The sequence below is a fragment of the Vogesella mureinivorans genome (assembly GCF_007644035.1).
Classification (GTDB): Bacteria; Pseudomonadota; Gammaproteobacteria; order Burkholderiales; family Chromobacteriaceae; genus Vogesella; species Vogesella mureinivorans.
In genome coordinates, this window is sequence record NZ_VMTV02000178.1 from 230023 (window position 1) to 345365 (window position 115343).

General features: G+C 61.8%; 98 protein-coding genes and 2 tRNA genes (1 of these 100 running past the window's edge). 46 read left to right on the forward strand and 54 right to left on the reverse strand.

Going from position 1 to position 115343, the window contains the following annotated elements; genetic code table 11:
* From FLQ44_RS07165 to FLQ44_RS07205, 9 genes are all read right to left on the reverse strand, one after another.
* Positions 1-298, reverse strand: the beginning of a protein-coding gene (locus FLQ44_RS07165) for an ATP-binding protein (protein WP_147693821.1). The gene continues 4004 nt to the left of window position 1, outside the view; only the first 298 of its 4302 coding nucleotides appear in the window; it begins with the start codon at positions 296-298; its stop codon lies off the left edge, out of view.
* A gap of 25 nt (positions 299-323) precedes the next feature.
* On the reverse strand, positions 324-1037 hold the full coding sequence (locus FLQ44_RS07170) for a response regulator (RefSeq protein WP_147693823.1): 714 nt from the start codon (positions 1035-1037) through the stop codon (positions 324-326).
* A gap of 88 nt (positions 1038-1125) precedes the next feature.
* A complete protein-coding gene (gene nudB / locus FLQ44_RS07175) occupies positions 1126-1563 on the reverse strand; it encodes a dihydroneopterin triphosphate diphosphatase (protein ID WP_439144899.1) in 438 nt (145 codons plus the stop codon).
* 5 nt (positions 1564-1568) lie between these two features.
* Positions 1569-2192, reverse strand: coding sequence for a response regulator transcription factor (locus FLQ44_RS07180; protein ID WP_147693827.1), 624 nt, complete (start codon positions 2190-2192; stop codon positions 1569-1571).
* A gap of 9 nt (positions 2193-2201) precedes the next feature.
* A complete protein-coding gene (locus tag FLQ44_RS07185) occupies positions 2202-3485 on the reverse strand; it encodes a mechanosensitive ion channel family protein (protein ID WP_147693829.1) in 1284 nt (427 codons plus the stop codon).
* A gap of 29 nt (positions 3486-3514) precedes the next feature.
* Positions 3515-4204 carry a lipoprotein-releasing ABC transporter ATP-binding protein LolD gene (gene lolD, locus FLQ44_RS07190; protein WP_147693831.1) on the reverse strand — a complete coding sequence of 230 codons (690 nt, stop codon included), beginning with the start codon at positions 4202-4204 and terminating at the stop codon, positions 3515-3517.
* Complete coding sequence (locus tag FLQ44_RS07195) at positions 4197-5444, reverse strand: lipoprotein-releasing ABC transporter permease subunit (protein WP_147693832.1); 1248 nt, start codon at positions 5442-5444, stop codon at positions 4197-4199. Before FLQ44_RS07195 ends, lolD begins: the two co-directional genes overlap by 8 nt.
* Positions 5445-5452: 8 nt before the next feature.
* Positions 5453-5668, reverse strand: a complete 216-nt coding sequence (locus FLQ44_RS07200) for a hypothetical protein (RefSeq protein ID WP_206208726.1) — start codon at positions 5666-5668, stop codon at positions 5453-5455.
* A gap of 112 nt (positions 5669-5780) precedes the next feature.
* Positions 5781-6587, reverse strand: a complete 807-nt coding sequence (locus tag FLQ44_RS07205) for a C40 family peptidase (RefSeq protein ID WP_147693834.1) — start codon at positions 6585-6587, stop codon at positions 5781-5783.
* A gap of 270 nt (positions 6588-6857) precedes the next feature.
* On the opposite strand from FLQ44_RS07205, the gene FLQ44_RS07210 reads away from it, so the two are divergent.
* Together FLQ44_RS07210 and FLQ44_RS07215 are read left to right on the forward strand one after the other, a co-directional pair.
* Entirely contained in the window at positions 6858-8540 is a 1683-nt protein-coding gene (locus FLQ44_RS07210) for an ABC1 kinase family protein (protein WP_147693835.1), read from the forward strand.
* Positions 8541-8749: 209 nt separating this feature from the next.
* The gene (locus FLQ44_RS07215; protein WP_147693836.1) at positions 8750-9865 is read left to right on the forward strand and encodes an SPM autocatalytic domain-containing protein; all 1116 of its coding nucleotides are present in this window, start codon (positions 8750-8752) and stop codon (positions 9863-9865) included.
* Positions 9866-9939: 74 nt separating this feature from the next.
* On the opposite strand, the gene FLQ44_RS07220 is transcribed toward FLQ44_RS07215, so the two are convergent.
* Positions 9940-10554, reverse strand: coding sequence for a TetR/AcrR family transcriptional regulator (locus tag FLQ44_RS07220; protein WP_147693837.1), 615 nt, complete (start codon positions 10552-10554; stop codon positions 9940-9942).
* 102 nt (positions 10555-10656) lie between these two features.
* On the opposite strand from FLQ44_RS07220, the gene FLQ44_RS07225 reads away from it, so the two are divergent.
* The 3 genes from FLQ44_RS07225 to FLQ44_RS07235 are packed head-to-tail and all read left to right on the forward strand — an operon-like array spanning position 10657 to position 14833.
* Positions 10657-12096, forward strand: a complete 1440-nt coding sequence (locus FLQ44_RS07225) for an efflux transporter outer membrane subunit (protein ID WP_147693838.1) — start codon at positions 10657-10659, stop codon at positions 12094-12096.
* A gap of 34 nt (positions 12097-12130) precedes the next feature.
* A complete protein-coding gene (locus FLQ44_RS07230; RefSeq protein WP_147693839.1) occupies positions 12131-13294 on the forward strand; it encodes an HlyD family secretion protein in 1164 nt (387 codons plus the stop codon).
* A gap of 9 nt (positions 13295-13303) precedes the next feature.
* On the forward strand, positions 13304-14833 hold the full coding sequence (locus FLQ44_RS07235; RefSeq protein ID WP_147693840.1) for a DHA2 family efflux MFS transporter permease subunit: 1530 nt from the start codon (positions 13304-13306) through the stop codon (positions 14831-14833).
* Positions 14834-14911: 78 nt separating this feature from the next.
* On the opposite strand, the gene FLQ44_RS07240 is transcribed toward FLQ44_RS07235, so the two are convergent.
* Positions 14912-16972 carry a TonB-dependent receptor gene (locus FLQ44_RS07240; protein WP_147693841.1) on the reverse strand — a complete coding sequence of 687 codons (2061 nt, stop codon included), beginning with the start codon at positions 16970-16972 and terminating at the stop codon, positions 14912-14914.
* Positions 16973-17232: 260 nt separating this feature from the next.
* Between FLQ44_RS07240 and FLQ44_RS07245 the strand changes: the two genes are divergently transcribed.
* Entirely contained in the window at positions 17233-17595 is a 363-nt protein-coding gene (locus FLQ44_RS07245; RefSeq protein ID WP_147693842.1) for a DUF2325 domain-containing protein, read from the forward strand.
* Positions 17596-17743: 148 nt separating this feature from the next.
* Here the strand turns inward: FLQ44_RS07245 and FLQ44_RS07250 are convergent, their stop codons facing one another.
* The 8 genes from FLQ44_RS07250 to hpnC form a co-directional block, all read right to left on the reverse strand.
* The gene (locus tag FLQ44_RS07250) at positions 17744-17920 is read right to left on the reverse strand and encodes a zf-HC2 domain-containing protein (protein WP_147693843.1); all 177 of its coding nucleotides are present in this window, start codon (positions 17918-17920) and stop codon (positions 17744-17746) included.
* Positions 17917-18480, reverse strand: coding sequence for a sigma-70 family RNA polymerase sigma factor (locus FLQ44_RS07255; RefSeq protein WP_147693844.1), 564 nt, complete (start codon positions 18478-18480; stop codon positions 17917-17919). Before FLQ44_RS07255 ends, FLQ44_RS07250 begins: the two co-directional genes overlap by 4 nt.
* Before the next feature lie 8 nt (positions 18481-18488).
* A complete protein-coding gene (radA, locus tag FLQ44_RS07260) occupies positions 18489-19859 on the reverse strand; it encodes a DNA repair protein RadA (protein WP_147693845.1) in 1371 nt (456 codons plus the stop codon).
* Positions 19860-19925: 66 nt separating this feature from the next.
* The gene (locus tag FLQ44_RS24315; protein WP_240801204.1) at positions 19926-20585 is read right to left on the reverse strand and encodes a hypothetical protein; all 660 of its coding nucleotides are present in this window, start codon (positions 20583-20585) and stop codon (positions 19926-19928) included.
* 9 nt (positions 20586-20594) lie between these two features.
* Positions 20595-21347, reverse strand: a complete 753-nt coding sequence (locus FLQ44_RS07270) for an SDR family oxidoreductase (RefSeq protein WP_147693846.1) — start codon at positions 21345-21347, stop codon at positions 20595-20597.
* Positions 21331-22623, reverse strand: coding sequence for a hydroxysqualene dehydroxylase HpnE (hpnE, locus tag FLQ44_RS07275; RefSeq protein WP_147693847.1), 1293 nt, complete (start codon positions 22621-22623; stop codon positions 21331-21333). The genes FLQ44_RS07270 and hpnE overlap by 17 nt, the downstream gene beginning before the upstream one ends.
* Positions 22620-23465, reverse strand: a complete 846-nt coding sequence (hpnD, locus tag FLQ44_RS07280) for a presqualene diphosphate synthase HpnD (RefSeq protein WP_147693848.1) — start codon at positions 23463-23465, stop codon at positions 22620-22622. Before hpnD ends, hpnE begins: the two co-directional genes overlap by 4 nt.
* Entirely contained in the window at positions 23462-24298 is an 837-nt protein-coding gene (gene hpnC, locus FLQ44_RS07285; RefSeq protein WP_147693849.1) for a squalene synthase HpnC, read from the reverse strand. Before hpnC ends, hpnD begins: the two co-directional genes overlap by 4 nt.
* A gap of 169 nt (positions 24299-24467) precedes the next feature.
* Between hpnC and FLQ44_RS07290 the strand changes: the two genes are divergently transcribed.
* A tRNA-Ala gene (locus FLQ44_RS07290) sits at positions 24468-24543 on the forward strand.
* A 42-nt stretch (positions 24544-24585) separates the two neighbouring features.
* Positions 24586-24661 (forward strand) — tRNA-Glu (locus tag FLQ44_RS07295).
* An 87-nt stretch (positions 24662-24748) separates the two neighbouring features.
* Here the strand turns inward: FLQ44_RS07295 and FLQ44_RS07300 are convergent.
* Positions 24749-25501 carry a substrate-binding periplasmic protein gene (locus FLQ44_RS07300; RefSeq protein WP_170252866.1) on the reverse strand — a complete coding sequence of 251 codons (753 nt, stop codon included), beginning with the start codon at positions 25499-25501 and terminating at the stop codon, positions 24749-24751.
* A gap of 561 nt (positions 25502-26062) precedes the next feature.
* Here FLQ44_RS07300 and FLQ44_RS07305 point away from each other — a divergent pair.
* Positions 26063-26962, forward strand: coding sequence for a fatty acid desaturase (locus FLQ44_RS07305; RefSeq protein ID WP_147693851.1), 900 nt, complete (start codon positions 26063-26065; stop codon positions 26960-26962).
* A 2359-nt stretch (positions 26963-29321) separates the two neighbouring features.
* Here the strand turns inward: FLQ44_RS07305 and FLQ44_RS07310 are convergent.
* Both FLQ44_RS07310 and FLQ44_RS07315 read right to left on the reverse strand, forming a co-directional pair.
* Positions 29322-30377 (reverse strand): RelA/SpoT-related domain-containing protein, encoded by a 1056-nt coding sequence (locus FLQ44_RS07310; protein WP_170252868.1) that lies wholly within the window; start codon positions 30375-30377, stop codon positions 29322-29324.
* Positions 30378-30448: 71 nt separating this feature from the next.
* Positions 30449-33265, reverse strand: a complete 2817-nt coding sequence (locus FLQ44_RS07315) for a valine--tRNA ligase (protein WP_147693924.1) — start codon at positions 33263-33265, stop codon at positions 30449-30451.
* 213 nt (positions 33266-33478) lie between these two features.
* Between FLQ44_RS07315 and FLQ44_RS07320 the strand changes: the two genes are divergently transcribed.
* Complete coding sequence (locus tag FLQ44_RS07320; RefSeq protein WP_147693853.1) at positions 33479-34702, forward strand: response regulator; 1224 nt, start codon at positions 33479-33481, stop codon at positions 34700-34702.
* Between the two features lie 132 nt (positions 34703-34834).
* Here the strand turns inward: FLQ44_RS07320 and FLQ44_RS07325 are convergent, their stop codons facing one another.
* Positions 34835-35668, reverse strand: a complete 834-nt coding sequence (locus tag FLQ44_RS07325) for an SDR family NAD(P)-dependent oxidoreductase (protein WP_147693854.1) — start codon at positions 35666-35668, stop codon at positions 34835-34837.
* 145 nt (positions 35669-35813) lie between these two features.
* On the opposite strand from FLQ44_RS07325, the gene FLQ44_RS07330 reads away from it, so the two are divergent.
* The 6 genes from FLQ44_RS07330 to folE2 all read left to right on the forward strand — a co-directional run bounded on the left by FLQ44_RS07330 (position 35814) and on the right by folE2 (position 42262).
* Positions 35814-36785: a TerC family protein gene (locus FLQ44_RS07330; protein ID WP_147693855.1), complete on the forward strand. Its 972-nt coding sequence runs from the start codon at positions 35814-35816 to the stop codon at positions 36783-36785.
* Between the two features lie 189 nt (positions 36786-36974).
* A complete protein-coding gene (locus FLQ44_RS07335; RefSeq protein WP_017510064.1) occupies positions 36975-37208 on the forward strand; it encodes an exodeoxyribonuclease VII small subunit in 234 nt (77 codons plus the stop codon).
* A complete protein-coding gene (locus FLQ44_RS07340; RefSeq protein WP_147693856.1) occupies positions 37198-38094 on the forward strand; it encodes a polyprenyl synthetase family protein in 897 nt (298 codons plus the stop codon). The genes FLQ44_RS07335 and FLQ44_RS07340 overlap by 11 nt, the downstream gene beginning before the upstream one ends.
* Before the next feature lie 19 nt (positions 38095-38113).
* Positions 38114-39967: a 1-deoxy-D-xylulose-5-phosphate synthase gene (gene dxs, locus FLQ44_RS07345; RefSeq protein WP_147693857.1), complete on the forward strand. Its 1854-nt coding sequence runs from the start codon at positions 38114-38116 to the stop codon at positions 39965-39967.
* Positions 39968-40046: 79 nt separating this feature from the next.
* The gene (locus FLQ44_RS07350) at positions 40047-41336 is read left to right on the forward strand and encodes an MgtC/SapB family protein (protein WP_147693858.1); all 1290 of its coding nucleotides are present in this window, start codon (positions 40047-40049) and stop codon (positions 41334-41336) included.
* A 134-nt stretch (positions 41337-41470) separates the two neighbouring features.
* Positions 41471-42262 (forward strand): GTP cyclohydrolase FolE2, encoded by a 792-nt coding sequence (gene folE2, locus FLQ44_RS07355; protein ID WP_147693859.1) that lies wholly within the window; start codon positions 41471-41473, stop codon positions 42260-42262.
* Between the two features lie 9 nt (positions 42263-42271).
* On the opposite strand, the gene FLQ44_RS07360 is transcribed toward folE2, so the two are convergent.
* Positions 42272-43060 (reverse strand): alpha/beta hydrolase, encoded by a 789-nt coding sequence (locus tag FLQ44_RS07360; protein ID WP_147693860.1) that lies wholly within the window; start codon positions 43058-43060, stop codon positions 42272-42274.
* Between the two features lie 152 nt (positions 43061-43212).
* On the opposite strand from FLQ44_RS07360, the gene dsbD reads away from it, so the two are divergent.
* Positions 43213-44955, forward strand: coding sequence for a protein-disulfide reductase DsbD (dsbD, locus tag FLQ44_RS07365; RefSeq protein ID WP_147693861.1), 1743 nt, complete (start codon positions 43213-43215; stop codon positions 44953-44955).
* Between the two features lie 90 nt (positions 44956-45045).
* Here the strand turns inward: dsbD and FLQ44_RS07370 are convergent, their stop codons facing one another.
* From FLQ44_RS07370 to FLQ44_RS07380, 3 genes are read right to left on the reverse strand one after another with little or no spacing between them, the layout of a single operon-like run.
* Positions 45046-46188 (reverse strand): acyl-CoA dehydrogenase family protein, encoded by a 1143-nt coding sequence (locus FLQ44_RS07370; RefSeq protein WP_147693862.1) that lies wholly within the window; start codon positions 46186-46188, stop codon positions 45046-45048.
* Complete coding sequence (locus tag FLQ44_RS07375; protein ID WP_147693863.1) at positions 46179-46568, reverse strand: hypothetical protein; 390 nt, start codon at positions 46566-46568, stop codon at positions 46179-46181. Before FLQ44_RS07375 ends, FLQ44_RS07370 begins: the two co-directional genes overlap by 10 nt.
* Positions 46569-46626: 58 nt before the next feature.
* The gene (locus FLQ44_RS07380; protein ID WP_147693864.1) at positions 46627-47811 is read right to left on the reverse strand and encodes an acetyl-CoA C-acyltransferase; all 1185 of its coding nucleotides are present in this window, start codon (positions 47809-47811) and stop codon (positions 46627-46629) included.
* Positions 47812-48029: 218 nt separating this feature from the next.
* On the opposite strand from FLQ44_RS07380, the gene FLQ44_RS07385 reads away from it, so the two are divergent.
* Both FLQ44_RS07385 and FLQ44_RS07390 read left to right on the forward strand, forming a co-directional pair.
* Positions 48030-48449 (forward strand): VOC family protein, encoded by a 420-nt coding sequence (locus FLQ44_RS07385; protein WP_147693865.1) that lies wholly within the window; start codon positions 48030-48032, stop codon positions 48447-48449.
* Between the two features lie 9 nt (positions 48450-48458).
* Positions 48459-48773, forward strand: coding sequence for an isochorismate lyase (locus FLQ44_RS07390; protein ID WP_147693866.1), 315 nt, complete (start codon positions 48459-48461; stop codon positions 48771-48773).
* A gap of 105 nt (positions 48774-48878) precedes the next feature.
* Here FLQ44_RS07390 and FLQ44_RS07395 read toward each other — a convergent pair whose 3' ends face one another.
* Positions 48879-49283, reverse strand: a complete 405-nt coding sequence (locus FLQ44_RS07395) for a MerR family transcriptional regulator (RefSeq protein WP_147693867.1) — start codon at positions 49281-49283, stop codon at positions 48879-48881.
* Positions 49284-49488: 205 nt separating this feature from the next.
* Here FLQ44_RS07395 and FLQ44_RS07400 point away from each other — a divergent pair, with 205 nt between their 5' ends.
* From FLQ44_RS07400 to FLQ44_RS07465, 14 genes are all read left to right on the forward strand, one after another.
* Complete coding sequence (locus tag FLQ44_RS07400) at positions 49489-50337, forward strand: 3-hydroxybutyryl-CoA dehydrogenase (protein ID WP_147693868.1); 849 nt, start codon at positions 49489-49491, stop codon at positions 50335-50337.
* A gap of 304 nt (positions 50338-50641) precedes the next feature.
* A complete protein-coding gene (locus FLQ44_RS07405) occupies positions 50642-52624 on the forward strand; it encodes an AMP-binding protein (protein ID WP_147693869.1) in 1983 nt (660 codons plus the stop codon).
* Positions 52621-53409 (forward strand): ABC transporter ATP-binding protein, encoded by a 789-nt coding sequence (locus tag FLQ44_RS07410; RefSeq protein WP_147693870.1) that lies wholly within the window; start codon positions 52621-52623, stop codon positions 53407-53409. Before FLQ44_RS07405 ends, FLQ44_RS07410 begins: the two co-directional genes overlap by 4 nt.
* Before the next feature lie 108 nt (positions 53410-53517).
* On the forward strand, positions 53518-54405 hold the full coding sequence (locus FLQ44_RS07415) for a branched-chain amino acid ABC transporter permease (RefSeq protein WP_147693871.1): 888 nt from the start codon (positions 53518-53520) through the stop codon (positions 54403-54405).
* Positions 54406-54408: 3 nt separating this feature from the next.
* The gene (locus FLQ44_RS07420) at positions 54409-55473 is read left to right on the forward strand and encodes a branched-chain amino acid ABC transporter permease (RefSeq protein ID WP_147693872.1); all 1065 of its coding nucleotides are present in this window, start codon (positions 54409-54411) and stop codon (positions 55471-55473) included.
* 104 nt (positions 55474-55577) lie between these two features.
* Positions 55578-56885 (forward strand): ABC transporter substrate-binding protein, encoded by a 1308-nt coding sequence (locus FLQ44_RS07425; RefSeq protein ID WP_147693873.1) that lies wholly within the window; start codon positions 55578-55580, stop codon positions 56883-56885.
* 56 nt (positions 56886-56941) lie between these two features.
* A complete protein-coding gene (locus FLQ44_RS07430; RefSeq protein WP_147693874.1) occupies positions 56942-57760 on the forward strand; it encodes an ABC transporter ATP-binding protein in 819 nt (272 codons plus the stop codon).
* A gap of 332 nt (positions 57761-58092) precedes the next feature.
* Positions 58093-59328, forward strand: coding sequence for a phenylacetate--CoA ligase family protein (locus FLQ44_RS07435; protein WP_147693875.1), 1236 nt, complete (start codon positions 58093-58095; stop codon positions 59326-59328).
* A 199-nt stretch (positions 59329-59527) separates the two neighbouring features.
* Positions 59528-61027 (forward strand): CoA-acylating methylmalonate-semialdehyde dehydrogenase, encoded by a 1500-nt coding sequence (locus tag FLQ44_RS07440; RefSeq protein WP_147693876.1) that lies wholly within the window; start codon positions 59528-59530, stop codon positions 61025-61027.
* A gap of 213 nt (positions 61028-61240) precedes the next feature.
* Entirely contained in the window at positions 61241-62401 is a 1161-nt protein-coding gene (locus FLQ44_RS07445) for an acyl-CoA dehydrogenase family protein (protein WP_147693877.1), read from the forward strand.
* Positions 62402-62939: 538 nt separating this feature from the next.
* On the forward strand, positions 62940-63719 hold the full coding sequence (locus tag FLQ44_RS07450) for an enoyl-CoA hydratase (RefSeq protein ID WP_147693878.1): 780 nt from the start codon (positions 62940-62942) through the stop codon (positions 63717-63719).
* A gap of 161 nt (positions 63720-63880) precedes the next feature.
* Positions 63881-65002, forward strand: coding sequence for an enoyl-CoA hydratase/isomerase family protein (locus FLQ44_RS07455; RefSeq protein WP_147693879.1), 1122 nt, complete (start codon positions 63881-63883; stop codon positions 65000-65002).
* Positions 65003-65018: 16 nt separating this feature from the next.
* Positions 65019-65915, forward strand: a complete 897-nt coding sequence (gene mmsB, locus FLQ44_RS07460; RefSeq protein WP_147693880.1) for a 3-hydroxyisobutyrate dehydrogenase — start codon at positions 65019-65021, stop codon at positions 65913-65915.
* Between the two features lie 341 nt (positions 65916-66256).
* A complete protein-coding gene (locus FLQ44_RS07465) occupies positions 66257-68008 on the forward strand; it encodes a DEAD/DEAH box helicase (RefSeq protein WP_147693881.1) in 1752 nt (583 codons plus the stop codon).
* 86 nt (positions 68009-68094) lie between these two features.
* Here the strand turns inward: FLQ44_RS07465 and FLQ44_RS07470 are convergent, their stop codons facing one another.
* The 12 genes from FLQ44_RS07470 to FLQ44_RS07525 form a co-directional block, all read right to left on the reverse strand.
* On the reverse strand, positions 68095-68733 hold the full coding sequence (locus FLQ44_RS07470; RefSeq protein WP_147693882.1) for a tetratricopeptide repeat protein: 639 nt from the start codon (positions 68731-68733) through the stop codon (positions 68095-68097).
* A 204-nt stretch (positions 68734-68937) separates the two neighbouring features.
* Entirely contained in the window at positions 68938-69690 is a 753-nt protein-coding gene (locus tag FLQ44_RS07475; protein ID WP_147693883.1) for a competence/damage-inducible protein A, read from the reverse strand.
* 4 nt (positions 69691-69694) lie between these two features.
* Positions 69695-70468: a YdcF family protein gene (locus tag FLQ44_RS07480; RefSeq protein ID WP_206208720.1), complete on the reverse strand. Its 774-nt coding sequence runs from the start codon at positions 70466-70468 to the stop codon at positions 69695-69697.
* A gap of 108 nt (positions 70469-70576) precedes the next feature.
* Positions 70577-71287 carry an ABC transporter ATP-binding protein gene (locus FLQ44_RS07485; protein ID WP_147693885.1) on the reverse strand — a complete coding sequence of 237 codons (711 nt, stop codon included), beginning with the start codon at positions 71285-71287 and terminating at the stop codon, positions 70577-70579.
* Positions 71284-72054 (reverse strand): ABC transporter ATP-binding protein, encoded by a 771-nt coding sequence (locus FLQ44_RS07490; protein ID WP_147693886.1) that lies wholly within the window; start codon positions 72052-72054, stop codon positions 71284-71286. The genes FLQ44_RS07485 and FLQ44_RS07490 overlap by 4 nt, the downstream gene beginning before the upstream one ends.
* A 3-nt stretch (positions 72055-72057) precedes the next feature.
* Positions 72058-73122 carry an ABC transporter permease subunit gene (locus FLQ44_RS07495; RefSeq protein WP_206208721.1) on the reverse strand — a complete coding sequence of 355 codons (1065 nt, stop codon included), beginning with the start codon at positions 73120-73122 and terminating at the stop codon, positions 72058-72060.
* 12 nt (positions 73123-73134) lie between these two features.
* The gene (locus tag FLQ44_RS07500; protein WP_147693887.1) at positions 73135-74064 is read right to left on the reverse strand and encodes a branched-chain amino acid ABC transporter permease; all 930 of its coding nucleotides are present in this window, start codon (positions 74062-74064) and stop codon (positions 73135-73137) included.
* Positions 74065-74563: 499 nt separating this feature from the next.
* Positions 74564-75913, reverse strand: coding sequence for an N-succinylarginine dihydrolase (gene astB / locus FLQ44_RS07505; protein ID WP_147693888.1), 1350 nt, complete (start codon positions 75911-75913; stop codon positions 74564-74566).
* Positions 75910-77370: a succinylglutamate-semialdehyde dehydrogenase gene (astD, locus tag FLQ44_RS07510; RefSeq protein WP_147693889.1), complete on the reverse strand. Its 1461-nt coding sequence runs from the start codon at positions 77368-77370 to the stop codon at positions 75910-75912. The genes astB and astD overlap by 4 nt, the downstream gene beginning before the upstream one ends.
* The gene (gene astA, locus FLQ44_RS07515) at positions 77370-78401 is read right to left on the reverse strand and encodes an arginine N-succinyltransferase (RefSeq protein WP_147693890.1); all 1032 of its coding nucleotides are present in this window, start codon (positions 78399-78401) and stop codon (positions 77370-77372) included. Before astA ends, astD begins: the two co-directional genes overlap by 1 nt.
* Positions 78398-79435, reverse strand: a complete 1038-nt coding sequence (gene aruF / locus FLQ44_RS07520) for an arginine/ornithine succinyltransferase subunit alpha (RefSeq protein ID WP_147693891.1) — start codon at positions 79433-79435, stop codon at positions 78398-78400. The genes astA and aruF overlap by 4 nt, the downstream gene beginning before the upstream one ends.
* A 106-nt stretch (positions 79436-79541) precedes the next feature.
* Positions 79542-80762, reverse strand: coding sequence for an aspartate aminotransferase family protein (locus FLQ44_RS07525; protein ID WP_147693892.1), 1221 nt, complete (start codon positions 80760-80762; stop codon positions 79542-79544).
* Between the two features lie 514 nt (positions 80763-81276).
* Here FLQ44_RS07525 and FLQ44_RS07530 point away from each other — a divergent pair.
* Both FLQ44_RS07530 and FLQ44_RS07535 read left to right on the forward strand, forming a co-directional pair.
* Entirely contained in the window at positions 81277-82260 is a 984-nt protein-coding gene (locus FLQ44_RS07530) for a response regulator transcription factor (RefSeq protein ID WP_170252870.1), read from the forward strand.
* 102 nt (positions 82261-82362) lie between these two features.
* Complete coding sequence (locus FLQ44_RS07535; RefSeq protein WP_147693894.1) at positions 82363-83403, forward strand: oxidoreductase; 1041 nt, start codon at positions 82363-82365, stop codon at positions 83401-83403.
* A 15-nt stretch (positions 83404-83418) separates the two neighbouring features.
* On the opposite strand, the gene FLQ44_RS07540 is transcribed toward FLQ44_RS07535, so the two are convergent.
* Together FLQ44_RS07540 and FLQ44_RS07545 are read right to left on the reverse strand one after the other, a co-directional pair.
* A complete protein-coding gene (locus FLQ44_RS07540; RefSeq protein WP_147693895.1) occupies positions 83419-84162 on the reverse strand; it encodes a response regulator transcription factor in 744 nt (247 codons plus the stop codon).
* Positions 84144-86183 carry a PAS-domain containing protein gene (locus FLQ44_RS07545; protein WP_147693896.1) on the reverse strand — a complete coding sequence of 680 codons (2040 nt, stop codon included), beginning with the start codon at positions 86181-86183 and terminating at the stop codon, positions 84144-84146. The genes FLQ44_RS07540 and FLQ44_RS07545 overlap by 19 nt, the downstream gene beginning before the upstream one ends.
* A gap of 179 nt (positions 86184-86362) precedes the next feature.
* Here FLQ44_RS07545 and FLQ44_RS07550 point away from each other — a divergent pair, with 179 nt between their 5' ends.
* The 3 genes from FLQ44_RS07550 to FLQ44_RS07560 all read left to right on the forward strand — a co-directional run bounded on the left by FLQ44_RS07550 (position 86363) and on the right by FLQ44_RS07560 (position 90354).
* Positions 86363-88003, forward strand: a complete 1641-nt coding sequence (locus FLQ44_RS07550; protein WP_147693897.1) for an acyl-CoA synthetase — start codon at positions 86363-86365, stop codon at positions 88001-88003.
* Between the two features lie 378 nt (positions 88004-88381).
* Entirely contained in the window at positions 88382-88693 is a 312-nt protein-coding gene (locus tag FLQ44_RS07555; protein ID WP_147693898.1) for a DUF485 domain-containing protein, read from the forward strand.
* Positions 88690-90354, forward strand: a complete 1665-nt coding sequence (locus tag FLQ44_RS07560) for a cation acetate symporter (protein ID WP_439144901.1) — start codon at positions 88690-88692, stop codon at positions 90352-90354. The genes FLQ44_RS07555 and FLQ44_RS07560 overlap by 4 nt, the downstream gene beginning before the upstream one ends.
* 147 nt (positions 90355-90501) lie before the next feature.
* Here FLQ44_RS07560 and pnp read toward each other — a convergent pair whose 3' ends face one another.
* The 7 genes from pnp to rimP all read right to left on the reverse strand — a co-directional run bounded on the left by pnp (position 90502) and on the right by rimP (position 99602).
* Complete coding sequence (pnp, locus tag FLQ44_RS07565) at positions 90502-92643, reverse strand: polyribonucleotide nucleotidyltransferase (protein WP_147693899.1); 2142 nt, start codon at positions 92641-92643, stop codon at positions 90502-90504.
* A gap of 170 nt (positions 92644-92813) precedes the next feature.
* Complete coding sequence (rpsO, locus tag FLQ44_RS07570) at positions 92814-93083, reverse strand: 30S ribosomal protein S15 (RefSeq protein ID WP_026108156.1); 270 nt, start codon at positions 93081-93083, stop codon at positions 92814-92816.
* A 72-nt stretch (positions 93084-93155) separates the two neighbouring features.
* Positions 93156-94079, reverse strand: a complete 924-nt coding sequence (gene truB / locus FLQ44_RS07575; RefSeq protein WP_147693900.1) for a tRNA pseudouridine(55) synthase TruB — start codon at positions 94077-94079, stop codon at positions 93156-93158.
* Positions 94076-94513, reverse strand: coding sequence for a 30S ribosome-binding factor RbfA (gene rbfA, locus FLQ44_RS07580; RefSeq protein ID WP_017510022.1), 438 nt, complete (start codon positions 94511-94513; stop codon positions 94076-94078). Before rbfA ends, truB begins: the two co-directional genes overlap by 4 nt.
* A gap of 158 nt (positions 94514-94671) precedes the next feature.
* Positions 94672-97602 (reverse strand): translation initiation factor IF-2, encoded by a 2931-nt coding sequence (gene infB / locus FLQ44_RS07585; RefSeq protein WP_147693901.1) that lies wholly within the window; start codon positions 97600-97602, stop codon positions 94672-94674.
* 47 nt (positions 97603-97649) lie between these two features.
* Positions 97650-99125 (reverse strand): transcription termination factor NusA, encoded by a 1476-nt coding sequence (gene nusA, locus FLQ44_RS07590; protein WP_147693902.1) that lies wholly within the window; start codon positions 99123-99125, stop codon positions 97650-97652.
* Positions 99126-99173: 48 nt separating this feature from the next.
* Entirely contained in the window at positions 99174-99602 is a 429-nt protein-coding gene (rimP, locus tag FLQ44_RS07595) for a ribosome maturation factor RimP (protein WP_147693927.1), read from the reverse strand.
* A 284-nt stretch (positions 99603-99886) separates the two neighbouring features.
* Here rimP and FLQ44_RS07600 point away from each other — a divergent pair, with 284 nt between their 5' ends.
* The 4 genes from FLQ44_RS07600 to dapE all read left to right on the forward strand — a co-directional run bounded on the left by FLQ44_RS07600 (position 99887) and on the right by dapE (position 104444).
* A complete protein-coding gene (locus FLQ44_RS07600) occupies positions 99887-101560 on the forward strand; it encodes a long-chain-fatty-acid--CoA ligase (protein ID WP_147693903.1) in 1674 nt (557 codons plus the stop codon).
* A 279-nt stretch (positions 101561-101839) separates the two neighbouring features.
* Positions 101840-102961, forward strand: coding sequence for a PilT/PilU family type 4a pilus ATPase (locus FLQ44_RS07605; protein WP_147693904.1), 1122 nt, complete (start codon positions 101840-101842; stop codon positions 102959-102961).
* Between the two features lie 8 nt (positions 102962-102969).
* Complete coding sequence (locus FLQ44_RS07610) at positions 102970-103320, forward strand: ArsC family reductase (protein WP_147693905.1); 351 nt, start codon at positions 102970-102972, stop codon at positions 103318-103320.
* Entirely contained in the window at positions 103317-104444 is a 1128-nt protein-coding gene (dapE, locus tag FLQ44_RS07615; RefSeq protein WP_147693906.1) for a succinyl-diaminopimelate desuccinylase, read from the forward strand. The genes FLQ44_RS07610 and dapE overlap by 4 nt, the downstream gene beginning before the upstream one ends.
* 75 nt (positions 104445-104519) lie before the next feature.
* Here dapE and recR read toward each other — a convergent pair whose 3' ends face one another.
* The 5 genes from recR to hrcA form a co-directional block, all read right to left on the reverse strand.
* Positions 104520-105119 carry a recombination mediator RecR gene (gene recR, locus FLQ44_RS07620; protein WP_017510014.1) on the reverse strand — a complete coding sequence of 200 codons (600 nt, stop codon included), beginning with the start codon at positions 105117-105119 and terminating at the stop codon, positions 104520-104522.
* A gap of 68 nt (positions 105120-105187) precedes the next feature.
* The gene (locus FLQ44_RS07625; protein ID WP_147693907.1) at positions 105188-105526 is read right to left on the reverse strand and encodes a YbaB/EbfC family nucleoid-associated protein; all 339 of its coding nucleotides are present in this window, start codon (positions 105524-105526) and stop codon (positions 105188-105190) included.
* Positions 105527-105531: 5 nt separating this feature from the next.
* Positions 105532-107472 (reverse strand): DNA polymerase III subunit gamma/tau, encoded by a 1941-nt coding sequence (gene dnaX, locus FLQ44_RS07630; RefSeq protein WP_147693908.1) that lies wholly within the window; start codon positions 107470-107472, stop codon positions 105532-105534.
* A gap of 105 nt (positions 107473-107577) precedes the next feature.
* A complete protein-coding gene (gene mltB, locus FLQ44_RS07635) occupies positions 107578-108594 on the reverse strand; it encodes a lytic murein transglycosylase B (protein ID WP_147693909.1) in 1017 nt (338 codons plus the stop codon).
* A gap of 46 nt (positions 108595-108640) precedes the next feature.
* Positions 108641-109660, reverse strand: a complete 1020-nt coding sequence (gene hrcA, locus FLQ44_RS07640) for a heat-inducible transcriptional repressor HrcA (RefSeq protein ID WP_147693910.1) — start codon at positions 109658-109660, stop codon at positions 108641-108643.
* A 242-nt stretch (positions 109661-109902) separates the two neighbouring features.
* On the opposite strand from hrcA, the gene recA reads away from it, so the two are divergent.
* From recA to FLQ44_RS07660, 4 genes are all read left to right on the forward strand, one after another.
* Positions 109903-110967, forward strand: coding sequence for a recombinase RecA (gene recA, locus FLQ44_RS07645; protein WP_147693911.1), 1065 nt, complete (start codon positions 109903-109905; stop codon positions 110965-110967).
* Positions 110967-111431 (forward strand): recombination regulator RecX, encoded by a 465-nt coding sequence (recX, locus tag FLQ44_RS07650; protein WP_147693912.1) that lies wholly within the window; start codon positions 110967-110969, stop codon positions 111429-111431. Before recA ends, recX begins: the two co-directional genes overlap by 1 nt.
* A 215-nt stretch (positions 111432-111646) precedes the next feature.
* Positions 111647-114277 (forward strand): alanine--tRNA ligase, encoded by a 2631-nt coding sequence (gene alaS, locus FLQ44_RS07655; RefSeq protein WP_147693913.1) that lies wholly within the window; start codon positions 111647-111649, stop codon positions 114275-114277.
* Between the two features lie 146 nt (positions 114278-114423).
* Complete coding sequence (locus tag FLQ44_RS07660; protein ID WP_147693914.1) at positions 114424-115281, forward strand: substrate-binding periplasmic protein; 858 nt, start codon at positions 114424-114426, stop codon at positions 115279-115281.
* Positions 115282-115343: the final 62 nt, after the last annotated feature.

Here is a 115343-nt window from a genome sequence, read left to right on the forward strand (position 1 = left end):
CTGCCTGCTGGCGTAGCGGCAGCAGTGCGGCCCGGCTAGCGGGGCTTGGCGGGTTGGCCGCCGACAGCAGGGCCAGGGTGTGGTCGTTTTCCCGGCTAAAAGCCTGGGCCGCCAGAAACAGCTGCTGGCTGGCCTGGTTCAGCGCTTCGTGCTCGGTGGCACGCTTGTAGCCCTGATAGCCCGAGTGGATCAGCAGGGCCGAGGCCACCAGCTGGATAGCCCCCAGCAACAGCACGATAAACAAGGCCGCGCGGCCAATGTCGGAGGTTTGCCCGGCAGTACGCGATGTGTGTTTCATACGTCCTCCGCCTGCAGTGTAGGGCTCAGGCCTCGACTGGCGCGTCCTTGCGCAGCACCACTTTCTGCACGCCAAAGCGGTCCGGGTAGTTCAGCAACACACGCAGCTGGGTGCGGGTAAGCTCGCTACCACGCTGTAGCAGCAGCTGGCCGGTTTTGTTATAGAGGTCTTCACCCAGTATGCGGCCGGCTTGCACGTCTTTCAGTGCTACGGTTTCTACCGGCTGGCCATCTTCGTCCACTTTGCGTGCGGCGGCCTGCAATTGCTCGCCAAACACAAACTTGTCATGGGCCGAGCCGGTGGGGATAGCGTAATAGGCAAACGGGTCCGGCTCCGGCCGGGCGCGCTGCATGGCAGCGTGGATGTTTTTTTCCAGCTCGGCCGGCTTGGGCGGCTTGATGACAAAACCATCGGCATGCAGCTGGGCTGCCAGCACGATGTTCTGCTTTTCGGCGTGGCCGGACAGAAACACGAAAGGCATGTTGGGCGGGTTCATGGTGCGGCCACAGCGGATTTCCTTGAGCAAATCCATGCCGTTCATCGGCTCCATTTGCAGGTCGCACAGCACGATGTCTACCGGCTTGCCATCCAGCGCGCGCTTGGCCGTGGCACCGTCTACCGCCTGGTAGATATTGTCCGGGCTGATACCCATGGCTTTCAGTGACTGGGTCAACAGCGAGCGCACCAGCATCTGGTCATCCACCACCAGTATTTTCAGCTTGGCAAAGTCAATAGTCATAGTGCCTCCTTGCTTTTATCCCACCGACACTTCACATGATGGTATCTGCTACAAAATGGCGCAAGGATACATAAGGGAAATATGTAGATTAGGGCAAAAAACGCTGCGCCAGGGCGCGGATGGCCGCGGCATTGGAGGGGGAAAATACCTGCTCGGCCGCCTGCTGCCAGGGTAGCCATTGCCAGGCCAGGTGCTCGCCCGGGGCCAGGGTTGGCCGCAGGGTGCCGGGCAGCTGCAGGCTGAACACGTGCTCGGTATTGTGCGTCACGCCCTCGGCGTAGCGGTGGCGCCAGTGCGGGTAGATTTCGTAGACATTCTGCTGTTGCCAGTCGTGCCACTGGCCTGCCTCTGCGGCAAAGCCGGTTTCTTCGGCCACTTCACGCTGCGCGGTGTCGGCGATGGCTTCATCACCTTCGCGGCTACCGGTGACCGACTGCCAGTAGCCGGGCTTGTCGGCACGTTCTATCAACAGCACCTGCAGGTCGGCCGTGTGAATTACCACCAGCACGGACACCGGTTGTTTCATGGCTTTCATGCTTTGCTGCCGGCCTCGTCCAGTACGGTAATGACCCCGGCCAACTCTACTGCCGATTTCACGCCCATTTTGTCGAACACGCGGGCGCGGTGTACTTCTACCGTTTTCATGCTGATGCTGAGCACCTCGGCGATCTGCTTGTTCAGCAGGCCGGTCAGGATATGCTGCATCACCTCGCGCTCGCGCTCGGTGAGCGTAGCCAGCGCCTCGGCCACCCGCACGCGGCGCTGGTAGCGCTCGCGCTCTTGCACGTCACGGGCCAGGCATTCGTCTACCAGCGCCAGCAGGCGGGCATCGTCGAATGGTTTTTCCAGAAAATCCGCCACGCCCAGCTTGAACGCCGCCACGGCGTGCGGCACATCACCGTGGGCAGTGAGCATGATGACCGGCGGGCAATAGGGCCATTGCGCCATTTTTTCCAGCAGCATGATGCCGCTGATACCGGACATGCGCAGGTCGACAATCAGGCAGTTAAAGTTGGCCGCATCGCTGCCCTGGGCCAGAAAGCCCTCGCCGCTGTCGAAGCCGCTTACCACCAGGCCGGGTGTTTCCAGCAGCCATAACAGCGACTGCCTTACCGCCAGATCATCGTCGATGACTGCCAGGGTCTGTTTGTTCATTGCCCTTCCTTACGCTTCGCCGTTGCCGTGGTTCAGTACGTGTACTTCGCGCTGCGGGTACGGTATCTGGATACCATGCTGGCTAAACAGCTGCCAGATACGCAGGTTGATATCCGAACGCAGCGACAGCATGCCGTTTTCCGGGTCGCTGACCCATAGCCCTACTTCCAGGTTGATGCCCGAGTCGGCAAAGGCCACCACAAAGGCAGACGGCGCCGGGTCGGTTTTCACCCGCGGGTGGCTAGCGGCCTGGCACAGCAGCGCCAGCGCCTGGTGCAGGTCGGTGCCATAGGCTACCTGGATGGGCAGGCTGATCCACAGGGATTTATCGGTATAAGACTGGTTGATCACGGTGTTGGCAATCAGCGTGTCGTTTGGCACCAGCGCCTCGGAGCCGTCGGCGCTTTTGAGCACCACAAAACGGCTGGTGATCTTGCTGACATAGCCCACGCGGTTATCCACCATCAGGCGGTCGCCTATGCGGATGGAGCGGTCCAGCAGGATGATGAAACCGGACACGTAGTTACTGGCGATTTTCTGCAAGCCGAAACCCAGGCCCACACCCAGGGCGCCGCCAAATACCGACAGCACGGTCAGGTCGATGCCCACAATGGGCAGCGCCACCAGCACACCGGTGACCATCAGCAGGGTACGCGCCAGCTTGGTAAACACAATGCGCAGGCTCAGGTCTACGTCGGACAGCTTCATGACGCGTTTTTCGATGAGCTTGCTCACCCACAGCGCGCCCACCATGATCACCGACACCCACACCAGGGCCGACAGGATCATCAGCAGGTTGATCTGGTTTTTACCGATGTGAAAGCTCACCGACTCCAGCCAGTCCAGCACCACGCTGTCCACGCCCACCGCCCAGCTGGCAAAGCCGGTCCACAGCAGCATGGCCATGAAGTGCTCGGTGCTGCGCTCCAGCTTGCCGTCCGGCAGGGCGTGGCGCACCACGGCAGTCATCACGCGGATGATGGACATCCAGAACAGCAGCGTGGCCGATACCACCAGCAGCTCGGAACGCGCCCCCACCACCAGCTGCCACAACACGGCAGCCACTTGCGTCAACAGCTGGGCCGATAGCGGCAACACCAGGCGGTACAGCAGGTATTTGCCAAAGCCCCAGTCGGCCGGGGTGGCCGCAAAATAGCGGACGTGAATGCGGCGCGACAGCCAGAAAGCCAGCACTACCCCTACGGCAGCCACCAAGAGCTCCATCCAGCCGGTGGGGCCCTGAATGGCGGCCAACAGCCGGTCGAATGTGAGGGTAGAGTCGTGTGCCAGCATGGCAGATCCTTATGTTGAGAAAACGTTAATCAGGGCTGCTGCAGCAAGGGCTGCAGGCCGTCCGGGCCCAGCGTCAGCATGCGGTCGGCGCGCGCCGCCAGCTCGCGGTCGTGCGTGACCATCACCATGCTGGTGCCCAGCTCGCTATTGAGCTGGCGCAGCAGCTCGAATACGGCGGCGGCGTTGCCACGGTCCAGGTTGCCGGTGGGCTCGTCGGCCAGCAGGCAGTCCGGGCGCGTCACCAGTGCACGGGCAATGGCCACGCGCTGGCGCTCGCCACCGGATAGCTCGCCCGGCTTGTGCTCGGCGCGTGCGGCCAACCCTACCTGCGCCAAAAGCGCCCGCGCCTGATCGGCGGCCTGGGCACGTGGCTGGCGCGCAATCAGCAGCGGCATCATCACGTTTTCCAGCGCGGTGAACTCGGCGAGCAAATGGTGAAACTGGTAAACAAAGCCCAGGTGGCGGTTACGGAAGCGCCCTAGCTCAGTGTCGTCCATGCCGGCCAGTGGCTGGCCCAGCACGGTGACACTGCCGGCCGACGGGGCATCCAGCCCGCCCAGCAGGTGCAGCAGCGTGCTTTTGCCCGAGCCGGACGCACCAACAATGGCGACAAACTCGCCGCGCGCCACCGACAGGTCGACGCCGCTGAGCACCTCTACCGCCAGCTTGCCGTCGCTGTAGCGTTTGGCCAGGCCCTGGCAGCTCAGGATATTACTCATAACGCAGTGCCTCCGCCGGGCGCACACGGGCGGCGCGCCAGCTTGGGTAAAGGGTCGCCAGCAGGGCCAGCGTCAGCGAAATCAGGCCGATGGTGGACACATCGCCCAGCTGGATATCGGTAGGCAGGTAGTCGATCATGTACACGTCGCTGGACAGCAGTTTGGCGCCCACCATGCGCTCTACCGTGGACAGCACCAGCCCCAGGTTGTGCGCCAGCAGCAAGCCGCCCGCCACACCAGCCAGCGTGCCCAGCACACCGGCAACCGAGCCCTGGATGATGAAAATCTTCATGATGCTGGCCGGGCTGGCTCCCAGGGTGCGCAGAATGGCGATATCGGCCTGCTTGTCGGTCACCACCATCACCAGCGTGGACACCAGGTTAAACGCGGCCACCGCCACAATCAGGGTCAGGATGATGAACATCATGCGTTTTTCGATCTGTACCGCGCGAAAGTAGTTAGCGTTCATGTCGGTCCAGTCGGTGGCCACCTGGTTGGCCGCCAGCTGCGGTTGCAAGGCGGCTTTCACCTGTGGCGCCAGCATGGCATCGTCCAGCTTCAGGCGGATGCCGGACACGTCCTGCCCCAGGCGGAACAACACCTGTGCGTCGCGCAGCGAGATCATGGCCAGCGACGAGTCGTATTCGAACATGCCGGCCTTGAACACGCCGGCCACGGTGAACTGTTTCAGGCGCGGCATCATGCCGGCCGGTGTCACATTGCCCTGCGGGGTAATCAGCGTGACCTTGTCGCCTACTTCCACCCCCAGCTGGCGCGCTAGCTCTACGCCCAGCACGATGCGGTAGCTACCGGCTTCCAGGTCGGCCAGCTTGCCGCGCAGCATCTCTTTGCCCAGGCTGACCACGGTTTGCTCGGCTGCCGGGTCTACCCCGCGCACCAGCGCGCCGCGCACATTGCCACGGCTGGACAGCAAGCCCTGCGCGTTGACATACGGCGCGGCGGCCACCACGTGCGGCTGCTGCCGCAGCTGCGCCTGCAGTGGCTGCCAGCCGGCGATCTGGCCGTCGTAGCTGCCGATTTCCAGGTGCGACACCACCGACAGCATGCGGCCACGGATTTCCTGCTGGAAACCGTTCATCACCGACAGCACCACAATCAGCGCGGCTACGCCCAGGGCAATGCCCAGCACCGACATCAGCGAAATGAACGAGATAAAACCGTTGCGCCGGCGGGCGCGCAGATAACGCAGGCCGATAAAGACCTCGTAAGGGAAGGACATGGGCGGGTTCAGGCTCGGTAAGGGTTGTCCAGCTGCTGCATCATGGTTACCAGAAAAGCACGGACCTGATGCTCGTCACAGCCCATCAGGATGGCATCTTCAAACGCATCCTGTGCCACCTGGGCCAGCTCTTCCATGTTTTCGGTCATGACCTTTACCTTTTCGGTGCAGGACACCACGCTACCATCGGGGGCATGCCAGATTGGCAGGTCCGGTTTCATTATTCGGCCTTTCTTGTCGCTTGCGGGCAGGGCTGTCTGCGCCCTGCAATGGGCGAGGCCCGGCGGGAGCGGGGCCTCGGTTACACATGGTGTTATGCCGTGCCAGGGCTGGCGGCTAGTCTTTTTTCTTTTTCACCGGCGCTTTTTTCTTGGCTTTGTCAGACGACTTGCTGCTTTTCTTGCTGACAGCATCGCCTCTGGCGGTTTTCTTTTTGTTACGCGCGCTACTGCCCTGCTCGGCTTTCTTGCCTTTTTTGCCTTTGGCTACCGGCTGCTCGTCGCGCGCGTTTCTTTTCTTTTTGCCTTTCACGCTACGCTGTTCGGTCTGGGCGGCTTCTACCTTGCGGTAGCTGCGCTTGCTGCTGGCCGCTGCCGTGCTGGCCGGTTTTTCCACCTCGGCCGCCGCCACCGGCATGCCGGCACGCGCCACACGGCGTGCGCCGTTATAGCGGGTAGCCCAGTAGCTCTGGGTCATATTGACCACTTCGATACTCTTGCCGGTACGCGGCGAGTGGATGAATTTGTTATTGCCCAGGTACAAGCCGACGTGCGAGTAACGAAAGCCGCGTGTATTGAAAAAGACCAGATCCCCCGCCTTGAGTTCATCACGGTCTATCTCGCGGCCAACCTGGGCCATACTGGCCGAGGTACGCGGCAGGTTGACGCGCAGGGATTTTTTGAACACGTACTGGATAAAGCCGGAGCAATCCAGGCCGCTTTCCGGGTTACTGCCACCAAAACGATACGCCACGCCAATCAGGCTCATGGCCTGCAAAAGCAGGTCGCCAGCGGCCTCTTCGCCGGGCGAGGCAAAGCGGGCTATCGGGTCGGCCTCGCCGTCGGGCATGGTTTCCGGCGCGGCGTGGGCCACCGCCATGAAACCGGCCAGAAACAGGGCCAGAATGGATTGATAAAATTTCATAGGTTCAAGACGATACGCCACCAAAGCCGTACCCAAGGGCAAGCTGGCAGCGCTTCTGTTAGCTGGTTTTGAACAAAATAGTGCTGAACGATACCATCGTTCACCCCTGTCACCAAGCGGCAATGCATCGCTGCCACCCAATAACGGCGGCCATGCAGGCTGCTGGCGCGGCTATTGTGGGGGCCGGTGAAATATTGCGATACTGGCCGCGCCACCACCCCGGGCGCATACTCCACGCAACGGCCCAGCGGCCTTACCACGACGACAGCCATGCTCAGAGAAACCCTCATCGCCATGCGCGACCTGCCCCGCCTGAAACAGATCAGCGGTATTTTGTTCCGCCACGGCCTGGGCGAATTCGCACAGCGGCTACGGCTGCCACGCGCGGTAGAAAAAGCCGGGCAATGGCTAAACATCACCCTGCCCGACCCGGCCAACGCCATACCGGCACCTATCCGCGTGCGCCGCGCCTTCGAAGAGCTGGGGCCCACCTTTATCAAGCTGGGGCAGATCCTGTCCACGCGGGTGGATGTCTTCGGCCCGGAATGGATTACCGAATTCGAAAAGCTGCAAAGCACCGTACCGCCCATCGGCGATGGCTTTCTGGATGCGCTGCTGGCGCAGGCACTGGGCTGCCAGCCGGACGAGGTGTTTACCGAGTTCGACCGCAAACCCATCGGCTCCGCCTCTATCGCCCAGGTACACCGCGCGGTACTGAAAGACGGCACCGTGGTGGCGGTAAAACTGCGCCGCCCCGGCATTGTGGAAAAAGTGGAAGCCGACCTGCGCATTCTGGAGCACATCGCGCACCTGATCGAACTGGAGTTTCCCGACACGCGGCGCTTTCAGCCGTCCGAAATCGTGGCGCAGTTTTCGCGCTCGCTGCGGCGCGAGCTGGACCTGGCGGTAGAAGCGCGCAATATGGAGCGCTTCGGCAAAGACTTTGCCGGCGACCCGCACATTCGCGTGCCGGCGGTGTACTGGGACTACACCCGCCCGGCGGTCAATGTGCAGGACTATATCGCCGGCTGGTCGGCCACACCGGTAGACGCGCTGCCGGCCGCCGGTCTGTCGCCACCGCTGCTGGCCAAACGCGGCGCCGACGCAGTGCTGAAGATGATTCTGCTCAACGGCTTTTTTCACGCCGACCCGCACCCCGGCAACGTGATTTTTCTGGCTGACAACGGCATTGCCTTTATCGACTTTGGCATGGTGGGGCGGCTGTCGCACAAGCGCCGCGACGAGATCGTGGACATGTTGGCCGCACTGGCCGAGCGCAACGAACGCGGCATCATGAATGTGCTGCTGGAGTGGACCGGCAGCACGCCGGTAGACGAAGAACAGTTCGCCGAGGACATTGGCGAGATTTTGTTCCAGTACGACCACGTACCGCTGAAAAACCTGAATATCACCCAGCTGATCAACGACATCATGGCGCTGATCCGCAACCACGGCATTCTGCTGCCGCCAGACATGGCCATGCTGTTCAAGGCGCTGATCACGCTGGAAGGCCTGGGCCGCCAGCTGGACCCGGATTTCCAGCTGGTAGAGCACCTGGCGCCGTTCGTCAAACAGCTGATTCTGGCACGCTACGACCCGCGCAACCTGCTAAAACGCGGCAAAACCACCGTCACCGAAGGCCTGGGCATGCTGGCCAGCCTGCCCGGCGACATCATCCGGCTGGGCAAGGATATCCGCCATGGCCGCTTCCGCATCAACCTGGACCTGAAGCGGCTGGAACAGTTTGGCCACCAGTTGGACAAAAGCGTGAACCGCCTCACCATGGGCATCGTCACCGGCTGCCTGATTATCGGCTCGTCCATCGTGATGACGGTAAAAGGCGGCCCCACGCTGTTTGGCCTGCCGCTGTTTGGCTTTCTGGGTTTCATGGCCGCTTTTTTCAACAGCCTGTGGCTGATCTGGTCCATCTGGCGCGCCGGCAAGCACCTGTAGGCGCTGCGGCCAACCCTGGCGCAATCTGCTGATCTGCCTGGCTTTTCCGGCCAGCCACCCCTCAGCCGCCCCCACTTTGCGGGCGGCTGTTTTTATTAGCATCTGCTATCAAAAAAAGCTAAGCCCTGCCGCCATGCTGCCGATATAAGCACATCGCATCGCCTGTATTGCGCCCAACACGCGGCAGACAGGCCCGCAGGAGCATCGCCATGAGAATAGACAGCCTGTCGCTAGACCTGAGCAGCCAGCACTACCTGGAGCAAACCCACAGCACGCAGCAGCGCGTGACCTTCTGGCAAGAACGCCCAGGCGAGGCCAGCCCGCAAGACCAGGTAGCCATTAGTGAAGACGGCCGCCGCGCCGCCGCCGCCCAGGAAGCCAGCACGCTGGCCAATATCAGCCAGCGCCTGGCAGACAGCAACGCCAGCCAGGCCAGCCAGGCAAGCAGCAGCGTGGCAGCCAGCGACAACCCGCTAGAGGCCGACCTGAGCCCCACGCTATCGCTGCTGCGCAATATTCTGGAATCCACCTTCGGCATCCGCATCGACCTGTCCGATGTGCACCCGCTGGACAAGCAGCACCTGCAAGCGGCGGCACAAGACCAGGCCATGCAAGGCGGCCAGCAACAAGATAACGAGCCGCGCCGCGACGAGGGCAACGAAGACTGGGGCCTGCGCATCGAGCGCGAAATGCACTACAGCGAGCAGGAAGCGCTGCAGTTTTCCGCCAGCGGCAATATCACCACACAAGACGGGCGCAGCATGAGCTTTCAGCTGGATGTGAGCCTGCAGCGCAGCTTTGCCATCAGCAGCAAGGAAACGCTGAACTTTGGCGCCGCCACACGCGACCCGCTGATGATCAGCCTGGGCAGCGATGCCGGCACGCTGTCCGGCGCCACCGTACAGTTCGATATCGATAACGATGGCCAGAAAAACACCCTGCCGGTACCCAAAAACGGCGGCTGGCTGGCGCTGGACCGCAACGGTAACGGCAAGATCGACCAGCAAAACGAGCTGTTCGGCCCGCAAAGCGGCAACGGCTTTGGCGAGTTGGCCGCACTGGACAGCGACGGCAACGGCGCCATCGACGAAGGCGACCCGCTGTTTGCCCGCCTGCAGCTATGGCAAGGCCAGCAAGGTGGCCAAGACCAGCTGGCCAGCCTGATGGACGTGGGCATCGGCGCCCTGCTGCTACCGCACGTAGACGCCGAATTCCGCCACACCGATGCGGCCAACCAGACCGTGGCGCAGATGCGCAAAGCCGGCGTGTACCTGACCGAAGGTGGCCAGGCCGGGCTGATTTCGCAGCTAGACCTTACCGCCTGATTTTGCCCTGCCCACAACAACAAGGGCGGCCTGCATGCGCAGGCCGCCCTTGTTGCATATTTCCCGCCCCGGCTTCAGGCGCGAGCGCTTGACGGTGCGTAGCCGGCCATAAACACCTCTACCGCCGCCGCTACCGCTTCGGTAATGGCCTCGTCGGCGGGCATCTCGCGCGCGCCGACAATAAACCACTCCATGAACTCGGCCTCCAGCAAGGCCAGCAGGTGTACCGCTGCCGTCCACGGCTTGGCCTGGCGCAGGCGGCCTGCTTGCATCTGCCCTTCCAGAAACGTGGCCAGCTTGCCCCAGCCTATGGCCGGGCCATTATCAAAAAACAGCTGCCCCACTCCGGAGCGGCGCCCCTCCCCCAGCACAATGCCGCGCAGGGCGGCGATTTCCGGGCTGAGCAGGTTGCGCAGCATCTGCTCGCCAAAGCGCAGCAGCGCGCCGCGCAGGTCGCCATCGGCCGTCAGGCGCGCGTGGGCCTGGCTCATGCGCTCTTCCGCCAGCGTTTTCATCACCATCAGGAACAGCTCTTCCTTGGATGGAAAGTAGCTATACAGCGTGGCCTTGGAGCCACCAGCGCGGCTGGCGATTTCCGCCATCGACGTCGCCTCGTAGCCCTTTTCCATAAACACCGCAGCCGCGGCATCCACAATGCTCTGGCGTTTTGCCTCGGTTTTGACGCGCATGCCTACCCCCCAATACTGAACCAATCGGTTCAATTTAATCTTGACAGCCATTGTACACCACGATTATAACTGTACCGTACAGTTTAATTATTGACCGAAATCATGACCCAGACCCCCACCGCCCCCCTTGCGCGCACCCGGCTAGCCCTGCTGCTGGGTGCCGGCAGCCTGCTGGCCGGCTGCGCCAGCGTTCCCGACCTGCCCGCCAGCCCTGACCTGCTGCCGGCCAATCAGCTGCAAAGTAGCCAGAGCCTGCCAGCCAGCCAGGGCGAGTGGGCAGGCGAACACTGGTGGCAACGCTACCAGGACGCGCAGCTGAACCAGCTCATGCAAGAAGCGCTGGCCCAGTCGCCATCGCTGGCCAGCGCCCGTGCCCGCCTGCTGCAGGCCGACGGCCTGGCGCAGCAAGCCGGCGCGCTGCAGCAGCCCAGCGTCAGCGCTAACGCCGACTTCACCCGCCTGCGCCAGAGTATGAACAACGGCATGCCGGCCGCCTTTGTACCGCCGGGCTTCAACACCAGCAGCCGCGTGGCGCTGGATGTCAGCTACGAGCTGGATTTCTGGGGCAAGAACCGCAGCGCCATTGCCGCCGCCAGCAGCGAGCAAGCCGCCGCCCAGGCCGAGCTGGCGCAAAGCCAGCTGCTGCTCACCAGCGCCGTGGCCAGCCAGTACGCCGAGCTGGCGCGGCTGTTTGCCGACCGTGACGCCTGCCAGCAGGCGCTGAAAGTACGCAGCCAAAGCGAAGGCCTGATACGCGAACGCGAAAGCCAGGGCCTGGAAAACCGCGCCAGCGTAGCGCAGGCTGCCTCGCGCCGCGCCGCCGCTGCGGCCGACCTGCTGGCCGCCGACGAAGCCATTACCCTGCAGCGCCAGGCACTGGCCGCCCTGCTGGGCGCCGGCCCCGACCGAGGCCTGGCCCTGCAACGCCCGGCGCTGAGCGTGAACCAGGCGCAGGCACTGCCCGCCCAGCTGCAAGCCAACCTGATCGGCCACCGCCCCGACCTGGCCGCCGCCCGCCTGCGCGCCGAGGCTGCCGCCAGCCGCATCCGGGTCGCCCGCGCCGGCTTCTACCCCAATGTCAACCTGAGCGCCTATGTAGGCAGCCAGAGCCTGGGGCTGGATGCGCTCACCCGTGCTGGCTCCGGCATTGCCGGCTTCGGCCCTGCCATCAGCCTGCCACTGTTCCGCCAGGACGCGCTGCAAGGCAGCTACCGCAGCGCACGCGGCGAGTACGACAGCGCCGTAGCCAGCTACAACCAGACCCTGCTGCAAGCATTACAGGACATCGCCCAGGCCTATACCCGCCAGCAAGGGTTGGCCGCACAGCTGGCAGAGCGCAGCCAGGCGCTGGACGCCGCCCAGCGTGCGTGGGAGCTCACCCACGACCGCTACCAGGGCGGCCTGGCCAGCTACCTGGACGTACTGAATGCCGAAGACAGCGTGATCGCCACCCGCCGCACGCTGGCCCAGCTGCAAAGCCAGCAGGCCCAGCTGGACATCGCCCTGACCAAGGCCCTGGGTGGCAGCAGCCGCCCGGCCTGACCCGACACATACTATTGAGAGAAAGCACCCCATCATGAGCGAACACACCCAAGCCCTCCCCGCCCAGGACACCCCCACCCAAGCCATGCCGGCCGATGCGGCCAACCCTGGCGCGCGCCGCAAAACCCTGTTTGCCCTGCTGGGCGGCGTGGTAGCCGTGGGCGCCGTGGCCTACGGCAGCTACTGGTATCTGGTGGCCTCGCACCATGTCAGCACCGACAACGCCTACGTGGCCGCCGAAATGGCGCAGCTCACCCCCGAAGTAGGCGGCACCGTGCGCCAGGTGAATGTGGTGGACACCCAGGCGGTGAAACGCGGCGACGTGCTGGTAACGCTGGACGACACCGACGCCCGCCTGGCGCTGACCCAGGCCGAAGCCGAGCTGGCGCGCGCCCAGCGCCGCGTGCAAGGCTACCTGGCCAGCGATGAAGGCCTCGGCGCCCAGGTACAAGCCCGCGCCGCCGAACAGGTACGCAGCCAGGCGCAGCTGGTTTCGGCGCAAGCCGAGCTGGAGCGCGCCCGCCTGGACTACAACCGCCGCCAGGCACTGGCCAAAAACGGCTCGGTATCCGGTGAAGAAGTCAGCAATGCCCGCAGCGCACTGAACGTAGCCGAGGCCGCCCACCAGGCCGCCGAAGCGGCCGCCAGACAGAGCGCGGCCAACCTGCGCGCCGCCGAAGGCAGCCTGAAAGCCAACCAGACGCTGACCCGCGACACCAGTGTGGAGACCAACCCGGAAGTGGCACTGGCGCGCGCCAAGCGTGACCAAGCCCGCGTAGACCTGGCGCGCACCGTGATTCGCGCCCCGGTAGACGGCGTGGTCGCCAAACGCCAGGTACAGCTGGGCCAGCGCGTACAGGCCGGCAGCCAATTATTGTCCGTGGTGCCGCTGCAGGCCGTGCACGTGGATGCCAACTTCAAGGAAGCCCAGCTGCGTACCGTGCGCATTGGCCAGCCGGTGACGCTAAAGGCTGACCTGTACGGTAGCGAGGTGGCCTACCACGGCAAGGTAGCCGGCCTGGCCGGTGGCTCCGGTGCGGCGTTTGCCACCATTCCGGCACAGAACGCCACCGGCAACTGGATCAAGGTGGTACAGCGCGTGCCGGTACGCATCGCGCTGGACCCGGCCGAGCTGCGCCAGCACCCGCTGCAAGTGGGGCTGTCGATGACCGCCACCATCGACACCCGTAGCGAATAAGGAGGCCGCATGTCCGCGCCCAACTCCCCGCCTATTGTCCCGCTGCAAGGCGGCCAGCTATGGCTGGCGGCCCTGCTGCTGGCTGCGGCCAACTTTGTGGCCGTGCTGGACACCACCATTGCCAACGTGTCGGTACCCAATATCGCTGGCAGCCTGGGCGTGTCGTCCAGCCAGGGTACCTATGTCATCACGTCTTACGCGGTGGCCGAGGCCATTACCGTACCGCTGACCGGCTGGCTGGCGGCGCGCTTTGGCACCGTGCGGCTGTTTGCCGGCGCCATGATGCTGTTCGGCGTGTTTTCGCTGCTGTGCGGCATGGCCACCTCGCTGGAAATGCTGATCCTGTTCCGCGTGCTGCAAGGCCTGGCCGGCGGCCCGCTGATGCCGATGTCGCAAACGCTGCTGCTGCAGATTTTCCCCAAAGAAAAAGCCGGCGCCGCCATTGGTCTGTGGAGCATGACCACGCTGGTGGCGCCCATCATGGGCCCCATTCTGGGTGGCGTGCTGTGCGACGAAGCCAGCTGGCCGTGGATCTTCTACATCAACGTGCCCATCGCCATTGCCTGCGGCTACTTTGGCTGGCACCTGCTCAAACGCTACCAGAGCCCCCTCATGAAGATGCGCTTTGACACCATTGGCCTGGCGCTGCTGGTGCTGTGGGTGGGCGCGTTCCAGATCATGATCGACGAAGGCAAAAACCTGGACTGGTTCGGCTCGCCCATCATCGTGGGCCTGGCCGTGGTCAGCGCCATCGGCTTTGCCGCCTTCATGATCTGGGAGCTCACCGAGCGCGACCCGGTGGTGAACCTGCGCGTGTTCCGCCACCGCGGTTACTGGGTCAGCGTGGCCACCATCTCGCTGGCGTTCGGCTCGTTTTTTGGTGCCACGGTGCTCACGCCGCAGTGGCTACAGGCCTATATGGGCTACACCGCCACCGAAGCCGGCCACGCCACCGCCATGAGCGGCATCCTGGCCGTGCTGGTAGCCCCGCTGGCCGCGCAGCTATCGCAAAAGATGGACCCGCGCCCACTGGTGTTTGCCGGCGTGATGTGGCTGGGGGCGGTTACCCTGTACCGCAGCTTTGGCACCACCGATATGGGCTTCTGGCAGGTGGCGCTGCCGCTGCTGTTCCAGGGGGTGGGCATGCCGTTTTTCTTTGTGCCGCTTACCGGCCTGGCCATGGCCAGCGTCGAGCCGGAAGAAATGGCGTCTGCCGCCGGGCTGATGAGCTTCATGCGTACGCTGGCCGGTGCGTTTGCCACCTCCATCGTGACCACCGCGTGGGACGACAAGGCCAGCCACTACCACGCCGAGCTCACCGCGCTGGTGGATAGCACACCGCAGGCGCTGCAGCAGCTGGGCAACGGCAGCATCGACGCCGGCCGCGAGCAGCTATCGCAGCTGATCCAGGCGCAAAGCATCATGCTGTCCACCAACGAGCTGTTCTGGCTGTCCGGCCTGTCCTTCGTACTGGCTGCGTGCATGATCTGGCTGGCACCGCGCCCCACCCGCGTGGCCGATACCAGCCAGGCGCATTAAAGGTTGGCCGCAGCATAAGCGCACAAGGCCTGCCGGCATAGCCGGCAGGCCTTGCGCGTTAACGGGCCACTACCCTGATCAGAAGCGGTAACGCGTGCTCAGCAGCAGCTGGCGCGGGTTGCCCGGCATGATCTGCGCACTGGAGGTGGCGCTGACGTAGTAGCGGCGGTCGCTCAGGTTTTCTACCGCAAGCGTGGCATCCCAGGTTTTCTGGCGGTAGCCGGCGCGGGCGTCCCAGCGCTGGTAAGCCGGCAGCACGGTGGTATTGGCGCTATCGGCAAAACGCTTGCCCACGGCGGTAATGCCGACTTCGCCAAACCAGCCCTGGCTGGCGTCCATACCCACAAACAGGCTGCCGTTATGGCGGGAGACGTTGGCCGGGCGCTTGCCCTGGTTGGCCGGCTCGGCGCGCACCAGGCTGGCGTCTTGCACTGCCACGCCACCCCGCAGGTAGGCCTGGCCTGGCAGGCGCGCCTGGGCGCTCAGCTCGATGCCTTCGCTACGCTGCAGGCCGGTGAGAATGGTGCGGCTGGGGTCGGCCGGGTCGGTGGTGCGGCGGTTGTACAGCTCCAGACGGTATAGCGACAGCGTGGTGGCCACGCGCTGGCCCAGCCAGTCGCTCTTGATGCCGGTTTCGTACAAGCGGGTGTATTCCGGGTCCAGCACATTACCCTGGCTGCCCAGGGTGAGGCCGATCAGGCTGCCGCCCACCGGGGCGAAGGTCTTGCTGTAGCTGGCGTACAGCGCGTGCGCCGGCAGGCCGTTCCACACCACGCCCAGGCGCGGGCTCAGGCTGCTGCTATTGCGCGATTCGCTAGCGCCCGTATCCAGCCGGCGGCTGCTGACATGAAACACGTCGTGGCGCAGGCCGGCCAGCAGCTGCCAGTCGCCCAGCGTCAGCTGGTCTTGCGCGTACACGCCACGGCTGCGCACCTGGTGGCGGGCGTCGCTGTTCAGGCGCATGGCGCCGTTGTACTGCGCCAGCGCCTCGGGGCGGAACAGGTTGGCCGCAGCGATGGCGCTGGCGTTGTTGTACAGCTTGGGGCTGCGCTCTTGCCAGCCCTGGTCTATGCCCAGCAGCAGCTGGTGCTTGATATTGCCGCTGTAGACCTCGCCTTCCAGCTCGGTCTGGCTGATCAGGTTGTCGGCCTGCAGGTCTTGCTGCCAGCGCTGGCGACTGACATTGCTGCCGGAGACGCCAGTGACGTAGGTATTGTCGAACTGGCTATCCAGGCGGATCAGGCCCAGCAGGTGGCGCAGCTGCCACTGGGCGTTGATGTCGTAGCTCAGGCGCGAGCGCAGCGACTGCGATACGTCATGGATGTAGTCGCGGCGGGTGTCGCTATACACGCTCTCGCGCGGTACGTTGGCCGCAGCGCCGTTGACGCCAGGAATGCCACGGTCCGGCGTGCGGGTGTGTTCGTTGTACTCGTACTGCAGCAGCCAGTTCAGGTCCGGTGCCAGGCGCCAGTTCAGCGACGGCGCAAACAGCTTGCGGGTGCCGTCCACGCCGTTGCGGAAGCTGCCGTACTCTTCTTGTGCGGCATTCAGGCGCACGCGGATATCGTCGCGCCATTCGCCGTTCAGGTCGGCTTGCAGGCGGTAGCGGTCATTGCTGCCTACCTCGGCGCTTACCGTGGACGGCAGGCCTTTTTGCGGGCGTTTGCTGATGCGGTTCACGATGCCGCCGCTGCTGCCACGGCCGTACAGCACCGCTGCCGGGCCTTTCAGCACTTCTACGCGCTCGATATTGCCCAGGTCGCGGGTGTACTGCATATCGTCGCGAAAACCATCCAGATACATATCGGTACCGGCGCCAAAGCCACGAATGGTCACGCCGTCAAAACGGGTATCGCCGCTGGCGTCTACACCCGGCACGCCTACCAGCGCCTGGCTGAGGCTACGCTGGCCGTAGGCGGTGATCTGCTCTGCTTTTACGCTGTCGATGGTTTGCGGCACCAGTTTGGCCGGGGTGCGGGTGCGGGTAGCGGTAGTCACATCCGGCAGGCTGGCGGCGGTAGCGGCGGTATCGCCGGCCGTCACGGTAACAGTAGGCAAGGTGACATCGGCCAGCGCCGGGCCGGCCAGCGCGGCCAGCACCAGTAGTGGCAGGGTTCGGGGAGTAAGCGTGTGCATCATGCGTTTCGGGTCCGGAAAGGTTGGCCGCCGCGGCCGTCTTGGCGGCGCGGCTGTTGTCATGGGTCGCGAATAATACTGATTGTTATTTACTGCATCAACCCTGATACAAAGGCGGCTACCCGGCAGACACACCGGTCAGTCTTTGACATTTGTCATATCAATACGACAGTCACAAACATTTAATGAGAATTATTCTTGATAGCAAGAATGAGAATGGCTATCATCCACACATCAAATCAATCAATGCAGGAGTGGATGACATGAACGCCATGCTGGTAGGGGCAGATACTTTGGGCAATATCCCGGGGGTGCTGGACGAGTTCGGCATCAGCATCCACAAGCACCTGAGCGGCCGCAACAGCTCGCACCAGCGCAAGCTGGACCGCCTGCCCGCCGGCACCGACCTGCTGATCCTGTTTACCGACTTTCTGGGCCACAACGTGATGAAGCATTTTCGCGAGCTGGCCAACGAAGAAAAAGTGCGCTTTATCGCCTGCCGCCGCTCGGTATGCTCGCTCAAGCAGCAGCTGAACTGTGTCGGTTTTACCGAGAAACAGCACTGTGCCAGCTGCCCCAATGCCTGCGAGAAAACCAGCGCCGGCGGCAAGGCACGCAAGCACTAAGCCGCACACCAGCCATGCCGTGTCTGTACGCGGACGATCGCTTCTTATGAGTGGGATGCGGCTTGATGTGACACGGCCAGCAGCGGGTAGCCTGCTGGCCGTCTTTTTACAGCACCCTCTGCGGCCAACCTGGCCGCCCGCCCTGCCCTTATTCGTCGCGGGCGCGGCGGATGCCACTGCGCAGCTGCTGCATTTGCTGGCGAAAATGGCGGCAGTTGCGACACAGCAGCAGGTGAAACGACAAACGCACTTGCTCGCTGCGGCTAAGCGGGCGGTCCATACCGTCCGAAATCAGGCGGCTAGCCTGGCGGCAACTCATCATCATCGGGCTATCTCCTGCTGAAACCAGCGTGTCTCCAGGCACTCGCGCAGGCTCATGCGCGCGCGGTACAACATGACTGAACAGTTAGTCGTCGTAATCGATAAATTCTGACAAATATCGGCAATATCCATGTCCATCACCTCGCGCATGGCAAACACCATGGCGGTGCGTTTGGGCATGGCCTGGGCGCACTGCTGGTACACCTGCCAGAATTGCTTGGCCAGCAGGCCCTCCTCCGGCACGCCCCAGGCGCGCACTGCCTGCTGCCAGGCGCCCTGGCCATCAAACAGGCCGTCCAGGTCGGACAGGTCGGTGTCTTCGCTCAGGTCGGTGGCCACCTCGCGGTGCTGGCGGCGTATGGTATCCACCAGCTTGAAACGCAGGATGGAGATAAGCCAGGTGCGCACGCTGGCCTGGCCGGCAAAGCGCTCGCGCCCTTCCAGTGCGGCCAACAGCGCGTCCTGCACCGCGTCTTCGGCGGCGGCCTGGTCTTGCAGCTGGGCGCGGGCGTAGCGCAGCAGCCAGGGGCGCTCTGCTTCTATCTGTTCGGGGCTGGCGCTCATAGGGTTCCTTAGCGACGAATGCAAAAATCGACCGCCTCGGACAGGCGCTCGACCGCAATGACTTCCAGGCCTTCTATGTCCTGACGCGGCTTGTTGGCCGCCGGCACGATGGCGCGCTCGAAGCCCAGCTTGGCGGCTTCTTTCAGGCGCTCCTGGCCACGCGCCACCGGGCGCACCTCGCCAGACAGGCCTACCTCGCCAAACACCACCAGTTTTTCCGGCAGCGGCTTGTTCCGCAGCGACGACACCATGGCCAGAATCACCGCCAGGTCGGCTGCCGGTTCGTTGATTTTTACCCCGCCCACGGCGTTCAGGAACACGTCCTGATCGAAGCAGGCAATGCTGGCGTGGCGGTTCAGCACCGCCATCAGCATGGCCAGGCGGTTTTGTTCCAGCCCTACGCTCAGGCGCTTGGGCTGAAAGCCGTGCGCGTCGTCCACCAGCGCCTGGATTTCCACCAGCAGCGGGCGGCTGCCTTCTTGCGTCACCAGCACGCAGGAGCCGGACACATCGTCGCGATAGCTGGACAAGAAAATGGCCGACGGGTTGGACACGCCGCGCAGGCCGCGGTCGGTCATGGCAAACACGCCCAGCTCGTTGGCCGCACCAAAGCGGTTTTTGATGGCGCGGATCATGCGGTAGCTGGAGTGGCTGTCGCCCTCGAAATACAGCACGGTATCCACGATGTGCTCCAGCACACGCGGGCCGGCCAGCGAGCCTTCTTTGGTGACGTGGCCCACCAGGATGATGGTGATGCCGCTTTGCTTGGCGATACGCGTGAGCTGCGCCGCGCACTCGCGCACCTGCGATACCGAGCCGGGGGCCGAGGTCACCTGGTCGGAATACAGCGTCTGGATGGAGTCGATTACCGCCACTTCAGGCATTTCGGCCAGCAGGGCCGGGATGATGGCCTCCAGGCGGATTTCGGACAGCAGCCGCACGCGGCTGGCATCCACCGCCAGGCGGCTGGCGCGCAGGGCGATCTGCTGCGGCGATTCCTCGCCGGACACGTACAGCACCTTGCGGCTGGCCCCGATGGTGGCCAGCGCCTGCAGCAGCAGCGTGGATTTGCCAATGCCGGGGTCGCCGCCCAGCAGGATGACGGCCCCTTTTACGATGCCGCCGCCCAGCACTCGGTCCAGCTCTTCGATACCGCACGACTCGCGCGGCACTTCGGCGGCCTGCACCTGCGACAGCTGCTGCACCGGCTGGGTTTGCGCGGTCCAGCTCTGGAAGCGGGCGTTGGCCGCCACGGCGGGCGGCGCGGCCACGGTTTCGGCCAGGCTGTTCCAGGCACCGCAGTGCGGGCACTGGCCTTGCCATTTGGGCGAGGTGCCACCGCACTCGCCGCATTGATATTGCGTCTTGAGTTTTGCCATGGGGGGATTATGAGCCAGTACGGCTGTCAGGTCACGACAGCCAGCACAGCCGCGCAGCAAGGCCGCTTAGTGCGAGCCGGCAGGTTTGGCAGGCGCGGGTGCGGGTTTGGCGGCCGGGGCGGTGCCGTTTTTCTCGGCTTCCAGGTCGTTCAGGATATTCAGCAGGCGGTTGTCGGTAGCGCTGGGGGCGCCCTTGTCGGCGTTTTCAGCCTTCTCGGCCCCGCGTACGGTAGACAGGATGGAATCAATCAGCGGGTCGTGCTTGGCCAGCTCTTCGGCTTCTTCGTTGGTAATCACGCGCTTGCCTGCCGGTGCGGCCGGCGCGGCCGCAGCCGCACCGGGGGTAGCCGCACCACCGTGTGCAGCGGGTGCAGCTACAGGCTGATCACTTTTTTTTTGAGCCGGGTCGTCGTGTGCGGCGCCCTCTGCCGCTGCGGGCGGTGCCGACGCCTCCGCCTCTGGCGGCGGCGGTGTCGGGTCGGGTGGCGGGGTAACCGTTTCCAGCTTGTTCTTGGTCATATACTCGTGCATTTCGCGCCAGCCGGCATACACCTGCGCCTTATCTGCGTCGGGGTTACGGTTGTAACACTCCTCCAGCGAACGGCCGGTCTGGCGGCAGGACGCACCTATCGCCTTGTTGGACTCGGCAGCCAGCCCGCTGACATTCATGACCCAATTGCAACCGGTGAGCAACACCAGCATGGGCAGTAACAGATAAGCCCGCATTCAGTATCCTTATGCAATAGTGCGCAAATCCAGCACCGTGGTTTCACCACTGCGGCCACGGCTGGCGCTACCCAGCCAGTACAGCATGTGCGGCATCAGGTCGGCCAGGTTGCCGCGCTCGCTCTTGGCTTCACCCGGGTGGGTGCGCGTGCGCTGCGGCGAGTTGACCGGGCCGGGCACCAGCAGGTTTACCCGCAGGTTCGGGTACGCATCCCACTCGGACGCGGCCACCTGCATCAGGTAGCCCACACCGGCCTTGGACGCGCCAAATGCGCCCCAGAACGGCCCCGCCTGCTGGCCGTGGGTTTCACCGACAAATACCACACTGGCGTCGGCGGCGGCAGTAAGCAGCGGCATGCAGGCACGGGTCAGCGCAAACGGTGCGACCGTGTTGATGCGGTACTGGTTCATCCATTCGTCGATACGCTGGTCTACCAGCGGCGACAGCGCGTAAAAATGCGCGGCACAGTGCACGATGCCATCCAGGCGGCCTACCGCGTGCTTGATCTGGTAGGCCATGGTGTTGAAGTCGTCATCGCTGGCCTTGAGCAAATCCAGCGGGATGGCTACCGGCTCGGGGCCGCCTGCCGCCACGATGTCGTCGTATACCTTTTCCAGGCCTTTCACACTGCGCGCCAGCAGTACCACGGTGGCACCGTGGGCGGCGGCGGCCAGCGCCGTTTCGCGGCCTATGCCCTGGGTAGCACCGGTGACCAGCACCACACGGCCGGCCAGATAATCTTTTTCAAACGTTTGCGTCATTCTTTTTAGTCCAGTCCTGCATGAGGGTTCGGGCGGCCGTGACGCCACTGCGCACAGCCCCTTCCAGTGTGGCCGGGTAGTCGGCACACAGCCAGTCGCCCGCGAGATAGGCGGATTCTACGCCAAGTCGCACCGCCGGGCGCGCCAGGCTCACGTTGGCCGCAAAGGTGGCGCGCTGCTCGGTGATCTGCCAGCTGGCTTGCAACGGCGGCAAATCCGGCACATGGCGCTGCATTTCACCCAGCACCGCGGCCAGCAGCGCGTCGCGCCCCAGCGTGGCGTGCGGGCCGTCGGCACTGATTACCACCGATACCAGCCCCGGCTCGCCGCTTAATGCCTGGCGGTCGAACCACCACTGGCCCACGCCTCTGGCCTGGCCGGTCATCACGGCGGGCAGCCGCACCCTGCCCTCAAACTGCAGGTACAGGGTAGTTATCGGCTGGTATTGCCACGCCTTGAGCAGCGCGGTCAGCGGCGCATGATCCAGCAAGGCGGCGGCGTGGTACGGCGCGACCGCCACCACCACCGCGTCAAAAAACTCGCCGTCCACGCGCCAGCCACCGTTGTCGGGCTGCAGCGCGGCCACACGCTGCCCCAGCCGGGTAGCCACGCCTTGTGCGGCCAACCATTGCAGCGCGGGGTCGACAAACAGCGTAGAGAGATCCACACGCGGCAGCAGCAGCTGGCTGTCACGCGCCGAGGGGGCACCCAGGCTATCGCGCAGCACATTGGCCAGCAGCTGCATGGAAGCCTGCGCCGGGGGCGTGTTGAGCGTGGCCAGAATCAGCGGCTGCCAGAAGCGCTGCAGCAGCGCCTCGCTCTGGCCGTGCGCGGCCAACCATGCCTGCGCCGGCGCATCTTGCCCGATTTGCCAGCGCTGCCACCTGAGCCAGGTCAACAGCCGTGCCAGCGCCAGCTTGTCGCGCCAGCGCAAGCCACGGGCGGTAGCCAGGCCCGCCAGCAGGTGCAGCGGCGCCGGCCAGGCCGGGCAGCGCATGGCCATGCCGTCTACCTGCTGCCAGGCCAGCGGCTGTGCGGCCAACTGTGCGTCCACGGCCACACCCACAGTGCGCATCAGCCGCAAGCATTCGCGGTAGGCGCCAATCAGGATGTGCTGGCCGTTATCCAGTGCCATGCCGCCCAGCGGCACGCGCCGTGCACGCCCGCCAGCGGCTTTGCCGGCCTCGTACAGCACCACGCGGGCAGCGGGCGCCAGCTCGATGGCGGCAGCCAGCCCGGCCCAGCCGGCACCGATAATGGCAACGCGTGGGGTCAAGGCTTGTAGCCGAAGGTGGCGGTTTTCCACGCCAGCCACAGCTTGCGGCCGGGCGAGAGCGACAGGCGCTGGTTCAGCACCTTGCGCGGGCCGTCCAGCTCGATTTCGTCCAGCGTGGCGCGGTAGATGGCCGCCATCACCAGGCCGATGCGTTGTGCTTTGCGGTCGGCCGCCGGCAGCAGCTGCCAGGCTTTCTGGTAGCTTTCGCGCGCGCGCTGGATCTGGAAGCGCATCAGCGCGTCAAACTCTGGCGATTCTTTGTACGCCATGATGTCGGCTGCCGGCACGCCAAAGCGCTGCAGGTCTTCCACCGGCAGGTACAGGCGGCCACGGCGCGCGTCTTCGCCTACATCGCGGATGATATTGGTCAGCTGGAACGCCAGCCCCAGCTCGTGCGCGTATTTCAGCGTGGCGCGGTCGGTGTAGCCGAAAATCTGCGCCGACAGCTGCCCCACGACGCCGGCCACGCGGTGGCAGTACAGCTGCAGGTCGCTATAGCGGCTGTAGCGCGGCACGTCCAGGTCCATCTGCATGCCGTCGATGATCTCGGCCAGCCAGGCTTGCGGCAGGTCGAACGCTGCCACATGCGGCTTCAGCGCCTGCATCACCGGGTGCGTGGGCGTGCCCTCGTACAGCGCCGCCAGCTCGGTGCGCCACCACGCCAGCGTGGTACGCGCCACGTTGTCGTCGTGAATCTCGTCTACCACGTCGTCCACCTCGCGGCAAAACGCGTACAGCGCCACCATGGCGTCGCGCTTGTCGGCCGGCAGGTAGCGAAAGCTGCTATAGAAGCTGGAGCCGCTCTTGGCGGCTTTGTCTTCGCAATATTGTTGGGGGGTCACGCCCGCCTCCTCTTTTTGCTGTACGGCGCGCTAAACGCCTTCCAGATAATGTACAGCCAGTCTTTCCACACCAGCACCGGGCGCTGTGTCAGCACATCGCCACGGGCGTCGTGAATCTTTTTCAGTATGCGCTCGCCACCCAGCACAATCATGCGCAGCTCCAGCCCCAGGCGGCCTTGCAGCTTCAGCGCCAGCGGCGAGCCGGCTTCCAGCATGGCCAGCGCACGTTTTACTTCTTTATCCATCAGCATGGGCCACACGCCGCCGGCATCACGCGCAGCGATCTGTGCCTCGCTGATGCGAAAACGCGCCAGGTCTTCCTGCGGGATATACACGCGGCCTTTGTCCCAATCCACTGCCACATCCTGCCAGAAGTTGATCAGCTGCAGCGCGGTGCAAATGCCGTCCGACATGGCCACGCTGCGCGGGTCGTGCTCGCCGTACAGGTGCAGCATCAGCCGCCCCACCGGGTTGGCCGAACGGCGGCAGTAGTCCACCAGCTCGGCAAAGTTCTGGTAGCGCGTTTTTTCCACGTCCTGGCTAAACGCCGACAGCAAATCGTAAAACGGTGCCAGCGGCAGCTTGTATTCGGCTATCACCACCGCCAGGCGCTGCATCAGCGCCGTCTGCGGTGCCTGCCCGGCCTCGATACGGCCCAGCTCGTCGCGCAGCGCCTGCAGTGCGGCCAACCTTTCTGCCGGCTGCGCATCGCCCTCGTCGGCCAGGTCGTCAGCGTAGCGGGCAAAGTGGTAGATGGCGTGCACCGCCCGGCGCATGCGCCGTGGCAGCAGGATGGAACCCACCGGAAAGTTTTCGTAATGCCCTACCGACATGGCACGCACCTGGCAGAATCAAAGCGCGCATTATAAAGGCAAGTAGGCAGCAAACCGCAGCACCGGCCATTTAACGAAAAAAATGCAGCACAGCGCTTGACACGCCCAAAACGGGCGTCTATTATGCGCCCCACGTTGTGACCAACACACAACGCGGTAACGCCTCAGTGGGGGTATAGCTCAGTTGGGAGAGCGCTTGCATGGCATGCAAGAGGTCAGCGGTTCGATCCCGCTTACCTCCACCACAAACAGAAAAAAATCTGCCGCATGGCGGGTTTGATGGATAAGTCCCCATCGTCTAGAGGCCTAGGACATCGCCCTTTCACGGCGGTAACCGGGGTTCGAATCCCCGTGGGGACGCCAAGACAAAAGCCCGTTGCGCAAGCAGCGGGCTTTTTGCATGGTGCACCACACCGCCCCTCCTGGGCAAAACCCGCCTCACCCGCCCCGTTACCAGCCACGCGGGCAATTCACCCCTTTTAGCAGGCGCGCATGCTCGCCACTCGCTTTGAGCCGCTGCAAACCCCGGTTGAAATCCGCCAGCAAGGCCGCGCTACCCGGCAACACCCGTGGCAATAGCAAGTGGGTAGTGAACTGATCGGTCAGCAAGCGCGGGTGAACATGCAGCTTCTCCGCCTGCGCCATCGTAAAGTGCCTGGCCAGCAAATAGCACGCCACATTGCGCTCTATCGGCACCACATCCACCCGCCGCGCCAGCAGCTTGCGCAAGGCCAGCGCGTCATCCGGCGTGGCATCCCCCTGCAGCCGCCCCTGGTGCAGCAGCTGCCATAGCTCGGGGGTGTAGGTGTAATTGGCAATCGTCGCCAGGCGGTAAGGCTGCAGGTCTGGCAGCACCTTCCAGTCAAAGCGCATGTCACGACGGTGAACAAACACCCACTGCTCGACCAGCACGGTATCACTACTCAGAAAGCGGGCATTACGCTCGGCGTTGTACCCCCAGTACGCCGAGGCATCCCAGCGGCCGCTGGCGGTTTCCTCCAGCGCCCGCGTCCAGGGCATGAAATGGTATTCCACCGAATGGCCCGCCAGCGCAAAGGCACGGCGCACAATCTGCAACGCCACCCCTTGGTCCGGTCGCTCCTGCGTGGCGTAGGGTGGCAGCTCGCCGGTAGCAATACGCAAGGCCAGGCCGTGCGCGCACGGCAATAGCAGCAGCAAGCATAAAAGCACCGGTTTGAACATGGCGTATCCCGAATGGCATCCAGCGCCATCATATCGAAATTTTGCACAGGTCATCACGCCAGCGGGCTGAATACCACGAAAAATACGCAGCGGGCGGGGTAGCGGCTGGCCGCAACAGCGTGACCGAATGCGGCCAACCTTTCATGGGGATGGGGTGCGTAGCGGGGCTAAGGCGCTGGCGCGACAGAAGATCGCATTCGAAACAATACTGCGCGCTAGAGGCCCAGGACATCGCCCTTTCACGGCGGTAACCGGGGTGCGAATCCCCGTGGAGGCGCCAAGACAAAAGCCCGTTGCGCAAGCAGCGGGCTTTTTGTTTGTTAGCCACAGCCAGGCATTCACCCAGCAGCACCCGCCTCACACCCACCTGCCTTACTCCACCCAGGCCTCGCACACCGGCTCCCGTCATTCACACCACACCAATCCGGCGGATACCTACCCGCAGCCACATAACGATGGAAAGACGACATGCATTGCCCAGCAACTTGTGAGTTCACACTCTCGCCGGGCTAGTATAGTGAGAATCCCGAAGGGCGGCCGGCTGCGGGTCCAGCCGTTTTAATGAAGGAATTGGTCATGGTTGAGCTTACAGACGATGAGGCACGCTTCAAAACGCTTCTGCAACGCCCCTACATTGCGTGGCCTACGATCATGCTGGCAGTAGCCGGGTTACTGGTCTATGTATTGGCCATTACCGCACAGCACTATGGCCTGATCCCCGCCTGGCTGGCAGTGGCCTGCACGTCGATAGCGGCATTCTGGTTTTTCACCGTTTTTCATGATGCCTCCCACAACAGCCTGAGCCAAAACAAAAACATCAACGATTGGCTGGGGCGCTTGGCCGTCTGCTTCTTGATCATGCTCCCCTTGTATAGTGCCAATCGATTTATCCATATGCAGCACCACCGTTTTACCAACGAGGCGGACGACCTGGATCCTGACACCTGGGCTGTGGGTGGACCACGCTGGCAAATCCCCCTGCGCTGGATGGTGCAAGACATTCGTTATTACACTTACTACATTCCCAAGATGTCGCAACGTCCGCGTGCGGAGCTGGTGGAAAGCGCCTGGGCGATTGTTTTCTTCCTCGTTACCGTGGGCGGCCTGGTGGCTGCAGGGTTTGGCTGGGAAGTGCTGCTGTACTGGTTTCTGCCCGGACGCATCGCCATTGTGATGCTGGTGCTGACCTTTAGCGTTCTGCCCCATGTGCCGCATGAAGTCACGCAAAAAGACGACAAATACCGCGCCACCAATGTGCGCGTGGGTTACGAGTGGCTGCTGTCTCCCTTATTGCTGAACCAAAACTACCATTTGGTACATCACCTCTACCCCACCGTGCCGTTTTACCGCTACCTGGCAGTGTGGCGGGCGAAAGAGCGCTTTCACCGGGCACAAAACCCCATGCTCTTGCAGGCATTTTCCAATCAAGAAATTGTGTCCAGCCAGAAAATCACCAGCTAAAACGCCACCGAAAGGTGGCTTTTTTTGGGCAGGGGTTCAGGCCGGGGTGGCATTCCTTAAGCTCACGCCCATTAATGCCACTGGCAAAGACACTTGACAGTGAGGGGCGTTATGAGCCGGATTGGGTCTTCAATCACCCATGCATCCGGCTATCGGCGCCACGCCCTGTGACCCAAGTCGCGGAACGTGTCGCTTTGCATCCGCCGGATTAAGGGGTCGCGCGGCAAGCGGGCATAAATCGGGTGCACCAAAGCCTCAACACGCCACGCCAGGCGAGCCTGCGGGACTGCGTGTTTTCCCTTTCTTTGGGTACTTTCTTTTGGCGACACAAAAGAAAGCACCCCGCCGCCACGCGGAAAGCGGCAGGCACATACGCCGCGCAGCGGCACCACAAAACAAAAAAGGTTGGCCGCCATACCGTGACGGCATGCGGCCAACCTTTCAATTTTTCGTGCGATCACATAGTAGGTCTTGAATCCGCTGCGCGGATGATAGTTACAGCCGGTTCCGCCCGGCAGGCAGGAAGGGGGCGGGTCGCCGCCCCCTTTCTATCGCTGAGCGAATCAAAGATTCGCACGCAGACCCCTCGCCCCCGCGGTCCGCGAAACCCCGGCAAAAAGCCCACCGCAAGGCGCTGCCCAAGGGGGCATGGGTCGCAACACAAGATTGGCCGCAGCAACGTAAATGTTTGCGGCCAACCTTTCATTTTGTTGGCAGGAAAAACCTCGGAGTTTTACCCACCCTACGCCCAGACAACACCATACCGGCGCCGCCCTATCCCGTTGGCGCGAGCCGGGTCAAACGGTTTGCCCCAGGATTGTGCTGAGCGAATCGAAGATTCGCACGCGCAAGACGCCGATTTGTCTGAGTTCCGAGCCGTTAGCGAGGGACGAGTTCGGCGGCGCCTGGGGCGGGCCGTTTGGCGCGGGGTTTCGAGCAGCCCCGGGTCGCCTTTTCTTTGGGTACTTTCTTTTGGCGACGCAAAAGAAAGTATCCCGCCGCCGCGCGGAAAGCGGCAGAAAATCACGCCGCGCAGCGGCATCACAAGACAAAAGGTTGGCCGCAATACCGTGACGGCATGCGGCCAACTTTGCGGGGCACGGTAAACGTTGAGCTTCATTTCACTCAGCCCAACCTACAGGCTACACGCTTAATTCATAGGAAGGATGGGCTTTGTATCCGCTTCGCGGATGATGATTACAGCCGGTTCCGCCCGGCAGGCAGGAAGGGGGCGGGTCGCCGCCCCCTTTCATCCCCCTCGCCCCCGCGGTCCGCGAAACCCCGGCAAAAAGCCCACCGCAAGGCGCTGCCGAACTCGCCCTACGCTAACGGCTCCGGGCTCAAACAAATCGGCCGCTTAAAACCTTGCGGCAGACTTTTTACCGGCGCTCCCCAAGGGGGCATGGGTCGTAGCACAAAGTTGGCCGCAGTAACGTAAATGTTTGCGGCCAACCTTTTAAGGCTACAAAAGCATTCAAGACCCAAAGCACACAAACCAGTCAATTAATAGAACCGCACCGGCGCCGCCCTATCCCGTTGGCGCGAGCCGGGTCAAACGGTTTGCCCCAGGTTTTAAGACGCCGATTTGTCTGAGTCCCGAGCCGTTAGCGAGGGACGAGTTCGGCGGTGCCTGGGGCGGGCCGTTTGGCACGGGGTTTCGAGCAGCCCCGGGTCGTCTTTTCTTTGGGTACTTTCTTTTGGCGACGCAAAAGAAAGTATCCCGCCGCCGCGCGGAAAGCGGCATGCCAATACGCCGCGCAGCGGCACACAAAATAAAAAGGTTGGCCGCAATACCGTGACGGCATGCGGCCAACCTTGCAGGGCGCGGTAAACGTTGGGCTTCATTTCATTCAGCCCAACCTACGAGCTTTTTACCGGCGCTCCCCAAGGGGGCATGGGTCGCAGCACAAGGTTGGCCGCAGTATCGTAAATGTTTGCGGCCAACCTTTCATTTTATTGGCAGGAAAAACCTCGGAGTTTTACCCACCCTACGCCCAGACAACACCATACCGACGCCGCCCTATCCCGTTGGCGCGAGCCGGGTCAAACGGTTTGCCCCAGGTTTTAAGACGCCGATTTGTTTGAGTCCCGAGCCGTTAGCGAGGGACGAGTTCGGCGACGCCTGGGGCGGGCCGTTTGGCACGGGGTTTCGAGCAGCCCCGGGTCGCCTTTTCTTTGGGTACTTTCTTTTGGCGACGCAAAAGAAAGTATCCCGCCGCCGCGCGGAAAGCGGCATGCCAATACGCCGCGCAGCGGCACACAAGACAAAAAGGTTGGCCGCAACACCGTGACGGCATGCGGCCAACCTTGCGGGGCGCGGTGAACGTTGGGCTTCATTTCATTCAGCCCAACCTACGGGCTATAAAATATTATCAGGCAACAAAACCTCCTCCACACGCTTTGCTATCACCATAAATCGCTTAGCACGTGAAATACCTCGCCCGGAAGGATATTTCCTCTTCAAAAGCTCACAAAATTCACTATTTTTCAACAACAAAACCAAGAGAATATCAGAAGTACTTCCATTAACCTTTGTCGAAATATCTTGCTCAGTCAACTTACCCCCCACACGAGCAACCAAATCCAACGCCTCAGAATAAGAGCTTTGCTCATTATAATTAATTGCCTGCTTTACTTTTGAAAGCGTATTCAAATTCAAATCATTCACACAGATAGAATACACCTGACCAGAATATTCAGAAAAGTTACTTGCAGATGGAAAAATACTATTCATTTTTACAACAAAATCATATTCATCAGCAAACTTACCATCTTCTTTTGACTGCCTTGCAGAAGTCATATCAAGCAGCTGATTAATAATAATATCACCGGATTCTGCCAAATGCCCCATTGCATCCAATAGGCTATTTTCAGCAGGGGAAATCTCCCCAGAAAGTGGCTTATACCTAATATCGTGCTCAACTTCATTGAAGACATGTGCCAACAAACTGCAAACCTGTATTTCGCACGAAACATCACGCAAGTTGAAATTAGTATCAACACAATACTGATCAGTCAGTCGAACTTGGCAGTGCGTCGCCCTATAAAATCCATGTGCCTTTATATCGGGCACAACGGTTTCAGAGCCAACCCCTCGGAAGTACTCCAATATTTTATCTACAACCTTAACTCTATCCGATTCAACATAAGTCAGCACTCTGACGCCAGAAAAATCTTTTATTTTACCGAAAACGCCATCCACAGAAGAAAGCTCAATTCCATGCTCATTATTATCCATATACTTAATTAGTTTCTTTTTAAGTCTTTCTGGATTTTTAGCACGCCATTGAACTGTGCCTCTTAAAGCATGATCATCAAGTATCTGCCTGACAATAGTTGCCGTTACCTCTGCCATCTTGTGGTACCGATCGTACTCGCGAAGATAACGAGCTACCGCGTCATCGATAACTTCCATAGTTAATGCCATATACAAAACCCCCGTCACCTTTCGATGACGGGGGTTTTATCACAGATGACAACGCGCTATCAAGCCAACTTGACCAGCTGCGCCTTCACCTTCTCCAGCTTGTCATTCAGCTCCGCCAGCTGCGCCTTGTCGCGCTCTACCAGATGCGCCGGGGCTTTATCGATATAGCCCGGCTTCTCCAGCTTGGCCGTCAGCTTGGCCAGCTCCGCTTCCACCTTGCCCTGCTCTTTGGTGAGGCGGGCGGTTTCGGCGGCTTTGTCCACTTCCACCTTCAGCATCAGGCGGGCGTTGCCCGACATGGCTACCGGTGCGTCGTCGGCTGGCAGGGCGGCTACGATGCTGCCTTCGGTCAGGCGGGCCAGCAGCTTCAGGTAGGGCACGAAGTCGGCGATGCTGGCGTCGGCGGTTTCGATGAACAGCGGCGCTTTTACCGCCGGGCCGATGCCCATTTCACCGCGCAGGTTACGCACGGCGTTGACCATGTCCTTGAAGGCGTCCATGCGCGCGTTGGCCGCGGCATTGATCTTCTCGGGCACGGCTACCGGCCACTGCGCCAGCATGATGCTGTCGGTGTGCTTGGCGTTGGCCAGCGGGGCCACGGTTTGCCACAGCTCTTCGGTGATGAACGGCATCAGCGGGTGGGTAAGGCGCAGGGCCACTTCCAGCACGCGCACGATGGTGCGGCGGGTGGCACGCTGCTGCGCGTCGTTACCGGTTTGCAGCTGTACTTTGGCCAGCTCTACGTACCAGTCGCAGTACTCGTTCCAGATGAATTCGTAGATGATCTGGGCGGCCAGGTCGAAGCGGTAGGTTTCCAGCGCGTTGGTCACGTCGGCTTCGGCTTGCTGCAGGCGGCCGATGATCCACTGGTCAACAAAGCTGTATTCCAGCGGCAGGGTTTCGTCCTGGCCGCAGTCTTTGCCTTCCACGTTCATCATCACGAAGCGGGTGGCGTTCCACAGCTTGTTGCAGAAGTTGCGGTAGCCTTCGGCGCGTTTGAAGTCGAAGTTGACCGAGCGGCCCAAGGTGGCGTAGCTGGCCATGGTGAAGCGCAGCGCGTCGGTGCCGTAGGCCGGGATGCCGTCCGGGAACAGCTTTTCGGTGGCTTTGGCGATGGCCGGGGCTTTTTCGGGGCGGCGCAGGCCGGTGGTGCGTTTTTCTACCAGCGGGGCCAGGGCGATGCCGTCGATCAGGTCGACCGGGTCGATGACGTTGCCTTCCGACTTGGACATCTTCTTGCCTTCGTGGTCGCGCACCATGCCGTGGATGTAAACGTCACGGAACGGTACTTTGCCGGTGAAGTGCTTGGTCATCATGATCATCCGGGCAACCCAGAAGAAGATGATTTCGTAGCCGGTGACCAGCACGTTGCTGGTAACGAAGGCTTTAAGGTCTGGCGTGTCTTGCGGCCAACCCAGGGTGGAGAACGGCACCAGGGCGGAGCTGAACCAGGTGTCCAGTACATCCTGTTCGCGGCGCAGGGTTTTGCCCGGCGCTTTGGCCTGGGCTTCGGCTTCGGTGCGGCCAACGTAGATGTTGCCGTCTTCGTCGTACCAGGCCGGGATCTGGTGGCCCCACCACAGCTGGCGGCTGATGCACCAGTCCTGGATGTTGTTCATCCACTGGTTGTAGGTGTTGACCCAGTTTTCCGGGATGAAGCGCACTTCGCCACTGGCCACGGCGTCGATGGCTTTTTGTGCGATGGACTGGCCGGTGGCGTCGCCCTCGCCTACTTTGCTCATGGCGACGAACCACTGGTCGGTGAGCAGCGGCTCGATCACGGTACCGGTACGGTCGCCGCGCGGCACCATCAGCTTGTGCGGTTTGGTTTCCAGCAGCAGGCCCTGGGCGTCCAGGTCTTTGAGCATGGCTTTGCGCGCGTCGGCGGTGGACAGGCCGGCGTAGGCGGCCGGCAGCTCGATGCTGCCTTGGGCGCTGCCGTCAAAGCCGAATACTTGCGCTTTAGCCAGGATGGTGGCGTCCAGGCTCATCACGTTGATGAGCTGGGTGCTGTGGCGTTTGCCGACTTCGTAGTCGTTGAAGTCGTGGGCCGGGGTGATCTTGACGAAGCCGGTGCCGAATTCTTTATCAACGTACTCGTCGGCAATCACCGGAATCTGGCGGCCGGTAAGCGGCAGCTCGACCAGCTTGCCGACCAGGTGGGCAAAGCGCTCGTCGGTGGGGTTTACCGCTACGGCCACGTCGCCCAGCAGGGTTTCCGGGCGGGTGGTGGCCACGGTGATGCTTTCATCGCTACCCACTACCGGGTATTTGATGTGCCACATGTGGCCGTCTTCTTCCTCGGAAACCACTTCGAGGTCGGAGATGGCGGTGCCCAGCTTGGCGTCCCAGTTGGACAGGCGCTTGCCACGGTAGATCAGGCCTTGCTCGAACAGGCGCACGAACACTTCGGTGACCACGTCGGCGCGTACGTCATCCATGGTGAAGTATTCACGGCCCCAGTCTACCGAGCAGCCAACACGGCGCATCTGGCTGGTGATGGTGCCGCCGGACTTTTCTTTCCATTCCCATACCTTGGCGGTAAAGGCGTCGCGGCCCAGGTCGAAGCGGCTGATGCCTTGCTCGGCCAGCTGGCGCTCTACCACGATCTGGGTGGCGATACCGGCGTGGTCGGTACCCGGAATCCACACCGTGTTGTCGCCCTTCATGCGGTAGTAACGCGTGAGGCCATCCATGATGGTCTGGTTGAAGGCGTGGCCCATGTGCAGCGTGCCGGTCACGTTGGGCGGTGGCAGCTGGATGGCAAAGGACGGCTTGGTGGTATCCATGTGCGGCTTGAAGTAGCCGGACTGTTCCCATTGATCGTACCAGCGACGTTCGATGTCGCCCGGCTCGTAGCTTTTGGCAAGTTCCATGGTCATGGTGTGAATTCGGTCTGAGTGAGGCAAAAATGGCTGAAATTATAAACCGATCTGCTGCACTGCGTCCCGCTTGCTGCCATGAAGCTTTATCAGATAACACGTTGGCCGCGACAATCTTCACAAAAGCCATGTATATATGACTAAGCAACACTGTTTTTTACATGGCCCGCCACCTGGCGGCTGTAACCTAGCCCAGACCCGAATACCATGTCCAGCAACAAGATTCTACTGGTAGAGGACAACACCTCTGTCTTGCGCACCATGCAGCGCATCATCGAAAACGATGGCTTTGCGGTGGTATGCGCCACCACTCTGCGCGAGGTGGAAGCCATTCTTGCCCAGAACGAGCATAGCTTCATGGCTTGCGTGCTGGACTATTGTCTGCCCGATGCCCCGGACGGCGAAACGCTACCGGTAGTGCTGGCCAAAAAAATCCCCACCATTGTGCTGACGGCGCGCAGCGATATGGAAACGCGGGAAAAGGTGTTGCTGCAGCCGGTGGTGGACTACGTGCCCAAAGACACGCCCGCTGCGTTTGAATACACCATCAAGATGATACGCCGCATCCACCACAACCCCGGCATACGGGTGCTGGTGGTGGATGATTCGGTCACCATACGCAGCTATCTGCGCCAGCTGCTGCGCCGCCACCTGTACGAAGTGCTGGAAGCCCCCGAGGCCGACACGGCGCTGCGCATGCTGCGTGACGACCCGACTATCCGCCTGGTGCTGTCCGACCATGACATGCCCGGCAAGAACGGCGTAACCATGGTCAGCGAGATCCGCCGCTTTCGCAGCCATGAGGAGCTGGCGATCATCGGTATTTCCGGCAGCCAGGACCCGGCCATGACCGCGCGCTTCATCAAGGCCGGCGCCGATGACTACTTGAACAAGCCGTTTAACCACGAAGAGTTTTTCTGCCGCGTAACGCGTAACGTGGAATTCGTGGAAAACTTGCGCGCCCTGTCGCGCGCCGCGCGCGAAGACCCGCTGACCGGCCTGCCCAACCGCCGCTATTTCTTTGAAAATGTGCTGAAGCAAACGCAGCCGTTTGGCGTGGCGATGGTGGATATCGACCACTTCAAGCGCATCAACGACCGCTACGGCCACGACATAGGCGACCTGGCGCTGAAACTGGTGGCAGACCTGCTGCGCGACCAGTTCCCCGGCAAGCACATTGCGCGCTTTGGCGGCGAAGAGTTTGTCATCCTGATGCAAGCCCGCAGCGAGCAAGACATGATGGCCGCCATGGAAGCGTTTCGCACCAGCGTCGCCGAAGCGGTGTTCCCCACCAGCCAGGGCGATTTGCAGTTTACGCTGAGCATAGGCGTCGCCGCCGGCCTGCCGGATGTCAGCGCCCTGCTGAAACTGGCAGACGAGCGCCTGTACATGGCCAAGAGCCGCGGGCGCAACCAGGTGTGTACCGGCTAGCTACGCAGAGACCGCCAGCGTTTGAGCCGGCTAGCTGATGGCTTACAAGAAACCCCCCGCTTGCCTGACAAGCGGGGGGTTTCTTTTGGCACCCATGCCGGCACGGCCAGCGCTGTTTTGATGCAGGCCAGCCTACGCCGCCTTGTTCAGCACCCAGTCCAGCCAGCGCGTAGGCAGCAGGCGCTTGAGGTACCAGAACACATGGGTGGGCGTGGTCACACGGTAGCGCGCCGCCGGCCGCGCTGCGGCCAACGCTTGCTCTACCTTGGCCAGCACGGCGGTGCCCGGCAGCGTAAACGGCGCGGCGTGGCCTTCTTTCTTCAGCCGCTGCAGCTGCTTTTCGTAGCTATCGCGGTGCACGCTGCCCTGGATATCCACGTTTTGCAGGAATTTTTGCAGCGCATTGGGGCGGAAGCGGCTTTCAATCGGGCCGGGCTCGATCAGGCTGACAAAAATGCCGCTGCCGGCCAGCTCCAGCCGCAGGGTGTCGCACAGGCCTTCCATGGCGTATTTGCTGGCGTTATAGGCACCGCGGTATTTCATGGCGGCAAAGCCCAGCACCGAGCTATTGAACAGTATGCGGCCATGGCCCTGGCGGCGCATCACCGGCAGCACGGCGTTCATCAGCTCCCAGGCGCCAAACAGGTTGGTTTCAAACTGCTCGCGCATGGCCTGGCGGCTGATGTCCTCTACCGCACCAGGCTGGCCGTAGCCGGCATTATTGAACAGGGCGTGCAGCGTGCCACCAGTGCGCTGCAACACGTCGGCCAGTGCCGTGCGTATGCTGTGGCTGTCGTCCACATCAAGCTGCAGGGCATCGGCAAAACCCTGCGCCTGCAAGCTGGCCACGTCTTCGGCACAACGAGCGGTGGCAAACACGCGCCAGCCCTGCTGCTGCAGGCCGCGCGCTACGTCCAGGCCTATGCCGCTGGAGCAGCCGGTAATCAGGATGTTTTTTTGTGTCATCGGTTGAACCAGTTAAAAGACATGCCTGTCAAACTGCCGCATATGTAACAATGTGTACATCGCGCCGGGCAGTACGTTGACCAACAAAACCGGCATATAATAACAAAACCTCACGACAGCCTTCATTCAAGGAGTATTCAACATAATGGAACAGGCCCTCCCCTCTATCGGATCGCCTTTCTTCTATACGGTGTTCTTCGTGGCCGTACTGATCATGATCGTCATCGACATGGTGGCGCTCAAGCAAAGCGGCTCGCATAAAGTATCCATCAAGGAAGCAGCTAGCTGGTCAGCTGTATGGGTAGCCGTAGCCTGCGCCTTTGGCGGCTGGCTGTGGTGGACACTGGCAACCGACCCCGCCTATGGCGAGGCGATAGCCAACCAGAAAACCCTGGAGTTTTTTACCGGCTACGTGATTGAAAAATCGCTGGCGGTAGACAACATCTTTGTGTTCCTGATGATCTTTGCCTTCTTCAAGGTGCCTGCAGAGTTTCAGCGCCGCGTGCTGCTGTACGGTGTATTCGGTGCCATCATCCTGCGTACCATCATGGTGTTCCTGGGCGCGGCGCTGGTGAAAGAGTTCAGCTGGATCCTGTACGTGTTCGGTGCTTTCCTGCTGTTTACCGGCCTGAAAATGATGATGCCGGAAAAAGAGGAAAAAGAAGACCTGGCCAACAATGGCTTGCTGAAGTTCCTGCGCAAGCACATCCGCATGACTGACGAATACCACGGCGAAGCGTTTTTCGTGATGAAAAACGGCATGCGCTATGCCACACCGATGTTCCTGGTACTGGTGTTTGTCGAGCTGTCGGACGTGGTATTTGCGGTGGATAGCATCCCGGCGATCTTTGCCGTCACCATGGACCCGTTCATTGTGCTGACGTCCAACATCTTCGCCATTCTGGGCCTGCGCGCCATGTTCTTCCTGCTGGCAGATGTAGCCGACCGCTTCCACCTGCTGCGCTACGGCCTGGCCATTGTGCTGTCGTTCATCGGGGTGAAGCTGCTGATCCTGAAGTTCGTGCACATCCCGGTAGCCATCTCGCTGGGCGTGGTGTTCGTGGTGATTATTGGCTCGGTGATTGCCTCGCTGATGTTCCCGAAAAAAGCCGCCTAAGCGCGCACACCTGGCCTGCCGCCCCGCTGCAGGCCAGCGAACAAACCCCCTTCTGCCTGGCAAAGGGGGTTTGTTTTGCCTGCACCCGCTGCCACAACAGCATGCTGGCGGCTTTGTTGCCGCTTTGTTGCGCAGCGGAAAACCCCTACAATGGCGGCCAACCGTTATAGATGCAGAAGGACACGCGCCATGGCCAAAACCACCAAAGCCCAAGCCAGTTTCGAAAGCGCACTGGCGCAGCTGGAGGACATTATCCAGGCGATGGAAGGCGGCGACCTGCCGCTGGATACCGCCCTGACGTCATATAAGCAGGGCATAGAACTGATCAAGTTCTGCCAGGGCAAGCTGGCAGACGCCGAACAACAGCTGCGCGTGCTGGAAAACGACGAACTCAAGCCGCTGGACCTGACCGATGGCCAATAACACCTTTACCGGCTGGATGACCCACACCCAGCAAACCGTAGAAAGCACGCTGGAAGCGCTGCTGCCCAACGCAGCCCGCGCCCCGCAGGTGCTGCACGACGCCATGCGCTACAGCACCCTGCAAGGCGGCAAGCGCGTGCGCCCGCTGCTGGCGTTTGCCGCAGGCGAGCTTAGCGGCGCCGATGCGGCCAACGTGGCCCGTGTCGCCTGTGCGGTGGAGATGATCCATGCCTACTCGCTGGTACACGACGACATGCCGTGCATGGACAACGACGTGCTGCGCCGCGGCAAGCCCACCTGCCACGTGCAGTACGACGACGCCACCGCCCTGCTGGTAGGCGATGCCCTGCAAACGCTGGCCTTCGACGTGCTGGCCACCCCGCTACCCGGTGTAGACGCCACGCGCCAGCTGGCCATGGTAAAGCTGCTGGCCCACGCCAGCGGCCATGCCGGTATGGCTGGCGGCCAGGCCATTGACCTGGCCAGCGTCGGCACGGCACTGAACCAGCCAGAGCTGGAATTCATGCACATGCTGAAAACCGGCGCATTGATTCGCGCTGCCGTGCTATTGGGCGCATACTGCGGCCAAGCTTTGACTGAAGCGGAAACAACCGGGCTGGACCACTTTGCCAAGCGCATGGGCCTGGCCTTCCAGGTAGTGGACGATGTGCTGGACTGCGAAGCCGACACCGCCACGCTGGGCAAAACCGCTGGCAAGGATGCGGCCAACGACAAGCCCACCTATGTCAGCCTGATGGGCCTGGGTGAAGCCCGCCAGTTTGCCCGCGACCTGTACGACGACGCGCTGGCCGCACTGGCACCGTTTGGCAGCCGCGCCGACCGCCTGAAACAGCTGGCAGACTACATCGTGGCCCGCTCGTTCTGACCATAACAAAAGCAACATCATGACTACACTGCTCGACACCATACAGAGTCCGGCCGACCTCAGAACCCTGGACCGCAGCAAGCTGCCACAGCTGGCCCGCGAGCTGCGCGATTTCCTGGTGAGCTCGGTTAGCAAAACCGGCGGCCATTTTGCCTCCAATCTGGGCAGCATCGAGCTGACCATTGCCCTGCACTACGTGTTCAATACCCCGGACGACCGGCTGGTATGGGACGTAGGCCACCAGACCTACCCGCACAAGATCCTGACCGGCCGTAAAGACCGCATGGACAGCATGCGCCAGAAAGGCGGCCTGGCGGGCTTCCCCAAGCGTGACGAATCCGAATACGACACCTTTGGCGTGGGCCACTCGTCCACCTCCATCGGTGCTGCGCTGGGCATGGCGGTAGCCGCCAAGCTGCAGAACATCCCGCGCAAGAGCATTGCCATCATCGGTGACGGCTCCATGACCGCCGGCCAGGCCTTCGAGGCGCTGAACAACGCCGGCGCCATGGATACCGACCTGCTGGTGATCCTCAACGACAACGATATGTCGATCTCGCCCAATGTGGGCGCGCTGAACAACTACCTGGCCAAGCTGATGAGCGGCCGCTTTTACGCGGCGGTAAAAGAAGGCAGCAACAAGGTGCTGGGCATCGCCCCGCCGCTGCGCGATATCGCCAGCAAGATGGAAGAACACGTGAAGGGCTTCTTTACCCCCGGCACGCTGTTCGAGGAGTTCGGCTTCAACTATATCGGCCCGATCGATGGCCACGATCTGGACGTACTGGTCGACACGCTCAAGAACATCAAGAGCCTGAAAGGCCCGCAGTTCCTGCACATCGTCACCAAAAAAGGCCAGGGCTACAAGCTGGCCGAAAACGACCCGGTGAAATACCACGGCGTGACCAAGTTCGACCCGGCCTGTGGCCTGGCCGGCAGCAAAGGCGGCGGCAAGCCGCAGTACACGCAGATTTTTGGTGACTGGATCTGCGATATGGCCAAGCTGGACAAACGCCTGGTGGGCATTACCCCGGCCATGCGCGAGGGCTCCGGCTTGGTGCGCTTTGAAAAAGAGCACCCGGACCGCTACTTCGATGTGGCCATTGCCGAGCAGCACGCCGTGACCTTTGCCGCCGGCATGGCCTGTGACGGCCTGAAGCCGGTGGTGGCGATCTACTCCACCTTCCTGCAGCGCGGCTACGACCAGCTGATCCACGACGTGGCCCTGCAAAACCTGCCCGTGGTGTTTGCCATCGACCGCGCCGGCCTGGTGGGCGCCGACGGCCCTACCCATGCGGGCTCGTTCGATTTGTCCTACCTGCGCTGCATCCCCAACATGACGGTGATGGCGCCATCGGACGAGAACGAATGCCGCCAGCTGCTGTATACCGCCTTTAGCCTGGACACCCCCACCGCTGTGCGCTACCCGCGCGGCACCGGCCCGGGTGCCACCATCGAGCAGGCCATGACCGCACTGCCGGTGGGCAAAGGCGTGCTGCGCCGCCAGGGCGCAAGCAAGGTGGCGATTCTGGCCTTTGGCAGCATGGTGCAGCCCGCGCTGGCCGCCGCCGCAGCGCTGGACGCCACCGTGGCCGACATGCGCTTTGTGAAGCCGCTGGACGCCGCGCTGGTGCGCGAGCTGGCCGCCAGCCACAGCCTGGTGGTCACAGTAGAAGAAAACGCCATCATGGGCGGGGCCGGCAGCGGCTGTGCCGAGGTGCTGGCCGCCGCCGGTATCAGCGTGCCGATGTTGCACCTGGGCCTGCCGGATGACTATGTTGAACATGGGGACCCCGCCGTACTGCTGGCCGACTGCGGCCTGGATGCAGCGGGCATCCAGCGCAGTATCGAAGCCCGGTTGGCCGCACACTAACTAGCCAGCCGCTGCCCGACAGGCCTGCTGCCCCGCGCTGCAGGCCTTTTTTCTTGCCCATCGTCTACAGGATAAAACCATGACAAACCTGGACGTACACCACTGGCTGCACCTGGCCAACACCCCTTATGCCGCGCTACCCATGCTGCTGTCCAGCCTGGGTATCGGCCTGCTGATTGGCGTAGAGCGCGAACGCAAGCGCCGCGTGCTGGCCGGCATCCGCACCTTTCCGCTGGTCAGCCTGCTGGGCACCATGCTGGCCATGCTGGCGGCGCAGTCCACCCTGCCCTGGCTGATGCCGGCCGGGCTGCTGGCGGTGGCCATGCTGGGCTTTCTGCCGCTGGGTAACAGCGGCAGCGAAAGCGCGGCCCCCGAGCCGCGCACCACCTCGGTGACTGCGCTGCTGGTGGCGTATACGCTGGGGTTGATGGTGGGGCTGGGCAATACCGAGCTGGCCATTGCGCTGGGCATCATCACCACCGGCCTGCTTTACCTGAAGCCGGAACTGTCCAATTTTTCCAACCAGCTGGAGCGGCAAGACCTGCTGTCGCTGCTGCAGTTTGCCGCGCTCACCTTCATCATCCTGCCGATTTTGCCGAACCAGGGCTTTGGCCCCTACCTGGCGTTTAACCCGCACCGCATCTGGCTGCTGGTAGTGCTGATTGTGGGCGTGGGCCTGGCTGGCTACCTGGCGGTAAAGATTCTGGGCGAACGCGTGGGCGCGCCCGTGCTGGGCATACTGGGCGGGCTGGTATCCACCACGGCCACCAGCCTGGTGTACGCGCGCGAGGCGGCGGCCAACCCGGGTTCGCTGCGGCTGGCCACGCGGGTGATCCTGCTGGCCAATATGGTGCTGTTCGTGCGGCTATCGGTGCTGGCACTGGCCATTGCCCCCACCAGTATTCGCAGCGTAGCCAGCATGATGCTGCCCGCGCTGCTGGCCGGCCTGGCCACCCTGTTTATCCTGGGCAAACGGCAAGCGCAGCAGGAAAACGCCCCCGAGCTCACGCTGAAAAACCCGGCCAAACTCAGCATTGCCCTGGGCTTTGCCGCCATGTTTGCCGTGGTGATGCTGTGCTCGGCCTGGCTGCGCGACCTGTTTGGCGAAAGCGGCCTGTACGTGGTGGCGCTGGTTTCCGGCCTGAACGATGTAGACGCCATCAGCCTCACCGCACTAGAGCTGTTTGGCCAGCAGCAGCTGGCCACCACGCCGCTATTGGTGACGATCGCGCTGGCGGTGTTCAGCAATACCGTGTTCAAGTTCGGGCTGATCGCCAGCATAGGCGGCGCCAGCCTGGCACGGGCCTGCGCCCCAGCGCTGGCCATGTCCATGCTGGGCATGCTGGCGGGGCTGTGGGGCGCTACCTAGCCCGCATGCGGCCAACCTTTGGCAGGCCCACCGGGTAGCAGCCCGGTGGGCCTGCTGCTTTGCGGCACTAATGCGTGACAGATTGCATCGAATCATTTATGTTATACCATAACATTTTTAATCGAATCGCCATCATGCCGCACACTGCCATCCCCGATGTACAAAGCCACCAAGACCTGCGCCACATCCCTATCCGCGAGGTGGGCATCAAGGGCCTGCGCCACCCGCTCAGCCTGCGCCAGGCCGATGGCGTGGTGCAGCATACCGTGGCCGACTGCCAGCTGACGGTAGCGCTGCCGGCCACGCAGAAAGGCACGCATATGTCGCGCTTTGTGGCGCTGCTGCACGAGCAGCACACCCCGCTGGATGGCGCCGGTTTCGAGGCGCTGGTACGCGCCACTGCCATACGGCTGGAAAGCGATAGCGCGCACATCCGCCTGAGCTTTCCGTACTTTCTGGGCAAAACGGCGCCGGCCTCTGGTGTGGCCAGCCTGCTGGACTATCAGGTGTGCCTGGATGGCCGCCTAGCGCACGGCCACTACCAGTACCGGCTGCAGGTAACGGTGCCAGTCACCAGCCTGTGCCCGTGCTCCAAGCAGATTTCGCGCTACGGCGCGCACAATCAGCGCTCGCATATCTGCATCGACGCCGAGGCCGATAATGCGCTAGCGGCGGAAACGCTGATTGCTATCGCCGAGGCCCAGGCGTCGTGCCAGCTGTACGGCCTGCTGAAACGCAGCGACGAAAAAGTCGTTACCGAGCAAGCCTACGACAACCCCAAATTCGTGGAAGACCTGGTGCGCGACGTGGCCGGGGCGCTGCGGCAGCAGCCGCTGGTGCGGCATTTTGTGGTGACATCGGAAAACTTCGAGTCCATCCACAACCACTCGGCCTACGCCCGCATCGACAGCCGCGACCTGGCCTGATGCGCCAGGCTAGGGCTGCAACAAGCCCAGCACAAACGCGGCGGTGGCCTGCGGCTGCTCCATGGGAAACAGATGGCTACCCGGGTGCCAGTGAATCTGCGCGCCAAAGTACTTCTGCATGAAGGTCAGGTCACTGGGGCCGGTGACATCACTGCCCGCGCCGGCCACATAGTGCATGGGCACCTGTAGTTGGCCGCGTAGCTGCCAGTAGTGGTGCGGCAAGGTGCCATAGATATCGTGCTCCACCTGCGGGCGGAACAGCAGGCGCCGCCCGCCCTCGCCATTGTCTTCGGTACCCAGCTCGGCGTAGTCGTGCAACACCTCGGGCGCCCAGCGGGCGAAGGCTGGCTTGCGGGCAAAGTAGTCGTATACCGACGTAACACTGGCCCAGTTGTCACGCCGCTTCAGGGTGCCTGTGCCGCCAGGGGTAACGTTCTGGATAAAGCCCAGGCGCTTCGCCAGCCAAATGCCGAAAGCACGCTGCGGCGACAGCAGCGGCGAATCCAGCAGCACCACGCTGCGAAACAGCTCCGGGGCACGCACAGCCGACAGAAACAGCAACACACCGCCCAGCGAGTGCCCTACCCCATGCACCGGCCCCGCATAGTGCGCGCGCATGTACGCCACCATTTCTTCTACCAGCTGCGGCCAACAGTCTGTCACCGGGTAGCGGGTGTCGTGCCCGCTGCACGGCAGAAAGCCCACCTCATAGCCGGCGTCCTGCCACACGGCATGCAGCTGGCGGTAGATGGGTGCCGGAAAACTGTTGGCGTGGGCAAAGTGAATGGTTTTATGCATATTGTTCTCCTCTGCATCGCATATTAGCGCAAGCAAACACTTGTTTACATGCCAACTGCCCACCCTGTGCGGGCTATGATAAGCTGCAGCCGCCCCGGAACACCGACGCCGGGTTGCGGTCTACCCTGTTCATTACCCTGCCTGCCCCTACCATGCCTGCACTGTTGCGCCTGTTTCACTGGCTATTCCCCCTGTTAATACTGATGGCGGCGCTGCCCGCACGCGCCCTGAACCCGGACGAGCTGCTGCCACCGGAAAAAGCCTTTGCCGCCAGCGTGGAGCAACAGGGCCAGCAGTTACGCGTGCACTTCGACATCGCCAAAGGCTACTACCTGTACCGCGACCGCACGCGCTTTGCCAGCCAGCCGGCCGGTGTACTGGGCACGCCGCAGCTGCCCGCAGGCGAGGCCAAGCAAGACCCGTACTTTGGCCTGCAGCAGGTTTACCACCAGCGCGTTACCGTGACGCTGCCGCTGACTGGCCCCATCAACCCCGACACCTTTACCCTGCTGGCCACCATCCAGGGCTGTGCCGATGCCGGCCTGTGCTACCCGCCGTATACCCATCAGCTCAAGATTGGCGATAACAAGCTGGGCGACTGGCTAAGCCCGGCCACGCCAGGCGATAGCACCCCGCTGAGCCGTCAACAACTGTGGGCGACGTTGGCCGCGTTCTTACTGGCCGGCTTGGGCATGGCCTTTACCGCCTGCATGTACCCACTGCTACCCATTGTGTCCAGCATGGTGGCCGGACAGGGTAGCAAGCTCAACAAAACCCGCGGCTTTGTGCTGACCTTTACCTACGTGCAAGGCCTGGCGCTAACCTATACCGCCGTGGGCGTGATCGCCGGCAAAACCGGCAGCCTGCTGACCGTGTGGCTACAGCAGCCCGCCGTGATACTGGCCGCCAGCGCGCTGATGGTGGTGTTTGCGCTGGGCATGTTCGACCTGATTACCATCCAGCTGCCCTCTGCCCTGCAAAGCCGGCTGGCAAACCAGAGCAACAAACTGGGCGGCGGCCGCCTGGCCAGCGTGTTTGCCATGGGTGCGCTATCGGCGCTGCTGGTCGGCCCGTGCGTAGCCCCGCCGCTGGCGCTGGCGCTGGGCTATATCGGCCAGACTGGCGATGCACTGCTGGGCGGGGCGGCACTGTACGCCATGGCCATGGGCCTGGGCCTGCCGCTATTGCTGGTAGGCACCTTTGGCGGCCACCTGCTGCCACGGGCCGGGGCCTGGATGCAGCAGGTGAAATACACCTTTGGCGTGGTGATGCTGGGCGTGGCCATCTGGATGGCCGGCCCCTTCCTGCCGGTGTGGCTCACCATGCTGCTGTGGGCTGCGCTGGCGCTAGGCAGTGCCTGGTGGCTGCTGCTTAGCCCGCAGCGCCCGGCCGCTCGTGGCATGGGTCTGTGGGTAGTACGCCTGCTGGCGGCGGCACTGGCGGTGGCCGGGCTGCTGCAAGTACTGGGCGCAGTGACCGGCGCGCCATCGCCACGCCTGCCACTAGCCGGTATCTGGCAAGGCCAACTGGCCGCCAAGCCGGCTTTCCAGCGCATTGCCAACAGCACCGAACTGGACGCAGCACTGGCGCAGGCCCAAGCGGCCGGCCAGCCGGTCATGCTGGATTTCTACGCCGACTGGTGCGTGAGCTGCATCGAGATGGAAGAAACCACCTTCCGTGACCCGGCCATTGCCAGCCGTATGGGCAAGCTGCGCCTGCTACAGGCTGATGTCACCGCCAATAACGCCGAGCACCAGGCGCTGCTGAAGCGCTTTGACCTGTACGGCCCGCCCGGCATCATGCTGTACAACGCGCAGGGCGAACTGGTGCACAAGGTCATTGGCTACCAGAACGCCGACGACTTTGCCGCGTCGCTGGGCCTGGTTGGCCGCTAAGCTCGCCCCTGTTTAAAGCAGCAAGGGCCGGTGCGTGCACCGGCCCTTGCTACGTCTGCCCTGCGGCCAACGTTGGCCGCAGGCTGCCCGCTAGTTCAGCCCGTCTTCCAGCGCACGGGCGATCACCAGCTTCTGCACGTCCGAGGTGCCTTCGTAGATCTGCGCCACGCGCACGTCACGGTAAATGCGCTCTACCGGGTAGTCGCTCAGGTAGCCGTAGCCACCCAGCGTCTGGATAGCGGCCGAGCACACTGCCTCGGCCATTTCGGACGCGATAAGCTTGGCCATGCTGGATTCCTTCAGGCAGGGCTTGCCGGCGTCTTTCAGCGTAGCGGCGTGCCACACCAGCTGGCGGGCAGCTTCCAGCCGTGCCGCCGCCTCGGCCAGGCGAAAACCCACCGCCTGGTGGCGGATGATGGGCTGGCCAAAGGTGTGGCGCTCGGTAGCGTAACGGGTGGCAAAATCCAGCGCTGCCCGCGCCATGCCCAGGCACTGCGCGGCAATGCCGATGCGGCCCGCTTCCAGGTTGGCCAGCGCAATCTTGTAGCCCTCGCCTTCTGCCCCCAGCCGGTGGCTGGCCGGCACGCGCACGTTGTCAAACACGATCTGGCAGGTGTCCGAGGCGTGCTGGCCCAGCTTGTCTTCTACCTTGGCCACGGTGTAACCGGGCGTGGCGGTAGGCACCAGAAAGGCGCTGATGCCTTTCTTGCCGGCTGCCGGGTCGGTTACCGCAAACACGATGGCCACGTCAGCGTGCTTGCCGTTGGTGATGAACTGTTTTACGCCGTTGATGACGTAATCGTCGCCATCACGCACGGCGCGGCTGCGCAGGTTGGCCGCATCGGACCCGGCATCCGGCTCGGTCAGGCAAAACGCCGATACCCACTCGCCACGGGCGATGCGGCGCAAAAAGGTGTCTTTCTGCCAGTCGTTGCCAAAACGCTCGATCGGGCCACAGCCCACCGAGTTGATGACCGAAATGATGGTGGACAGCGCGCCGTCACCGGCGGCAATGTCCTCGATCACGGCGGCCAGTGTCAGGTAGTCAAACCCTGCGCCATCCCAATCCGGCGACACTGTCAGGCCGAAGCACCCCAGCTCGCCCAGGCCGCTCAGCGCCTGGCGCGGAAAAGTATGCTCGCGGTCCCACGCTGCCGCATGCGGCGCCACCTCGCTGGTGACGAAGCGGCGTACCGCGTCCACTACCTGTTCCTGCTCTGTAGTCAGCAACATGCTGATTCCTTTTGCTTTTTGTGCGTGATATTGCTCAGCCCTGCCTTTGCAGGCAAAGGCAAAACCTTTTTGCCACGAAAGACACGAAAAAACACGAACGAAAGACCACCGAGATCGCCACCCATACGGTGTTTTCCGTGGCTTCTGCGGCTAAATGTTTGCGTGTACCGTGTGCCGCCGAATAGCAGGGCGAGCGCTGCTTTTGCTACAAAAAACACACCACTTGGCTGCAAGCCGGCTGCTCGCTTTCGTGCTTTTGTGGGTTTCGTGGCAAAGAATCCCCAGCTCGTACAATGCAATTCCGGTACACGCGAAAAAACTTTTCTGCCACGAAAGACACGAAAAAACACGAACGAAAGACCATCGGGATCGCCGCCCATTCGGTGTTTTTCGTGGCTAAAAACATCTGCCCGCGTGTTTCCGTGGCAAAAACCACCCTTACACCAGCTCCACCGCCATAGCGGTAGCTTCGCCGCCGCCAATGCACAGGCTGGCCACGCCACGCTTGCCGCCGCGCGCCTGCAGGGCAGCAATCAGCGATACCACAATACGGGCACCGGATGCGCCAATGGGGTGGCCCAGTGCGCAGGCACCGCCGTTTACGTTGACCTTGGCGTGCGGCAGGCTCAGGTCCTGCATAGCGGCCATCGCCACCACGGCAAAGGCTTCGTTGATTTCGAACAGGTCTACGTCATCCGCCGTCCAGCCGGTTTTGGCAAACAGCTTCTGCATGGCACCCACCGGCGCGGTAGAGAACCAGGCCGGCTCGTGTGCGTGGGTGCTGTGGCCCACAATGCGCGCCAGTGGCTGCAGGCCCTGTGCCACGGCATCGCTTTCGCGCATCAGCACCAGCGCGGCTGCACCGTCGGAAATGGAGCTGGCGTTGGCCGGGGTCACGGTGCCGTCTTTCTTGAACGCAGGCTTCAGCGTGGGGATTTTGTCCAGATTAGCCTTCAGCGGCTGCTCGTCCTGCAGCACCACCTCTTCGCCCTTGCGGCTGGCCACGGTCACCGGGGCGATTTCGCCGGCAAAGGCGCCGCTGGTAATGGCTTGCTGCGCGCGGGTTAGCGAGGCAATAGCGTATTCGTCTTGCGCCACACGGCTAAACCCGTATTTCTCGGCGCAAGCTTCGGCAAATACCCCCATCAGCTGGCCTTTGTCGTAGGCATCTTCCAGCCCATCCAGGAACATATGGTCCTTGATCTCGGCGTGGCCCAAGCGCAGGCCGGTGCGCACCTTGGGCATCACATATGGTGCATTGCTCATGCTTTCCATGCCGCCCGCCACCATCACCTTGGCCGCACCGGCTTTCAGCAGGTCATTGGCCAGCATCAGCGCCTTCATGCCCGACCCGCACATCTTGTTGATGGTGGTGGCGCCCGCCGATAGCGGCAGCCCGCCTTTGATGGCAGCTTGGCGCGCAGGCGCCTGGCCCTGGCCCGCTGGCAGCACGCAGCCCATGATCACTTCTTCAACGGCCTCCGGTGCGATACCGGCACGCGCTACTGCCGCGCGGATCGCCACTGCACCCAGCTCGCTGGCGCTCTGGCCGGCAAAAACGCCCTGAAAACCACCCATGGCAGTACGCGCCATACCGACAATCACGATTGCTTCGTTGTTCATGGTTCAAGCCTCCGGTTAGATAACGCTTACGTTAACGTAAACTTGCCGTGAAATTCAAGCCCCGTGCAGCCGTGCTGTGGCGTAGACACCGCAGATCACATGGCATCATCATGCAATACAGCAGCACCATCACCCACCACTCAGACACCAGGCAAACCGCCACCGGGCTGCTGGCCAAGCGCGACCTTACAGACCAACCAGCCCACACGGGAGACACTATGTTTTCGCACCTCTGCATCGGCATCAACGACTTCGACCGCGCCCTCGCCTTCTACCGCCCGCTGATGCAGGCGCTGGGCATCCGCGAGCGCTTTTGCGACCCGTCACGCCCGTGGGCGGGCTGGCAAAGCGAGCCCGGCCCGCGCCCGCTATTGCTGATCGGCAAGCCGCTGGACGGCGCCGCAGCCACCCCAGGCAACGGCCAGACTATCGCCCTGCTGGCCACCACGCGCCGCCAGGTAGACGCCGCCTACCGGGAGGCACTGACGCACGGCGGCCGCTGCGAAGGCGCACCCGGCCTGCGCCCGCACTACCACCCGCATTATTACGGCGCCTACTTCCGCGACCCGGATGGCAACAAGCTATGCGTGGCGTGCCATGAAGCAGAAAACCAAGACACCCCATCGAATAGCCTGTAAGGAAAACGCATGCACATCAAGAACAAGCGCTCACCCGAGCAATGCACCAGCATGGATGACATCCGCGCCGAGATAGACCTGCTTGACCGCACCGTGGTCAGCCTTATCGGCCAGCGTTACAAATACGTGCTTGCCGCAGCAAAGTTCAAAACATCGGCCACCGCAGTACGCGCCCCGGAGCGCTTCAAAGCCATGCTGGCACAACGGCGACACTGGGCTGAGCAAGAGGGCCTGAGCGCAGAGGCTATCGAGCGCCTGTTCACAGACCTGGTGAATCACTTCATCGAGAAAGAAATGCAACATTGGCGGCAACAGCAAACATGAGCTGCCGCCACGCCAAGCCAGCCCTGCCACCCTCACACTGGCGCGCACAAAAAAAGCCGCAGCAAATGCTGCGGCTTTGGCATGGTACCCATCACATCGGCTGGCTTATTCCGGCAGCCCGCCGCTGCGCTTTTCCATCCAGTTCTCGCACTGCGCCTTCAACTGGCCTATTTCGCGCAGTACCAGCTGGATGTCCTGCATCTGCTGCGTGAGCTGCTGCTCGCGACGGCTGAGAATATCGACAAACTTGGTGAGCTGCGGCTCGTCGTTGCTGGCCGCATCGTACAGCTCGAATAGCTCGCGGATCTCCAGCAGCGACAAACCGATGCGCTTGCCGCGCAGGGTCAGCATCAGGCGCACGCGGTCGCGGCGCGAGTAGATACGGCGCTGGCCCTGGCGTTCGGGCGTGAGCAGGCCTTCCGACTCGTAAAAGCGGATGGCACGGGTCGTTACATCAAACTCCTGTGCCAGCTCGGAAATGCTGAATGTGCGGTCTGCTGCGGCAGTCACGACGTCTCCTGGTTCGGTCACTGCGGTGGGTGGGCGCTAATGAAGCGACGCGCAATTGTAATACGGCAAAGCAACACAGGCACGCAGGGCGTAACGGCAGCTACAAACCGAAACACGCAATGCACCACTGGTGACAGCATAGATTACGTTAACGTAAACTGGAACTTGTTGTTAAACGTTTTGTTCTACAAACAGGAGACACGTAATGACCTCTCGTATCGTAGGCGTAGTAGGCGCCGGCACTATGGGCAATGGTATTGCCCAAGTATTTGCCCAAGCAGGCTTTGATGTGATCATGGCCGATGTGTCACAAAGTGCACTGGATCGCGGCCTGGCGGCCATCAGTAACAGCCTGAGCCGCCTAGTGAAAAAAGGCACACTCAGCGATAGCCAAGCCGTATTGATTCTGTCGCGCATCCGCGGCTGCACCCAGCTTGCCGAGCTGGCCGCCTGCGAGCTGGTCGTAGAGGCGGCTACAGAAAACGCACAGATCAAGGAAAAGATTTTTCGCGAACTAGCCAGTGCCGTGCCCACCAGCACCATCCTGGCGTCCAACACCTCGTCCATCTCGCTTACCACCATTGCCGCCTGGGTGGCGGCGCCAGAGCGCGTTATCGGCATGCATTTCATGAACCCGGTGCCGGTGATGCAGCTAGTGGAAATCATCCGCGCCCTGCAAACCAGCGACGACACCCATGCCCGCATCCACGCCTTGAGCCTGGAGCTGGGCAAGACACCAGTGACAGTTAAAGACGGCGCCGGCTTTGTATCCAACCGCGTACTGATGCCCATGATCAACGAGGCTGCTTTTGTGCTGTACGAAAACCTGGCCGCCGCCGAAGACATCGACACCGTGATGAAGCTGGGCATGAACCACCCCATAGGGCCGCTGGCGCTGGCCGACCTGATAGGCCTGGATACCTGCCTGTCCATCATGGACATTTTGCACCGCGAATTTCGCGACTCCAAATACCGTGCCTGCCCGCTACTGGTGCAGCTAGTCGCTGCAGGCCACCTGGGCCGCAAGAGCGGAAAAGGCTTTTATCGTTATTGATCAAGCACTTCCGTCACGACCAAAAAGCCGTGACGGAAGTACCACATGACGCAGTGCAATATTTCACCAGCGCATCATAATCCCGTTGCGCAAAACTGAGCATTTGCTTTAGTTTACAGTCATTAAGTTGACGTTTACGTCAACGACAAGGCCAAAAGCCTTGCACCATTCGCGCAGCCTACCCCCGCTGCCACCCTATCTGTTCCGGTTTTACCGTACTACCCCATGCGAAGCCCCACCAGAGGGCAGGTTGTATCTCGGCCGCCCGATGCGGCCAACACAAGAACACAGGAGACACAGAGAGATGGCAAAGCCTGAATCCATACGCCCTGCCCTGGCGCAAGAAAGTGTGGCCGACACCTTTCCCAAGCTGCTGCAGGCCCACGCCAAAGAGCGTAGCGCCCGCCCGGCCATGCGTGAAAAAGACCTGGGCATATGGCAAACCTGGAGCTGGGACGAAGTGGCCATAGAAGTACGCGCACTGGCACTGGGCCTGGCCGCCAAGGGCTTCAAGCGCGGCGACCGGCTGGCAGTAATAGGCGACAACCGCCCGCGCCTGTATATGGCCATCATGGCGGCACAATGCATGGGCGGCGTACCGGTACCGCTCTACCAGGATGCAGCAGCAGAAGAAATGGTATTTGTGCTGTCAGACGCCGAAGTCAGCATGGCAGTAGTAGAAGACCAAGAGCAGGTAGACAAGCTGCTGGAAATCCGTGACCGCCTACCAGCCCTGCAAACCATCGTGTACGACGACCCGCGTGGCATGCGCCATTATCAGCACGATGGCGTGTACGACATGGCCGAGATTCTGGGTGCCGGCCGCATTCATCACGACGAACACCCCCTGTTTTTCCAGAGCATGGTAGACATGGGCCGCGGAAGCGACCCGGCCATCATGCTGTACACCAGCGGCACCACCGGCAACCCTAAAGGCGTGCTGCATACCTACGACAGCATGATCATTACCGCACGCAATGCGGCCAACCTGGAAGGCCTGACCGAGCACGAAGAAGTACTGGCCTACCTGCCCATGGCCTGGGTGGGCGACAACCTGTTTTCCTACGCCCAGTCACTGGTAGTCGGCTTTTGCGTATCGTGCCCGGAAAGCAGCGATACCGTGATGACCGACATGCGCGAGATCGGCCCCAGCTACTATTTTGCCCCGCCACGCGTGTACGAAAACCTGCTGACCCAAGTGATGATCCGCATGGAAGACGCCGGCCGCTTCAAATACTGGCTGTTCCACTACTTCATGAACCATGCGCGCCGCGTAGGTACCGATATTCTGGAAGGCAAGCCGGTAGGCTTCTGGGATCGCGTGGGCTACAAGCTGGGCGAGTATCTGGTGTACGGGCCGGTAAAAAACGTGCTGGGCTTTACCCGCCTGAAACTGGCCTACACCGCCGGCGAGGCCATCGGGCCCGAGCTGTTCGACTTCTACCGCGCCATCGGCGTGAACATCAAGCAGCTGTACGGCCAGACCGAAGCCTACGTAATGGTATGCGTGCACCCCAATGACAAGGTGAAACCAGACACGGTTGGCGTGCCGGTACCGGGCGTAGAGGTAAAAATTGCCGACAACGGCGAAGTACTGTTCCGTGGCCCAGGCACCTTCCATAGCTACTGGAAGCGCCCGGATGCCACCAGCGAAACCCGCAACGCCGAAGGCTGGGTGTTCAGCGGTGATGCCGGCTACTTCGACGAAGATGGCCAGCTGAAAATCATCGATCGCGCCAAAGACGTAGGCCGGCTGACCGACGGCAGCCTGTTTGCCCCCAAATACCTGGAAAACAAGCTGAAGTTCTTTCAGCACATCAAGGAAGTGGTGGCGTTTGGCGATGGCCAGGGCTACACCACCGCCTTCATCAATATCGATCTCACCGCCGTAGGCAACTGGGCGGAAAAACGCGGCATGGCCTACACCGGCTACACCGATCTGGCCGCACAGGCACCGGTGTACGAGCTGATCCGCGAGTGCATCGAAAAAATGAACGCCACCCTGGCGCGCGACCCCAAGCTGCACGGCAGCCAGATCAAGCGCTTCCTGATTCTGCACAAGGAGCTGGATGCCGACGATGGCGAGCTCACCCGCACCCGCAAAGTGCGCCGCAAGTTCATTGCAGAACGCTACGCCCCGCTGATCGAAGCCCTGTACAACGGCAGCCAGGCATGCAGCATCGATACCGTGGTGAAATTCGAAGATGGCCGCAGCGGCAACCTGCGCGCCACACTGCAGATTCGCGACGCCAAGACCTACACCGCCACGACCCCGGAGGCCGCATGACCCAGCACCGCAAAATCGGCGACGTTATCCTGCAGGCCGAGGCGATATCGCTATCCTTTGGCGGCGTAAAAGCCCTATCCAATATCAGCCTGGAAGTACGCGAGCACGAGATCCTATCCATTATTGGCCCCAATGGCGCTGGTAAAAGCTCCATGCTGAACGTGATCAACGGTGTCTACCACCCGCAGCAAGGCCACGTGGTGTACCGCGGCAAGGCACGCGATCGCATGCACCCGCACGAGGCCGCGCGCCAGGGCATTGCCCGCACCTTTCAGAACATTGCGCTATTCAAGGGCATGAGTGTGCTGGACAACATCATGACCGGGCGCAACCTGAAAATGCGCGCCAACTTTATCCAGCAAGCACTGTACTGGGGCCGCGCCCAGCGCGAGGAAAACACCCAGCGCGCTTATGTGGAAAAAATCATCGACTTTCTGGAAATCCAGCATATCCGCAAAACCCCGGTGGGCCGCCTGCCCTACGGCCTGCAAAAGCGCGTAGAGCTGGCGCGAGCACTGGCAGCCGAGCCCACCATGTTGCTGCTGGATGAACCCATGGCCGGCATGAACGTGGAAGAAAAACAGGATATGTGCCGCTTTGTTCTGGATGTGAACGACGAGTTCGGCACCACCATCGTGCTGATCGAGCACGATATGGGCGTGGTGATGGACATATCCGATCGCATCATCGTACTGGATTACGGCAAGAAAATCGGCGACGGCACACCGGATGAGATCCGCGTCAACCCGGACGTTATCGCAGCCTACCTAGGCGGCAGCCACTAACCCCATAGCTTGCAGCCACACCGTACCCGCGCGGCACGGGGCCCTCTTCTTGCCTACGGCAAGAACAAAGGCATGAAAAGTTGGCCGCAAGCATGAAAGGAGCAAGTCATGGAATGGCAGTTTTTTCTGGAGGTGCTGGTGGGCGGCCTGCTCGCCGGCGTGATGTACTCGCTGGTAGCGCTAGGTTTTGTGCTGATTTACAAAGCGTCCGGCGTATTCAACTTTGCCCAGGGCGCGATGGTGCTGTTTGCCGCGCTGTCTTTCGTTTCGATCCAGGACATGGGCGTGCCGTTCTGGCTGGCACTGCTGCTGACCCTGGTACTCATGGTGCTACTGGGCGTGGGTATTGAACGAGTGGTGCTGCGCCCGCTGGTCAACCAGCCCCCCATCACCCTGTTCATGGCCACTATCGGCTTGTCTTTCTTCCTGGAAGGCCTGGCGCAGATGGTATGGGGCACCAATGTGCACGGCCTGGAACTGGGCATTGCCGATGAGCCGTTTGATGTAGGCGGGGTGTTCATTTCCAAGTTCGACCTGTTTGCTGCCGCCGTGTGCGGCACCCTGGTGGCCACATTGGCCCTGTTCTTCAGCAAGACCAAGCTGGGCCGGGCATTGCGCGCAGTGGCCGACGATCACCAGGCAGCCATGTCGGTGGGCATTCCACTCAAACACATCTGGGCCATCGTATGGGGGGTGGCGGGCTTTGTGGCGCTGGTTGCCGGCCTGCTGTGGGGCTCGCGCCTGGGGGTGCAGTTTGCCCTGACCCTGGTGGTACTGAAGGCGCTGCCGGTGCTGATTCTGGGCGGCTTCACCTCGATACCGGGTGCCATTGTCGGCGGCCTGATCATCGGGGCGGGCGAGAAGCTGGCCGAGGTCTATCTGGGGCCTTTCCTGTCCGGCGGCATCGAAAACTGGTTCCCGTACATGCTGGCATTGCTGTTCCTGCTGGTGCGCCCGGAAGGCCTGTTCGGCGAAAAACACATCGAGAGGGTGTAAACCATGTTCTACCGTGAATCGGGGCAGTTCAAGAGCAGCTACGCGGCAGACTCTGCCATCTTTACCATCGCGCAGGACCGGGTGTTCATCGCAGCCCTGCTGGCCCTGTCTTTTGTGGCCGTACCGGGCCTGGCCAGCGACTACCTGCTGTCCGGCATTCTGATCCCCTTCCTGATCCTGTCTCTGGCGGCACTGGGGCTGAACATCCTCACCGGCTACGCTGGCCAGCTGTCGCTGGGCTCGGCAGCGTTCATGGCGGTAGGCGCATTTGCCACTTACAACTTCATGGTGCGCCTGCCTGGCATGCCCTTGCTGCTGGCGCTGTTGCTGGGCGGCTTGTGTGCTGCGCTGGTGGGCGTGGCCTTCGGCTTGCCATCACTACGCATCAAGGGCTTTTACCTGGCCGTCGCCACCCTGGCCGCACAATTCTTCATCGAGTGGGTATTCACCAAGTTTGGCTGGTTCAGCAACTACAGCAGCTCCGGCGTGATCAGCGCCCCGGCCATGCAGATCTTCGGCTACCCCATCGACACCCCGGCCAGCAAATACCTGCTGACGCTGTCCATCGTGGCCTTCATGGCGCTGGCGGCCAAAAACATGGCCCGCGCCAGCATAGGCCGCGCCTGGATGGCGGTACGCGATATGGACGTGGCCGCCGAAGTTATCGGCATTCCCATGCTGCGTACCAAGCTACTGGCCTTTGCCATCAGCTCGTTCTACTGCGGTGTGGCCGGCGCGCTGTACGCCTTTGTGCTGCTGGGTACGGTGGATGCCCAGGCCTTCGACCTGCACCGCTCCTTCCAGATCCTGTTCATGATCATCATTGGTGGCGTGGGCAGCATTCTGGGGTCCTTCCTCGGTGCCGCTTTCATCGTATTACTGCCCATCTGCCTGAACCTCATCGGCCAGGTGTTTCACGGTGCCATCAGCACGCAGTTCCTGGCCAACCTGGAAATGATGCTGTTTGGCGGCCTGATCATTTTCTTCCTGATCGTCGAGCCACACGGCCTGGCGCGGCTGTGGCAAATCACCAAGGAGAAACTGCGCGTTTGGCCGTTCCCGCATTAACCCCCCAGCCGCCCCACCTGCAGGCGGGGCGGTAACCGGTATGAAAAAGGTTGGCCGCAAGCCAGCCATAACGCAGCAACACAACAAGACCTGGAGAGAGAACCATGAAGCAGACCCTCATCGCAGCATCCCTGGTACTGGCCACTATCGCAGGTAGCGCCCTGGCAGCCGACCAGTTCATCCCTATTCCCAGCTACCGCGTCGGCCCTTACGCCTCTGGTGGCGCCAAGTTTTACGGCGGCATGATCGACTACCTGAACTACGTCAACATGAAAGAAGGCGGCGTGGGTGGGGTAAAGCTGACCTACGAAGAGTGTGAAACCGAATACAAGAACGACCGCGGCGTAGAGTGCTACGAGCGCCTGAAAGCCAAAAACGGCGGCGCCAGCGCCTTCAACTTCATGTCCACCGGCATTACTTACGCCGTGATGGACCGCGCCGAGAAAGATCAAATCCCGCTGATGACCATGGGCTTTGGCCGCGCCGACGCGCAGGATGGCCGCGCCTTCAAGTACACCTTCCCGCTGATTACCAGCTACTGGAGCCAGGCCACTGCCAAGATCCAGTTTATCGGCCAACGCCTGGGCGGCATGGACAAACTGCGCGGCAAAAAGATCGTCAACCTTTACCACGGCTCGGCCTACGGCAAGGAAACCATCCCGGTACTCGATGCCATGGCCACGAAACATGGCTTCGAGCTGAAACACATCGAGGTGCCAGCCCCCGGCACAGAGCAACAATCGCAGTGGCTGGATATTCGCCGCGAGCAGCCAGACTTCGTGGTACTGCGCAGCTGGGGCGTGATGACGCCGGCAGCGCTGAAGTCGGCACAACGAGTGGGCTACCCGCGTGAACAAATCGTGTCCAACTGGTGGGGTGGGTCGGAAGAAGACGCCATCGCCGCAGGTGACGCCGCCAAGGGGTATATCGCAGGCAGCTTTGCACTGGATGGCAAGCAATTCCCACTGATTCAGGACATTGAAAAGGTGGTATATGGCGCAGGCAAAGGCAACCTGTCGGACAAGGGCTATATCGGCACTGTCAACTATAACCGTGGCGTGGTGAGCGGCCTGCTGATGGTAGAAGCCATTCGTGCCGCACAGAAGAAATACGGCGCCAAGACCCTGACCGGTGACCAGGTACGCTGGGGCATGGAGAACATCAATATCGATGCCAAGCGCCAGAAGGCGCTGGGCGTGAGCGATATGTTCCCGCAGGTACGCACCAGCTGCCAGAACCACGAAGGCAGCGGCTACACCCGCTTCATGCAGTGGGACGGCAAAGACTGGAAGCCGGTATCGGGCTGGATCAAGGCCGACACCAGCATCACGCAGCCACTGATCAAGGCCTCGGTTGAAAAATACGTGAAGGAAAAAGGCATCACCCTGCGTAACTGCAACGCCGAGAAATAATCACTGCACACAACCTGGCCGGGGCACCTCGCCCTGGCCACGGACGGAGCCATGCCATGCACGCTACGCCTAGCCCATACCTGCTGTCGGTCAACAATATCGAAGTCATCTACAACCACGTGATTCTGGTACTCAAAGGCGTATCGCTAGACGTACCGGAAGGCCAGATCGTGGCCCTGCTGGGCGCCAATGGCGCCGGCAAAAGCACCACCTTGAAAGCCATTTCCACCCTGCTGCGCTCCGAGCGCGGCGACGTTACCAAGGGCAGCATCGCGTTTCGCGGCCAACGTATCGACGCGCTGACACCAGACCAGCTGGTGCGCCAGGGCGTGGTACAGGTCATGGAAGGCCGCCACTGCTTTGGCCACCTCACCGTGGAAGAAAACCTGCTTACCGGTGCCTACACCCGCAGCATCAGCCGCAGTGAAATCAAGCTGGCACTGGAGCGCATCTATCACTACTTCCCGCGCCTGAAAACCCGCCGCCAAAGCCAGGCGGGCTACACCAGCGGCGGCGAACAGCAAATGGTGGCCATCGGCCGCGCCATGATGGCTGACCCGCGCATGATTCTGCTGGATGAACCGTCGATGGGGCTGGCACCACAGATTGTGGAAGAGATTTTCGAGATCGTGCGCGAGCTCAACGAAAAAGAAGGCGTCAGCTTTCTGCTAGCCGAACAGAATACCAATGTGGCACTGAAATACGCCCACTACGGTTACATCCTGGAAAACGGCCGTGTCGTGATGGACGGCAGCGCCGAAGAGCTGCGCAGCAACGAAGACGTCAAAGAATTCTACCTGGGCCTGGGTGGCGAAGGGCGCAAGAGCTTCCGCGACGTCAAACACTACCGTCGCCGCAAACGCTGGCTGGCGTGATTTTTTGCCACGAAACTCACGAAAAACACGAAAAAAAGCCCTGCATGCCAAGAAAGCTTGGCTCGCATTGCCACCACGCATTGGCCAGCACAGGCCGAGCGACCAGGTCGCTTGATTCAGTTCGTGGTGCGCTTGTCGAACCATAAATAGAATCAAGCAGCACAGATTCATGCCGCGCCGCCCTAAAGCAGTGTCAGCACCATGCATGACGTATATCACGCAGCCTTATCACGGCCGGTGTGGGCGCTTATTCGTGTTCTTTCGTGGGGTTTGTGGCCAAAAACAGCTTCCGTGACCGCCACCAAGCATCCAACCACAAGGAAACCGCCACCATGCCCCACCTCGACGCACTGGAAACTCGCCCGCATAGCGAAAGGTTGGCCGCGCTGCTGGCGCGGCTGCCAGCGCAGCTAGCCCACGCCAAGACGTGCAGCCCGGCCTATGCCAGCCTGCTGGCCGATACAGACTGCCACCGCATTACCAGCCTGGCGGCGCTAGCCACCTTGCCGCTCACGCGCAAGTCCGCGCTGTTGGCCGCGCAGCAGGCCAGCCCGCCATTTGGCGGCTTTGCCGCATTACAGCCCAGCCAGGCCGCCCGGCTATTTGCCTCCCCCGGGCCACTATACGAACCACAAGGCCACGAAGCCGACAGCTGGCGCATGAGCCGCGCGCTGTACGCCGCCGGCTTCCGCCCCGGCGATGTGGTGCATAACGGGTTTTCCTACCACTTCACCCCTGGCGGCTGGATGATGGACGCAGGCGCCCGCGCGCTAGGCTGCGCCGTGTTTCCCGGCGGCACCGGGCAAACCGAGCTGCAAGTGCAGGCCATGCGTGACTTGGGCGCAAGCGGCTACACCGGCACGCCATCCTTCCTGAAACTGATACTGGAAAAAGCCGACGAGCTAGGCGTTGCCCTGCCCCGGCTAAACAAAGCCCTGGTCAGCGGCGAAGCACTGCCCGCCAGCCTGCGCAGCTGGTTTGCCGGGCGCGGCATTACCGTGTACCAGTGCTATGCCACCGCTGACCTGGGCTTGATCGCCTATGAAAGCGCCCCCGGCAGCGGCATGGTGGTAGATGAAGAGGTTTTGCTGGAGCTGGTCAGCCCCGGCAGCGGCACCCCGGTAGCCGATGGCGAGGTAGGCGAAGTCGTTGTCACCAGCTTCAATGCCGCTTACCCGCTGATCCGCTTTGCCACCGGCGACCTGTCCGCCACCCTGCCCGGCCCCTCGCCCTGCGGGCGCAGCAATGTGCGCATCCAGGGCTGGCTGGGCCGTGCCGACCAAAGTGCCAAGGTGAAAGGCATGTTTGTCCACCCCGAGCAGGTACACGCCGTAGCAGCACGCTACCCCGCGCTAGGCCGCGTACGGCTGGTGATACAGCAGCACAACCACCTGGACTGCATGACACTGCACGCCGAACACCCCGGCCCGCACGACGCCGATCTGGCCGACAGCATCGCCGCCTCGCTACGCGAGCTCACCAAGCTGCGCGGCGAAGTGACGCTGTGCGCACCAGGCAGCCTGCCCAACGACGGCAAGATCATTGCCGACGAACGCAGCCTGAGCTAAGCCAAACAGGCCCGGCTTTCGTCGGGCTGACACCCTCACCCAAGCCTGTACCACTGCCGCCACAAGAACAGTGTTTTCCACGTGCGGCCAACATGCAATGTGGAAAAAACCAAGCACTTGCTTTAATTTAATACAAAATTGACGTTTACGTTAACGTACATTTAAACCGTACACAAACGGCCACCACAGGAGAACACCCATGTCGCACCTGCCCACCGTCAAGCTGCTCATCGGCGGCGAGTTTGTCGAATCCCGCACCACCGAATGGCGCGATATCGTGAACCCTGCCACCCAGGAAGTACTGGCACGCGTCCCCATGGCCACTGCCGACGAAGTGGCCGCCGCCATTGCTGCCGGCAAAACCGCCTTCAAGCGCTGGAAGAAAACGCCCATCGGCACCCGCGCCCGTATCTTCCTGAAGCTGCAGCAGCTGATCCGCGACAACATGAAAGAGCTGGCCGCCCTGCTCACCGCCGAACAAGGCAAAACCCTGGCCGACGCCGAGGGCGATATCTTCCGCGGCCTGGAGGTCGTCGAGCATGCGGCCAACATTGGTACGCTGCAGCTGGGCGAATACGCCGAAAACGTAGCCGGCAGTGTCGACACCTACACCGTCATGCAGCCGCTGGGCGTGTGCGCCGGCATTACCCCGTTCAACTTCCCGGCCATGATCCCGCTGTGGATGTTCCCCATGGCCATCGCCACCGGCAATACCTTCGTGCTGAAGCCATCCGAGCAGGACCCGCTGGTGACCATGCGCCTGGTAGAGCTGGCACTGGAAGCCGGCATACCGGCTGGCGTGCTGAACGTGGTACACGGCGGCCCGGACGTGGTGAACGCACTGTGCGACCACCCGGACATCAAGGCCATCAGCTTTGTTGGCTCCACCCGTGTGGGCACCCACGTTTACAACCGTGCCAGCCTGGCCGGCAAACGCGTGCAGTGCATGATGGGCGCCAAAAACCACGCTGTGGTACTGCCCGACGCCAACAAGGAACAAGCACTGAACCAGCTCACCGGCGCCGCCTTCGGTGCCGCAGGCCAGCGCTGCATGGCGCTGAGCGTGGCCATTCTGGTGGGCGAGGCGCAACAGTGGCTGCCCGATCTGGTGGCCAAGGCGCAAAGCCTGCGCGTGGGCGCCGGCATGGACAACCCGGACCTGGGCCCAGTGGTTAGCTGCGCGGCACAAGAGCGCATCCACAACCTGATCGGGAACGGCATAGCCGATGGTGCCACCCTGGTACTGGATGGCCGCAACGTCAGCGTAGCCGGCTACCCGGCAGGCAACTTTGTCGGCCCCACCATCTTTAGCGGCGTGAAACCCGGCATGAGCGTGTACGAGCAGGAAATCTTCGGCCCGGTGCTGTGCCTGATGGCCGCGGACACGCTGGACGACGCCATCGACCTGATCAACGCCAACCCCAATGGCAACGGCACCGCCATCTTTACCCAGAGCGGCGCGGCGGCTCGCCGCTTCCAGGAAGATATTGACGTAGGACACGTAGGGATCAACGTACCGATCCCCGTGCCGGTACCGCTATTCAGCTTTACCGGCTCGCGCGCCTCCAAACTGGGCGACCTGGGCCCCTACGGCAAACAGGTGGTGCTGTTCTACACGCAGACCAAAACCGTCACCAGCCGCTGGTTTGACGACGAAGCCAGCAGTGGCAAGGTACAAACCACCATCTCGCTGAAATAGGCCTGTTTAGCCACGTAAACCACGAAACGCACAAAAGCAGACAGCGCCGCCTCGCCTGGCGTGCGTTTCGTGGCCGACAGCAACACTATCCGCACCAAGGCCTGTTAACACTATTCGCCCTCCGCCTGGCATGGGAAAACTTCTCGAGCCTGCGCCGCAGCAAGAAATAGTGTTAACAGACCCCAACCCGGCCCATTCGACAAAGGATTCTTCATGGACTTTGCACTCAGCGACGAACAGCTGGCCTTTCAGGACAGCGCCCGCGAGTTTGCCCGCTGCGAGCTGGCACCGCATGCCGCGCACTGGGACGAGCAGGAAATCTTCCCGCTGGACGTACTGCGCCGCGCCGGCGAAATGGGCTTTTGCGGCCTGTACACCCCCACCGAATACGGCGGGCTGGGCCTGTCGCGGCTGGACGCCGCCATCATCTTCGAAGCGCTGTCCGGCGGCTGCACCAGCACCACCGCCTACCTCACCATCCACAATATGGTGAGCTGGTTGATAGGCAGCTTTGCCCACCCCGATGTGGCAGCCGCGTGGGCACCCGCGCTGGCTGCAGGCCACAAGTTCGGCAGCTACTGCCTGACCGAGCCGGGGGCCGGCTCCGATGCAGCCAGCCTGCGCACCCGCGCCGAACGCGACGGCGATGACTACGTACTGAACGGCAGCAAAGCCTTCATCAGCGGCGCCGGCAGTACCGACGTACTGGTAGTGATGGCACGGACTGGTGGCGCCGGTGCCAAGGGCATCTCGGCGCTGGTGGTACCGGCCGACCTGCCCGGCATCCACTACGGCAAGAAAGAAAAGAAAATGGGCTGGAACAGCCAGCCCACCCGCACCATCACCTTCGACAATGTGCGCGTGCCTGCGGCCAACCTGCTGGGGCAAGAAGGCCAGGGCTTTACCTTTGCCATGAAGGGGCTGGACGGCGGGCGCATCAATATCGCCACCTGCTCGGTGGGTACAGCCCAAGCAGCACTGGAGGCCGCCACCCGCTACGTACAGGAGCGCCAGCAGTTTGGCCAGCCGCTGGCCCAGCTGCAAAGCGTACAGTTCCGCCTGGCCGACATGGCCTGCGAGCTGATTGCCGCCCGCCAGATGGTACGCCTGGCCGCCTGGCAGCTGGACAACGCCAGCCCCGACGCCACCGCCTACTGCGCCATGGCCAAACGCCTGGCCACCGACACCGGCTTCAAGGTGGCCAACGAAGCGCTGCAACTGTTCGGCGGTTATGGCTATATCAAGGAGTACCCGCTGGAGCGCTACGTGCGCGACAACCGCGTACACCAGATACTGGAAGGCACCAACGAAATCATGCGCGTCATCACCGCACGCCGGCTGTTGCAGGATGGCGCGCTGGACAGTCTGCGCTAGCAATGAAAAGCAGATCAGCCACGAAAGCACACGAAAAGCACGAAAAATGCGACGTCAACCCGCGTCAAAACAGACAGAACACACTACCGCTGCCGGCTTTTCCGTGTCTTCGGTGTATTCCGTGGCAAAAAAGAAAACGCATTTTTATTTGCTTACAGCGAGTCCTTTCGTGTTTTTTCGTGGGGTTCGTGGCCAACAATCAGATGCCGTGCCGAGGCTAAAGACAAAAGCGAATTAGCCACGAAAGCACACGAAAAGCACGAACCATGACGAGGGCAGCCCGTATCGGCACGACCAAATCACACAACAGCTTCCCGGCATTTCCGTGTCTTCGGTGTATTCCGTGGCAAAAAGAAAACGCAGCTTTGTTCGCCACCGAACACACGGCAGGCTCAAGACTCGAACCTTTTCGTATTTTTTTGTGGGGTTCGTGGCAAAAAAACAGACTAACGCCGCCAACACACTACCCAGTACAAAAGCACGCGACAGACATCCCGAATGAACCGTCTTTCGTGGCCAACCAACAGGAAACCACACCATGCACTACACCAACCTCAAGGTAGAAAAATTCGGCCACACCGCGCTCGTCACCATTGCCAACCCGCCGGCCAATACCTGGACGCTGGACAGCCTGCAGGCGCTACAGCAATTGGTAGCCGACCTGAACGCCGACCGCAGCATCTACGCGCTGGTAATCACCGGGGAAGGCGAAAAATTCTTTAGCGCCGGGGCCGACCTGAAGCAGTTTGCCGGCGGCGACAAAGGCCACGCCGCCAGCGCCAGCCAGGCATTCGGTGCGGCGTTCGAGGCACTGTCGGGCTTTCGTGGCGTGAGCATTGCCGCCATCAACGGTTACGCCATGGGCGGCGGGCTGGAATGCGCGCTGGCCTGCGATATCCGCCTTGCCGAGGAGCAGGCGCAGATGGCACTGCCGGAAGCAGCCGTGGGCCTGCTGCCCTGCGCCGGCGGCACGCAAAACCTGCCATGGCTGGTGGGGGAAGGCTGGGCCAAACGCATGATCCTGTGTGGCGAGCGCGTGGATGCCGCCACCGCGCTGCGCATCGGCCTGGTAGAAGAAGTGGTGCCCAAGGGCGCGGCCCTTGACGCAGCGCTGGCGCTAGCCGACAAGGTTGGCCGCCAGTCCCCGGTAGCCGTTACCGCCTGCAAGACGCTGGTGCAGCGTGCCCGCTACGCACCGCCTGCGGCCAACCTTATCCACGAGCGCGAGCTGTTCATCAAACTATTCGATAGTGAAGACCAGCGTGAGGGCGTGAACGCCTTCCTGGAAAAACGCCCGCCAGTATGGAAAAACGCCTGACCACCATTTTTTGCCACGAAAAACACAAAAAGCACGAAAGTAAAATCAACCCGGCTACCGTTGGTAGACAGTAAAAACCCTGAGCCATACAGAGGCATGTTTCGTGGTTTTCGTGGCAGGGCTGTTTTTGCATCAATACATCGCCATCATCAAGGAACACCATGAACGACATCGTGCTGTTTGACGAAATCGCCACCACCAGCGGCATGCGCCTGGGGGTGGCCACGCTCAATGCAGAAAAGGCGCTCAATGCGCTGAACCTGGATATGATCCGCCTGCTGGACGCGCGGCTGTCTATCTGGGGCGCCGACGACGGCATCGCCGCCGTATTGCTGCGCGGCGCAGGCGACAAAGCCTTCTGCGCCGGTGGCGACGTACGTGCGCTGCGCGACGCGCTGCTGGCCGACAATAACTACCCTAGCGCGGTGGCGGAAGACTTCTTTACCCGCGAATACGCGCTGGACTACCGCATCCACACCTACCAGAAGCCCCTGCTGGTATGGGGCAGCGGCATCGTGATGGGCGGCGGCCTGGGCCTGATGGCCGGTGCCAGCCACCGCGTGGCCACGGCCAGTACGCGCATCGCCATGCCAGAGATCACCATCGGCCTGTACCCGGACGTAGCCGGCAGCTGGTTCCTGCAGCGCATGCCCGCCAAAAGCGGCTTGTTCCTGGGCCTGACCGGCGCACCGATCAACGCCCGCGACGCACTGCTGGCCAACCTGGCCGACCACATCCTGCCGCAAAACGGCTGGGACACCCTGCTGGCTGCCATGACCGCCAGCCACTGGCAAGCCGACGCTGCGGCCAACCATGCCCGCCTTACCGCCCTGCTGGGCGAGCTGGAAAACCTGAACGCCGACACGCTGGCCGACAGCGCGCTGCAGCGCAACCTGCCGGCCATCCATGCCTTGATGAACAAGGGCTCGCTACAAGCCGTAGACCTGGCGCTGCGCCACACCGCCTACGAAGACCCCTGGCTGGCAGCGGCAGCCAAAACCTATGCCGCGGGCTGCCCCGCCAGCGCCGCTGTCACCTGGGAAATCTATCGCCGCGCCCGCCACCTGTCGCTGGCCGAGGTGTTCCGCATGGAGCTGGCGCTGTCACTGAACTTCTGCGCCGGGCCGGAATTCCGCGAAGGCGTTCGCGCCCTGCTGGTAGACAAAGACCGCCAGCCCAAATGGGCCCGCCCCACGCTGGCCGACGTAGACAGCCACACCGTGGCCGCCCACTTTACCCAACCCTGGCGCGCAGCCGACCACCCGCTGGCCGCGCTGGCCTGAGCAAAGGACACACAACATGACACATATCGCATTTATCGGCCTGGGCAATATGGGCGGGCCGATGGCGGCCAACCTGGTCAAGGCGGGCCATGCCGTGAATGGTTTTGACCTGTCGCCACTGGCACTGGAACAGTTTGCCGCCGCGGGCGGCCGCCCTGCCGACAGCGTGCTGCAGGCAGTAGACGGCGCCGACGTTGTCATCTCCATGCTGCCCGCCGGCCAGCACGTGGAAAGCCTGTATCTGGGCGAAGGCGGCCTGTTTGCCCGCCTGCCAGCGGGGACGCTGGTGATCGACTGCAGCACCATCGCCGCGCATACCGCCCGTGGCGTGGCCGACGCTGCCGCCGCCGCCGGGCTGCGCTTTCTGGACGCGCCGGTATCCGGTGGTACCGCAGGGGCAGCAGCCGGCACGCTGACCTTCATGATTGGCGGGGATGCGGCCAACGTAGACACAGCACGGCCGCTACTGGCCAGCATGGGCAAAAACCTGTTCCACGCCGGTGGCGCGGGTGCCGGCCAAACCGCCAAAGTGTGCAACAACATGCTGCTGGGCATCCTGATGGCCGGCACCGCCGAGGCGCTGGCGCTGGGCGTACAAAACGGGCTGGACCCGGCGGTACTGTCGGACATCATGAGCAAAAGCTCCGGCAGCAACTGGGTGCTGGACCGCTACAACCCGTGGCCCGGCGTGATGGAAGCCGCGCCGGCCAGCCGTGGCTACAGTGGGGGTTTCATGAGCGAGCTGATGCTGAAAGACCTGCGCCTGGCCAGTGAAACCGCCAGCCAGAGCCAGGCGGCCAACCCCATGGGCAGCCTGGCGCAGCAGCTGTTCGAGGCACATGTGGCCGCCGGCCAGGGCAAGCTGGATTTTTCCAGCATCGTGCAGCACTTCACCCAAAACGGCACGCACTAAGGCCATGGCCGATGCGGGTGCCCGGGTAGCGGCCAGGCACAAAAGCACCCGTTGCGGTGTGAGCCAGCCCCGCCCCGCTAGACCAGCGCCCCGCACAAACCTGCCACCTACCGCCGCCCCGCCACACGGGGCGGCTTGCATTATGGATATTTTCTATAAAGTGAGCCGGTTTACCAGCACAGCGTCGCTATTCAATGTAAACTTACGGCTTCGCGTCCCCACCAATCAACGCGACTATCTCTTTGGCCAGGCAGCCTGCCGGCCCACTCCATGAACTAATGTTTTGTCCGCCCGGATTGGTATTGTCATTGCAATGGGCAGACATCCTGATTGCACAATAAATGTCCGAACTGACTTTTGCTGCACTGGGTCTGGCCGAGCCGCTACTGCGCGCCGTGGCCGATACCGGTTACACCACCCCTACCCCGATCCAGGCGCAAGCCATCCCCCAGGTATTGCTGGGTGGCGACCTGCTAGCCGCAGCCCAGACCGGCACCGGCAAAACCGCCGGTTTTACCCTGCCGCTGCTGCACCGCCTGATGGATGCCCCGGCCAAACAGAAAGGCCGCCCGCGCGCCCTGGTGCTGACCCCCACCCGCGAGCTGGCCGCCCAGGTTGAAGAATCCGTGCGCGAGTACGGCAAATACCTGCCGCTGAAATCCATGGTGATGTTTGGCGGTGTGGGCATCAACCCGCAGATAGCCGCCCTGCGCAAGCCGGTAGATATCCTGGTAGCCACCCCGGGCCGCCTGCTGGACCACGCTGGCCAGAAAACCGTTGACCTGTCCGGCGTAGAAATCCTGGTACTGGACGAAGCCGACCGCATGCTGGACATGGGCTTTATCCACGACATCAAGAAAGTGCTGGCCCTGCTGCCACAGCAACGCCAGAACCTGCTGTTCTCTGCCACGTTCTCCAACGAAATCAAGACACTGGCCGACAAGCTGCTAAACCAGCCCAAGCTGGTAGAAGTGGCCCGCCCGAACCAGACCAACGCCCAGATCACCCAGAAGGTGCACCTGGTCGACCGCGACCGTAAAACCGAGCTGTTGATCAGCATGATCAAAGGCGGCGACTGGCACCAGGTGCTGGTATTCACCCGCACCAAACACGGCGCCAACCGCTTGGCCGAGAAGCTGGAAAAAGCCGGCATCGCCAGCATGGCCATCCACGGCAACAAGAGCCAGGGCGCACGTACCAAGGCACTGGCCGGCTTCAAGGACGGCAGCCTGCCAGTACTGGTGGCTACCGATATCGCCGCCCGTGGCCTGGATATCGAAGAGCTGCCACACGTCGTGAACTACGAGCTGCCCAATGTGCCGGAAGACTACGTACACCGCATCGGCCGTACCGGCCGTGCCGGCTGCGTGGGCGAAGCCATTTCGCTGGTGTGCGTAGACGAGCTGGGCTTCCTGCGCGATATCGAGAAGCTGACCAAGCAAACCGTGGAACGCTTTACCGTGCCGGGCTTTGAAGCCGACCCGAATGCCGAACCACAAGCCATTGAAATCGGCCTGGGCCGCTATATTCACGGCGCACTGACCCCCACCAGCACCCCGAAAGGCGGCAGCAGCGGCAATAACCGTCGCGGCGGCCAGGGCGCACGCCAGGGCCAGGGCGGCAAACCACGCCAAGCCAAACCGGCGCAGCGTGAAGGCGGCGAAGCACAGGAAAAACGCGCACCGCGCACGGCCAAACCGGCCGGCGACAAGCCAGCCCAGCCAGCACGCGGCCAAAACGGCGACACCCGCCGCAACAACAACGGCGGCAAGCCGCGCAGCGACAGCCAGCAGCAGCCCAAAGCCGCAGCGGACAAGCCACGCCAGCCACGCCAGGAGAAACCACGCAAACCGCAAGGCGAGCCGAACGGTAACTTCTTCCACGACGACGGCCCGCGCCAGCCTACCCTGACCATGCACGAACTGAGCATGGGCACGCTCACCGGCCGCAAGCCACCGCGCCAGCAAAATGCCGGTATGCAACAACAGCCGCGCGGCCAGGGCCAGGGCGGCGCACGCCAGGGTCAAGGCCAAGGCGGCAAGCCGCGCCAGCAGCAGGCCGCGCTGTTCAGCGCGCCCAAGCGCAAGCCGTAAACCACCGCGACCAAGCTCACGGCAATAAAACCCCCCTGCTTGCTAACGCCAGCAGGGGGTTTTTGCCTTCGGTGTGCCGGTTTTCCTTAAACCGGCTTATCTGCCACCTGGCTGCCAAATGCAGGGTGGCGGTAGTCACGCCCTGCACCTGGCAGGCTTTGTACTGCTTGCTGTTGCAGCGCAGCACCTAGCCTAGCGAGGGCGATACCCTTGCCGTACAGCGCCCGCATATGTTGCGGGCTGGCTTGCAAGGCGGCGTCAAAATCGGCCAGCGCCTCGGCGTCACGCTTTAGCAACAGCCTAGCCTGGCCGCGCGCGACCAAGGCGTTGGCCGCATTGCCGGGCTGTGCCAGCGCAGCAGCACAATCCGCCAGGCCGGCTTCGGCTTGGCCTGCTTGTACCCGCGCTACGCAGCGCGCCCCCAGGTAACGAGCATTGACCGGTGCGCTGGCAATGGCCTGGTCAAGATCCGCCAACGCCGCATCGACCCGGCCCTGACCCAGCCAGATCTGACCACGGTTGAAACGGGCGGCTGCGTGCTGTGGCTGGCTAGCCAGCACCGCGTCAAGCAACGGCAAAGCGGCTTCGGGCTTGCCCTGCTCCAGCAGTTGGTGGGCTTGTTTGACGGTGACGTCCACCGGCTCGGCGGCACGGGCATGACTGATCGAGAGCAGGCAAAACAGGCTGGCAGCAGCTAAACGGCAGGCGGTATGGTGCGTAGACATGGGCAATCCTTGGTAGCAAGTGGCTGGCTGGCTGACCCAAAGGTTGGCTGGCTGGGGGAGGCATTATTGCAAAATGCATAACACCATGACAAGCCGTGCGCTGCACGTGCGACGGCACCTGGCCACACCGGATAGCCGCAAGCCGCCTATTGCACGTAGCAAGGTTGGCCGCACACCTGCGGCCAACCTTGTGACGGCGTGCACTCAGGCCTTGGGCTGGATGGTATAGCCCTTGGCTTGCAGCGCCTTTTGCCACTCAGAGAGCGCAATGTCCACCAGCGCCGACTGGCCGGTAAAGCCGAATTCGATGTGCATCTGGGCAATGCGTTCGTTGCCGAAGCTGGGCAGGCTGGACAGGCGCAGCGCCGGGTAGCGGGCTACAAAGTCCTGCATCAGGCTGATAAGGTCGCCTTCGCGCGCATCCAGCGCAATGCAGCCGCGTTCTACGTCTGGCGTATCGCTGAACAGCTGGCGGTAATGGGTATCCAGCACCCACTCCACCATGGGCCAGGCCATATTGGGGAAGCCGGGCACAAAATGCACATGGCCACAGCTAAAACCGGGAATCTGGTTGACCGGGTTGGGGATGATGCTGGCGCTGGCGGGGAAGGTGCCCATATGGATGCGGTGCGGGTAGGCTTCGTCGCCAAAGCGCCCTTCTATCAAGGCGCGTGCTTCAGGGTGCACAGCCAGTGGCTCGCCCAGCGCCGCCGCGGCACAGGCGCGGGTGTGGTCGTCCGGGGTGGCGCCGATACCGCCAAAGCTGAACACCAGGTCGCCACTGGCAACCGCGCGGCGCAGCGCGGCTTCGATACGTGCCGGGTCGTCGCCCAGGTATTCCGCCCACGCCAGCTTCATGCCGCGTGCGGCCAACATGCGAATCAACGACTGCATATGCTTGTCTTGGCGTTTGCCGGACAGCAGCTCGTCCCCAATAATCAGTGCACCGGTTTTCATGGTTTTAGCTTCCTAATTGTTGACGGATTGTATAGTACAACATTCCAACAACCTCGCGCAGCGCCTGATGGCACTCTTGTGCGGCGTTCCCGCTAGGCAGCCAGTGCACCAGGCCCTGGCCATCGTAACGGCTGTAGCCCGTAGAAGCAGGCAGCACCTGTAAACCCTGCGCAGTAAAGAAAGGCAGCGCCCTGGGCATATGCCAGGCCTGGGTGACCAGTACGATACGCTGTATGCCGTCTTTGGCTAGCAGTACCTGGCTGTAGCGGGCGTTTTCGAGTGTGGTGCGCGATGTGCCTTCTTGCCAGCGCACACCCAGGCCATAACTCTGCTGCAGTACACGCGCCATCACGGCGGCTTCCGGCTCGCCGCCCAATGGTGAGCCGCCGCTGACCAGAATGGGCAGGCCAGTCTGGCGCGCCAGCCAGGCGCCGTACTGCACGCGCTGGTTGGCCGCCCCCGAGAGCACGTTGGCCGCATACTCGGGCGCGGGGCGCTGCCCGCCCCCCAGAATCACGATAGCCTGCGCCTGACGGGCGTCGGCCAGCGCCAGCGGCGGGTAGCGTTCCAGCCAGCTGTTAAGCCACATGGCGGTCACCGGCAAGCTCAGCAGATAAGCCGACAAACCGGCAGCCAATAACAGGCTGCGCCCCAGCCGTGGCCGGCGGCGCTGCAGCAGCCAGCCGGCCACGGCCAGCAGCAGGTAGTTGAGCGGGGGCAGCATCAGCGAGCCCAGCAGCAGGTGCAACAGCACCATGCTATCGGTTTGTGCGGTCATGACGGTTTCCATAGCTTGGGGCAGCAGCATGATAGCTGGCTGGCCGGCGCGAGCACAAAGAAAAACCCCCTGCCACAGGACAGGGGGTTGGTCAGGCGATGAGCTGGCTTATTCGCCCAGGTAGGCGTTACGCACGCGCTCGTCGGCCAGCAGTTCTTGCGCCGGGCCGCTCATGGTGATGCGGCCGCTTTCCATCACATAGCCACGCTGCGACACTTCCAGTGCCAGCTTGGCGTTCTGCTCTACCAGCAGCATGGTTACGCCTTCTTTGGCCACCATCTGGATGATCTCGAAGATCTTTTCCACGATTAGCGGGGCCAGGCCCATGGAAGGCTCGTCCAGCAGCAATAGCTTAGGCTGGGACACAATGGCACGCGCCATCGCTACCATCTGCTGCTCGCCACCGGACAGGGTACCGGCCAGCTGTGTCTGGCGCTCTTTCAGGCGCGGGAACAGCTCGTAGCCACGCTCGATATCACGCTGGATGCCGTCTTTGTCGTTACGATGGTAGCCACCCATTTGCAGGTTTTCTTCCACCGTCAGCTTGCCAAAGATGCCGCGACCTTCCGGCACCATCACCAGGCCATTACGCACAAAGTTGAACGAGGCGATGTTGTCGGTTTCCTTGCCATCAAAATTGATGGTGCCACCGGACTTTTTCACCATGCCCACCAAGGTCTTCAGCGTGGTGGTCTTGCCGGCGCCGTTGGCACCGATCAGCGTTACCAGCTCGCCCTTGTTGATGTGAAAATCGATGCCACGTACGGCCTGGATACCGCCGTAGGACACTTGCAGGTTTTTGACTTCCAAGAGACTCATGAGTGTGCCGCTCCAAGGTAAGCTTCAATGACTTTAGGATCCTTGCGCACCACTTCCGGCACGCCTTCGGCGATTTTCTTGCCGTAATCAAGCACGGCAATACGGTCGCACAGGCCCATCATCAGCTTCACGTCGTGTTCGATCAGCAGCACGGTTACACCGTCGTTGCGGACCTTCTCCATCAGCGCCTTCAGGTCTTCGGTTTCTTTCGGGTTCATACCGGCTGCCGGCTCGTCCAGCGCCAGCAGCTTGGGCTCGGTGGCCAGCGCACGGGCGATTTCCAGACGGCGCTGGTGGCCGTAGGACAGGTTGCGGGCACGTTCGTGCGCCACATCGTCGATACCCACGTACTTCAGCAGCTCCCAGGCTTTGGCCTCGATAGCGGCCTCTTCCTCACGGGCAGCCTTGGTGCGCAGGATGGCGCCCAGTGCACCCGCCTTGGAGCGGATATGGCGGCCAACCATCACGTTTTCCAGCGCCGTCATTTCGTGGAACAGGCGAATGTTCTGGAAGGTACGCGCAATACCACCGGCCACCACGATGTGCGGAGGGGCACGGAACAGGTCTTTGCCATCAAAGGTAAAGGACCCTTCGTCCGGGGTGTACAGGCCGGTCAGCACGTTGAACATGGTGGTTTTACCGGCACCGTTCGGGCCGATCAGACCGTAGATTTCGCCTTTGTTAATGTGCAGGGCAACATTATTCAGGGCGTGAAGGCCGCCAAAGCGTTTGTGGATGCCTTCGATTTTCAGCAGAACTTCAGCCATGGCTTAACCTTTCTTGGCATCTTCAAACTCGGCTTTGCGGCGCTTGGACGGCCACATGCCTTCTGGGCGGGTCAGCATCATGATCACCATGGCAAGACCGAACAGCAGCATACGTGCGTTTTCCGGGTCAACAATCATCCGGCCGAACGTGTGCATTTGCAGCGGGCCAATCACATCACGCAGGATTTCCGGCGCAATGGTCAGCACGACAGCACCCAGGATGACGCCAGGGATATGACCCATGCCACCCAGTACTACCATGGCCAGAATCATGATGGATTCCAGCAGGCCGAAGGATTCCGGCGAAATAAAGCCCTGGAAAGCCGCAAACAGGCCACCTGCCACGCCACCGGACAAGGCACCCAGGGCAAAAGCCAGCAGCTTGATATTGCGGATGTTCAGACCCATGGCCGAAGCGGCAATCTGGTCTTCACGCATGGCTACCCAGGCACGGCCGATACGCGAGTACTGCAGGCGATAGGCCATGATCACCACACCAATGGTGAGGATCAGGAACAGGTAGTAGTACATGTGTACCGGGTTCAGCGCAAAGCCGGCGACATCGATGGTTTTACCCATGGAGAAGCCACCGATCTGGATCGGGTCGATCAGGTTGATACCCTGCGGGCCGTTGGTGATGTTGATCGGCGCGTTCAGGTTGTTCATGAAGATACGGATGATCTCGCCGAAACCCAGGGTCACGATCGCCAGGTAGTCGCCTTTCAGCTTCAGCACCGGTGTACCCAGCAGCAGGCCGAACAAGGCCGCGCACAGCGCGCCCAGCGGAATACTGATGTAGAACGGCAGGTGAATATCAAAGTGCGGCGAACCCAGCAGCGCGAAGGTGTAGGCACCCACGGCGTAGAAGGCGATAAAGCCCAGGTCCAGCAGGCCGGCAAAGCCCACCACGATGTTCAGGCCCAGGGCCAGCATCACGTACAGCAAGGCAAAGTCGATGGTACGTACCCAGGAATTACCCAGGGTGCTACCCACCACGAAAGGCAACACTGCCAGCGCGATGGCCGAGGCAATGAATACGCCGAGTTTTTTGTTGGCATTCATAGTCATACGTACCCCGTGTTAAGCGCGATCCGCCATCTTCTCGCCCAGCAGGCCAGAAGGACGGAAAATCAGCACCGCAATCAGCACCATGAAGGCAAAGATGTCCTGATAGTGCGAGCCCAGGAAACCACCGGTCAGGTCACCGATATAACCGGCACCCAGACTTTCGATGATACCCAGCAGGATACCGCCGGCTACCGCGCCACCCAGGTTGCCGATACCACCCAGCACCGCTGCGGTAAACGCTTTCAGGCCGATCATGAAGCCCATGTAGTAGTGAGCCTGATCGTAGTTGGTGGCCACCATCACACCGGCAATGGCACCCAGTGCCGAGCCGATAACGAAGGTAGCGGAAATGATGGTATTAACGTTGACGCCCATCAGGCCGGCTACAGCCGGGTTCTGGCTGGTAGCACGCATGGCGCGGCCCAGCTTGGTTTTTTCAACCACAATCAGCAGGCCTACCATCAGCGCCAGGCACAGCACCACAATGCCGACTTGCAGCTGGGTGATAGTGGCACCGAACACGTCGATGGTGTCGTGGTCCAGGATAGGCGGGAACGGGATGTAGTTACGACCCCAGATCAGGATGGCAGCTTGCTGCAGCACGATGGACAGGCCGATCGCGGTAATCAGCGGGGCCAGGCGCGGTGCATTACGTAGCGGGCGATAAGCCACGCGTTCGATAGTAAAGCCCAGCAGCATACACGCCGGAATCGCTACCAGCAGGCCGATAAGCACCAGAATGGGGCCAGGCAAAACGATACCTGCGCTAGTCAGCAGGGAAATGACGGTGATGGTTACCATGGCGCCAAACATCACTACTTCGCCGTGAGCAAAGTTGATGAGGCCCATGATCCCGTACACCATGGTATAGCCAAGTGCGATAAGGGCATAAATACTGCCCAGCACAAGTCCATTCAGGATCTGTTGCAGAAAAATGTCCACGGTGGGATCTCCTTAGATTGATGGTCCCGATAGCTTTATCCGGGGGTTTACCCTCTATATGCCATCTTGTTGGCCGCACCTTACAGACTGTCAACTGTAAGACAAGCCGAGCGGATTATGTAGGTGTATCCAATTGACTGTCAATCTTAAAGAAAGGCGAATTTCACCTTTTTGCAGCATTTTTTATTTTTTCTGCAAGTATTTGATTTTACTAGTGTTTTTTAGTCAAAATAGGGGCGTGGCAATATATTGCAGTGCAAAATATTACGCATTTGGAATGTTATTTTCAGATGTGGCGAGTTTTAAAAATTTTCGCTTATCAACTTAAATGGTGCTATTAATTTTCCATTTCGAACAATACCATCACCTCTACGTTTCGTTTTTGCGAATATGTGACGGCAACATTCTGTATACAATCTACCGTATTCGTTTCTGACCGCCAGATAGCAAAAAGCCGTAGCCCCGGAAGGCTACGGCTTTTCATGCCAAGTGGCAGTAATCAGGCCAGCTGAAACGGGTAAACCGCGCCAAGACCCAGAATGCCGGTGAGCTCATCCAGTGCAGTACGGCATTCCACCAGCAGCTGCGGATCGGCTAGATCCTCGGGCGCCAGGCGGTCGCGATAATGCCGGTCTACCCAAGCATTAAGCGTGCCAAAGAGCGCCTCGCTCATCATTACGTTCGGGTTCACTGCCGCAATCTCGCTGGCCGACAGTGCCACGCGCAGGCGCAGGCAGGCCGGGCCACCGCCGTTTTGCATGCTCTGTTTCAGGTCGAACACGCGGATTTCGGCAATCGGACCGCCGCTCTGCACCAGCTTCTGCAGGTAGGCCCACACACGCTCGATGTTGCGGCACTCTTCCGGCACCACAATGATCATCTTGCCGTCGGCACGCGACAGCAGCTGGCTGTTAAACAGATAGCTTTTTACCGCCTCCTCTACCGTCACTTCGGCCTGCGGCACCTCGATCGGCACAAACTGCCCGCCCACTGCGGCCAACTTGCGCGCCAGCTCGTTCAACACGTCTTGCTGATGCAGGAAGGACTTCTCGTGGTGGAACAGCACATTGCGGTTACCTACCGAGATCACGTCGTTGTGGAAGACACCGGCGTCGATGGTGTCGGGGTCTTGCTGGGCGTACACCACGCCCTCTTCTTTCAGGCCGTGCAGGCGCGCCACCGCTTGGCAGGCCTCCAGCGTCTGGCGCGCCGGGAAGCGCGCTGGCTTGGGGTAACGGCTATCGAAAGCCGAGGCACCAAACACAAAGAACTCCACCCCTGCCCCATCGTACTCGTGGCAGAAGCGCGTATGGTTGGCCGCACCTTCGTCGCCAAAGTGCATTTGCGCCGGCAGCGCCGCGTGCACGGCAAAGCGGCTTTCATCGGCAAACATGGCTTGCAGGATGCGGCGCGTGGTGGGGTGCTCGATAGAACGGTGAAACTTGTTGTTCAGGTTGGCCGGGGTAAAGTGCACGCGGCCGTCTGCTGTGTCGCCGGACGGGCTGACGGTGGCCGCGTTGGCTGTCCACATGCACGATGCCGACGTAGCCGCCGCCAGAATGGCGGGCGCTTCTTTGGCGGCGCGGGCAATCACCTGGGCGTCGGTACCGCTAAAGCCCAGCTGGCGCAGGCTGGCCACATCCGGGCGCTCGTGCGGGGCCAGTACGCCCTGCTTGAAGCCCAGGTCGTGCAGCGCCTTCATTTTGGCCAGGCCCTGCTTGGCCGCCAGCCTGGGGTTGGACGCCGCACGCTGGTTGCCGGTAGAGGCCACATTACCGAACGACAGGCCGCTGTAGTTGTGCGTGGGGCCCACCAGGCCGTCAAAGTTCACTTCAAATGCTTGGCTCATAGCGTGATCCCTGGGGAAAGTTGCGCCGGTACGGTCAGGCTGTCGCACTCCAGCGATGCCACCGGCCAGGCGCAGTAGTCGGCCGCGTAGTAGGCGCTGGGGCGATGGTTGCCCGAGGCACCAATACCGCCAAACGGCGCCGCGCTGGACGCGCCGGTCAGCGGCTTGTTCCAGTTCACCACGCCGGCGCGCGCTTCCAGCAGGTAGTGCTCGTACTGGGCGCGGTCGTCGGACAGCACGCCGCCGGCCAGGCCAAAGCGCGTGTCGTTGGCGATATCGATGGCTTGCGCGAAATCGTTATAGCGAATGATCTGCAGCAGCGGGCCAAAGAACTCGTCGTCCGGGCGCTGTGCGTGGGTGGTATCGATAATGCCCGGGCTGAGCAGCGCGCCGCTGGCCGACAGCCGTTTCATTTCCAGCAGTACCTTGCCGCCGCTGGCCTGCAAGCTGGCCTGTGCGGCCAACAGCGCATCGGCTGCCGCATTGGAAATCACCGAACCCATGAAGGGCTGCGGCTCATCGTTATACAAACCCACCTTCAGGTTGGCCGCTACCTGCACCAGGCGCGCAATAAACGCATCACCTTCGGCACCGGCAGCCACCAGCAGGCGGCGTGCGCAGGTGCAGCGCTGGCCGGCGGATACAAAGGCCGACTGGATAACGTGGTGCACGGCTGCGTCCACGTCGGCTACCTGGCCGACGATCAGCGGGTTGTTGCCGCCCATTTCCAGCGCCAGGATTTTCTCCGGCTGGCCGCCAAAGGTCTTGTGCAGCAGATTGCCGGTGGCCGAGCTGCCGGTAAAGAACAGGCCGTCGATGCCATCGTGGTTGGCCAGTGCAATGCCGGTTTCCTTGGCGCCTTGCAGCAGGCTGATCACGCCAGCTGGCAGGCCGGCTTCAGCCCACAGGCGCACGGTTTCCTGTGCGGTCCACGGGGTCAGCTCGGACGGTTTGAACACCACGGTGTTACCGGCAATCAGCGCGGGCACGATGTGGCCATTGGGCAGGTGGCCAGGGAAGTTATAAGGGCCAAACACCGCCACCACGCCGTGCGGTTTGTGGCGCAACACCGCCTGGGCATCGCCCATCGGCGCGGCGCGCTCGCCGGTGCGCTCGTGGTAGGCCTTGATGGAGATATCCACCTTGTTCACCATGGTGGTGACTTCGGTTTGCGCTTCCCACATCGGCTTGCCGGTTTCGCGGGCAATCACCTCGGCCAGCGGGGCCTTGTTGGCCGCCAGCAGTTCGCCAAAACGGCGAATAATCGCCAGACGCTCGTCCAGCGGCAGGCGTGCCCAGGCTTTAAAGGCGGCGCGGGCAGCGGCCACGGCGCGGCCAACTTGTGCGGCGCTGGCGGCCTGGCCTTGCCAGATTGCCTCACCGGTGGCCGGGTTGGTTTTGTTCAGCAGCTCGCCTTCGCCGGCGAACCAGCTGCCATCGATAAACTGGGTAGTCACTATGCAGTCTCCTTTGGCGACAGCGTAACGATACGCACGGGGTCGCCCTGCTTGATATTCAATGCGCTGGCCTGTTCGGCACTCAGCGTTACACCCTCCGGCCCGCGCACCAGCTCGGCCAGAATCACGCGGAAGCTGTCGTAGCCGGTATTGGCCAGCAGGTACCACTCGGCCTGGCCGGCAGGCTGGGCGCCGATGCTGGCGGGCAGCACGCGGCTTTCGCGCACGGCGCGTACGTCTTGTACGTAGGCCTGTACGGTAGGGCCGGCGTCGAAAATGTCGACGTAGCCTTCGTAGCGGAAGCCCTCGCTATGCAGCATGGCCACCGCCGGGCGGGTGTTGTCGTGCGTCTTGCCGATAACGTCTTGCGCGGCTTGCGGCAGAAAGTCGATGTACACCGGAAACTTGGGCATCAGCTCGGCCACGAAGGATTTTTGCCCCACGCCGGTCAGGTAGTCCGCCTCGGCAAACTCCATCGAGAAGAAATGGCGGCCCAGCGCCTCCCAGAACGGCGATTTGCCTTGCTCGTCGGACACGCCGCGCATTTCGGCCACCACCACCTTGCCAAACAGCTGGTGGAATTGCGCCAGAAACAGAAAGCGGCTCTTGGACAGCAGGCCACCGTTCTTGTTGACGCGGAAGTCCGGGTGCAGGAACAGCGTGCACAGCTCGCTGTAACCGGTGTGGTCGTTGGACAGGAACAGGGTTTCGTGACGGGTGTAGACGTCCAGCTCTTCGGACGCATGCACGATATTGCCCACGCGGTAGTTGTACCAGGGCTCTTTCAGGCCCACGGCCGCTTCCAGCGCACAGATACCGCCAACGCGGCCGCTATCGGTGTCTTCCAGCACAAATACATAGCCGCGCTCGGCCAGCTCGGCCTCGCCGCTAAAGCTGCGCTCGGAGCGGGCAATGCGTGCGGCCAACCTGTCTTCATTCACCGGCAAGCTGGTGAGCCCGACACCGGCGCTGCGCGCCAGGTCCATCAAACCGGGCAGATCCCCTGCCCGTACGGGGCGAATTACCATCATGCTTGGGCCCTCCCGGCTTCAGGCAGCAACGGGGCGGCACACATGCGCTGGCCGCTGCTGACAGACAGCGCACGGGCTGTCTCCTGGGTAATGAACATCACGTCGTCTACCACGCTGGCGTGCGCCTGGGTGGCGGCAAACTGGCCGCTGCGGTGGTTGGACAGCAGCATTTCCTGCGCGCCGGCCGGCAGCACAGGTGCCACTTCTACCTGGTACACGCCCTGCTGGCGCAGCGAAAACAGCTGGTCTACCTCGGCCGTCAGCACGGCGCCGCCGTCAAAAATGTCGATGTAGTCGTCGGCCTCGAAGCCCTCGCGCGACAGGATGCTGAACGGGCGCTCGAAATCGGGGTGGATCTGGCCAATGGCATTCTGTGCCGCATCCGGCAGCAGGGGTACGTAGATGGGGTAAGTGGGCATCAGCTCGGCAATGAAGGTCTTGCTGCGCTGGGCAAACGCCTGCTCTACCTGCGGGAAATCCATATTAAAGAAGCGGCGGCCAATGGCATCCCAGAACGGCGACTGGTCGTTTTCGTCCAGCATGCCTTGCATTTCTACCAGGATGCGGCGGCCAAAGCGTTCGCGCGCGGCCGCCATATACAGCAGGCGGGCACGCGACAACAGCTCGTAAGCGCGAATATGGTACTGCGGCGAACAGAAAAAGCCGCACAGCTGCACCATGCCGGTGAGGTCATGGCACATGGTCAGGACATGGATGCGATTGTTCACCTGCAGTGCGCGCGAGGCGTGCACCATGGTTTCGCTGCGGTAGCTGTAGAACGGCTCTTCAAAGCCGGCGGACGCGCTGATGGACGCCGTGCCGATGACCCGGCCTTCGTCTTCCAGCACGAACATATAGTATTCACGCCCCGTTCCGGCGATGGCTTCGTGTTCGAAAGCCCCCAGCGAGGTCTGGATTTTTTCGTAAAGCTTTTCCCGATTGTTCGGCAAGCTGGTAACGCCAATGCCACTCTCCACCGCCATGGTTTCAATGAGCGGCAGATCGGAAATGCGTACTGGGCGCACGATCAGCATGAAAGCCTCTCTCTCGTTATTATCCGGCGCAGGCGCAGCCTGCCCCGCACCGCTGCCAGGCTGGCAGCGGTGTTCCTTTGTATCAGGGGTATTGACCGGGTACGGCTTAGTGGCGGCTAACGGCGACCACGGCAGCGACAGCGGCCTCGAAACGGGCCAGACCGTCGTTGATATCCTGCTCGGTAATCACCAGCGACGGGGCAAAGCGCACGACCGACAGGCCGGCTACCAGTACCATCAGTTGCTCGGCTTCTGCCGCTTTCAGGAAGTCGCGGGCGCGGCCGGCAAACTCGTCCGACACCACGGCGCCAATCAGCAGGCCCATGCCGCGCACTTCTTTAAAGACGTTGTACTTGGCGTTGATGGCGTTCAGGCCATCCACAAAGCGCTGATGCTTGGCGCGCACACCGGCCAGCACCTCGGGGCGGCTGACAATCTCTACCACTTTGCCGGCCACGGCCGCACCCAGCGGGTTACCACCGTAGGTGGTGCCGTGGGTGCCTACCGCCAGGCTCTTGGCGATCGCGGTGGTGGTGAGCATGGCACCGATCGGGAAGCCACCGCCCAGGCCTTTGGCGCTGGACAGGATGTCCGGGGTCACGCCGTATTCCTGGTAGGCGTACAGCGAGCCGGTGCGGCCAACGCCGGTTTGCACTTCGTCGAACACCAGCAGCGCGTTGTGCGCATTGCACAGCTCACGGGCGGCTTGCAGGTAAGCCAGGTCGGCCGGCATCACACCGCCCTCGCCCTGTACCGGCTCGATCACCACGGCGCAGGTCTTGTCGGAAATGGCCGCTTTCAGCGCATCGATATCGTTAAACGGCACGTGGGTAATACCGGCCGGGTTCGGGCCAAAGCCTTCGGCGTACTTGGGCTGGCCGCCCACGTTCACGGTAAACACGGTACGGCCGTGGAAGGAGTTGGTGCAGGAGATGATTTCGTACTTGTCGGCGCTGTAGTGGTCGGCTGCGTATTTGCGTGCCAACTTGAAGGCGGCTTCGTTGGCTTCGGCGCCGGAGTTACAGAAGAACACGCGCTCGGCAAAGGTCTTTTCTACCAGCGCGCTGGCCAGCTGCAGCGCCGGCTCGTTGGTAAACACATTGGAAACATGCCACAGCTTGCCGGCTTGCTCGGTCAGGGCGGCCACCACTTCCGGGTGACAGTGGCCCAGCGAGTTCACGGCAATGCCACCGGCCAGGTCGATAAACTCGCGGCCCTGCTGGTCCCACACGCGGGAGCCTTCAGCCTTTACCGGGATAAAACCGGCCGGGCTGTAGTTGGGCACCATAACCTGGTCGAATGTGTCGCGAGTGACAGTGTTGCTCATTGATGGGTTCCTTCCTGCAATTTGTCGCAATTATTGTTTGTTCACAGCCCGCGCTGCGTACGCCGCGCACTGTTACATCAGTCTTGCAACGATTCTAATCGAATCTCTGCAGCAGGCCATATCCTCTTTGCGACATGCGCTTACACTTTTCTCTGTGTTGTCCAACAATGTGCCGCTCATAAAAAACGGTTTCATTTCATAAACTTAAATCATCGAAATGCAAAATAGCGCCACCGTTTTCTGCTTTTAGGCCACGCGAAATTCGCCCTGCATCAGGCCTGCCAGTGGCCAACACACGGCGCGGCCCTGCCCCGGCCACATCGCACACCGCACCGGCCACGCAGCCCTTGCCTGCCTGTACACCGGGCGCGCCAGCTAGATTCACTGCAATCTGGCCAGCAAAATATCGAAATAACATCTAACTTTTACAACAGATGCAGTAAAGTTAGAGGCTAATTGACAAGCAGCTGCCATGGCAGGTCTGCGCATTCCAGATTCAAGCAAGGAGATAGGCATGTCCGAAGCAAAGCTGCTGGTCGTCGAAGACAGTAAAACCCAGCGTGCTTTTTACGCCAGCGTATTCGAGGGGCACTACGCCACGCGCTTTGCCACCCAGGGCAAGGAAGCCCTCGCGCTGGTAGAAGAAGACACCCCGGATGTGATCCTGCTGGACGTGGAAATGCCGGAAATGGACGGCTACGAAGTGTGCCGCCGGCTACGGGAACAAGGGCTGGACATGCCCATCCTGTTTATCTCGGCCCATGTGGAGCTGCAAGAAAGGCTGCAAGGCTACGATGCCGGCGGTAATGACTTTCTATGCAAACCCATCGACCCGCGCGAGCTGCTGCTCAAGGTAGATCTGGTGCTGCGCCAGCGCGACGAACAGCTGCGGCTGCAAGAAAACGGCCGCAGCGCCTTTTCTGCCGCCATGACCGCCATGAGCGCCATGTCGGAAATGGGGGTGCTGGTAGACTTTATCCGCAGCATCAACAAGCTGGACAGCTACCAGGAAATCACCAAGGCCATTGGCAATACACTGGAAGCCTACGGCCTGCACGGCTGCATGCAGGTATACGGTAGCCTGGGCGAACACCTGCATGCCACCGACGGCCAGGCCACCCCGCTGGAAGCCAGCATTATTGCCAATGCCCGCACGCTGACGCATATCTACTCGTCCGGCAGCAACACCTCGTTCAACTACCCGCACTGCTGCCTGGTGGTGCGCGACATGCCACTGGATGACGAAGACCGCTGCGGCCGCCTGCGCGACCACCTGGCCATTCTGGCCGAAGTGGCCGCCTCGCGCGCGCAAGGCCTGGACGAGCTGCACCGCGAGGTGTCTGCTCTGCAGGCCCGCATTCAGGCACAGCAAGACAGCCTGGTAGAGCTGCGCCGCCAGCTACCGGCCGCCAGCGCCAGCCTGGGCCTGAGCCCGGAACAACAAACCGCCGTTGGCCGCCTGTTCGACCAACTGATGCTGGGCATGCAAAAAAGCTAAGCCCGGCCACCCGCCTGCCGCCCGTGTACTGCCTAGCGTACACGGGCTTTTTCATGCAAGCTTTGCTGCCGGCCACACGGCCTGCCCTACTGTGGAGCGCGCATGACACCCCCTCTGAATATTGCCCTGATCGGCTACGGCTACGCTGGCCGCACCTTTCATGCCCCGCTGATTCATGCCGAGCCGCGCCTGCGCCTGCATACCATCGTCAGCAGCAAGGGCGAACAGCTACTGGCCGAACAGCCCGGCGTGCACGTGGTCAGCGACACGGCGCAAGCCCTGGCCAACCCCGACATCGACCTGGTGGTGATCGCCAGCCCCAACGACTGCCACTACCCGCAGGCCGACGCAGCCCTGCGTGCCGGCAAGCACGTGGTGGTAGACAAGCCTTTCACTACCACCCTGGACGAAGCCCGCCAGCTGCAGGTACTGGCCAGCCACCACCAGCGCCTGTTGTCGGTGTTTCACAACCGCCGCTGGGATGCCGATTTCCTGACCCTGCGCCAGCTGCTGGATAGCGGCAGCCTGGGGCAGATCAGCCTGTTTGAATCGCGCTTCGAGCGCTACCGCCCGCAGGTACAGGCGCGCTGGCGCGAGTCGGCCGTGGCCGGTGGCGGCCTGTGGTACGACCTGGGCCCGCACCTGCTGGACCAGGCGCTGCAGCTGTTCGGCATGCCGCACGCACTGCACGCCGACCTGGCAGCACAGCGTAGCGGCGCGGTGGCCACCGACTATTTCCATGTCAGCCTGCACTACCCGCACCTGCGCGTGCTGCTGTCGGCCAGCTGCCTGGTCAGCGGCGGCTCGCCACGTTTTGCTGTACACGGCACGCAGGGCAGCTACGTGAAATACGGCCTGGACACCCAGGAAAGCCAGCTGAAACGAGGGGAAAAACCCGGCTGCGCCGGCTGGGGCCACGACCCGCTGCCGGGCCTGCACTATGTACAGCAAGACGGCCAGGCACACGGCCACGCCGTGGCCATGCAGCCGGGCGACTACCGCCACTACTACGCCGGGGTGGCGGCGGCCATACTGGACGGTGCGGCCAACCCTGTACCGGCCAGCCAGGCCATTGCAGTGATGCAGCTTATCGAGCTGGGCAGCGCCAGTGCGGCGCAGGGCCACACCCTGCCGGTACGCTAGGCGGATGGGGCTGCCTCAGACCCAGTCCACCTTGCTGACAAACAGATAGCCCGCACCGTATACCGTCTTGATCAGGCGCGGGTTATAGCTGTCGTCTTCCAGCTTGCGGCGCAGGCGTGAAATACGCACGTCGATGCTGCGATCGTAGGGCGAGATATCGTCCTGACCCAGCAGCTGCTCGCGCGGCAGCACGCGGTTGGGCCGCTCCAGAAAGCGCTGCAGCATCTGGCCTTCGCCCGCACTGAGCGTGCGCTCGCTGCCATCGGCGGCCAACAGTTTGTAGCTGTCCATCTCGTAGCGCCAGCCGGCAAAACAGGCGCAGCGCGTGGGGTTGGCCGCATGGCCCTCGGCGGGCTTGTCGCAGCGGCGCAGGATGCTGCGCACGCGCGCCACCAGCTCGCGCGGCTCGAACGGCTTCATGATGTAGTCGTCGGCGCCGGTTTCCAGCCCCATGACGCGGTCGCCCACGTGGCCGCGCCCGCTCAGGATAATCACGCCACAGCGCTGCTGCTCGCGCACATGGCGCACAATGGCCATGCCGTCCATATCGGGCAGGCCCAGGTCCACAATCACCAGGTCCGGCGGCTGCTGGCGCACACGCTGCAGCAGCGTTGCGCCGGTACGGAACGACTCGCAGCGAAACTGGTAATCGCGCAGGATGGTGACAATCAGCCGCGAAATTGACAGGTCGTCTTCTACCAGGTACACCAGCTTGTCGCTGATGGCTGGCTCGGCAGGGCTCAGGCTTGCGGTGGGCACAACATTACCTCGTCTAGCAAAGCGGCCAACTCGGCCGGGGTGAAGGGTTTTTCCAGCTTGGCAAAGCCGCTACCGGCGCGCTGGCTGCTGTCGTCGTAGCCGCTCATCAACACCACGCGGATGCGCGGCAGCAGGCTACGCGCCAGCTGCGCCAGGGCGCGGCCATCCAGCGTGCCGGGCATGACGATATCGCTGAGCAGCAGGCCGATATCGGGGATGTTTTCCAGCATCAGGGCCGCTTCGTCGCCGCTTTCTGCCTCCAGCACCGGGTAGCCCAGGCTGGTGAGCTGCAGGCGTACCACGCGGCGTACTTCGGCGTTGTCCTCTACCAGCAGGGTCAGCGGCCGCTCGCGCCCGCCGGCCTTGCCACTAAAGTTCAGCCGCCCGGCCGGCTGCGCGGCGGGCTGGGTGTGCGGCAGGCGCAGGGTAAAGCGTGTGCCTTTGCCCGGCGTACTGCTCACGTGGATGGCCCCGCCAGACTGGCGGGCAAAGCTGTACACCATGGCCAGCCCCAGGCCGCTGCCACTGCCAAAGCGCTTGGTGGTGAAGAAGGGTTCGAATACGCGCAGCAGCAGCTCGGGGGACATGCCGCAGCCTGTGTCGGCCACCTCGATACACACGTAGTCGCCGGCCTGCAGCTGCCACTCTGCGGCCTCGCGCTCACTGAGCCGGGCCAGGCTGGCGCCCAGCTGCAGGCTGCCGCCTTCGGCCATGGCGTCGCGGGCGTTGAGTACCAGGTTCAGAATGGCGCTTTCCAGCTGGTGCGGGTCGGCCATGGCAAACAGCGGTGCCGGGGGCAGCTGGCTTTGCAGCGCAATGCTTTCGGGCAGCGAACGGCGTATCAGCTGCAGCATGTCCTGCAGTAGCGCGCCAATATCCACCGCGCTGGGCAGCAGCGGCTGCTGGCGGGCAAAGGTTAGCAGGCGGCGCACCAGTGCCACGCCGCGCTCGGCCGCTTGCAGCGCCGGGTCCAGGTAGCTCAGTAGTGCGGTGTTGTCTGCCTCGTGGCGGCGCAGCTCGGCCAGGTTGCCGATCACCACGGTCAGCATATTGTTAAAGTCGTGCGCCAGGCCGCCGGATAGCTGGCCGACGGCTTCCATTTTTTGCGCCTGCACCAGCGCCGACTGGGTTTGCTTTTGCTCGGTAATGTCGAACGACAACACAAAGCAGCCCAGCACCTCGCCATCGGGGGCGATTTCCGGCACCAGGGTGCTACGCGCAAAAATATGCGTGCCGTCGTCTTTCTCCATCGAGTATTCGTAGGTGACCTGCTTGCCGGTCAGCGCCTCGTTTACATAGCTCACCACCGCCGCGTAAAACTTGCTGCCCAGCGCCGCCTCGATGTGCTGGCCGACGATGTGTTCGTTACGGCGGCCAAACCAGTCGCTATAGCCTTTGTTGGCATAACGGTAGATATGGTCTTTATCGAAGTAGGCAATCAGCGCCGGAATGGTGTCGGTGATCAGCCGTAGCCGCTCCTCGCTGCGCTGCAGGGCGGCGGTAATCTGCACGTTGGCCGCATGCGCCTCACGCAGGCGCTGGTTGGCGGCTTCCAGCTCGGCGGTGCGGGCGCGCACGTGCGATTCCAGATCGGCTTTTTGCTGCTGCTGCAGCCGCTCGTAAGCCTGTTGCTGGGTTTTGTCGGTGTACAGCGCAATAAAGCCGCCCGATGGCAGCGGCTCGCCACGCACGCGCAGCACCGAGCCGTCCGGGCGGATACGCTCGGTGTCGTGCGGCTCGAAACGCAGGGCCAGCGCCACGCGCTCTGCCACCTGCTGCTCGGGGTCGCCAGGGCCGTATTCGCCGCGGTAGGCGTTGTAGCGCATGTAGTCGGCAAACGGTGTGCCCACCTGCCCCAGCTCGGCGGGGAAATCCAGCAAATCCAGAAAGCGCTGGTTGCACGCCAGCAGGCGCAGCTGGGCGTCAAACACGGTGACGCCTTGGTCCAGCAAGTCCAGCCCGTACAGCAACATGGCGTTGCGCTGCGAGCTATCCAGCCCCGCGGCAGAGTGTTGCAACATGACGACGTTTTCCCCGGCTAATGGCAATGGCTTATCGAAATAAAGCCCGATTTTAGGCCAGCTTGCACCACAAAAGCGCGGCTGAAATCATTCGTTACAATTGCCACAAACTTGCGCAAGGGTTGGGGGCAATCATCGTGCAGATAATGACAGCAACACAGACAGAGGAGTGTGACCGGATGTCCCTGCACAGCTACCAGCAAGACCTGCCCCAAACTGCGGCCAACCATGTGCCGCTGTCGCCGCTGAGCTATATCGAACGCGCGGCGGCAGTTTACCCGCACCGTACGGCCATCGTGCATGGCAGCCAGCGCTTTAGCTGGCAGCAGGCTTACGAGCGCAGCCGCCGCCTGGCCAGCGCGCTGGCCAGCCATGGCATAGGCAAAGGCGACACCGTGGCGGTGATGCTGCCCAATATTCCGGCCATGCTGGACTGTCACTTTGGCGTGCCGATGTGCGGTGCCGTGCTGAATACGCTGAATACGCGGCTGGACCCGGAAGCCATTGCTTTCATGCTGCAGCACGGCGAGGCGCGGGTACTGATCACGGACCGCGAGTTCTCGTTCACCATCGCCCCGGCCCTGGCGCTGCTGGACAAGCCGCCACTGCTGATTGATGTGGACGACGCAGAATACACCGGCCCCGGCCAGCGCCTGGGCAGCATCGAATATGAAGCCTTCCTTGCCGGTGGCGACCCGGATTACGCCTGGCAGCTGCCGGATAACGAATGGGACGCCATCTCGCTGAACTACACCTCCGGCACCACCGGCAACCCCAAGGGCGTGGTGTACCACCACCGCGGCGCCTACCTGAACGCCAGCTGCAATATCCTGGACTGGGGCATGCCGCGCCATGCCACCTATCTGTGGACGCTGCCGATGTTCCATTGCAACGGCTGGTGCTTCCCGTGGACCATGGCGGCCAACGTCGGCACCAATGTCTGCCTGCGCCGCGTGGACCCGCGGCTGATTTTCGAGCTGATCAAGACCCACCGCGTCAGCCACTACTGCGGCGCGCCGATTGTGCACAATATGCTGATCAACGCCCCGGACGACTGCAAACAGGGCATCGAGCACCAGGTGAACTGCCTGGTGGCCGGCGCCGCGCCACCGTCGGCGGTGATTGAGGGCATGGAAACCCTGGGTTTCAACATTACCCACGTGTACGGGCTGACCGAAACCTACGGCCCGGCCTCGGTATGCGCCAAGCAGGACGAATGGGCGCATATGGATATTGGCGGGCGCACCGAGCGCAACGGCCGCCAGGGCGTGCGCTACACCATGCAGCAAGGCATGACGGTGATGGACCCCAGCACCATGACCGAGGTGCCGCATGATGGCGAAACCATGGGCGAGATCATGTTCCGCGGCAACCTGGTGATGAAGGGCTACCTGAAGAACGCCCGCGCCACCGAAGAATCGCTGGCTGGCGGCTGGTTCCACACCGGCGATCTGGCCGTGATCCAGCCGGACGGCTACGTGAAGATCAAGGACCGCTCCAAGGACATCATTATTTCCGGTGGCGAGAATATCTCGTCCATCGAGGTAGAAGACGTGCTGTGCCGCTTCCCCGGCGTGATCTCGGCCGCCGTGGTGGCCCTGCCCGACCCGAAATGGGGCGAGGTGCCGTGCGCCTTCCTGGAGATGCGCGAAGGCGTAGAGGGCGACGAGGCAGCAGTGATCGAACATTGCCGCGCCCACCTGGCACGCTTCAAGGTGCCCAAGCGCATTATCTTCGGGCCTATCCCCAAGACCTCTACCGGCAAGATCCAGAAGTTTCTGCTGCGCCAGCAAACCAACGCTGCTGCTGCCATCCAGTAACCCGCCGCACCGGCAGCGCCTGCGGCCAACCCTGCAACAGGGGTGTTCTGGTTGGCCGCATCGTGCCGGCATGGCAGGCCTCGTAGCTACGCTGCGAACATTTCCCCCCTTACCCCCGCTTCGGCGGGGATTTTTTTTGCCACGCTACCGCCCGCATTTGTTGCAAGGTCGCCACGCCAGCAAGCGCGTAGCGGCTGCCACGCGGGGCAAAATCCCCTGTCAGACGCCTCTCTTCACTCAATCATGCCCCGTTCATATTTCGTTACATTTCACACACAGTTGCGCAAGGTTGACAGGGAATCATCAAGCATAAGCGAGCAAAAGCTCGACACCAGCTGCCATAGAGCGGCCCCCACAATGCAAACAACAGGAGAGATCATGACTGGCAATGCAACCCATGCCATCCGGCAACATCCGCAATTCGCCACCCTGGTGAAAAAGCGCTCTACCCTGGCCTGGACCCTGGCCGCCCTCACCCTGGGTATTTATTACCTGTACATGCTGGTAGTGGCACTGGCACCCGACACCTTGCGCCAGGCACTGCATGGCGGTGGCGTGCTAACGCTGGGCGTGCCGGTAGGCGCTGCCATCATCGTGTTTACCTGGGCACTGACCGGCTATTACGTGTACCGCGCCAATACCGAATTCGACCGCATGACCGCCACCATCCTGCAGGAGAGCCAGCCATGATGCGCACCCTTGCTACCCTGCTGGCGCTATCGGCCAGCCCACTGGCCCTGGCCGGCCCTGCTGTGGCCGGCGCCGTGGAAAAACAGCCGCTGAATGTGGCCGCCATCGGCATGTTCATGGTGTTTGTGGTGCTGACGCTGGGCATTACCTACTGGGCCTCGCGCCGCACCCGCTCCGCCAGTGACTTCTATACCGCAGGCGGCGGCATCACCGGCTTCCAGAACGGCCTGGCCATTGCCGGCGACTACATGTCGGCCGCCACCCTGCTGGGCCTGTCCAGCATGGTGTTTGCCAAAGGCTACGATGGCTTTATCTACACCGTGGGTTTCTTTGTGGGCTGGCCCATCATTACCTTCCTGATGGCCGAGCGCCTGCGTAACCTGGGCCGCTTTACCTTTGCCGACATTGCCAGCTACCGGCTGGACCAGACCAAAATCCGCACCTTTGCCGCCTTTGGCTCGCTCACCGTGGTGAGCTTCTACCTGATCGTGCAGATGGTGGGCGCTGGCCAGCTGATCCAGCTGCTGTTCGGCCTGGACTACCCGGTCGCCGTGGTGGTGGTCGGCGTGGTGATGATGGCCTATGTGATCTTTGGCGGCATGATCGCCACCACCTGGGTGCAGATCATCAAGGCGGTGCTGCTGCTGGCTGGCGGCACCACGCTGGCCTTCATGGCCATGGCACAGTTCGGTTTCAGCTACGAAACCCTGGCACGCGAAGCCATTACCGTGCACAAGGACGGCCTGGGCATGATGGGCCCGGGCAGCATGCTGGCCGACCCGGTGAACGTGGCGTCCATGTCGCTGGGCCTGGTATTCGGTATTGCCGGCCTGCCGCACATCCTGATGCGCTTCTTTACCGTGCCGAATGCAAAAGAAGCGCGTAAATCGGTGTTCTACGCTACCGGCTTTATCGGCTTCTTCTTCCTGGTGGTCTGCACGCTGGGCTTTGCCGCGGTGGTGATCATCGGCAAAGACCCGCAGTACTTCGTGAACGGCGAGCTGGGTGGCAAGCTGATAGGCGGCGGCAATATGGTGGCCATGCATCTGGCCAAAGCCGTAGGCGGCAACCTGTTCCTGGGCTTTTTGTCTGCCGTGGCCTTTGCCACCATCCTGGCCGTGGTGGCCGGCCTGGCACTGGCGGGCGCGTCGGCCATCTCGCACGACCTGTACGCTACCGTGATCATGAAGGGCAAGGCTGACGAAAAAACCGAGCTGAAAGTGTCACGCATTGCAGCGGTAGCCATCGGCGTACTGGCGATTGTGCTGGGCATCCTGTTCGAGAAACAGAACGTGGCCTTCCTCGTGGGCCTGACCTTTGGTGTGGCAGCGTCCACCAACTTCCCTATCCTGATCCTGTCCATGTACTGGAAGGATCTGACCACCCGTGGTGCACTGCTGGGCGGCTTTAGCGGGCTGATTTCGGCAGTCACGCTGGTGATCCTGTCCAAGGCAGTATGGGTCACGGTACTGGGCAACGAAACCGCCATCTTCCCGTACGAGCACCCGGCGCTGTTCTCCATGCCGCTGGCCTTTGCCGTGAGTATCGTGGTGTCGCTGCTGGACCGCAGTGCGGCCGCTGCTACCGAGCGTGCCCGCTTTGACGACCAGTTTGTGCGAGCACAAACCGGCCACGGTGCTGCTGGCGCACATAACCACTAAGCAGACCACTTGCGGCCAACGTTGGCCGCAAGCCAGCACAGCCACCCTGCGGGGTGGCTTTTTCATACCCGCACCACAAAGCAAAACCGCCTGCCAGCTTGCGCTGACAGGCGGTTTGTCTACCCTGCCGTAACAGGGTTATCTGGCTTAGGCGCCGGATTTCAGACCGAAGTCACCCTGGGCAGCCGGGGCTGCAGGGTTGTCCAGCAAAGCCTTGATCGACAGGCGAACGCGGCCGCGGTCGTCCATCTCGATGGCTTTTACTTTCACGATCTGGCCTTCTTTCAGGTAGTCGGACACGTTCTTGATGCGCTCGTGAGCGATCTGCGAAATGTGTACCAGACCATCTTTGCCCGGCATGATGGACACGATGGCGCCCACGTTGTTGTCCAGAATCTTCACTACCGGGCCTTCGTAGACTTTGCCTACTTCAACTTCAGCGGTGATTTCTTCGATACGCTTCTTGGCAGCTTCAGCGCCTTCGTTGGACACGGAGGCGATGGTGATGGTGCCGTCTTCTTCGATGTTGATCTCGCAGCCGGTATCTTTGGTGATGGCGCGGATGGTTTCACCACCTTTACCGATCACTTCGCGGATTTTCTCCGGGTTGATCTTCATCACGTACAGACGCGGCGCGTGGGTGGACAGCTCTTGCGGGCCTTCGATGGCTTCTTTCATGTGACCCAGGATATGCAGGCGGCCGTCTTTGGCTTGTTCCAGCGCGATCTGCATGATGTCCTTGGTGATGCCCTGGATCTTGATATCCATCTGCAGGGCAGTCACGCCAGCGGCGGTACCGGCCACCTTGAAGTCCATATCGCCCAGGTGATCTTCGTCACCCAGGATATCGGTCAGCACGGCAAAGCGGTTGCCTTCCAGGATCAGGCCCATGGCGATACCAGCCACGTGGGCTTTCAGCGGTACACCGGCGGACAGCAGTGCCAGGCAGCCACCGCACACGGAAGCCATCGACGAAGAGCCGTTGGATTCGGTGATTTCGGACACCACACGCATGGTGTAGCCGAACTCGGTTTCGGACGGCAGTACTTGTGCCAGTGCACGCTTGGCCAGGCGGCCGTGGCCGATTTCGCGGCGTTTTGGCGGGCCCATGCGGCCAGCTTCACCGGTGGAGTACGGCGGGAAGTTGTAGTGCAGCATGAAGCGGTCGGTGTATTCGCCGGCCAGCGCGTCGATGATCTGCTCGTCTTGCTTGGTGCCCAGGGTGGTGGTCACGATCGCCTGGGTTTCACCACGGGTGAACAGCGAGGAGCCGTGTACACGTGGCAGCACGCCGGTGCGGATGGCGATCGGGCGTACGGTGCGGGTGTCGCGGCCGTCGATACGCGGCTCGCCGGACAGAATCTGGCCACGCACGATTTCAGCTTCCAGCGATTTGAAGATGCCTTTGATCTCGTTAGCCACCAGGGTGTCGGTGTCTTCGTTGATCAGTGCGGCCTTCACGGCAGCCCAGGCAGCGTTCAGCGCTTCGGAGCGGGCGCCTTTCTGGCGAATGCGGAAGGCGTTGGCGATGGCTTCGCCGGAGATATCACGGATCTGGGCGATCAGTGCTTCGTTCGCGGCCGGGGCTTCCCAGTCCCACATTACCGGGTTCACTTCGTCGGCGAACTCGTTAATGGCGGTGATGGCAGCCTGCATCTGGTCGTGGCCAAATACCACGGCGCCCAGCATCACGGCTTCGGACAGCTCTTTGGCTTCGGACTCTACCATCAGCACGGCACGCTCGGTACCGGCTACGACCAGATCCATTTCCGAGCTCAGCAGCTCGGTTTTGGTCGGGTTCAGGATGTACTCGCCATTGGCGTAACCTACGCGCACGGCACCGATCGGGCCGTTGAACGGCAGGCCGGAGATAGCCAGGGCAGCGGAGGCGCCGATCATGGCTGGCACGTCGGAATCCACTTCCGGGTTCAGCGACATCACGGTGGCCACGATTTGTACGTCGTGGTAGAAGCCTTCCGGGAACAGCGGGCGAATCGGGCGATCGATCAGGCGGCTGGTCAGGACTTCTTTTTCAGACTGCTTGCCTTCACGCTTGAAGAAGCCGCCCGGGATCTTGCCGGCAGCGTAAGTACGCTCCAGGTAGTCTACGGTCAGCGGGAAGAAATCCTGGCCCGGCTTCACGTTTTTGGAGCCCACAACAGAAACCAGAACCACGGTATCTTCTACCGACACCAGTACCGCGCCGGAAGCCTGGCGCGCTACTTCGCCGGTTTCCAGGGTGACGGTATGTTTGCCGTACTGGAACGACTTGGTAATTTTGTTAAACACTTGAGGTGCCCTTCATTAGGTACTTTATGCAACGGGAACCCCTACGAATCGGCACCAGCATGATGCAGATTTATAGAGGCTCCCCCCGTTGACTCAATAACTTACAGATACTGCTACTGCAGAAACGAAAAAGTCGCAGACGGGCTGCGACTTTTTCGAATTCAAACCGATTACTTGCGCAGACCCAGACGAGCGATCAGAGCGCGGTAGCTTTCAGCGTCGGTACGCTTGAGGTAGTCAAGCAGACGACGACGACGGCTCACCAGTTTCAGCAGGCCACGACGGCTGTGGTGATCTTTGGTGTTGGCTTTGAAGTGCGGAGTCAGGTCGTTGATACGAGCGGTCAGCAGGGCTACTTGAACTTCGCTGGAACCGGTGTCGTTTTCTTTACGCTGGAAATCTTTAACGATGACTGCTTTTTTTTCGGCGTTCATTGCCATGAGGAATTACTCCAATATCGGTTTAGGGCGGTAAAGCCCGACAAGTGCGGCGAGCCGGAACCCACCTACACTTCACACAGCGGCTGCCGGAGCAGCCGTTACCCGGACCGGGTGCAACAGACCATCGTCTCTTGCCTCGGCCAGCCCGAGAAATTCTCGCGTTGCCTCGCGGTATACGCGAAAACGGCGCATTGTCTCACATTTTTCCGGTGCACGCACGGCCTGGCCGTGACAAAAACGCTCGGCATCGCGTGCAGGCAGGGTCTGCTCGTCAAAATGTGCCACCAGCACGTCTATCGGCAGCAATAGTTGGCCGCGCGCCTCGGCTGGCGTGGCTTCCAGCTGCTCCAGCGTGATGGCGTTTTCCAGCAGGAAACCACCGGTCGTGGTGCGGCGCAGGCCGGTAAGGTGCGCACCGCAGCCCAGCATCTCGCCAATGTCCTGCCCCAGCGTACGGATATAGGTGCCTTTGCTGCACAGCACGTCGATCACCGCGGTCGTGCCATCAAACGAGATCAAATCGATACGATGGATGGTGACATCCCGCGCCTCGCGCTTGATCTCGATGCCCTCGCGCGCGTACTCGTACAGCGCCTTGCCTTGATGCTTCAGCGCCGAGTACATGGGCGGCACCTGGCTGATGGGGCCGGTATGCACGGCGATGGCGGCCTGCAACTGCGGCAGCGTAAACGCCACCGGGCGCTGCAGCAGCACTTCGCCCTCGATATCGCCGGTGGTGGTGACTTCGCCAAACTTTACCGTAGCGCGGTAGCCCTTGTCGGCATCCAGCAGGTACGAGGAAAACTTGGTGGCCTCACCAAAGCACAGCGGCAGCAGGCCGGTGGCCAGCGGGTCCAGCACGCCGGTATGGCCGCCCTTGGCCGCACTGTACAGCCAGCGCGCACGCTGCAGGGCGGTGTTGCTACTTAGCAGATAAGGCTTGTCCAGCAGCAAAACGCCATTGATCGGCAGCTTTACGCGACGCGGTGCACTCATGCTTTATCGCTACCCTCTTCGCCCTCGTCGCCATCTTCGGCGTCAAGGTTGGCCGCATCGTCGTGTTCGACGGTGGTGGCATTGCCGTTCACTTCGTCAATCAGGCGGCTCATGTACACACCACGCTCGATGGAGTCGTCGTAAACAAAGTGCAGCTGCGGCGTGGTAAATATCTGCAGCACGCGGCCAATGCCGTTGCGCAGGTAACCGGCAGCGCTTTCCAGCGCTTCCTGGGTGATCTCGCGCTTGTTCTCGTCCATCACGGTGTAGAACACCTTGGCGTGCGAGTAGTCACGGGTTACATCTACCGCTGTAATGGTGACCCAACCCACACGCGGGTCTTTCAGGCCCTTGCGGATCAGCTCGGCCAGCTCGCGCTGGATCTGCTCGGCGATACGGTCCGAGCGGGAAAAACCTTTTTTGGCTTTAGCCATGGTCTGATACTCCTGGCCACACAACACACCACGGCATAGGGACTGCCGGCTTGCCGGCGCATCGCGATGCATGGCGGTGGCTATGGTGGCTGAAACAAGAAAAGGCGAGTGCCCGCCGGCCATGCGGCCAACCTGGCACCCGCCTCTATATCACTGCATTACAGAGAACGTGCGACTTCCACGATCTCGAACACTTCCAGCTGGTCGCCTTCCTGGATATCGTTGAAGTTCTTCAGCATCAGGCCGCATTCGTAGCCTTGCTTCACTTCTTTCACGTCGTCCTTGAAGCGCTTCAGGGAGTCCAGCTCGCCGGTATGAACCACCACGTTGTGACGGATCAGACGGATGCTTGCAGCACGCTTGATGATGCCATCAGTCACCATGCAACCTGCGATATTGCCTACCTTGGACACGGAGATCACCTGACGGATTTCCACGGTACCAATGATCTGCTCTTTCTTCTCAGGTGCCAGCATGCCGGACATGGCGGCTTTCACGTCGTCTACTACATCGTAAATGATGTTGTAGTAACGGATTTCCACGCCTTCGCTCTCCGCCAGCTTGCGTGCGGCGGCATCGGCACGGGCGTTGAAGCCCACCACGATGGCCTTGGACGCAATCGCCAGGTTGATGTCGGACTCGGAAATGCCACCCACACCGGAGTGCAGGATGTTGACGCGTACTTCTTCGGTAGACAGCTTTTGCAGGCTGCCGGCCAGTGCTTCGTACGAACCCTGTACGTCTGCCTTGATAATGATAGGCAGGTTCTGTACTTCGCCTTCGGACATCTGGGCAAACATGTTTTCCAGCTTGGCAGCTTGCTGCTTGGCCAGGCGCACATCACGGAACTTGCCAGCACGGAACAGGGCGATTTCACGCGCCTTTTTCTCGTCGGCCAGGACCATGGCGTCTTCACCTGCAGACGGCACGTCGGACAGACCCAGGATTTCTACCGGGATAGCCGGGCCAGCTTCGTCGATCGGCTTGCCGTTTTCGTCTACCATGGCACGCACGCGGCCAAAGGCGGTACCAGCCAGCACGATGTCGCCCTTCTTCAGGGTACCGGACTGTACCAGCAGGGTCGCTACCGGGCCACGGCCTTTGTCCAGGCGCGCTTCCACGATAATGCCCTTGGCAGGTGCATCTACCGCAGCAGTCAGCTCCAGTACTTCGGCTTGCAGCAGGATGGCTTCCAGCAGCGCATCGATGTTCAGGCCCATTTTGGCCGACACTTCGATGAACTGGGTATCGCCACCCCAGTCTTCCGGCACCACTTCGTGGGCAACCAGTTCCTGGCGGATACGCTCGGCGTTGGCACCTTGCTTGTCGATCTTGTTGACGGCAACCACGATAGGCACACCGGCCGCTTTGGCGTGGTGAATCGCTTCGATGGTTTGCGGCATTACGCCGTCGTCGGCAGCCACTACCAGCACCACGATATCGGTGGCCTTGGCACCACGGGCACGCATGGCGGTAAACGCTTCGTGACCCGGGGTATCCAGGAAGGTGATCATGCCGCGGTCGGTTTCTACGTGGTAGGCACCGATATGCTGGGTAATGCCACCCGCTTCGCCGGCTGCTACCTTGGCGCGACGGATGTAATCCAGCAGCGAGGTCTTACCGTGGTCAACGTGACCCATCACGGTTACCACCGGCGGACGGGAGATCTGCTCGGCCACTTCGATGGTTTCGCCGTCGGCCAGGTAGGCTTCCGGATCATCCGCCTGGGCAGCTTTACCCACGTGGCCCATTTCTTCCACAATGATCAGCGCGGTTTCCTGGTCCAGCACCTGGTTGATGGTCACCATCATGCCCATCTTCATCAGTACCTTGATCACCTCGGCGGCTTTCACGGCCATACGGTGAGCCAGATCACCCACGGTGATGGTTTCCGGCACCAGTACTTCGTGCACGATAGGCTCGGTCGGTGCCTGGAAGGCGTGCTGGTTATTGCTGTTTTTGTGCTTGCCGCCGGACTTGCGCGATTTCCAGTCGTTGCTGGTATCGCCACCACGGGTTTTCAGGCCTTTGCCTTTTTTACCGTCGTTCCAGTCTTTGCTGCCACCCTTCTTCGCCGGACCACGCTTGTCGCCTGGGCGAGCATCGCCAGCGGGTGCCGGTGCAGTGGTAGCGGCACCCGGGCCACGCGCTGGTGCGGCACCGCCGGGAGCCGGGCGAGCGCCCTGGCCTGCCGGGCGCTGCTGACCACCTTGACCTGGGCGCTGACCCTGACCTGCCGGGCGTTGGCCCTGGCCTGCCGGGCGGTCGCCACGCGGTGCATCGGTACGTTGGCCGGCGGCAGCTGGCTGCATGCGCGGCTGGGTAGGCTTGGCCGAGCGTGGCAGCTCTTCTGCTTTGGGCTCTGGCTTGACTTCTACTACCGGCTTGGCGGGTGCAGCCGCTTCGGCTTTGGCAGCCAGACGGCGTGCTTCACGCTCCTGCTTTTCACGCAGCAGCGCTTGCTGGCGTGCGCGGAATTCTGCCTGGCGACGCTCTTCAGAAGCGCGGGCATCCATTTCTTCCTGGCTCAGGATGGAAGTCGGCGCCGGGCGCGTCAGCGTAGGCTGCTTCACCGGGGCTACCGGTGCAGCAGCTTCGGCGGCCGGCTTGGCAGCTGGCTTGGCTTCTGCCTTTTTCTCTTCCACTTTCTTTTCTTCAACCTTCGGCTGGGCAGGCTTGGCGGCCACTGGGGCAGCTTCCGGCTTGGCAGCTTCGACTACCGGGGCAGCAACCTGTGGTGCTGCCTCAACCACCGGCTCGGCAGCCTTGGGGGCTTCCACCGCAGGGGCTGCTGCAGCAGGCTGGTCTTCCGGGCGCACAAAAGTACGTTTCTTGCGGGTTTCCACTTTTACGGTGCTGCCTGCGGCAGTGTGGATCTCGCTGGTTTGCTTACGGGTCAGGGTTACTTTGCCTTCATCACGTGCGCCATGCGACGTTTTCAGAAAGTCCAGCAACTGCTTTTTATCCTGCTCGGTCAGCGTGTCATCAAAGCCACGCTTGCCTACACCTGCGTTTTTCAACTGTTCCAGAAGACGTTCCGGGGACAAGTTCAGCTCACTCGCAAACTGCTTTACATTCGTTAAAACCATGCGTATTCCTAATTCCTTCTAGCAATCGATCCGTTTGCGGGGCTGGCTCAGTTGAACCAGTGTTCGCGGGCTTTCATGATGAGCGCGCGCGCCGCATCGGCATCCATGCCTGTCATGTCGACCAGATCGTCAACGGCGAGATCGGCCAGGTCGTCACGGGTGGTCACGCCGTTTTCGGCCAGTTTGCGTACCAGCTCGGCATCCAGTCCTTCCAGATCCTTGAGCTCGTCGGCCACTTCTTCCACTTTTTCTTCCGAAGCAATTGCCAGGGTCAGGATGGCGTCACGCGCACGGCTACGCAGCTCGTTTACCAGCGCATCATCGAAACCATCGATTTCCAGCATTTCGGAAATTGGCACATAGGCCACTTCTTCCAGTGTTGCAAAGCCTTCCTGCACCAGCAGGGCAGCCATTTCTTCGTCCACACCCAGATGACGGATGAAGTGCTCGCGCAGCTTGGCATCTTCTTCCAGGTGTTTTTCTTCCGCTTCGGTCACGGTCAGGATGTTCAGGTTCCAGCCGGTCAGCTCGGCAGCGAGCTTCACGTTCTGGCCGCCACGGCCGATCGCCAGTGCCAGCTGCTCTTCCTCAACCACCACGTCCATGGTGTGGCTATCTTCGTCCACCATGATGCGGTTCACTTCTGCTGGGGACAGCGCGTTAATCACGAACTGTGCTGGCTCTGGTGCCCACAGCACGATGTCGATACGCTCGCCGGCCAGCTCCTGGGTCACGGCCTGAACGCGGGAGCCGCGCATGCCGATGCAGGTGCCCTGCGGGTCCAGACGCGGGTCATTGGACTTCACGGCCATCTTGGCGCGCATACCCGGGTCACGGGCGGCTTCCTTGACTTCCAGCATGCCTTCTTCGATTTCCGGCACTTCCAGCTCGAACAGCTTTACCAGGAACTCGCGCGAGGTACGCGACAGCACCAGCTGCGGGCCACGGCCCAGGCGGTCGATGCGCATCAGGTAAGCCTTGACGCGGTCGCCCACGCGCAGGTTTTCCTTCGGAATCATCTGGTCGCGCGGCAGGACGGCTTCCAGCTTGCCGCACTCCACGATGGCATTACCACGCTCGATGCGCTTGATGGTGCCAGTTACCAGGCTTTCACGGCGCTGCAGGAACTCGTTCAGCACTTGTTCGCGCTCGGCGTCGCGAATTTTCTGCAGAATGACCTGCTTGGCAGCCTGAGCGCCGATACGGCCAAACTCTACGGCTTCCATCGACTCTTCGATCACGCCACCCAGCTCGGCGCGCGGGTCACGCTCGCGGGCTTCTTCCAGGCTCAGTTCGCGGTCTTCGTATTCCAGTGCTTCAGCATCTACTACAGTCCAGCGGCGGAAAGTCTGATACTGACCATTGTGGCGGTCGATCTCTACGCGGACATCCAGTTCATCTTCGTTAAACTTCTTTTTGGTGGCAGAAGCCAGTGCCAGCTCCAGCGCGGAAAAAACCACCTCGCGGTTAACGTTTTTCTCGCTTGCCAGAGCGTCAACCAACAGCAAAATCTCGCGACTCATGCAATCCTCCAAATTCCGTATTCTTGTTCGCGGCCAACGTCCTGCGAATTAAAACTCCGGCTCCAGCCGGGCTTTATCGATATTCGCCAGGGGAATGGCCACGGTGCGACCATCTTCCACTACCAGGCTCACAACGCCATCGGCGATGCCTGCGATACGACCCTGAAAACGCTTCTGCTGTTCGATAGGCAGGCGGGTACGAATCTTGGCAAGGCTGCCAGTGAAGCGCACATAGTCCGCTTCTTTCGTCAGCGGACGGTCCAGGCCGGGCGAGGAAACTTCCAGACGCTCGTAGTCAACATTTTCGACCATGAACAGACGTGTCAGGTGATTACTCACGCTGACGCAATCTTCTACGGTAATGCCGCCCGGTTTATCCATAAACACGCGGAAACCACCCCCGGGGGTCATTTCAAAATCTACAAGCTCATACCCCAAACCGGGCAGCGTGTTCTCGAGCAGCAAACGTACATCCATGGGCATCCAATTCCAGAAAAGAAAAATGGGCGAAGAACCGCCCATCCCTAAAATGCCGCGATTATAAACCACTCTGCGACAAAAGAAAACTGAGGTCTCAGGCGGCAAACCAAGCACATGCTTTGCACCAGATGAGACATACGGTACAGTTGTCATGCGTTCAGGAACGAACGCCAACTAAAACAATCTATATTTGAGTCTGCAAGCAAGCAGATCCCCATAGACGCCACCCGCAAATCACAAGAGGTGGCGGTAAATCCAACACGATGGAGAAGACTAGCGCCATGGAAAAAATCTGGCTGAAGAATTACCAGGCAGGTGTTGCCGCCGAAATTGACATTAACGAATTCAAGTCGGTATCCGAGGTGTTCGAACGTAGTGCTGCCAAGTTCCGCGACCGCCCGGCACTGGCCTGCATGGACAAGATCCTGAGCTACGGTGAACTGGACCAGCTGTCTGCCAACTTTGCCTCCTACCTGCAAAACACGCTAGGCCTGGCCAAAGGCAGCCGCGTGGCCATCATGATGCCGAACCTGCTGCAGTACCCGGTAGCCGTCTTCGGCGCCCTGCGTGCCGGCTGCACGGTGGTGAATGTCAACCCGCTGTACACCCCGCGCGAGCTGGAGCATCAACTGAAAGATTCCGGCGCCGAAACCATCCTCATCCTGGAAAACTTTGCCAACGTGCTGGAGCAGGTACTACCGCGCACTCCAGTCAAGAACGTGGTGATTGCCAGCATTGGCGACATGCTGGGCTTCCCCAAGCGCCTGATTGTCAACTTCGTCGTACGCAAAGTAAAAAAGATGGTGCCACCCTGGCACATCGCCAAGCACACCAGCTTTAATGATGCGCTGGCTGCCGGCGCCCGCCAGCCGATGCGCAAAGTCGACGTTGGCCACGACGATATCGCCTTTTTGCAATACACCGGCGGCACCACCGGCGTATCCAAAGGCGCCATGCTCACCAACGCCAACATCATCGCCAACATGCTGCAAGCTGGCGAATGGGTAAAACACTCGGTACGCGAAGGCCAGGAGATCATTGTTACTGCGTTGCCGCTGTACCATATCTTTTCGCTGACAGCGAACATGATGGTCTTCACCGAGCTGGGCGCCATGAGCGTGCTGATTACCAACCCGCGCGATATCCCCGGCTTTGTCAAAGAGCTGAAAAAGTACAAGGTCACGGCCATCACTGGCGTCAACACGCTGTTTAACGCCCTGCTGAACAACCCGGACTTCAAAACCGTCGACTTCTCCACCTGGCGCCTGGCACTGGGCGGTGGCATGGCGGTGCAAAAAGCGGTGGCCGATAAATGGAAAGACATTACCGGCACCCCGCTGATCGAAGCTTACGGCCTGACCGAAACCAGCCCGGCTGCCTGCATCAACCCGCTGGATCTGAAAGCCTACAACGGCACCATCGGTGTACCGATCCCGTCCACCGAGATCCAGGTACGGGACAACGAAGGGCGCGAAGTAGCACAAGGCGAGTCCGGCGAGCTGTGCATCCGTGGCCCGCAGGTGATGAAGGGCTACTGGAACCGCCCGGAAGAAACTGCCAAAGTCATCGACAACCAGGGCTTCCTGGCTACCGGTGACATGGCCATCATCACCCCGGAAGGCTTCGTGAAGCTGGTAGACCGCAAGAAAGACATGATTCTGGTGTCTGGCTTCAACGTTTACCCCAACGAAATCGAAGACGTGGTCGCCCTGCACCCTGGCGTGCTGGAAGTAGCCTGCATCGGTGTGCCAGATGACAAATCGGGCGAGGTGGTGAAGGTATTTGTGGTGAAGAAAGACCCGGCGCTGACCGAGGCCGACGTGCTGAGCCACTGCCGCGCCAACCTTACCGGCTACAAGGTGCCCAAGTCGGTAGAGTTCCGCCAGGAGCTGCCCAAAACCAACGTAGGCAAGATCCTGCGCCGCGCCCTGCGCGATGCCGAGGTCAAGCACTAAGACGGTCTACTCGCCTGACCCAGCGGTCTGCGACAAACGCCCTGCCGGCAAATCTGGCGGGGCGTTTTTCATGTCACAGCCACCACCCTTGCACTCACCAGCACACAGCCAGCCACCCCAGCCTGCAGCATGCTCAATTTTCACCCGGTCACCATCAGCCACTGCGGCCAACCCTGTCACGGGCAAAGTTGCCGTCCAAGCCCGCGCCAGTACGCCACAGAAGGGCATTTCACGCTAGACTAATGGCCTGACACCCTTTGCGAGAGCGCGCTGCACACCATGCTGATGCTGCCTTTTTTCAAACTCATGGCCGACAAAAAGGCCAGTGACCTGTTTTTTTCCTGCGGCACACCACCCCAAATCAAAATAGACGGGCAAACGGTACCGGTAAACGACAAGGCGCTGAGTGCAGAAAACGTCAAACGGCTGGCTTACAGCCTGATGAGCGAGGACGACATCACCCGCTTTGAAGCCGAGCTGGAAATGAACTTTGGCCGCCAGATAGACGGCCTGGGCAACTACCGCGTCAATATCTTCCGCCAGCGCGGGCACGTGGCCATGGTGATACGCTACATCACCCCCACCGTCCCCAGCCTGGACAACCTGAACCTGCCCGACTCGCTGAAAGACCTGATCCGCCAGCGCCGCGGCCTGATCTTTATCGTGGGCTCCACAGGCTCCGGCAAAAGCTCTACCGTGGCCGCCATGCTGGAATTCCGCAACCAGACCCAGGCCGGCCATATCCTCACCGTGGAAGACCCGGTGGAATTCATCTTCGAGCACAAGCGCGCCATCATCAACCAGCGTGAAATCGGCGTAGACACCCACAGCTACGAAAACGCGCTGAAAAACGCCATGCGCGAGGCACCTGATGTGCTGATGATCGGCGAAATACGCGACGCCGAAACCCTGACCTACGCCATCAACTACGCCCAGTCCGGCCACCTGTGCATCTCCACCCTGCACGGCAATAACAGCTACCACACGCTGAACCGCATCATCAGCTTCTTCCCGCTGGAAAACCGTAATGCCCTGCTGATGGACCTGGCCGCCACATTGAAAGCCGTGGTGTCACAGCGCCTGGTGCAAACCGTGGACGGCAAGCGCCGCCCGGCGATGGAGATCATGTTCAACACCGCCCACGTATCGGAGCTAATCCGTAATGGCGAGATCGACAAAATCAAAGAAGCCATCGAAAGCAGCATGAGCGAAGGCTCGCAAACCTTCGAGCAATCGCTGTTCCGCCTCTACAAAGACGGGCTGATTTCACTGGACGAAGCCCTGCAGAACGCCGACTCGCCCACCAACCTGTTCTGGCTGGTCAATCACGACAGCAACAGCAATTCAGGTGGCAAACAGGGCGACAACACCACTTTTTCCGGCTTTACACTGAACCACTGACCCCACCCATGATTACCCTCTACGGCATTCCCAACTGCGATACCGTCAAGAAAGCCCGCACCTGGCTCACACAGCAGGGGCTGGATTTCACCTTTCACGACTTCAAAAAACAAGGCATAGACGAGGCCACACTGCGCACCTGGATCGCCAGCATTGGCCTGGACAAGCTAGTCAACCGTGCCGGCACCACCTGGCGCGCGCTGGACGAGGCAGAAAAAGCCCTGGCGGCCAACCCTGACACCGCCATTGCCCTGCTGCAGGCCAAACCATCGCTCATCAAGCGCCCGGTGCTGGATAACGCCGGCAAGCTGCGCGTGGGCTTTAAAGAAGCCGACTACGCCACGGAGTTCAGCCTATGAGCAGCACACTCGACCTCACCCGGGCGCTGATCCGCCAGGACTCCATCACCCCGCGTGATGAAGGCTGCCAGGACATGATGATTGCCCGTCTGGAAGACCTGGGCTTCACCATCGAACGCATGCCGTTTGGCGATGTAAGCAACTTCTGGGCGCATCGCGGCCACGGCGCACCGGTGCTGTGTTTTGCCGGCCATACCGACGTCGTGCCCACCGGCCCGCTGGACAAATGGGACAGCCACCCGTTTGAGCCCACCATCCGCAACGGCCACCTGTTCGGCCGCGGCGCCGCCGACATGAAAGCCTCGCTGGCTGCGTTTATCACCGCCAGCGAACGCTTCATTGCGGCCAACCCCGATCACGCTGGCACCCTCGCCTTCCTGATTACCTCGGACGAAGAAGGCCTGGCCGCCGACGGCACCGTGCGCGTGGTAGACGAGCTGGCAGCACGCGGCCAGCAACTGGACTACTGCATTGTGGGCGAGCCCACCTCGTCGCAAGTGTTTGGTGACACCATCAAGAATGGCCGCCGCGGCTCGCTGTCCGGCCACCTGATCGTGCACGGCATCCAGGGCCACATCGCCTACCCGCACCTGGCCAAGAACCCCATCCACCTGGCCGCCCCGGCGCTGGCCGAGTTGGCCGCAGAGGTATGGGACCACGGCAACGACTACTTCCCGCCCACCAGCTGGCAAGTGTCCAACATCCACGCCGGCACCGGCGCCACCAACGTGATTCCGGGCAGCTGCGAGATCAAGTTCAACTTCCGTTTTTCCACCGAAAACACGGCAGAAACCCTGAAAGACCGCCTGCATGCCATCCTGGACAAACACCAGCTGGCCTATGAGCTGCATTGGGCGTTGTCGGGCAACCCGTTCATCACGGCACCCGGCGCGCTCACTGACGCCATCAGCCAGGCGATTGCGGACACCTGCGGCGTCACACCGGAGCTGAACACCACCGGCGGTACCTCGGACGGCCGCTTCATCAAGCGCATCGCGCGCGAGCTGGTAGAGTTCGGCCCCATCAACGCCAGCATCCACAAACTGAACGAGTGCGTGTGCGTAGACGACATCGAGCCGCTGGCCTGCGTCTACGAAAAAACGCTGCACAGCCTGATGCGCTAAGCACCGCACCCGCCGCAATGCAAAAGCCAGCCCCGCAGGGCTGGCTTTTTTACTGTGTGAACGCCGGCATGCTGCCTAGCTCACGCTACGCCGCTCGTACATGGCCTGGGCCAGCGTGCCCGGGTCGACGTTTTCCAGCTCGCCGCCCACCGGCATGCCACGCGCGATGCGGCTAACACGCAGGCCATGCGCCTGCAGCATCTCGCTGATCAGGTGCGCGGTGACCTCGCCCTCCGCGGTAAAGTTGGTGGCAATGATCACCTCCTCCACCACACCATCCACGGCACGGGCGATCAGCTTTTCCAGATCGATATCCTTGGGGCCGATACCGTCCATGGGCGACAAGCGCCCCATCAGCACAAAGTACAGGCCGTCGTAGCAGCGCGTCTGCTCCAGCATCAGCAGGTCGGCGGGCATTTCCACCACGCACAGCAGGTCCTGCCGGCGCTCGGCGTCGGCGCACACATTGCACAGCGGGCTTTCGCTGAAGGTATGGCAACGCTGGCAGTGGCGCAGGTTCAATAGCGCGTGGTCCAGCGCCCGTGCCAGCTTGTCGGCACCGCCACGGTCTTTTTGCAGCAGGTGAAAAGCCATGCGCTGCGCGGATTTGGGGCCAACGCCGGGTAGCACTTTCAGCGCCGCGATCAGCTGGTCGAGCGAGGGCGGGTTTTTCATGGGCGCTCCAGTAAAAAAGGTTGGCCGCAAGCAGCAGCCTGCGGCCAACCTTTCAGGTCATCAAGCGGTCAGAACGGCAGCTTCATGCCGGCCGGCAGGTTCATGCCAGCAGTAAAGCCGGACATGCGCTCGGACGAGGTGGCCTCGGCCTTGCGGCTGGCGTCGTTGAACGCCGCGGCGATCAGGTCTTCCAGCATGTCTTTGTCTTCCTTGGCGTCGGCCAGCAAGTCGTCGCTGATGATGACACGGCGGGTAACGTGCGAGCAGCTCATCACCACTTTTACCAGGCCGTTACCCGCCTGGCCTTCTACTTCGATCTGCGCCAGTTCTTCTTGCGCTTTTTTCATGTTTTCCTGCATTTGCTGCGCCTGTTTCATCAGGCCTGCGATACCGGCTTTACCAAACATTGTTGCTACTCCTGTACGGGTTGTACTGTCTCGGCGAGCAGCATGGCGCCCATTTCCTGCACCAGCTGCTGTACGACCGGGTCGTTTTCCATGTGTTGACGCGCACCGGCCAGCTGCTCACGCTTGAAGCGTGCATCGCGCATGGCGGGGGTCTCCATATCGAGGGTCTCTACCGACACCCTCAGTTCAATGCTCTGGCCGAGATACTCGCCCAGAACGCTTTTCAGCTTGTCCTGATAATCACGCGTGGCCATATTGCGGAAGCCTTCCGGCACCGCCAGCTCGAATACCTTACCGTCCCAGTGTTTCAGCGCAGCGTTTTGCGCCAGCATGCGGGCGGCCCCCAGCTTGTTGCCCAGGCGGCCAATCAGGCTGGCCCAGTCGCCATCGAATACCGGGGCTTCGCTTACCAGCTCGCCCGGGTCTTCGTCCATCATCATGGCGTAGGCGGGTAGCTCGTCGTCGCTGTCGCTGGCGGTATCCAGCACCTCGGGCTCGGCATCGTCGTCAGCGTCTTCCGCTACCAGCTCTGCAGGCGCGGGGGCTGGCTGGCGGGCGGGAACGGGGGCCGCAACAGGTGTTACCGCAGCAGGCTGCTCGTCCCACGGCGCGGGCTCGCGTGGCGCGGCCTGGCGCGCTGGCGCCGCCGGGGCGGGCCGCGCGGGCTCGGGTTCCGGCTCGGGCGCAGCCGGTTTTTCAGCGGCCGCAGGGCTGCGCTCGGCCGGCTTGCCACCCAGCTGCGCCAAGGCTGCGCGCGCTGGCGATACGCCGACAGGCAATGCCGCACTACTGGCGCCAGGGTTGGCCGCAGGCACGGGCGGGCGGGCTACCGGCAGCGGGCGGGCGGCGCTTTCACCGCCGTTTACCGGGTGAAAGGCCAGCATGCGCAGCATGCTCATGCTGAAACCGGCGTGTTCGTCTGGCGCCAGCGCCAGGTCACGGCGGCCGTGCAGGGCGATCTGGTAATACAGCTGTACGTCTTCGGCGGCCAGGCGCTGGGCCAGGGCAAAAATGGCGTCGCGCTCGGGCTCGTCGCTGGCAATGGCGGCCGGCACGGTTTGCGCCAGCGCCAGCTGGTGCAGCAGGCTGGCCAGCTCGGCCAGGGCGCTGTCAAAACCGATGCCGCGTGCGGCCAACGCTTCCACCTCACCCACCAGGCGGGCGCCGTCGGCGTCGGCCAGCGCGTCCAGCAGGGCAAACAGGTAGCGCTTGTCCACCGCGCCCAGCATGGCGCGCACGCCGTCTTCTTTCACCTCGCCCAGGCCGTAGGCAATGGCCTGATCCAGCAGCGATTGCGCATCGCGCATGGAGCCGGCGGCAGCACGGCCCAGCAAGGCCAGCGCCGGGGTTTCGTAGGCAATGCCTTCCACGTCCAGCATATGCGCCAGGTGGCCGGCTACCTGCTGCGGTGTCATGTTGCGCAGGCTGAACTGCAGGCAGCGGCTCAGCACCGTGACCGGCACTTTTTGCGGGTCGGTGGTGGCCAGGATGAATTTGACGTGCGCCGGCGGCTCTTCCAGCGTCTTGAGCATGGCGTTGAAGGCACTTTTGGACAGCATGTGCACTTCATCGATGATGTAGACCTTGTAGCGCCCCATGGTGGGGGTGTACTGGGCGTTTTCCAGCACTTCGCGGATATTGTCGATGCCGGTGTTGGAGGCGGCGTCGATCTCCAGCAGGTCCACAAAACGGCCAGCATCAATCTGGGTACACGCCTGGCACACGCCGCACGGCTCGGCCGTGGTGCCGGTTTCGCAGTTCAGGCTCTTGGCCAGAATACGGGCGATGGTGGTTTTGCCCACGCCACGGGTACCGGTGAGCAGGTAGGCGTGGTGCAGGCGGGATTCTTTCAGCGCATTGGACAGGGCGCGTACCACGTGCTCCTGGCCAACCAGGTCGGCAAAGCGCTTGGGGCGCCACTTGCGGGCGAGAACTTGATAGGTCATGGCGCAGAATTCTAAAGGGATTCGCCGGGTATGGCGACTATTTCAGCGCGGCCGCCAGCCACCCGGCACCCTGCCCGCCATGCAGATAGCCGGCAGCACGGCACCTTACTGCCCCGCACCCGGTGCCATGCGCGCCTGCACAAAGCGGGCGCGCATTTCCTGCGCCAGCTCGTGCGTGACCATGGCGTACAGCGTGCTCTTGTTGTAGCGGGTAATGGTGTAGAAATTATTGAGGCCCAGCCAGTAGCGTGTTTCGCCCGGCGCCACCTCCAGTGGCACCAGCACGGCCAGCGCGTCGTCGCGCACCGGCGCTTGCGGCATCACCCCGCGAGCTTTCAGCTCGGCCACGGTGTAGTGCAGGTTGAATTTATCCGCCACCAGCTCATCCGGCACGGTGCCGGGGGCCAGCTCGGCCGGTATCACCACGTCGTCCCCACCCAGCCAGCCGTGCTGCTGGAAATAGTTGGCCACACTGCCGATAGCATCGACAGGGTTGTTCCAGATATCGCGGTGGCCATCGCCATCAAAATCCACCGCCCACTTGCGGTAGCTGGACGGCATGAACTGCGGCAGGCCCATGGCACCGGCGTAGCTGCCTCTAAGGCTAAGAGCATTGATTTTTTCACTACGTACCAAGCGGAAAAATTCGGACAGCTCGGCGCGAAAGAAGCTGGCGCGGCGCGGGTAGTCGAAAGCCAGCGTAGCAAGCGCATCGGCCAAGGGAACGCTGCCAGTATTGCGTCCATAGCGAGTTTCGATACCGATAATGGCCACGATGATTTCCGGTGGCACCTTGTAAGTATCTGCCGCCTTCTGCAGGGTGCTTTCGTGCTGCTGCCAGAACGCCACACCCTCTTGCATCAGCTTGTCACTATAGAAATTGGGGCGGAACCGGTACCAAGGCCGCGCCGTGGACGGTTTATCCATGATGGCAATAATATCCGGCTTAGGTGCAACACTGGCGAGCACTCCCTCCAGCTCGGCACGGCTCAGCTCGCCAGTGGCGACCTGTTCGTCGATATAGCGCTGCACGTCCGGGCGCATCAGCAGCGCCACATCGGCATGGGCAACACCGGCTGCCAGCAAGCTGGCCACGGCCAGCAGGGTCTTCAGGATGGTCATGGGGAATACCAAGGTTGGCCGCACCAGCCTGGGTGCGGCACAGAAGTCAGTCGTTGAAATTGAGTGCGCTCGACACCAGGCGCGCGGTGATATCCACTATCGGAATCACCCGCTCGTAGGCCATGCGGGTGGGGCCCACTACGCCCAGCGCGCCCACTACCTGGCCGTTTAGCCGGTACGGGGCAATCACCACGCTGCAGTCGTCCAGCGTTACCACGCCGGACTCGTCGCCAATGAAAAGGTTCACACCAGGGGCGCGGCGGCTTTGTTCCAGCAGCTGCAACAGTTCGGTCTTGCGCTGGAAGGTATCGAACAGCTCGCGCAGGCGGTTCAGGTCGCCGGAAAAATCGCTCACGCTCAGCAGCTTGCCCTGCCCGCTAATCACCAGGTCGTCGCCACCGTGCAGCGTTTGCTGGCCAAACTGGATGGCCAGCTGCATCAGCTCGGAAATATCGCCACGCAGCTGCTGCAGCTCCTCCCCTACCCGGCTGGCTACCCCGCCCAGCGCGTGGCCGGCGTAGTGCTGGTTCAGGAAGTTGGCCGCTTCGATCAGCTCGCTGCCGCTGTAGTCGCGTGCGGTGTTGAACAGGTGGTTCTGTACGTCGCCTTCCAGCGTCACCAGAATCAGCAGTACCCGGCGCTCGGACAGGCGCAAAAACTCCACCTGGCGAAACGCAGCATCGGCGCGCTGCGGCGTCATCACCACGCCGGCAAACTGCGTCAGCTCGGCCAGCAGCTGCGACGCCGCCTTCACCACCCGCTTGGGGCTGTCCGGCTGCAGCGTATGCCGCAGCTCGGCCACGGCAGGCTCGGCCAACTGCTGCACCGTCAACAGGCGGTCGACAAACAGGCGGTAGCCACGCGGCGTGGGCACGCGCCCGGCCGAGGTGTGCGGCGAGGCAATCAGCCCCAGCCCTTCCAGGTCGGCCAGCATATTGCGGATGGATGCGGACGACAGCTCCAGCCCGGATACCGTGGCCAGGGTTTTGGACGCCACAGGCTGGCCATCGGCGATATAGCGCTCTACCAGCACCTTGAGCAAATATTGAGTGCGATCGTTCAGCATGCTGCCATTCTGTCACAGCTTGCCCGCCAGCCATAGGCTTTGCCGCATCACAGCCTGGCGGTGCGCCCGGCGGCTTGGTAGGCCGGCCTTTTGTGCGATAATCCGCTGATTGTATTCATCACCGCCACACCGCTGTGGCGCGCATGCATCGCTGCCTGTCGTTTTTATTTGGCAGGCCAGATGAAAACGTACATAATCAAAAGCTGAATCGTTATCCACCCCGTTGAATGAATGGAGCAAGCATGGCAGAGCGTTCCGAAGACAAAAGCAAGGCGCTGAGTGCAGCGCTGGCGCAAATTGAAAAGCAGTTCGGCAAAGGCTCGATCATGCGCATGAGCGACAACCAGATCACCGAAAACCTGCAAGTCATCAGCACCGGCTCGCTGGGCCTGGATCTGGCACTGGGCGTGGGTGGCCTGCCGCGTGGCCGCGTGGTGGAAATCTACGGCCCGGAATCGTCCGGTAAAACCACCCTGTGTCTGCAGGTGGTTGCCGAAGCACAAAAACTGGGTGGCACCTGCGCCTATATCGACGCCGAAAACGCGCTGGACCCGCAATACGCACAAAAGCTGGGCGTATCGGTAGAAGACCTGCTGATCTCGCAGCCGGATACCGGCGAGCAGGCACTGGAAATCTGCGACATGCTGGTACGCTCCGGCGGCGTGGACGTAATCGTGGTGGACTCGGTTGCCGCCCTGGTACCCAAAGCCGAAATCGAAGGCGAAATGGGCGACAGCCACGTAGGCCTGCAAGCCCGCCTGATGAGCCAGGCGCTGCGCAAACTCACCGGCAACATCAAGCGCACCAACACCCTGGTGGTGTTCATCAACCAGATCCGCATGAAGATCGGCGTGATGTTCGGCAGCCCGGAAACCACCACTGGCGGTAACGCGCTGAAATTCTACGCCTCGGTACGTATGGATATCCGCCGCATTGGCGGTATCAAGAAGGGCGAAGAAATCATCGGTAACGAAACCCGCGTGAAAGTGGTGAAAAACAAGGTATCGCCACCGTTCAAGCAAGCCGGTTTTGACATTCTGTACGGTGAAGGTATCAGCCGCGAAGGCGAAATCATCGAGCTGGGCGTAGAACACGGCTTTATCGACAAATCCGGCGCCTGGTACGCCTACAACGGCCAGAAAATCGGCCAGGGCAAGGACAACACCCGCGAGTGGCTGAAATCCAACCCGGCCATTGCCCAGGAAATCGAGCGCAAGATCCGCGAAGCCGTGGGTATCAAGGTAGAAATCACCGAAGGCAAGCCGGACCCCGGCGAAGAGCTGCCGGACGACACCTTCGACGCCTGATGGAAAAACCGGGCAAAAGCCTGAAGGCAAGAGCCGTCGATCTTCTGTCCCGCCGCGAGTACACGCGGCTGGAGCTGAAGCGGCGGCTTTCGCCTTTTGCCGAGAACGCAGAAGAAGTGGACGCCCTGCTGGACGAGCTGGCCGCCAGCCGCTGGCAAAGCGACGCCCGCTTTGCCGAACAGTTTGCCGACAGCCGCAGCCGCAAGTACGGCAGCCGCCGCGTGGCCATGGAAATGCGCGAACGCGGTGTAGACAGCGACACCATCAAGCAGACCCTGTCCAGCCACAACGACCTGGCCACCGCACGCAGCCAGTGGCTGCGCAAATTCGGCCAACCCGCCAGCGACGCCGCCGGGCGCGCCAAACAGATGCGCTACCTGGCCAGCCGCGGCTTTGGCATGGACACGATCCGCCAGGTCATCAAAGGCAGTGACGAATGGCCGGATGACGATGCACAAAGCTAGCCAGCCAGCGCTGCTTCGATAAGCGCACCCGCCACCCGCTGCGGCCAACATAGCGCACGGCCAGCCACACACCGGCAGCAGCCGAAAATGCGCCCCGCCGTGCACAAGGTTGGCCGCAAGGCTTGCCAGCACGGTGCGCAGTTGCCACAATCGACCGATATTCACGCGTCGCGTGTCGCCGTTTTCAGAATCCGACCCAATACGACCCATAAATCATGAAAACCTCCGCCATTCGCCAGAAGTTTCTGGACTTTTTTGCTTCCAAAAATCACCAGGTTGTCTCGTCCAGCAGCCTGATTCCGGGCAACGACCCTACCCTGATGTTCACCGTGGCCGGCATGGTGCAGTTCAAGGACTTGTTCCTGGGCTTTGAAAAACGCGACTACACCCGCGCCACCACCAGCCAGAAATGCCTGCGCGCTGGCGGCAAGCACAACGACCTGGAAAACGTAGGCTACACCGCCCGCCACCACACTTTCTTTGAAATGCTGGGCAACTTCAGCTTTGGCGACTACTTCAAGCACGACGCCATCACCTTTGCCTGGGAATTCCTCACCGGCGAACAGTGGCTGAACCTGCCCAAAGACAAGCTGATGGTGACCGTGTACGCCAGCGATGACGAGGCGTACGACATCTGGCACAAAGTGGTAGGCGTGCCTGCCGACAAGATCGTGCGCATTGGCGACAACAAAGGCGCACCGTACGCGTCCGACAACTTCTGGACCATGGGCGACACCGGCCCGTGTGGCCCGTGTACCGAGATTTTCTATGACCACGGCCCAAGCGTCGCCGGCGGCCCGCCAGGCAGCCCGGACGAAGACGGCGACCGCTACATGGAAATCTGGAACAACGTGTTCATGCAGTTCAACCGCGATGAAACCGGCACCCTGCACCCGTTGCCAAAACCGTCCGTGGATACCGGCATGGGCCTGGAGCGCCTGTCCACCGTACTGCAGGGCGTGAAATCGAACTACGAAACCGACGCCCTGTCCTGCCTGGTACGCGCCGCTGCGCGCGAAACCGGCGTGGCCTACAGCCAGGACGTGCCGTCGCTGAAAGTGATCGCCGACCACATTCGCGCCTGCTCCTTCATGATCGCCGACGGCATTCTGCCGTCCGCCGACGGCCGCGGCTACGTGCTGCGCCGCATCGCCCGCCGCGCCATCCGCCACGGCTACAAGCTGGGCCAGAAAGGCCTGTTCTTCCACAAGATCGTGGCCGACCTGGTCGCCGAAATGGGCGATGCCTACCCCGAGCTGCGCCAGCAACAAGCCCAGATCGAAGACGCGCTGCGCGCCGAAGAGATCAAGTTTGCCGAAACGCTGGACACCGGCATGGCACTGGTTGATGCCGCACTGGCTGGCGGCAAGACCGCCATGGACGGCGACACCATCTTCAAGCTGTACGACACCTACGGCTTCCCGGTAGACCTGACCGCCGACATCTGCCGCGAACGCAATATCGATGTAGACATGGACGGCTTTGAGCGCGCCATGGAAGCGCAGCGCACCCGCGCCCGCGCCGCGTCTGCCTTCAAGGTAGCTGGCAGCCTGAGCTACGAAGGCAGCGACACCACCTTCCACGGCTACACCCAGACCAGCACCGATGCGCGCATCGTGGCGCTGTACAAGGGCACCGAGCAAGTAGACAGCCTGGCCGCTGGCGACGAAGGCGTGGTGGTACTGGACCACACCGCCTTCTACGCCGAAGGCGGTGGCCAGGTAGGCGACGTAGGCGAGATTTCGCTGGCTGGCGGCGTAGATGCGCTGTTTGACGTAGCCGACACCCAGAAAGTGAAAGCCGCGGTATTCGGCCACACCGGCCGCCTGGCGCGTGGCGCGCTGAAAGTAGGCGATACCGTGCAGGCTACCATCGACCTGCACCAGCGCCTGGCCACCACCCGCAACCACTCGGCTACCCACTTGCTGCACGCTGCGCTGCGCAAGGTACTGGGCACCCACGTGGCCCAGAAGGGCTCGCTGGTGAACCCGGAGCGCACCCGCTTCGACTTTGCCCACGGCCAGCCGGTCACCGCGGAAGAAATCGCCGAGATCGAACGCCTGGTGAACCACGTGATTGCGGCCAACTACGAAGTGAAAGCCCAGCTGATGAGCTTTGACGACGCCGTGCGCGCCGGCGCCATGGCACTGTTTGGCGAGAAATACGGCGACGAAGTACGCGTACTGAGCATGGGCGACTTCTCCGCCGAGCTGTGCGGCGGTACCCACGTACAACGCACCGGCGATATCGGCTTCTTCAAGATCGTGGCCGAAGGCGGCGTGGCCGCTGGCGTACGCCGTATCGAAGCCGTTACCGGCGAAGGCGCGGTAGCCCACGTACAGGCGCAAGACAGCCTGCTGAAGGCCGCTGCGGCCAACCTGAAGGCCCAGAGCAGCGACGAAGTGCTGAACAAGATTGGCAGCCTGCAGGCCGACCTGAAAGCGCTGGAAAAAGAGCTGGCTGGCATCAAGGCCAAACTGGCTGCCAGCGCTGGCGATAGCCTGGCCGAACAAGCCAGCGAGGTCAACGGCGTAAAACTGCTGGCCGCCGAGCTGGAAGGCGCCGATAACGCCACCCTGCGCGACACGCTGGACAAGCTGAAAGACAAGCTGGGCTCTGCAGTGATCGTGCTGGGCAGTAAAGCAGATGGCAAGGTCGCGTTGATTGCCGGCGTCACCAAAGACCTGACCGGTCGCTTTAAAGCCGGCGAGCTGGTAAACCATGTAGCCCAGCAGGTTGGCGGCAAAGGCGGCGGCCGCCCGGATATGGCCCAGGCCGGCGGCACCCAGCCGGAAAACCTGGCCAGCGCCCTGGCTAGCGCCAAAGACTGGGTAGCCAGCAAGTAAGCTAGCCAGCCTCGCCCCCCCCACACCCCCGCGCACCACGCCCGGGGGTGTTTTTCATGATGCAGCCACCGCACGCCTAAGCTGCGCACCTTGCACTTCCGGCAACATCAGCCACACTGAGTAAACAGGCCAGCCGGAAACCCACCATGCTCCAGCCACCGCACCCCAGCACTGCAGCGCACGCCATCAGGCAGGCAAGCTACCGGCTTGCCGGCTGCCTGTTGCTGCTGACAAGCATTGCGACACATGGGCAGCAGGCCGATAAAGGGCTGATTGCCGTTACCGAGCCGTGGCCGCCGTATAACACCTTCAGTAATGACGACACCGCCGACGGGGCCCATGCACTCATCGTGCAGCGTGCGCTGGCACTCAGCGGCCTGCAGGCGCAAACCGTTGTCTACCCGTGGGCACGTGCCATGGCGATCGCCCAGTCGCGCCCCAACACCCTGCTATTCAGCCTGGCACGCACACCTGAGCGCGAAAACAAATTCATCTGGATAGGTAAGCTCAGCCAGACACAGCAATTTCTGTGGCGGCTAGAGACAGCCGTGCACGGGGCGGAGCCCTCGCTGCAGCAGATCCTGCGCTGCTGCAGCATTTGCACGGTGCGCAAAGACGTCAGCGAAGAAGCCCTGCGACAGCAAGACAGTGATCACACCATGCAGCTGGTACTCACCGGCAGCCACAACGACTGCCTGCGCATGCTGCGCAGTGGCAGCGTGGCTTATATGGCAGGCTCGCCCTACCGTGTACAGGCCACCCTGCAGCAAAGCAACCTGCCAGCCTCATTCCTGCACAAAACCACGGCCATTGCGCCGGTTCGCACCCTGTTTCTGGCAGCCAGCCACGGCACACCTAGCGTGACCGTAAGCAAGCTGCAACAGGCCATGCAGCAACTACAACAAAGCGGCGAGCATGAACGCATGCTGCAGCAGGCACTATCGCGGCCACTGCCCAGCCCCGGCGACAAGGCTGCGGCCAACCCGATACCGAGCAAGCCCTGAGCTGACTAGCTACAGGCTACAGCGCCATGCGGATACGCTGGTACAAAGCAAAAAAGACAAAA

What these genes read in the sequence shown, in the direction of transcription:
- FLQ44_RS07170 (WP_147693823.1), bottom strand. Translation starts at nt 1,037, where the DNA reads ATGACTATTGACTTTGCCAAGCTGAAAATACTGGTGGTGGATGACCAG.
- nudB (WP_439144899.1), bottom strand. Translation starts at nt 1,563, where the DNA reads ATGAAACAACCGGTGTCCGTGCTGGTGGTAATTCACACGGCCGACCTG.
- FLQ44_RS07180 (WP_147693827.1), bottom strand. Translation starts at nt 2,192, where the DNA reads ATGAACAAACAGACCCTGGCAGTCATCGACGATGATCTGGCGGTAAGG.
- FLQ44_RS07185 (WP_147693829.1), bottom strand. Translation starts at nt 3,485, where the DNA reads ATGCTGGCACACGACTCTACCCTCACATTCGACCGGCTGTTGGCCGCC.
- lolD (WP_147693831.1), bottom strand. Translation starts at nt 4,204, where the DNA reads ATGAGTAATATCCTGAGCTGCCAGGGCCTGGCCAAACGCTACAGCGAC.
- FLQ44_RS07195 (WP_147693832.1), bottom strand. Translation starts at nt 5,444, where the DNA reads ATGTCCTTCCCTTACGAGGTCTTTATCGGCCTGCGTTATCTGCGCGCC.
- FLQ44_RS07205 (WP_147693834.1), bottom strand. Translation starts at nt 6,587, where the DNA reads ATGAAATTTTATCAATCCATTCTGGCCCTGTTTCTGGCCGGTTTCATG.
- FLQ44_RS07210 (WP_147693835.1), top strand. Translation starts at nt 6,858, where the DNA reads ATGCTCAGAGAAACCCTCATCGCCATGCGCGACCTGCCCCGCCTGAAA.
- FLQ44_RS07215 (WP_147693836.1), top strand. Translation starts at nt 8,750, where the DNA reads ATGAGAATAGACAGCCTGTCGCTAGACCTGAGCAGCCAGCACTACCTG.
- FLQ44_RS07220 (WP_147693837.1), bottom strand. Translation starts at nt 10,554, where the DNA reads ATGCGCGTCAAAACCGAGGCAAAACGCCAGAGCATTGTGGATGCCGCG.
- FLQ44_RS07225 (WP_147693838.1), top strand. Translation starts at nt 10,657, where the DNA reads ATGACCCAGACCCCCACCGCCCCCCTTGCGCGCACCCGGCTAGCCCTG.
- FLQ44_RS07230 (WP_147693839.1), top strand. Translation starts at nt 12,131, where the DNA reads ATGAGCGAACACACCCAAGCCCTCCCCGCCCAGGACACCCCCACCCAA.
- FLQ44_RS07235 (WP_147693840.1), top strand. Translation starts at nt 13,304, where the DNA reads ATGTCCGCGCCCAACTCCCCGCCTATTGTCCCGCTGCAAGGCGGCCAG.
- FLQ44_RS07240 (WP_147693841.1), bottom strand. Translation starts at nt 16,972, where the DNA reads ATGATGCACACGCTTACTCCCCGAACCCTGCCACTACTGGTGCTGGCC.
- FLQ44_RS07245 (WP_147693842.1), top strand. Translation starts at nt 17,233, where the DNA reads ATGAACGCCATGCTGGTAGGGGCAGATACTTTGGGCAATATCCCGGGG.
- FLQ44_RS07250 (WP_147693843.1), bottom strand. Translation starts at nt 17,920, where the DNA reads ATGATGATGAGTTGCCGCCAGGCTAGCCGCCTGATTTCGGACGGTATG.
- FLQ44_RS07255 (WP_147693844.1), bottom strand. Translation starts at nt 18,480, where the DNA reads ATGAGCGCCAGCCCCGAACAGATAGAAGCAGAGCGCCCCTGGCTGCTG.
- radA (WP_147693845.1), bottom strand. Translation starts at nt 19,859, where the DNA reads ATGGCAAAACTCAAGACGCAATATCAATGCGGCGAGTGCGGTGGCACC.
- FLQ44_RS24315 (WP_240801204.1), bottom strand. Translation starts at nt 20,585, where the DNA reads ATGCGGGCTTATCTGTTACTGCCCATGCTGGTGTTGCTCACCGGTTGC.
- FLQ44_RS07270 (WP_147693846.1), bottom strand. Translation starts at nt 21,347, where the DNA reads ATGACGCAAACGTTTGAAAAAGATTATCTGGCCGGCCGTGTGGTGCTG.
- hpnC (WP_147693849.1), bottom strand. Translation starts at nt 24,298, where the DNA reads ATGTCGGTAGGGCATTACGAAAACTTTCCGGTGGGTTCCATCCTGCTG.
- FLQ44_RS07300 (WP_170252866.1), bottom strand. Translation starts at nt 25,501, where the DNA reads ATGTTCAAACCGGTGCTTTTATGCTTGCTGCTGCTATTGCCGTGCGCG.
- FLQ44_RS07305 (WP_147693851.1), top strand. Translation starts at nt 26,063, where the DNA reads ATGAAGGAATTGGTCATGGTTGAGCTTACAGACGATGAGGCACGCTTC.
- FLQ44_RS07310 (WP_170252868.1), bottom strand. Translation starts at nt 30,377, where the DNA reads ATGGAAGTTATCGATGACGCGGTAGCTCGTTATCTTCGCGAGTACGAT.
- FLQ44_RS07315 (WP_147693924.1), bottom strand. Translation starts at nt 33,265, where the DNA reads ATGGAACTTGCCAAAAGCTACGAGCCGGGCGACATCGAACGTCGCTGG.
- FLQ44_RS07320 (WP_147693853.1), top strand. Translation starts at nt 33,479, where the DNA reads ATGTCCAGCAACAAGATTCTACTGGTAGAGGACAACACCTCTGTCTTG.
- FLQ44_RS07325 (WP_147693854.1), bottom strand. Translation starts at nt 35,668, where the DNA reads ATGACACAAAAAAACATCCTGATTACCGGCTGCTCCAGCGGCATAGGC.
- FLQ44_RS07330 (WP_147693855.1), top strand. Translation starts at nt 35,814, where the DNA reads ATGGAACAGGCCCTCCCCTCTATCGGATCGCCTTTCTTCTATACGGTG.
- FLQ44_RS07335 (WP_017510064.1), top strand. Translation starts at nt 36,975, where the DNA reads ATGGCCAAAACCACCAAAGCCCAAGCCAGTTTCGAAAGCGCACTGGCG.
- FLQ44_RS07340 (WP_147693856.1), top strand. Translation starts at nt 37,198, where the DNA reads ATGGCCAATAACACCTTTACCGGCTGGATGACCCACACCCAGCAAACC.
- dxs (WP_147693857.1), top strand. Translation starts at nt 38,114, where the DNA reads ATGACTACACTGCTCGACACCATACAGAGTCCGGCCGACCTCAGAACC.
- FLQ44_RS07350 (WP_147693858.1), top strand. Translation starts at nt 40,047, where the DNA reads ATGACAAACCTGGACGTACACCACTGGCTGCACCTGGCCAACACCCCT.
- folE2 (WP_147693859.1), top strand. Translation starts at nt 41,471, where the DNA reads ATGCCGCACACTGCCATCCCCGATGTACAAAGCCACCAAGACCTGCGC.
- FLQ44_RS07360 (WP_147693860.1), bottom strand. Translation starts at nt 43,060, where the DNA reads ATGCATAAAACCATTCACTTTGCCCACGCCAACAGTTTTCCGGCACCC.
- dsbD (WP_147693861.1), top strand. Translation starts at nt 43,213, where the DNA reads ATGCCTGCACTGTTGCGCCTGTTTCACTGGCTATTCCCCCTGTTAATA.
- FLQ44_RS07370 (WP_147693862.1), bottom strand. Translation starts at nt 46,188, where the DNA reads ATGTTGCTGACTACAGAGCAGGAACAGGTAGTGGACGCGGTACGCCGC.
- FLQ44_RS07375 (WP_147693863.1), bottom strand. Translation starts at nt 46,568, where the DNA reads ATGGGCGGCGATCCCGATGGTCTTTCGTTCGTGTTTTTTCGTGTCTTT.
- FLQ44_RS07380 (WP_147693864.1), bottom strand. Translation starts at nt 47,811, where the DNA reads ATGAACAACGAAGCAATCGTGATTGTCGGTATGGCGCGTACTGCCATG.
- FLQ44_RS07385 (WP_147693865.1), top strand. Translation starts at nt 48,030, where the DNA reads ATGTTTTCGCACCTCTGCATCGGCATCAACGACTTCGACCGCGCCCTC.
- FLQ44_RS07390 (WP_147693866.1), top strand. Translation starts at nt 48,459, where the DNA reads ATGCACATCAAGAACAAGCGCTCACCCGAGCAATGCACCAGCATGGAT.
- FLQ44_RS07400 (WP_147693868.1), top strand. Translation starts at nt 49,489, where the DNA reads ATGACCTCTCGTATCGTAGGCGTAGTAGGCGCCGGCACTATGGGCAAT.
- FLQ44_RS07405 (WP_147693869.1), top strand. Translation starts at nt 50,642, where the DNA reads ATGGCAAAGCCTGAATCCATACGCCCTGCCCTGGCGCAAGAAAGTGTG.
- FLQ44_RS07410 (WP_147693870.1), top strand. Translation starts at nt 52,621, where the DNA reads ATGACCCAGCACCGCAAAATCGGCGACGTTATCCTGCAGGCCGAGGCG.
- FLQ44_RS07415 (WP_147693871.1), top strand. Translation starts at nt 53,518, where the DNA reads ATGGAATGGCAGTTTTTTCTGGAGGTGCTGGTGGGCGGCCTGCTCGCC.
- FLQ44_RS07420 (WP_147693872.1), top strand. Translation starts at nt 54,409, where the DNA reads ATGTTCTACCGTGAATCGGGGCAGTTCAAGAGCAGCTACGCGGCAGAC.
- FLQ44_RS07425 (WP_147693873.1), top strand. Translation starts at nt 55,578, where the DNA reads ATGAAGCAGACCCTCATCGCAGCATCCCTGGTACTGGCCACTATCGCA.
- FLQ44_RS07430 (WP_147693874.1), top strand. Translation starts at nt 56,942, where the DNA reads ATGCACGCTACGCCTAGCCCATACCTGCTGTCGGTCAACAATATCGAA.
- FLQ44_RS07435 (WP_147693875.1), top strand. Translation starts at nt 58,093, where the DNA reads ATGCCCCACCTCGACGCACTGGAAACTCGCCCGCATAGCGAAAGGTTG.
- FLQ44_RS07440 (WP_147693876.1), top strand. Translation starts at nt 59,528, where the DNA reads ATGTCGCACCTGCCCACCGTCAAGCTGCTCATCGGCGGCGAGTTTGTC.
- FLQ44_RS07445 (WP_147693877.1), top strand. Translation starts at nt 61,241, where the DNA reads ATGGACTTTGCACTCAGCGACGAACAGCTGGCCTTTCAGGACAGCGCC.
- FLQ44_RS07450 (WP_147693878.1), top strand. Translation starts at nt 62,940, where the DNA reads ATGCACTACACCAACCTCAAGGTAGAAAAATTCGGCCACACCGCGCTC.
- FLQ44_RS07455 (WP_147693879.1), top strand. Translation starts at nt 63,881, where the DNA reads ATGAACGACATCGTGCTGTTTGACGAAATCGCCACCACCAGCGGCATG.
- mmsB (WP_147693880.1), top strand. Translation starts at nt 65,019, where the DNA reads ATGACACATATCGCATTTATCGGCCTGGGCAATATGGGCGGGCCGATG.
- FLQ44_RS07465 (WP_147693881.1), top strand. Translation starts at nt 66,257, where the DNA reads ATGTCCGAACTGACTTTTGCTGCACTGGGTCTGGCCGAGCCGCTACTG.
- FLQ44_RS07470 (WP_147693882.1), bottom strand. Translation starts at nt 68,733, where the DNA reads ATGTCTACGCACCATACCGCCTGCCGTTTAGCTGCTGCCAGCCTGTTT.
- FLQ44_RS07475 (WP_147693883.1), bottom strand. Translation starts at nt 69,690, where the DNA reads ATGAAAACCGGTGCACTGATTATTGGGGACGAGCTGCTGTCCGGCAAA.
- FLQ44_RS07480 (WP_206208720.1), bottom strand. Translation starts at nt 70,468, where the DNA reads ATGACCGCACAAACCGATAGCATGGTGCTGTTGCACCTGCTGCTGGGC.
- FLQ44_RS07485 (WP_147693885.1), bottom strand. Translation starts at nt 71,287, where the DNA reads ATGAGTCTCTTGGAAGTCAAAAACCTGCAAGTGTCCTACGGCGGTATC.
- FLQ44_RS07490 (WP_147693886.1), bottom strand. Translation starts at nt 72,054, where the DNA reads ATGGCTGAAGTTCTGCTGAAAATCGAAGGCATCCACAAACGCTTTGGC.
- FLQ44_RS07495 (WP_206208721.1), bottom strand. Translation starts at nt 73,122, where the DNA reads ATGACTATGAATGCCAACAAAAAACTCGGCGTATTCATTGCCTCGGCC.
- astB (WP_147693888.1), bottom strand. Translation starts at nt 75,913, where the DNA reads ATGAGCCAAGCATTTGAAGTGAACTTTGACGGCCTGGTGGGCCCCACG.
- astA (WP_147693890.1), bottom strand. Translation starts at nt 78,401, where the DNA reads ATGATGGTAATTCGCCCCGTACGGGCAGGGGATCTGCCCGGTTTGATG.
- aruF (WP_147693891.1), bottom strand. Translation starts at nt 79,435, where the DNA reads ATGCTGATCGTGCGCCCAGTACGCATTTCCGATCTGCCGCTCATTGAA.
- FLQ44_RS07525 (WP_147693892.1), bottom strand. Translation starts at nt 80,762, where the DNA reads ATGAGCAACACTGTCACTCGCGACACATTCGACCAGGTTATGGTGCCC.
- FLQ44_RS07530 (WP_170252870.1), top strand. Translation starts at nt 81,277, where the DNA reads ATGTCCGAAGCAAAGCTGCTGGTCGTCGAAGACAGTAAAACCCAGCGT.
- FLQ44_RS07535 (WP_147693894.1), top strand. Translation starts at nt 82,363, where the DNA reads ATGACACCCCCTCTGAATATTGCCCTGATCGGCTACGGCTACGCTGGC.
- FLQ44_RS07545 (WP_147693896.1), bottom strand. Translation starts at nt 86,183, where the DNA reads ATGTTGCAACACTCTGCCGCGGGGCTGGATAGCTCGCAGCGCAACGCC.
- FLQ44_RS07550 (WP_147693897.1), top strand. Translation starts at nt 86,363, where the DNA reads ATGTCCCTGCACAGCTACCAGCAAGACCTGCCCCAAACTGCGGCCAAC.
- FLQ44_RS07555 (WP_147693898.1), top strand. Translation starts at nt 88,382, where the DNA reads ATGACTGGCAATGCAACCCATGCCATCCGGCAACATCCGCAATTCGCC.
- FLQ44_RS07560 (WP_439144901.1), top strand. Translation starts at nt 88,690, where the DNA reads ATGATGCGCACCCTTGCTACCCTGCTGGCGCTATCGGCCAGCCCACTG.
- rpsO (WP_026108156.1), bottom strand. Translation starts at nt 93,083, where the DNA reads ATGGCAATGAACGCCGAAAAAAAAGCAGTCATCGTTAAAGATTTCCAG.
- truB (WP_147693900.1), bottom strand. Translation starts at nt 94,079, where the DNA reads ATGAGTGCACCGCGTCGCGTAAAGCTGCCGATCAATGGCGTTTTGCTG.
- rbfA (WP_017510022.1), bottom strand. Translation starts at nt 94,513, where the DNA reads ATGGCTAAAGCCAAAAAAGGTTTTTCCCGCTCGGACCGTATCGCCGAG.
- infB (WP_147693901.1), bottom strand. Translation starts at nt 97,602, where the DNA reads ATGGTTTTAACGAATGTAAAGCAGTTTGCGAGTGAGCTGAACTTGTCC.
- nusA (WP_147693902.1), bottom strand. Translation starts at nt 99,125, where the DNA reads ATGAGTCGCGAGATTTTGCTGTTGGTTGACGCTCTGGCAAGCGAGAAA.
- rimP (WP_147693927.1), bottom strand. Translation starts at nt 99,602, where the DNA reads ATGGATGTACGTTTGCTGCTCGAGAACACGCTGCCCGGTTTGGGGTAT.
- FLQ44_RS07600 (WP_147693903.1), top strand. Translation starts at nt 99,887, where the DNA reads ATGGAAAAAATCTGGCTGAAGAATTACCAGGCAGGTGTTGCCGCCGAA.
- FLQ44_RS07605 (WP_147693904.1), top strand. Translation starts at nt 101,840, where the DNA reads ATGCTGATGCTGCCTTTTTTCAAACTCATGGCCGACAAAAAGGCCAGT.
- FLQ44_RS07610 (WP_147693905.1), top strand. Translation starts at nt 102,970, where the DNA reads ATGATTACCCTCTACGGCATTCCCAACTGCGATACCGTCAAGAAAGCC.
- dapE (WP_147693906.1), top strand. Translation starts at nt 103,317, where the DNA reads ATGAGCAGCACACTCGACCTCACCCGGGCGCTGATCCGCCAGGACTCC.
- recR (WP_017510014.1), bottom strand. Translation starts at nt 105,119, where the DNA reads ATGAAAAACCCGCCCTCGCTCGACCAGCTGATCGCGGCGCTGAAAGTG.
- FLQ44_RS07625 (WP_147693907.1), bottom strand. Translation starts at nt 105,526, where the DNA reads ATGTTTGGTAAAGCCGGTATCGCAGGCCTGATGAAACAGGCGCAGCAA.
- dnaX (WP_147693908.1), bottom strand. Translation starts at nt 107,472, where the DNA reads ATGACCTATCAAGTTCTCGCCCGCAAGTGGCGCCCCAAGCGCTTTGCC.
- mltB (WP_147693909.1), bottom strand. Translation starts at nt 108,594, where the DNA reads ATGACCATCCTGAAGACCCTGCTGGCCGTGGCCAGCTTGCTGGCAGCC.
- hrcA (WP_147693910.1), bottom strand. Translation starts at nt 109,660, where the DNA reads ATGCTGAACGATCGCACTCAATATTTGCTCAAGGTGCTGGTAGAGCGC.
- recA (WP_147693911.1), top strand. Translation starts at nt 109,903, where the DNA reads ATGGCAGAGCGTTCCGAAGACAAAAGCAAGGCGCTGAGTGCAGCGCTG.
- recX (WP_147693912.1), top strand. Translation starts at nt 110,967, where the DNA reads ATGGAAAAACCGGGCAAAAGCCTGAAGGCAAGAGCCGTCGATCTTCTG.
- alaS (WP_147693913.1), top strand. Translation starts at nt 111,647, where the DNA reads ATGAAAACCTCCGCCATTCGCCAGAAGTTTCTGGACTTTTTTGCTTCC.
- FLQ44_RS07660 (WP_147693914.1), top strand. Translation starts at nt 114,424, where the DNA reads ATGCTCCAGCCACCGCACCCCAGCACTGCAGCGCACGCCATCAGGCAG.